98 protein-coding genes and 2 pseudogenes (1 of these 100 running past the window's edge) are annotated in these 115,343 nt (G+C 37.4%); 41 read left to right on the top strand and 59 right to left on the bottom strand.

All coding sequences use genetic code 11. The features are described 5' to 3' along the window. Positions 1-530, top strand: partial view of a CitMHS family transporter gene (locus ACZ5QH_RS04340; RefSeq protein ID WP_034611001.1) — the final stretch only. Its footprint begins 811 nt before the window's first position; only the last 530 of its 1,341 coding nucleotides appear in the window; its start codon lies beyond the left edge, outside the window; the stop codon is at positions 528-530. A 100-nt stretch (positions 531-630) separates the two neighbouring features. Here ACZ5QH_RS04340 and ACZ5QH_RS04335 read toward each other — a convergent pair whose 3' ends face one another. Continuing rightward, positions 631-1,131 carry a hypothetical protein gene (locus ACZ5QH_RS04335; protein WP_004819381.1) on the bottom strand — a complete coding sequence of 167 codons (501 nt, stop codon included), beginning with the start codon at positions 1,129-1,131 and terminating at the stop codon, positions 631-633. A 127-nt stretch (positions 1,132-1,258) separates the two neighbouring features. Between ACZ5QH_RS04335 and ACZ5QH_RS04330 the strand changes: the two genes are divergently transcribed. Both ACZ5QH_RS04330 and ACZ5QH_RS04325 read left to right on the top strand, forming a co-directional pair. After that, positions 1,259-1,534 (top strand): hypothetical protein, encoded by a 276-nt coding sequence (locus ACZ5QH_RS04330; RefSeq protein ID WP_303577092.1) that lies wholly within the window; start codon positions 1,259-1,261, stop codon positions 1,532-1,534. Between the two features lie 107 nt (positions 1,535-1,641). Next, positions 1,642-2,652 carry a zinc-binding alcohol dehydrogenase family protein gene (locus ACZ5QH_RS04325; RefSeq protein ID WP_303577091.1) on the top strand — a complete coding sequence of 337 codons (1,011 nt, stop codon included), beginning with the start codon at positions 1,642-1,644 and terminating at the stop codon, positions 2,650-2,652. A 106-nt stretch (positions 2,653-2,758) separates the two neighbouring features. On the opposite strand, the gene ACZ5QH_RS04320 is transcribed toward ACZ5QH_RS04325, so the two are convergent. Further along, complete coding sequence (locus tag ACZ5QH_RS04320) at positions 2,759-3,751, bottom strand: NAD(P)H-quinone oxidoreductase (protein WP_239046367.1); 993 nt, start codon at positions 3,749-3,751, stop codon at positions 2,759-2,761. 344 nt (positions 3,752-4,095) lie between these two features. On the opposite strand from ACZ5QH_RS04320, the gene ACZ5QH_RS04315 reads away from it, so the two are divergent. Both ACZ5QH_RS04315 and ACZ5QH_RS04310 read left to right on the top strand, forming a co-directional pair. Continuing rightward, a complete protein-coding gene (locus ACZ5QH_RS04315; RefSeq protein WP_303577147.1) occupies positions 4,096-5,583 on the top strand; it encodes a long-chain fatty acid transporter in 1,488 nt (495 codons plus the stop codon). 179 nt (positions 5,584-5,762) lie between these two features. Further along, positions 5,763-6,311 (top strand): DUF2239 family protein, encoded by a 549-nt coding sequence (locus tag ACZ5QH_RS04310; RefSeq protein ID WP_303577146.1) that lies wholly within the window; start codon positions 5,763-5,765, stop codon positions 6,309-6,311. Positions 6,312-6,404: 93 nt separating this feature from the next. Here ACZ5QH_RS04310 and ACZ5QH_RS04305 read toward each other — a convergent pair whose 3' ends face one another. The 3 genes from ACZ5QH_RS04305 to cysD all read right to left on the bottom strand — a co-directional run bounded on the left by ACZ5QH_RS04305 (position 6,405) and on the right by cysD (position 9,613). After that, positions 6,405-6,587, bottom strand: coding sequence for a hypothetical protein (locus ACZ5QH_RS04305; protein WP_464016775.1), 183 nt, complete (start codon positions 6,585-6,587; stop codon positions 6,405-6,407). Between the two features lie 373 nt (positions 6,588-6,960). Next, positions 6,961-8,574, bottom strand: coding sequence for a sulfate adenylyltransferase subunit CysN (cysN, locus tag ACZ5QH_RS04300; RefSeq protein WP_303577089.1), 1,614 nt, complete (start codon positions 8,572-8,574; stop codon positions 6,961-6,963). Positions 8,575-8,704: 130 nt separating this feature from the next. Further along, on the bottom strand, positions 8,705-9,613 hold the full coding sequence (gene cysD, locus ACZ5QH_RS04295; protein ID WP_171066897.1) for a sulfate adenylyltransferase subunit CysD: 909 nt from the start codon (positions 9,611-9,613) through the stop codon (positions 8,705-8,707). 147 nt (positions 9,614-9,760) lie between these two features. Between cysD and ACZ5QH_RS04290 the strand changes: the two genes are divergently transcribed. Beyond that, positions 9,761-10,207 carry a GNAT family N-acetyltransferase gene (locus ACZ5QH_RS04290; RefSeq protein WP_303577088.1) on the top strand — a complete coding sequence of 149 codons (447 nt, stop codon included), beginning with the start codon at positions 9,761-9,763 and terminating at the stop codon, positions 10,205-10,207. A 181-nt stretch (positions 10,208-10,388) separates the two neighbouring features. On the opposite strand, the gene ACZ5QH_RS04285 is transcribed toward ACZ5QH_RS04290, so the two are convergent. The 3 genes from ACZ5QH_RS04285 to ACZ5QH_RS04275 all read right to left on the bottom strand — a co-directional run bounded on the left by ACZ5QH_RS04285 (position 10,389) and on the right by ACZ5QH_RS04275 (position 19,432). Continuing rightward, positions 10,389-11,861: a capsule assembly Wzi family protein gene (locus tag ACZ5QH_RS04285; protein WP_303577087.1), complete on the bottom strand. Its 1,473-nt coding sequence runs from the start codon at positions 11,859-11,861 to the stop codon at positions 10,389-10,391. Positions 11,862-12,062: 201 nt separating this feature from the next. Next, positions 12,063-13,685, bottom strand: coding sequence for an inorganic phosphate transporter (locus ACZ5QH_RS04280; RefSeq protein WP_303577086.1), 1,623 nt, complete (start codon positions 13,683-13,685; stop codon positions 12,063-12,065). A gap of 653 nt (positions 13,686-14,338) precedes the next feature. Then, entirely contained in the window at positions 14,339-19,432 is a 5,094-nt protein-coding gene (locus tag ACZ5QH_RS04275; RefSeq protein WP_303577085.1) for a YadA-like family protein, read from the bottom strand. Positions 19,433-19,691: 259 nt separating this feature from the next. On the opposite strand from ACZ5QH_RS04275, the gene metH reads away from it, so the two are divergent. After that, positions 19,692-23,381, top strand: a complete 3,690-nt coding sequence (gene metH, locus ACZ5QH_RS04270) for a methionine synthase (protein ID WP_303577084.1) — start codon at positions 19,692-19,694, stop codon at positions 23,379-23,381. A gap of 190 nt (positions 23,382-23,571) precedes the next feature. Here the strand turns inward: metH and ACZ5QH_RS04265 are convergent, their stop codons facing one another. From ACZ5QH_RS04265 to ACZ5QH_RS04245, 5 genes are all read right to left on the bottom strand, one after another. Then, a complete protein-coding gene (locus ACZ5QH_RS04265) occupies positions 23,572-23,940 on the bottom strand; it encodes an endonuclease domain-containing protein (RefSeq protein WP_303577083.1) in 369 nt (122 codons plus the stop codon). Positions 23,941-24,212: 272 nt separating this feature from the next. Further along, entirely contained in the window at positions 24,213-24,506 is a 294-nt protein-coding gene (locus ACZ5QH_RS04260) for a cold-shock protein (RefSeq protein ID WP_004819352.1), read from the bottom strand. Between the two features lie 144 nt (positions 24,507-24,650). Next, on the bottom strand, positions 24,651-26,177 hold the full coding sequence (locus tag ACZ5QH_RS04255; RefSeq protein WP_004819350.1) for a DHA2 family efflux MFS transporter permease subunit: 1,527 nt from the start codon (positions 26,175-26,177) through the stop codon (positions 24,651-24,653). A gap of 6 nt (positions 26,178-26,183) precedes the next feature. Further along, positions 26,184-27,341, bottom strand: a complete 1,158-nt coding sequence (locus tag ACZ5QH_RS04250; RefSeq protein WP_303577082.1) for an HlyD family secretion protein — start codon at positions 27,339-27,341, stop codon at positions 26,184-26,186. 326 nt (positions 27,342-27,667) lie between these two features. After that, complete coding sequence (locus ACZ5QH_RS04245; RefSeq protein ID WP_004722808.1) at positions 27,668-28,201, bottom strand: thioesterase family protein; 534 nt, start codon at positions 28,199-28,201, stop codon at positions 27,668-27,670. A 99-nt stretch (positions 28,202-28,300) separates the two neighbouring features. Between ACZ5QH_RS04245 and hemB the strand changes: the two genes are divergently transcribed. After that, on the top strand, positions 28,301-29,314 hold the full coding sequence (gene hemB / locus ACZ5QH_RS04240) for a porphobilinogen synthase (protein WP_016539219.1): 1,014 nt from the start codon (positions 28,301-28,303) through the stop codon (positions 29,312-29,314). Between the two features lie 158 nt (positions 29,315-29,472). Further along, positions 29,473-30,609, top strand: a complete 1,137-nt coding sequence (gene thiO, locus ACZ5QH_RS04235) for a glycine oxidase ThiO (RefSeq protein ID WP_303577081.1) — start codon at positions 29,473-29,475, stop codon at positions 30,607-30,609. Positions 30,610-30,708: 99 nt separating this feature from the next. Here thiO and ACZ5QH_RS04230 read toward each other — a convergent pair whose 3' ends face one another. Beyond that, positions 30,709-31,470: a ferredoxin--NADP reductase gene (locus ACZ5QH_RS04230; RefSeq protein ID WP_303577080.1), complete on the bottom strand. Its 762-nt coding sequence runs from the start codon at positions 31,468-31,470 to the stop codon at positions 30,709-30,711. Between the two features lie 82 nt (positions 31,471-31,552). Between ACZ5QH_RS04230 and gigC the strand changes: the two genes are divergently transcribed. Continuing rightward, positions 31,553-32,434: a LysR family transcriptional regulator GigC gene (gene gigC, locus ACZ5QH_RS04225; protein WP_004722815.1), complete on the top strand. Its 882-nt coding sequence runs from the start codon at positions 31,553-31,555 to the stop codon at positions 32,432-32,434. A 48-nt stretch (positions 32,435-32,482) separates the two neighbouring features. Here gigC and ACZ5QH_RS04220 read toward each other — a convergent pair whose 3' ends face one another. From ACZ5QH_RS04220 to ACZ5QH_RS04140, 17 genes are all read right to left on the bottom strand, one after another. Beyond that, positions 32,483-33,223, bottom strand: a complete 741-nt coding sequence (locus ACZ5QH_RS04220; protein ID WP_303577079.1) for an excalibur calcium-binding domain-containing protein — start codon at positions 33,221-33,223, stop codon at positions 32,483-32,485. Positions 33,224-33,282: 59 nt separating this feature from the next. Beyond that, positions 33,283-34,350 carry a hypothetical protein gene (locus ACZ5QH_RS04215; RefSeq protein WP_303577078.1) on the bottom strand — a complete coding sequence of 356 codons (1,068 nt, stop codon included), beginning with the start codon at positions 34,348-34,350 and terminating at the stop codon, positions 33,283-33,285. A gap of 61 nt (positions 34,351-34,411) precedes the next feature. After that, on the bottom strand, positions 34,412-35,047 hold the full coding sequence (upp, locus tag ACZ5QH_RS04210) for a uracil phosphoribosyltransferase (RefSeq protein WP_004722821.1): 636 nt from the start codon (positions 35,045-35,047) through the stop codon (positions 34,412-34,414). 121 nt (positions 35,048-35,168) lie between these two features. Further along, entirely contained in the window at positions 35,169-36,725 is a 1,557-nt protein-coding gene (gene nuoN / locus ACZ5QH_RS04205; protein WP_004819337.1) for an NADH-quinone oxidoreductase subunit NuoN, read from the bottom strand. A gap of 2 nt (positions 36,726-36,727) precedes the next feature. Continuing rightward, positions 36,728-38,332 (bottom strand): NADH-quinone oxidoreductase subunit M, encoded by a 1,605-nt coding sequence (nuoM, locus tag ACZ5QH_RS04200; protein ID WP_171066895.1) that lies wholly within the window; start codon positions 38,330-38,332, stop codon positions 36,728-36,730. 7 nt (positions 38,333-38,339) lie between these two features. Then, on the bottom strand, positions 38,340-40,229 hold the full coding sequence (nuoL, locus tag ACZ5QH_RS04195) for an NADH-quinone oxidoreductase subunit L (RefSeq protein ID WP_004722828.1): 1,890 nt from the start codon (positions 40,227-40,229) through the stop codon (positions 38,340-38,342). Continuing rightward, positions 40,226-40,534: an NADH-quinone oxidoreductase subunit NuoK gene (gene nuoK / locus ACZ5QH_RS04190; RefSeq protein ID WP_004722831.1), complete on the bottom strand. Its 309-nt coding sequence runs from the start codon at positions 40,532-40,534 to the stop codon at positions 40,226-40,228. The genes nuoL and nuoK overlap by 4 nt, the downstream gene beginning before the upstream one ends. Continuing rightward, positions 40,534-41,052, bottom strand: coding sequence for an NADH-quinone oxidoreductase subunit J (nuoJ, locus tag ACZ5QH_RS04185; protein WP_171066894.1), 519 nt, complete (start codon positions 41,050-41,052; stop codon positions 40,534-40,536). The genes nuoK and nuoJ overlap by 1 nt, the downstream gene beginning before the upstream one ends. Continuing rightward, the gene (gene nuoI / locus ACZ5QH_RS04180; protein WP_004722835.1) at positions 41,052-41,594 is read right to left on the bottom strand and encodes an NADH-quinone oxidoreductase subunit NuoI; all 543 of its coding nucleotides are present in this window, start codon (positions 41,592-41,594) and stop codon (positions 41,052-41,054) included. Before nuoI ends, nuoJ begins: the two co-directional genes overlap by 1 nt. 18 nt (positions 41,595-41,612) lie before the next feature. Continuing rightward, positions 41,613-42,626 carry an NADH-quinone oxidoreductase subunit NuoH gene (gene nuoH / locus ACZ5QH_RS04175; protein WP_004819331.1) on the bottom strand — a complete coding sequence of 338 codons (1,014 nt, stop codon included), beginning with the start codon at positions 42,624-42,626 and terminating at the stop codon, positions 41,613-41,615. A 2-nt stretch (positions 42,627-42,628) separates the two neighbouring features. Further along, positions 42,629-45,313: an NADH-quinone oxidoreductase subunit NuoG gene (gene nuoG, locus ACZ5QH_RS04170; protein ID WP_004819329.1), complete on the bottom strand. Its 2,685-nt coding sequence runs from the start codon at positions 45,311-45,313 to the stop codon at positions 42,629-42,631. 11 nt (positions 45,314-45,324) lie between these two features. Beyond that, a complete protein-coding gene (gene nuoF / locus ACZ5QH_RS04165) occupies positions 45,325-46,656 on the bottom strand; it encodes an NADH-quinone oxidoreductase subunit NuoF (RefSeq protein WP_034611088.1) in 1,332 nt (443 codons plus the stop codon). Then, positions 46,653-47,162 (bottom strand): NADH-quinone oxidoreductase subunit NuoE, encoded by a 510-nt coding sequence (gene nuoE, locus ACZ5QH_RS04160; RefSeq protein WP_004722839.1) that lies wholly within the window; start codon positions 47,160-47,162, stop codon positions 46,653-46,655. Before nuoE ends, nuoF begins: the two co-directional genes overlap by 4 nt. A 14-nt stretch (positions 47,163-47,176) precedes the next feature. Then, positions 47,177-48,964, bottom strand: coding sequence for an NADH-quinone oxidoreductase subunit C/D (gene nuoC, locus ACZ5QH_RS04155; RefSeq protein WP_004722840.1), 1,788 nt, complete (start codon positions 48,962-48,964; stop codon positions 47,177-47,179). 86 nt (positions 48,965-49,050) lie between these two features. Beyond that, positions 49,051-49,728 carry a NuoB/complex I 20 kDa subunit family protein gene (locus ACZ5QH_RS04150; protein WP_004722842.1) on the bottom strand — a complete coding sequence of 226 codons (678 nt, stop codon included), beginning with the start codon at positions 49,726-49,728 and terminating at the stop codon, positions 49,051-49,053. Positions 49,729-49,735: 7 nt separating this feature from the next. Then, positions 49,736-50,284 carry an NADH-quinone oxidoreductase subunit A gene (locus ACZ5QH_RS04145; RefSeq protein WP_004722844.1) on the bottom strand — a complete coding sequence of 183 codons (549 nt, stop codon included), beginning with the start codon at positions 50,282-50,284 and terminating at the stop codon, positions 49,736-49,738. Positions 50,285-50,858: 574 nt separating this feature from the next. Beyond that, on the bottom strand, positions 50,859-51,047 hold the full coding sequence (locus ACZ5QH_RS04140) for a hypothetical protein (protein WP_303577077.1): 189 nt from the start codon (positions 51,045-51,047) through the stop codon (positions 50,859-50,861). Between the two features lie 135 nt (positions 51,048-51,182). Between ACZ5QH_RS04140 and ACZ5QH_RS04135 the strand changes: the two genes are divergently transcribed. After that, the gene (locus ACZ5QH_RS04135; protein ID WP_004722847.1) at positions 51,183-51,533 is read left to right on the top strand and encodes a hypothetical protein; all 351 of its coding nucleotides are present in this window, start codon (positions 51,183-51,185) and stop codon (positions 51,531-51,533) included. A 327-nt stretch (positions 51,534-51,860) separates the two neighbouring features. Here the strand turns inward: ACZ5QH_RS04135 and ACZ5QH_RS04130 are convergent, their stop codons facing one another. The 4 genes from ACZ5QH_RS04130 to bfmR form a co-directional block, all read right to left on the bottom strand. After that, positions 51,861-52,190, bottom strand: coding sequence for a hypothetical protein (locus tag ACZ5QH_RS04130; RefSeq protein WP_303577076.1), 330 nt, complete (start codon positions 52,188-52,190; stop codon positions 51,861-51,863). A gap of 121 nt (positions 52,191-52,311) precedes the next feature. After that, the gene (locus ACZ5QH_RS04125) at positions 52,312-52,686 is read right to left on the bottom strand and encodes a DUF7668 domain-containing protein (protein WP_303577075.1); all 375 of its coding nucleotides are present in this window, start codon (positions 52,684-52,686) and stop codon (positions 52,312-52,314) included. Between the two features lie 233 nt (positions 52,687-52,919). Next, on the bottom strand, positions 52,920-54,548 hold the full coding sequence (bfmS, locus tag ACZ5QH_RS04120) for a sensor histidine kinase BfmS (protein WP_004722852.1): 1,629 nt from the start codon (positions 54,546-54,548) through the stop codon (positions 52,920-52,922). A 64-nt stretch (positions 54,549-54,612) separates the two neighbouring features. After that, entirely contained in the window at positions 54,613-55,326 is a 714-nt protein-coding gene (gene bfmR / locus ACZ5QH_RS04115; RefSeq protein ID WP_004722855.1) for a response regulator transcription factor BfmR, read from the bottom strand. 555 nt (positions 55,327-55,881) lie between these two features. Here bfmR and ACZ5QH_RS04110 point away from each other — a divergent pair. The 5 genes from ACZ5QH_RS04110 (at position 55,882) to ACZ5QH_RS04090 (ending at position 62,609) form a co-directional block, all read left to right on the top strand. Further along, positions 55,882-58,752 carry a ribonucleoside-diphosphate reductase subunit alpha gene (locus ACZ5QH_RS04110; RefSeq protein WP_303577145.1) on the top strand — a complete coding sequence of 957 codons (2,871 nt, stop codon included), beginning with the start codon at positions 55,882-55,884 and terminating at the stop codon, positions 58,750-58,752. A 244-nt stretch (positions 58,753-58,996) separates the two neighbouring features. Then, the gene (locus ACZ5QH_RS04105; protein ID WP_303577073.1) at positions 58,997-59,119 is read left to right on the top strand and encodes a hypothetical protein; all 123 of its coding nucleotides are present in this window, start codon (positions 58,997-58,999) and stop codon (positions 59,117-59,119) included. Between the two features lie 59 nt (positions 59,120-59,178). Continuing rightward, positions 59,179-59,310, top strand: a complete 132-nt coding sequence (locus ACZ5QH_RS04100) for a preprotein translocase subunit YajC (RefSeq protein WP_004722859.1) — start codon at positions 59,179-59,181, stop codon at positions 59,308-59,310. Positions 59,311-59,451: 141 nt separating this feature from the next. Continuing rightward, positions 59,452-60,735: a ribonucleotide-diphosphate reductase subunit beta gene (locus ACZ5QH_RS04095; protein WP_004722861.1), complete on the top strand. Its 1,284-nt coding sequence runs from the start codon at positions 59,452-59,454 to the stop codon at positions 60,733-60,735. Between the two features lie 707 nt (positions 60,736-61,442). Then, positions 61,443-62,609: a PDDEXK family nuclease gene (locus ACZ5QH_RS04090; protein WP_303577072.1), complete on the top strand. Its 1,167-nt coding sequence runs from the start codon at positions 61,443-61,445 to the stop codon at positions 62,607-62,609. A gap of 170 nt (positions 62,610-62,779) precedes the next feature. Here the strand turns inward: ACZ5QH_RS04090 and ACZ5QH_RS04085 are convergent, their stop codons facing one another. After that, the gene (locus ACZ5QH_RS04085; protein WP_464016774.1) at positions 62,780-63,655 is read right to left on the bottom strand and encodes a hypothetical protein; all 876 of its coding nucleotides are present in this window, start codon (positions 63,653-63,655) and stop codon (positions 62,780-62,782) included. A 65-nt stretch (positions 63,656-63,720) separates the two neighbouring features. Between ACZ5QH_RS04085 and tnpA (ACZ5QH_RS04080) the strand changes: the two genes are divergently transcribed. The 3 genes from tnpA (ACZ5QH_RS04080) (at position 63,721) to tnpC (ACZ5QH_RS04070) (ending at position 66,136) form a co-directional block, all read left to right on the top strand. After that, positions 63,721-64,104: an IS66-like element accessory protein TnpA gene (gene tnpA / locus ACZ5QH_RS04080; RefSeq protein WP_034589178.1), complete on the top strand. Its 384-nt coding sequence runs from the start codon at positions 63,721-63,723 to the stop codon at positions 64,102-64,104. Further along, a complete protein-coding gene (gene tnpB / locus ACZ5QH_RS04075; protein WP_068523813.1) occupies positions 64,101-64,436 on the top strand; it encodes an IS66 family insertion sequence element accessory protein TnpB in 336 nt (111 codons plus the stop codon). Before tnpA (ACZ5QH_RS04080) ends, tnpB (ACZ5QH_RS04075) begins: the two co-directional genes overlap by 4 nt. A gap of 74 nt (positions 64,437-64,510) precedes the next feature. Next, positions 64,511-66,136: an IS66 family transposase gene (tnpC, locus tag ACZ5QH_RS04070; protein WP_068532879.1), complete on the top strand. Its 1,626-nt coding sequence runs from the start codon at positions 64,511-64,513 to the stop codon at positions 66,134-66,136. 27 nt (positions 66,137-66,163) lie between these two features. On the opposite strand, the gene ACZ5QH_RS04065 is transcribed toward tnpC (ACZ5QH_RS04070), so the two are convergent. After that, a complete protein-coding gene (locus ACZ5QH_RS04065) occupies positions 66,164-67,195 on the bottom strand; it encodes a hypothetical protein (RefSeq protein ID WP_464016773.1) in 1,032 nt (343 codons plus the stop codon). 239 nt (positions 67,196-67,434) lie between these two features. On the opposite strand from ACZ5QH_RS04065, the gene ACZ5QH_RS04060 reads away from it, so the two are divergent. Next, positions 67,435-68,600, top strand: a protein-coding gene (locus ACZ5QH_RS04060; protein WP_085947552.1) for an IS3-like element ISAba21 family transposase whose coding sequence is annotated in 2 segments (ribosomal slippage) — positions 67,435-67,693 and positions 67,693-68,600 — 1,167 coding nt in all. Because the reading frame shifts where the segments join, the coding sequence is not laid out codon by codon here. Here the strand turns inward: ACZ5QH_RS04060 and ACZ5QH_RS04055 are convergent. The 4 genes from ACZ5QH_RS04055 to ACZ5QH_RS04040 all read right to left on the bottom strand — a co-directional run bounded on the left by ACZ5QH_RS04055 (position 68,551) and on the right by ACZ5QH_RS04040 (position 73,763). After that, entirely contained in the window at positions 68,551-69,840 is a 1,290-nt protein-coding gene (locus ACZ5QH_RS04055; RefSeq protein WP_464016772.1) for a hypothetical protein, read from the bottom strand. The genes ACZ5QH_RS04060 and ACZ5QH_RS04055 overlap by 50 nt on opposite strands. 166 nt (positions 69,841-70,006) lie before the next feature. After that, positions 70,007-72,997 (bottom strand): DEAD/DEAH box helicase, encoded by a 2,991-nt coding sequence (locus ACZ5QH_RS04050; protein ID WP_065993695.1) that lies wholly within the window; start codon positions 72,995-72,997, stop codon positions 70,007-70,009. Positions 72,998-73,184: 187 nt separating this feature from the next. Next, positions 73,185-73,355, bottom strand: coding sequence for an acetyltransferase (locus tag ACZ5QH_RS04045; RefSeq protein ID WP_303578130.1), 171 nt, complete (start codon positions 73,353-73,355; stop codon positions 73,185-73,187). Positions 73,356-73,556: 201 nt separating this feature from the next. Continuing rightward, the gene (locus ACZ5QH_RS04040) at positions 73,557-73,763 is read right to left on the bottom strand and encodes a helix-turn-helix domain-containing protein (protein ID WP_111035174.1); all 207 of its coding nucleotides are present in this window, start codon (positions 73,761-73,763) and stop codon (positions 73,557-73,559) included. Between the two features lie 92 nt (positions 73,764-73,855). On the opposite strand from ACZ5QH_RS04040, the gene ACZ5QH_RS04035 reads away from it, so the two are divergent. The 6 genes from ACZ5QH_RS04035 to ACZ5QH_RS04010 all read left to right on the top strand — a co-directional run bounded on the left by ACZ5QH_RS04035 (position 73,856) and on the right by ACZ5QH_RS04010 (position 80,403). After that, complete coding sequence (locus tag ACZ5QH_RS04035; RefSeq protein WP_303578131.1) at positions 73,856-74,335, top strand: hypothetical protein; 480 nt, start codon at positions 73,856-73,858, stop codon at positions 74,333-74,335. A gap of 168 nt (positions 74,336-74,503) precedes the next feature. Next, complete coding sequence (locus ACZ5QH_RS04030; RefSeq protein WP_303578132.1) at positions 74,504-74,698, top strand: helix-turn-helix domain-containing protein; 195 nt, start codon at positions 74,504-74,506, stop codon at positions 74,696-74,698. A gap of 176 nt (positions 74,699-74,874) precedes the next feature. Next, on the top strand, positions 74,875-75,546 hold the full coding sequence (locus tag ACZ5QH_RS04025) for a TnsA endonuclease N-terminal domain-containing protein (RefSeq protein WP_303578133.1): 672 nt from the start codon (positions 74,875-74,877) through the stop codon (positions 75,544-75,546). Positions 75,547-75,548: 2 nt separating this feature from the next. After that, on the top strand, positions 75,549-77,438 hold the full coding sequence (locus ACZ5QH_RS04020) for a DDE-type integrase/transposase/recombinase (RefSeq protein WP_464016771.1): 1,890 nt from the start codon (positions 75,549-75,551) through the stop codon (positions 77,436-77,438). After that, positions 77,431-78,369: a TniB family NTP-binding protein gene (locus ACZ5QH_RS04015; protein ID WP_303578065.1), complete on the top strand. Its 939-nt coding sequence runs from the start codon at positions 77,431-77,433 to the stop codon at positions 78,367-78,369. The genes ACZ5QH_RS04020 and ACZ5QH_RS04015 overlap by 8 nt, the downstream gene beginning before the upstream one ends. A gap of 3 nt (positions 78,370-78,372) precedes the next feature. Next, entirely contained in the window at positions 78,373-80,403 is a 2,031-nt protein-coding gene (locus ACZ5QH_RS04010) for a TniQ family protein (RefSeq protein WP_303578066.1), read from the top strand. 453 nt (positions 80,404-80,856) lie between these two features. Here the strand turns inward: ACZ5QH_RS04010 and ACZ5QH_RS04005 are convergent, their stop codons facing one another. Genes ACZ5QH_RS04005 through ACZ5QH_RS03985 form a run of 5 tightly spaced genes read right to left on the bottom strand, consistent with a single transcriptional unit; the run spans position 80,857 to position 86,371 of the window. Beyond that, a complete protein-coding gene (locus ACZ5QH_RS04005) occupies positions 80,857-81,732 on the bottom strand; it encodes a hypothetical protein (RefSeq protein WP_303578067.1) in 876 nt (291 codons plus the stop codon). A gap of 26 nt (positions 81,733-81,758) precedes the next feature. Further along, positions 81,759-82,487 carry a Qat anti-phage system TatD family nuclease QatD gene (gene qatD, locus ACZ5QH_RS04000; protein WP_151810616.1) on the bottom strand — a complete coding sequence of 243 codons (729 nt, stop codon included), beginning with the start codon at positions 82,485-82,487 and terminating at the stop codon, positions 81,759-81,761. Continuing rightward, positions 82,484-83,770, bottom strand: a complete 1,287-nt coding sequence (qatC, locus tag ACZ5QH_RS03995; RefSeq protein ID WP_303578068.1) for a Qat anti-phage system QueC-like protein QatC — start codon at positions 83,768-83,770, stop codon at positions 82,484-82,486. Before qatC ends, qatD begins: the two co-directional genes overlap by 4 nt. Beyond that, positions 83,767-84,522, bottom strand: coding sequence for a Qat anti-phage system associated protein QatB (gene qatB, locus ACZ5QH_RS03990; protein ID WP_151810618.1), 756 nt, complete (start codon positions 84,520-84,522; stop codon positions 83,767-83,769). The genes qatC and qatB overlap by 4 nt, the downstream gene beginning before the upstream one ends. Position 84,523: 1 nt before the next feature. Then, positions 84,524-86,371: a KAP family P-loop NTPase fold protein gene (locus ACZ5QH_RS03985; protein WP_151810619.1), complete on the bottom strand. Its 1,848-nt coding sequence runs from the start codon at positions 86,369-86,371 to the stop codon at positions 84,524-84,526. A gap of 239 nt (positions 86,372-86,610) precedes the next feature. Between ACZ5QH_RS03985 and ACZ5QH_RS03980 the strand changes: the two genes are divergently transcribed. From ACZ5QH_RS03980 to ACZ5QH_RS03935, 10 genes and pseudogenes are all read left to right on the top strand, one after another. Further along, the gene (locus ACZ5QH_RS03980) at positions 86,611-86,838 is read left to right on the top strand and encodes a DNA-binding protein (protein ID WP_151810620.1); all 228 of its coding nucleotides are present in this window, start codon (positions 86,611-86,613) and stop codon (positions 86,836-86,838) included. 207 nt (positions 86,839-87,045) lie between these two features. Further along, the gene (locus tag ACZ5QH_RS03975; RefSeq protein ID WP_151810621.1) at positions 87,046-87,747 is read left to right on the top strand and encodes a TnsA endonuclease N-terminal domain-containing protein; all 702 of its coding nucleotides are present in this window, start codon (positions 87,046-87,048) and stop codon (positions 87,745-87,747) included. A 1-nt stretch (position 87,748) separates the two neighbouring features. Continuing rightward, on the top strand, positions 87,749-89,635 hold the full coding sequence (locus tag ACZ5QH_RS03970) for a Mu transposase C-terminal domain-containing protein (RefSeq protein WP_151810622.1): 1,887 nt from the start codon (positions 87,749-87,751) through the stop codon (positions 89,633-89,635). Further along, positions 89,628-90,578, top strand: coding sequence for a TniB family NTP-binding protein (locus ACZ5QH_RS03965; protein ID WP_151810623.1), 951 nt, complete (start codon positions 89,628-89,630; stop codon positions 90,576-90,578). The genes ACZ5QH_RS03970 and ACZ5QH_RS03965 overlap by 8 nt, the downstream gene beginning before the upstream one ends. Further along, a pseudogene (locus ACZ5QH_RS03960) lies at positions 90,578-92,107 on the top strand (TniQ family protein); the annotation flags it as partial. The gene ACZ5QH_RS03965 and the pseudogene ACZ5QH_RS03960, both read left to right, overlap by 1 nt. 69 nt (positions 92,108-92,176) lie before the next feature. After that, a protein-coding gene (locus ACZ5QH_RS03955; protein ID WP_085947552.1) for an IS3-like element ISAba21 family transposase occupies positions 92,177-93,342 on the top strand; the annotation gives its coding sequence in 2 pieces (ribosomal slippage) (positions 92,177-92,435 and positions 92,435-93,342; 1,167 coding nt in all). A gap of 395 nt (positions 93,343-93,737) precedes the next feature. Next, on the top strand, positions 93,738-94,121 hold the full coding sequence (gene tnpA, locus ACZ5QH_RS03950) for an IS66-like element accessory protein TnpA (protein WP_034589178.1): 384 nt from the start codon (positions 93,738-93,740) through the stop codon (positions 94,119-94,121). Continuing rightward, positions 94,118-94,453 carry an IS66 family insertion sequence element accessory protein TnpB gene (tnpB, locus tag ACZ5QH_RS03945; RefSeq protein ID WP_068523813.1) on the top strand — a complete coding sequence of 112 codons (336 nt, stop codon included), beginning with the start codon at positions 94,118-94,120 and terminating at the stop codon, positions 94,451-94,453. The genes tnpA (ACZ5QH_RS03950) and tnpB (ACZ5QH_RS03945) overlap by 4 nt, the downstream gene beginning before the upstream one ends. A gap of 74 nt (positions 94,454-94,527) precedes the next feature. Then, complete coding sequence (gene tnpC / locus ACZ5QH_RS03940) at positions 94,528-96,153, top strand: IS66 family transposase (protein ID WP_068532879.1); 1,626 nt, start codon at positions 94,528-94,530, stop codon at positions 96,151-96,153. 27 nt (positions 96,154-96,180) lie between these two features. Beyond that, a pseudogene (locus tag ACZ5QH_RS03935) lies at positions 96,181-96,402 on the top strand (excisionase); the annotation flags it as partial. A gap of 77 nt (positions 96,403-96,479) precedes the next feature. On the opposite strand, the gene relB (ACZ5QH_RS03930) reads toward ACZ5QH_RS03935, so the two are convergent. From relB (ACZ5QH_RS03930) to relB (ACZ5QH_RS03905), 6 genes are all read right to left on the bottom strand, one after another. Next, a complete protein-coding gene (gene relB / locus ACZ5QH_RS03930) occupies positions 96,480-96,659 on the bottom strand; it encodes a type II toxin-antitoxin system RelB family antitoxin (protein WP_151810625.1) in 180 nt (59 codons plus the stop codon). Between the two features lie 162 nt (positions 96,660-96,821). Next, positions 96,822-97,241 carry a hypothetical protein gene (locus ACZ5QH_RS03925; RefSeq protein WP_151810626.1) on the bottom strand — a complete coding sequence of 140 codons (420 nt, stop codon included), beginning with the start codon at positions 97,239-97,241 and terminating at the stop codon, positions 96,822-96,824. A 33-nt stretch (positions 97,242-97,274) separates the two neighbouring features. Continuing rightward, positions 97,275-97,781, bottom strand: a complete 507-nt coding sequence (locus ACZ5QH_RS03920; RefSeq protein WP_151810627.1) for a hypothetical protein — start codon at positions 97,779-97,781, stop codon at positions 97,275-97,277. Between the two features lie 1,273 nt (positions 97,782-99,054). Continuing rightward, entirely contained in the window at positions 99,055-99,876 is an 822-nt protein-coding gene (locus ACZ5QH_RS03915; protein ID WP_303576799.1) for a hypothetical protein, read from the bottom strand. 208 nt (positions 99,877-100,084) lie between these two features. Continuing rightward, positions 100,085-101,194 carry an AcrVA2 family anti-CRISPR protein gene (locus tag ACZ5QH_RS03910; RefSeq protein WP_151812457.1) on the bottom strand — a complete coding sequence of 370 codons (1,110 nt, stop codon included), beginning with the start codon at positions 101,192-101,194 and terminating at the stop codon, positions 100,085-100,087. 271 nt (positions 101,195-101,465) lie between these two features. Beyond that, positions 101,466-101,603, bottom strand: a complete 138-nt coding sequence (gene relB, locus ACZ5QH_RS03905) for a type II toxin-antitoxin system RelB family antitoxin (RefSeq protein ID WP_228270256.1) — start codon at positions 101,601-101,603, stop codon at positions 101,466-101,468. 399 nt (positions 101,604-102,002) lie between these two features. Between relB (ACZ5QH_RS03905) and ACZ5QH_RS03900 the strand changes: the two genes are divergently transcribed. The 4 genes from ACZ5QH_RS03900 to ACZ5QH_RS03885 are packed head-to-tail and all read left to right on the top strand — an operon-like array spanning position 102,003 to position 104,778. Then, positions 102,003-102,992, top strand: a complete 990-nt coding sequence (locus ACZ5QH_RS03900; protein ID WP_303576798.1) for a hypothetical protein — start codon at positions 102,003-102,005, stop codon at positions 102,990-102,992. Further along, positions 102,989-103,555 carry a hypothetical protein gene (locus tag ACZ5QH_RS03895; protein ID WP_303576797.1) on the top strand — a complete coding sequence of 189 codons (567 nt, stop codon included), beginning with the start codon at positions 102,989-102,991 and terminating at the stop codon, positions 103,553-103,555. Before ACZ5QH_RS03900 ends, ACZ5QH_RS03895 begins: the two co-directional genes overlap by 4 nt. A 53-nt stretch (positions 103,556-103,608) precedes the next feature. After that, entirely contained in the window at positions 103,609-104,091 is a 483-nt protein-coding gene (locus tag ACZ5QH_RS03890) for a hypothetical protein (protein ID WP_303576796.1), read from the top strand. Between the two features lie 54 nt (positions 104,092-104,145). Beyond that, the gene (locus ACZ5QH_RS03885; protein ID WP_303576795.1) at positions 104,146-104,778 is read left to right on the top strand and encodes a hypothetical protein; all 633 of its coding nucleotides are present in this window, start codon (positions 104,146-104,148) and stop codon (positions 104,776-104,778) included. Positions 104,779-105,076: 298 nt separating this feature from the next. On the opposite strand, the gene ACZ5QH_RS03880 is transcribed toward ACZ5QH_RS03885, so the two are convergent. The 4 genes from ACZ5QH_RS03880 to ACZ5QH_RS03865 form a co-directional block, all read right to left on the bottom strand. After that, on the bottom strand, positions 105,077-105,631 hold the full coding sequence (locus ACZ5QH_RS03880) for a TetR/AcrR family transcriptional regulator (RefSeq protein ID WP_262780609.1): 555 nt from the start codon (positions 105,629-105,631) through the stop codon (positions 105,077-105,079). A 652-nt stretch (positions 105,632-106,283) separates the two neighbouring features. After that, positions 106,284-106,775, bottom strand: a complete 492-nt coding sequence (locus ACZ5QH_RS03875) for a flavin reductase (protein WP_004722874.1) — start codon at positions 106,773-106,775, stop codon at positions 106,284-106,286. A gap of 195 nt (positions 106,776-106,970) precedes the next feature. Beyond that, on the bottom strand, positions 106,971-107,999 hold the full coding sequence (locus tag ACZ5QH_RS03870; protein ID WP_004819267.1) for a methionine synthase: 1,029 nt from the start codon (positions 107,997-107,999) through the stop codon (positions 106,971-106,973). A gap of 28 nt (positions 108,000-108,027) precedes the next feature. Further along, positions 108,028-109,005 (bottom strand): DUF1852 domain-containing protein, encoded by a 978-nt coding sequence (locus ACZ5QH_RS03865; protein ID WP_034610135.1) that lies wholly within the window; start codon positions 109,003-109,005, stop codon positions 108,028-108,030. Positions 109,006-109,266: 261 nt separating this feature from the next. Between ACZ5QH_RS03865 and ACZ5QH_RS03860 the strand changes: the two genes are divergently transcribed. Next, entirely contained in the window at positions 109,267-109,464 is a 198-nt protein-coding gene (locus tag ACZ5QH_RS03860) for a hypothetical protein (RefSeq protein WP_303576794.1), read from the top strand. Between the two features lie 210 nt (positions 109,465-109,674). Here ACZ5QH_RS03860 and ACZ5QH_RS03855 read toward each other — a convergent pair whose 3' ends face one another. Genes ACZ5QH_RS03855 through ACZ5QH_RS03845 form a run of 3 tightly spaced genes read right to left on the bottom strand, consistent with a single transcriptional unit; the run spans position 109,675 to position 114,879 of the window. After that, positions 109,675-110,388, bottom strand: coding sequence for a hypothetical protein (locus ACZ5QH_RS03855; protein ID WP_303576793.1), 714 nt, complete (start codon positions 110,386-110,388; stop codon positions 109,675-109,677). After that, a complete protein-coding gene (locus tag ACZ5QH_RS03850) occupies positions 110,375-111,988 on the bottom strand; it encodes a glycoside hydrolase family 19 protein (protein WP_303576792.1) in 1,614 nt (537 codons plus the stop codon). Before ACZ5QH_RS03850 ends, ACZ5QH_RS03855 begins: the two co-directional genes overlap by 14 nt. A 2-nt stretch (positions 111,989-111,990) precedes the next feature. After that, the gene (locus tag ACZ5QH_RS03845) at positions 111,991-114,879 is read right to left on the bottom strand and encodes a type VI secretion system Vgr family protein (RefSeq protein WP_303576791.1); all 2,889 of its coding nucleotides are present in this window, start codon (positions 114,877-114,879) and stop codon (positions 111,991-111,993) included. Positions 114,880-115,343 lie beyond the last annotated feature (464 nt).

Raw genomic sequence — 115,343 nt, 5'->3', positions numbered from 1 at the left:
TTTGTATTGCATTGGTGGTGAACTATAAAGATGTCGATATGCAAAAATCTTTGGTTGCCCATCATGCAGGCAGTGCCCTAAACGTTGTGGGTATTATTTTTGCCGCAGGGATTTTTACTGGGATTCTTTCAGGGACAGGCATGGTTGATGCGATGTCGAAAGAATTGGTGGCGATTATTCCACAAAGTATGGGGCCTTTCTTAGCACCAATTACTGCTGTGATTAGTATGCCTTTGACCTTCTTTATGTCGAATGATGCTTTCTATTATGGGGTGTTACCGATCCTTTCAGAAGCAGCAAGTCATTATGGTATTACACCTGTAGAAATGGCACGTGCTTCAATTGTCGGCCAACCTGTGCACTTACTGTCACCATTAGTTCCTTCTACCTATTTGTTATGTGGATTGGCTGGTATCGAATTTGGACAGCATCAGAAGTTCACCATTAAATGGGCGATTCTGACCTGTTTAGTAATGCTGGTTGCAGCCATGCTGCTCGGTGTATTCCCACTCTATTCAACACTTCACTAATAGACAAAAGCCGATATTTATATCGGCTTTTTTTCATTTTAAATAGATTATTTTCATCATCATCTATTTAAAATAATGATTTATTTACAATCAAATCCAATTAAGGATGAATCAAGACATCGAGCAACGCTTGATAATGAATTGAAATGTCATCTTCTAAAATTTTATAGGCACTATCGAACTGCACCATTGGCCAGCCTTCTTTCCAGAAAGGAAAAATATTATGCAGGTCACGCGTCACGGTGGCATCTTCACGAATAATCGCTTGAGCAACTTGCGATAGCACTTGAGCAGTTTCTGCACCATCAATGGCTAAATAATCGATACCTTTTGCTTTTAAAATACGGACACGATCTTTCTTATAACGAATTTTCTTGGCTTGCGCTTCATTTAAATTTAAAGCCAAAGTCACTGCTTCAACAAGTTTGTCTTCAAAGCTTTGATGTAAAGCAACCAATGCCTGTTTATGTGCTTCTTGACGCCCTGCTTTTCCACCATCACGAATGATTTTTTGTGCTTCAACATTCAGTTCATCCGATTTCATCGACTGAAGAATGTCTAAAATTTCAATATCACTTAATGAAGCAGAAGAATCTGTCATGGGAGTCCTAAAACAAAAATAAATAGAAACTCTATTTTCGCACAATTTTAAAATTAAGTCAGAGATAATGTTACTCTACTGCGATGTATCTCGACCTGATCAAATAATAATAAAGGATGATATTTCAATGTCTGTTTTAGCCCTACTCGCTTGTACCAGTTTTTATTCCGCCTTGTATCTCATCTATTTTTATTTTGCTCAACAACCACGACTTCTGTTCCTTGTGCTAGCAGTGGTTTTATTCGTATTTGCTTACCGAATTACACCGGCGGTTTATCAAAAGGAACGACAAACTTTTAACCGCACCTTGAATCATGGAAATTGGCTGACCTTGCCGCTTTACACATGCTGGCAATTGTTTATCTTGCCTATACGCTTGTTACTGTCCAAATTTCTTGATTAAGACCATTCGATAAAATCTTATCAATAAGCATAAACTGACAATTTTTTGCTTTCTTAATTGAGATTTTTTTGCTATTGATTTGATATGCCAATAAAAAGTGAAACCTTATGAAAGCTGTTGCTTATAAAAAACCATTCGCAATTTCAGAAGCCAATGTTTTTTCCGAAATCGAAATCGAACAGCCAGTTGCAACAGGTCATGACTTACTGATTGAGGTCAAAGCCATTTCAATCAATCCAGTCGATATCAAAATGCGACAGCGTACTTCGCCAGACAATGATACTTGGAAAATTTTGGGTCATGATGCGGTTGGGATCGTGAAAGCAGTCGGAGAAAAAGTTCAAAATTTTAAAGTGGGTGATGAAGTTTTTTATGCGGGTTCAAACCAAAGGCAAGGTTCTTATGCTGAATTCCAATTGGTCGATGAACGTATCGTTGGACTAAAACCTAAATCATTGAGTGATGCAGAAGCCGCAGCCTTACCATTAACGTCGCTCACCGCATATGAAATGTTATTTGACCGTTTAAAAATCCAAGACACCAAAGTTGAAAAACCTGTGATTTTAGTCATTGGCGCTGCAGGTGGTGTAGGATCTATTACGGTTCAATTGTTAAAAGTACTGACTGAATTTACTGTTATTGCCACAGCTTCCCGCCCTGAATCTAAAGCATGGCTGACTGATATTGGCGCAGATTATATTGTGGATCATAGCCAACCATTAGAACAGCAAATCCTAGACTTGAATATTGGGCTACCTCATTATATTTTTTCAATTAATGGTACAGGGCGATATACACAAGCCATTGCCAATTTGATTGCACCCCAAGGCCATTTTGGTTTAATTGATGATCCTGAAAACTTTATCATTAACCCGTTTAAAGTTAAGTCTGTTTCTGTTCATTGGGAATCAATGTTTACCCGCTCTACATTCCAAACCAAAGACCTTAGCCGACAAGGTGATATTTTAAATAAAGTTTCAAAATTAGTTGATGACCAAAGAATCAAAACCACTTTGGGACAAAACCTTGGTCAAATCAATGTTGAACATATAACCCAAGCTCATACATTGATTGAGTCAGGTAAAAGCATTGGTAAGATCGTATTAGCAGGCTTTTAATCGCTGATTTTTAATGGCGACTTCAATCTGTACGAGTTAGATTGAAATCGCCTTACACATTTATAAACAAAGGCAAAAGCTTAAAGTTTTGTATAACAACGTGAGCTTAAATCACTTCCACCACAACTTTACCAATATGCTCACCAGTATCCATACATGCATGCGCAGCTTGGATCTGATCAAACTTAAATGTTTTATAAATCATGGGCAAACATTCACCTTTTGCCCACAGTGGAACGACTTTTTCCATCAAACCTTTGGCAATTTCAGCTTTTTCAGCAGTTGTACGCGCACGCATTGTTGAACCAGTAATAGTAAGACGTTTCATCATAATCTGTCCTAATTTTACTTCTTTGGCCTTTGCACCACCCAAAAATGCGATATAAACCAAACGCCCGTCTCTACGAAGTAGGTTTAGATTTTGATCTAGATAAGGCGCCCCAACCATATCAAGAATAATATCGACACCCTCATTTTGGGTCTTTTCATAAATGACTTGTTCAAAGTCTTGAGTCTTATAATTAATCGCATCGGTCAAATGGCGAATGGCTTGAATCTTCTCATCAGAACCTACCGTTGCAAAGCTTTTCAAACCGAATGATTGCGCTAACATTAACGCGGTTGTACCAATACCACTTGAGCCACCATGTACCAATAGTGTTTCACCTGCTTTGGCATGCGCCATTTGGAAAACATTGGCCCATACAGTAAAGAAGGTTTCAGGTATTGCTGCAGCTTGAACAAAACTTACAGCTTCTGGAATATTAATAGTTTGAGATTCTGGCACGACACAATATTCTGCATAACCACCACCGTTGGTCAATCCACAAACCTTATCCCCCACTGTGAATAAAGTGACATTTTCACCTACTGCAATCACTTCTCCAGCAACTTCCAAACCGGGAACAGGTGTCACCCCTTTTGGCATAGGATATAAGCCTTGACGCTGTAAAATATCAGGCCGATTAATCCCAAATGCATGGACTTTAACCAAAACTTCATCTGCTTTGGGTTGAGGAATTTCTACCGTTTCATAAGCCAGTTTTTCTATACCACCGGGTTCTGTAATAATGACCTGTTGCATATTCTTTGTAGACATACTTTCTTTCCTATTCCATTCATTACTTTTCATGTTTTCTGTATTTGAACATAAACCAGTGCATGTGCAAATATTTCGCCACCAATGTCTACAAAATAGCGTGGGTATCCTTACAAAAATATAGTTTTCAATTGTTTATATAGCTAAAAGCTGGCTAAAACAGCTTTAAAATAAAGACTTGCATAAATGACATAAACATTTAGTCACAATGTCCAGTTTAGCACTTGATTCAAATTGTATTTTTGCTATGGTCATACCAATCATAGCGTATGTGATTAAGCTTCAACCTATAATTTGAAATAAAAATAATCTCAATAAAACATATTATCAAGGAGCTGATAATGATGAAAATCAACAAAGTACTGCTTGCGCTCTTCTCGATTTATATACCGAGTTCAGCACTCTATGCAGCAGCAATGGATAGATCAGGACAATCTATTTCTGCATTCCTTCAACCCAATCATTATTTTGAAGCAGGAATTTCAATACTAGATCCAACGGTGACGGGTAAAGAAGCAGATGTTTCAGCGACTCGTCGTAATATTCAAGATATGGGAGATGACTACTATTTTCCAAATGCAGCAATCAAATTGCAAATCGCAGACAAAGTTTCATTTGGTTTGTTATACGATCAACCCTTTGGGGCAAAAGTAAAATACGCTGGCAATAATATTTTTGTCACAGATGATAAGACAACGATACTAGATCAAAAATTACTTAATTCAATGATTGATCAAAAATTTTCTGCTTTAAGTTCGGAACAAAAAGTCGCGCTAACATTGCAAGCTCAAGGGGTTAACTTAAATTCGGCCGAAGGTCAAATCAAGTACAATCAAACGCTTAATGCATACAACACCAATGAAACGGTAAAAAACCAGATTAATACTGGCGTTAAAGCAGAGATTAGCAACCAAGTCGATGCCACTAAAGCTTATCTTGGTAAAGGTAATACATCAGCTAAAGTAGATTCAGAAAGTCTCAGTATGATTTTTGGTTATCAACCTATGAAAAATTTAAATTTATATGCAGGAGGTGTTTATCAAACCATTGAAGGAGAACTGCATTTAAGAGGTCAAGCCACCAGTGTATACAATGGTTATGATGCAACCATGAAAAAAGATAATGGTATCGGCTGGCTCGCAGGTATTGCTTATCAAATTCCCGAAATTGCCTTCAAAACTGCTATAACCTACCGTTCTGAAATTGACCATGAAACTGCGACGACTGAAAATATCTCAAGCTTACCCGCACTGGTTAAACTTGGTGTCATTTCTGATGCTGTGGCAAATAAAATTGCCAGTAGCAAGAGTGAATCTAAAATCACCACACCTCAATCGGTGAATTTAGATTTACAAAGTGGTGTTATGAAAGACACTGTTGCTTTTGCCAATGTACGCTGGGTAAATTGGAAAAATTTTAGGATTCAGCCCGTTCAATTTGGTGCAATTTCTAAAATCGTCGGACAGCTGCCTTCTGTCGCGCAACCCAATGGTTTTGATTTATTGTCGTATTCTAAAGATCAATGGTCTGCCAATGTTGGTGTAGGACGTAAACTTACCGAGCAATGGATGGCTAATGTTTCTGTAGGCTGGGACTCTGGTGCAGGAAATCCAGTTACAGCACTTGGACCAACTGAAGGTTATTGGAATGTGGGTATTGGTGCTCAATTTAGCCCTACAGCTCAGACCTTTATTGCTGGTGGTGTTAAATATTTTTGGTTAGGTGATGCTGAAGGGCAAATCGCTTCACAGGCAGGTAAAACAAGCTATGTTGCTGATTTTACAGATAACCATGCGCTCGCTTATGGTTTAAAAATAGGTTATCGCTTTTAATTGATTATATTTTTGACAAGTAAGCATGTAATTCTTAACGATTTACATGCTTTTTTATTGCCATTTTTAAACATCAAAAAACCATATTGATCATTTTTTGTTTGCTAATTTAATTTTACCCTGATAATATTCAAACACAAATTAGTTTTACCCAGATAAAAATATCTAAAGGTTTTAAAATCAATACTGAAAATACCTACACTGCCTTTATTGGCAATGACCGTTTAATCACTGATTCGCTGTTAAACGTGGCATTAACCATTAAGACTCAACAAAATACCTCCACACCTGTGTTGATTTTTAATGATCAAACAGGCCAAGCCATTGATGTTAATACCATAGGATCTACATCAGATATTCAACAACGTTATGCTGAACCTGAAGCAGTTAAAAAAGTTGGACGTCCTAAATTAGGGGTAATTTCTCGTGAAATCACTTTGCAGCAAAAGCATTGGGATTGGTTAGATCAACAAAGTTCAAGTGCATCTGCCGTGATTCGAAAATTGATTGACCAAGAGTTAAATAACCCCGATTCAGCAAGTAATAAAATGTTGGCAAAACAGGCAACTGATCGTTTTATGTTAGCAATGTCAGGCAATATGCCCAATTATGAGGAAGCCACTCGTGCTTTATATCAAGGTAATCAAGCGCTGTTTTTAGAATTGATTCACGACTATCCAAACGATTTACGGACGTATTTGATTTTAAAAACGCAACATGCTTTTTAACTACAATATTCGCAACTATATAAAAATAAAATGCGCTAAGCCTTTGGGATTAGGGCATTTTTTATAATCATCGGCACACGATTGATCATTAAATTATTTTTGTTGTTCGGACTCATCACAAGCTTGTTTTAAACGTTGCATTACCATCAGATCCATAGATGCCGTCATCATTGCATGATAGTTTCGGCATTCTTTGGTCGGTTCCTGTATTCTTGGTTGGTTTGAGGCACAAGCGGCCAATATGCTTGTAATTCCTATCAGGAAAAATGTTTTCATTACATGACCTACCATTAAATCTTAACTTGAATTAAAGCTAAATTTTATTGCTTGTACTGTTGCAAGTCTGTTTTGATCGTATTCCATCAATGTTAATTCTTCTTATTTTAAAGCTTTCACAACGGTACCGTTCATTGAAATTCTAAATAGATTCAGTCGAGCACTGCAAAAAAGTACTAGTTGACTCTTGCAGAGGATAAAAATTTTAAAACCCCTTTATTTATAATAAGATATATGCTCTAAGTATTAAACAATGCAAAATTAAAAATGCTTTAATCTATATGATGTTGATTAATATTATCTTGTATATATTAAATTTTTTGCATCAAAAAACCCACTTTTCAAGTGGGTTTTTTTAAATCAATCCAATCTGTTAAAGACGAACCAATTCCACAATTTTTTCAGCCAATTCTTCAACTGCTTCTTGAGCAAATGCTACATCAGCACCCTGTTCAACATCCGTCACCACCACAACACCAGTTTGACGAAGCAATGCAACTTGGTCGCTTGATAAACCTGCTTTTGCAATTGCAACAACACCTTGTTGAATCAACAAGCTTTCAAGAGATTGTGCATGTTTAAGTACTTGAGCTGATACAGCAACTACAGCAGGTTTTTGACCTAAACGTGCAGCACGAGCTTCAGCAGTGACAGGTTCATTGTGTGCAGTCCATTCAACCGCAGCTTCAACCATACCCGCACCAACAGTCACATTACTTAAACGGTCAATGAAGATAAAAGAACCCGTATAACGACTGTCATGATAACGGTCAAATACCACTGGTGCATCAAACTCAATCGTTACATCTGCAATTGCATTTAAATCAAGCTGTTCAACTTGCATTTTTTCCAATGTGTTGACATTGGTACGATAGTTGATCTTTGCAACCTTAGCAGGAATGGTTTGTGTACCAAACTTCACATTATAAAGTTTGCCCAACACTAAAGGCTGATCAGTCATCCATACGACTGTTGCACGAGCAGAACGGGAAATCAGTGGTTGCTCACCCGCTTTAACCAGCACGTTACCACGCGAAATATCGATTTCATCATTTAACGTTAGCGTTACAGCCTGACCTGCAATAGCATGCGCTAAGTTACCATCAAAAGTGACAATTTCTTTCACTGTTGACTTCTTACCAGACGGTAAAGCCACAATTTCATCACCAACTTTGATTTCACCTAAAGCAATCGTACCGCAGAAACCACGAAAATCGAGGTTAGGACGGTTCACATATTGCACAGGAAAGCGGAATTCATGCTTGCTTACATCATGTGTAATTTCAACAGTTTCCAATGTTTCCATCAAGGTTTTACCTTGATACCACGGCGTATTTTCGGATTTATTTACAACGTTATCGCCATTCAATGCAGAAATTGGCGAGAAGATGATATTGGCAGGTTTACGCTCACCCAATTGATTGACAAAATTATTGTACTCAACTTGAATTTCATTGAAACGCGCTTCAGAGAATTCAACCAAGTCCATTTTGTTAATCGCAACTACGATATTACGAATACCCAATAGACTCGCAATAAAGGTATGACGACGAGTTTGTGTTTGTACGCCATAACGAGCATCAATCAAGATGATTGCAAGATCTGCGGTAGATGCACCTGTGGCCATGTTACGAGTATATTGCTCATGCCCTGGTGTATCAGCAATGATAAACTTACGCTTTTCAGTAGAAAAATAACGATAAGCCACATCAATGGTAATACCTTGCTCACGTTCAGCTTGTAAACCATCGACAAGCAAGGCCAAATCAGGTGCATCACCTGTTGTACCCACTTTTTTCGAATCACGGGTTACTGCTTGTAATTGATCTTCATAAATCAATTTTGAATCGTAAAGTAAACGACCAATTAATGTTGATTTACCATCGTCCACATTACCGCAAGTCAAAAATCTTAACAGGTCTTTATTTTCGTGCTGTTTTAAATATGCCAAGATATCTTGGCTAATTAATTCTGATTGATGAGACATTGCTCAAAGCTCCACAATATTTTGAAATCGGTTGCTATATCTTTAAATCCTCCTAAGTCCTCCGTTTTCTTGCTGGAGTTCCCCCCTCTTTTATAAAGAGGGGTTAGGGGGAGATTCATATAAAAAATACTTAGAAATAGCCTTCTTGCTTTTTCTTTTCCATCGAACCTGCTTCATCATGGTCAATCATACGACCTTGACGTTCAGAGCTGGTGGCTAAAAGCATTTCTTGGATAATTTCAGGCAGTGTTGTTGCCGTTGATTCAACTGCACCTGTCAACGGGTAACAGCCCAAAGTACGGAAACGTACCGATTTCATTTGTGGAACTTCACCTTCTTTTAAACGCATACGTTCATCATCCACCATGATCAACGTACCACTACGTTCAACAACTGGACGTTCAGCTGCTAAATACAAAGGTACCAAAGGAATACTTTCTTGGTAGATATATTGCCAAATGTCTAACTCAGTCCAGTTTGACAATGGGAATACACGGATACTCTCGCCTTTATTGACTTTACCGTTATAAAGATTCCAAAGCTCTGGGCGTTGGTTTTTAGGATCCCAACGATGTTTAGCATCACGGAAAGAATAAACACGTTCTTTTGCACGTGACTTTTCTTCATCACGGCGTGCACCACCAAATGCAGCATCAAACTGATATTTATCCAATGCCTGTTTTAAGCCTTGGGTTTTCATAATATCAGTATATTTTGAGCTACCATAATCAAATGGGTTTACGCCTGCATCTTTACCTTCTTTGTTTTGATGCACGATCAGATCAAAACCGTGTTCTTTTGCCATGTTGTCACGGAATTTAATCATGTCCTTAAACTTCCAGCCTGTGTCGACATGCAACAGTGGGAAAGGAAGTTTAGCAGGATAAAATGCTTTTAAAGCAAGATGCAGCATGACAGCTGAGTCTTTCCCGATTGAGTAAAGCATCACTGGATTTTCAAACTCAGCAGCAACTTCACGGATGATATGAATACTCTCAGCTTCAAGCTGTTTTAGATGAGTAAGTCTTTCCTCAGATATAGGCATTGACAGCACCAGCTCACAAAAACGTGTACTTATTACACATATTAAAATTTATATTCATTATAGTGATTTACACCTCAACCCTTTTGCTTGTTTTTTTATATTCATATATAAAAACATCATAAGCAACAACAAGAGATCGGTATGACCACACAAATTATTGCACTAGAACAGATTGATTTTGAGCAATGGCTTCCACTTTGGCGCGGCTATTTAACATTTTATAAATCACAACTCAGTGACGAACAAATAAGATTATCTTGGAAGCGAATCACAAATCCTGAACAAGTTGATATGTTTGGTTTTGCCATCAAAGTAAATGGTCAGGTAGTTGGCTTTGTACATTTGATTGCACATATGAGCATGTGGACAGATTTACCCTATTGTTATCTACAAGATTTATTTGTGGATGAAGCTTTTAGGAATCAAGGTTTAGCACGACAATTAATCGAGCATTGTTATCAGGTCTGCGCAACAAAGTTTGACCGTGTTTATTGGCTCACTCAAGAATCCAATATTAACGCCCAACACCTTTATGATCGTATTGCGAGTAAAACAGGATTTATCCAATATAAAAAGGCATTAACATAACTTATTTTAGATGTAATTCATTTAAAAAAATTAAAGATCTGCATATCAAATAATTCAACCAACAATCTAAAACTAAAAATCGCTTCTTTTGTAAAAATTTTAAAGAAGCGATTTTAGCTTAGTCCCAACTTATCAAACTGTATATGCTTAAAATTAGTATATACAGCCGATAACTCAGGGCTTAATGGCCGAATAATGCTTTATCTAAAGGAATTTCAATTCCTACAGAAGCACCTGCATCATTGCCATGTACATCAGAATCACTCACCCAACCATTAATTTTTAATGGCATAGTCGGTTTAATATAATGTGTCCAAGTTAAATCTAATGCTTTAATTTTGTCTTTTTCTGGGAAGGCTAAGTTGATTTGCTTATCACCAAAGAGAGCAGCAGATTGGTTGACTTTGGCATAGATTGCACGACCAGATAAACGATTCATCACATCAAAGCGAATATCACCACCGACAGAAATCATTTCACCATCACCACCCATTGCATGCCCCAATGGGAAACCTTGTTGGTAATAACCATCTTTATAAACATGATGACTATAAGAAATACCTAATGGATCGCCATTTGTTTCTGTATTCGCCCATTCAACATAAAGCTGGTACGGCAAATTTTTAAAACTTGAGGAATAGTCAGCACCAGCTAAATACATTTTTTTAGAGGGTAGTAAACCCGCTTCATCTTCCCCAATATATTGCCCATAGAAACTCATAGGAACATTCAACAAAGATTGAAGATTTAAACGCGCATCAAATCCAGCAAGCTGGTTGGATGGATTGCCCACCCCCGTACAAGTGCTATCCGCACACTCATTGTCTTTTCCAATAAAAGCATTCCAATAAGCTTTTGCACTTCCTGGTTGACCTTCTCCATCAATTTGGAAAGCACGTGATGCACCAATTTCTAAATAAGGTAAAGGTTGTGCAGTTAAGCGCAATCCCATTAAACGTGCATCAGGTACAGCCGTATAATCATTTAACTGCCCAGCAAATGCTTGATATTGCCAAGGGCCAATCCAAGACAACCATTTAGATTCAAAAGCCTTTTGTTCAGCACGTTGTACAGTAAAACCATAAACTGGACGGCTGGCATCACCACGAATCAAACTACCATCATGTCCTGGTCCCCAATATGTTGGGATTTGACCCGCAATAACCCACTGATTCCATAGTTTTCCTGCAATGTATGAACCTTCCACATTGACATCTTGACCGTTATCAATGTGCGGATCTTTTTCACCATTCACACGAAGCTTTGCATCCCAGTTTTCACCGCCTGCATTAAATTCTAATGAACCCACATACTGTGCTTTTGCACTGTCCCCAAAAGCTTGAGGAATATTTTTTTGATCAGTTTCAGCAAACAAACCTAATTTTGCGGTTTGATTATCTGCTTTTAGTGCATTTTGAATTGAATCAATAACTTTTTGTTGGGTATTGTTTAAAACTTTTGCTTGAGATAAGGCACGTTGAATTTCATCCCCACTCATTGGCCAAGTCGATGTACTGATTTGAATCACACCTTGCTGATTTAACCAGTTCAAATCTGTGCGAATATCTTCATTATTTAATACAATTCCCTGTGCAAATACAGGTAAAGACATTCCAAGTAATACAGCAGCACAAAGTGATTTTCTTAAATACATGCTCATTTTTCTCAAGTTTGATTTACAACCACACCTTAATTTTTTTATAAGTTTTTTTCAATGGTGAAATTGTGTTATTCATATTTTAAAATTCCATTATCCAAAAGAAAATGAGTGCACCAAAGTGCACTCATTTTCTTTTAAATTCAGATAATAACGATCATTCAGCTTTTAAAATAATCGCCATCACTAACTTTTAAATTAAAATACTTTTAAAAATAACCAGAATAAACCGCCCGATAAACAAATCGTTGCAGGTAAGGTAAAAATCCATGCAGAAAGAATCGTTTTGACTGTTGCAAAATTCAATCCAGCTTTATTGGCAACCATGGTTCCTGCAACCGCACTATTGAGTACATGAGTCGTTGAAACGGGTAAACCAAAACCATCTGCAGCAGCGATTGTCGACATTGCCACAAGTTCAGCAGACATCCCTTGACCATAGGTCATATGATGTTTACCAATACGCTCGCCCACAGTAACCACAATACGTTTCCATCCCACCATTGTTCCTAAACCCAGTGCCAATGCCACAGCAACTTTTACCCAGTTTGGAATATATTGGAGGAAAGAATCTAAGTTTTTGCGATACTCTTTTACCACTTTGCCTTGAGCTTCATCCATTTTTGGAAGTTGATCCGCTTTATCCAAGCGTTTAAAAGCCGTGGTGCTTAAGTACATATCATTACGTAATGAAGATACTTCAGATTCTGGGATATCTTTGAGATCACCAAATTTACCAACACGCTCGCCCAAATGATCAGTCAAACTGGCCAATGCAGGAACAACTTCAGGATTCATTTCTTTGGTTTGGATAAATTTAGTGATGGTTACACGCGCTTGTTCATCTGGAATATCGGCATGCTGTGCATAAATTGCCGTCGCAGTTTGACCAGACAATTGTGAGAATGACTGTAAATGCTGTTGGTCTAAACCTCTATTCAACGAATAAGCCAAAGGCACAATACCAATCAAAATCAGCATGATTAAGCCCATACCTTTTTGCCCGTCATTTGAACCATGTGCAAAGCTTACACCGGTACAGGTGAAAATCAGAATTGCACGGATCAAAGGTGGTGGTGGCTTATTGCCTTCAGGGGGTTGGAACAACTCAAGTTGTTTTTTAAATATTTTTTTAACAATCAAAAATACAATTGCTGCAAATGCAAAACCAATCAAAGGAGAAAACAGTAATGCTTTACCCACTTTAAGCACTTGATCCATGTCTACACCACTTGCACCCGTTGAAGCGTGCAAAATGTAGTTCATGATGCCTACACCCAAAATTGAACCAATCAAGGTATGAGAGCTCGATGCCGGAATACCTAAGAACCAAGTGCCTAAATTCCACAGAATCGCCGCAATCAGCATGGCAAAAACCATAGCAAAACCAGCGCCACTGCCTACATTCATGATCAGTTCAACAGGAAGTAAGGCAATAATTCCATAGGCAACTGCACCACTGGCAACCATTACCCCAAGGAAGTTACAAAAGCCTGCCCACATCACTGCTACAGGTGCAGGCAATGCATTGGTATAGATCACGGTTGCTACAGCATTGGCTGTATCATGAAAACCATTTACAAACTCAAAACCCAAAGCGATAAATAACGCTGTCGCTAAAAGAATCACTGAATAAAGGCTTAACGGTGGAACATGTGCTAAATCTGCACTAACTTGCACCCCAATATAAATCAAGGTAGCAATGATAATCGTCAGAAACACCGGCATAAAAAATTTCGGTGTTGGTACATGTACATTCGTCGATTTAGCAGCTTGAGACGATTGTGCAGAATCTGAGACGGGAGGTAAATTCGAATTCATGCAGAAAGTTAGCGAATATTAGAATGCGCTTATTGTTCAATTAAATTGTGACAATTATATGACAAATAGAGGTCATATGAAGTGAAATTTATAATTATTTCACTTCAGTATTTCGCTACACAAGCGACAAAATTAATATTTTTTTTATTTATAATTAGTATCTTACACCAATAAAATCAATACAACTTAAGCAAAATATTATATTTCAGACTGAAATAATATTTGTAATATTTCAGACCAATTTGAACTATTTATCATTTGGCATTGCCATTTTTCATGAAATTTATGACAAATTGATGAAAAAACAAACATGCTGTTAAGTTTATTTTTATATATGTTCCAATAAATTCCGTTTACCGAATCTATGCAAGTTTAACGCCAACAATTTTCCTTTCACTAAAGTACTCTGCCTCATCAATAAATCATCTTGAATTGCATATGTTAGACAAATAATGTGCAAAGAATAAAGAGATCATCCAAGTAATGTTTTACACACTTTTTAAAGGTTTGCTCTAATAGATCAAGCAATCGTTTACTTTTCAATTTGTAATGTGCATAAAAAACTCAGCGTTCTGTAAACACTGAGTTTTTTGTTGAAGATCATCCTGAAAATTGATCTTGAATATAAAGTTAATACTTATGTTTAATTAAAATTATTTCCACTGATATCCCATAGACACTGCACCACCAATATTGCTACGGCTGTCAGCAGAAGCACCCATTTTCCAAACGATCTTATTGCTGTCAGTAATGGCGCTCACCCCGATTGCCACAGCAGTTTCACCTCGGTAACCCGAAACACCCGCACTAACCATACTCATACCCGCTTCAGTGGGTTGTGGTAAGTTACCTACCGCCATCGCACCTGCGATACCTGCATAAGTATCGTTACGCAAGTCATCCATGTTTTTATTGGTGTCATAGAAAGCTTGTTCCAGATTACTTACCCGAGTATCTATAGCGCCCAAGGCATCCCCTACATTATGGAAGGTTCCCCCTGCGACATTGTAGGTGGGTGCACCAATCGAACCATCTTTGTTCAGTGTTGAGCCGCCACCTAAATGTTGCGCCACACTGCTATTGGTTTGGTGTAATTGTGAACCGTTAATGGCATCCGTAGAGGTTGAGGTAATTTCACCATTTGCTAAACCGCTAACTTTATTTGTTGTCCCATCAATCGTGACTTTACCCACATTGACCTTATTCGCTGTAACTTGCTGTGCTGTGACTTGATTCGCAGTAACGGAATTTAACTGAATATCCTCTGCTAAAGCCACTTGATAGTTATTTGAACCATCTGCATTGGTGCTACTGTTTACAACAGTGTTCTTACCTGCAGACACGCTGGTTTTAGCACCAGCAACCTGTCCATGTATTGAAGCAATTGCATCATGCACATTGTCTTTACCTGTATTTCCAATATTACTGGTTTTGATCGTTCCATCTGGATTAACTTTTGCATTTCCGCCCAATGCATTTGCGACACTTTCAGCGGTGTCATGTAATTGACTACCATTAATGGCCTGATCAGAATCGGCACTCACCTTACCGTCAGCCAAACCACTGATGGTATTGTTTTGTGAATCAGCCTTAATATTACCCACCGTGACCGAATCAAAACTGACATCATCTTTGGTTGCAACTTGATAATCGGTTGAGCCATCTGCCTTAGTGGTTTTCGTTACTTCAGTATTTTTACCTGCACTTACAGTTTCTGTAGAACCTTTAGCTTCATTGGATTTAGATATTGCAGCCTTTAATTGTGCAACATTGACCGCGTCTGTATCTGCCGTACCTGCTGCTACACCAGTAATTTGACGAGTGATCCCCCTTGAGACATCTCCCACGGAAAATGCTGCTGCACTACTTCGCCATGTACTACCAGTATTGCTAGAACCAAACCCTGTCAATGGATCAAAGCCAGCGATACCCGCCGCAGTATTAGCAACTGAGCCTTTACCAAGAGCAATACTACCTTCCAGCTCGGCACGCGTATCCGTTCCAATCGCAACTGCATCTTTACTCTTGGCTGATGAATTAAGACCAAGCGCAGTAGCACCATCTCCTTTTGCACTCGCACCAACACCTAGCGCTACAGCAAGCGCTCCACTTGCACCATCATTATTATAATTACCTGCTTTGGTACCAGTATCATTGATACTCACATAATGAGTCGTATCCCCTGCACCAGCATAAAGTTTTTCAACCGCTTGGTTTGTGGCATGTAACTGTGAACCATTAATAGCATCTGTACTGCTTGCACTAATTTCACCTGCAGCTACATTGATGATTTGACGTTCACCACCGACTTTACCGACACTGACAACACCATTAGCTGCAGAACCCACACCAGCAAAGGCATAATCCTCGCCATTAATGCTGACTTTATCTACTACAGTTGCTACACGATCTGTGGATGCGTTACCTAAGACCACACTGTTGGCTTGGGTCGTTGTGACATTATTGCCAAGGACTTGAGTATTATCTTGAGCAACGTTATTACTCGCACCAATCGCTGTAGAGTTTTTACCAGTTACAGTATTCAAAAAGCCCACTGCGGTAGAAAAATCGGCTTTTGCAGATGCACCATCTCCAATAGCAACTGACGATTCACCACCCGCTAAAGCACGGCCTGCAGCTAAAGCATTTTTTCCAGTTGCACCATCATTATTGTAGTTATTACCTTGAGTACCGCCATCATTAACACTGAAATAATGAGTAGAAGCCGCAGCCTGAGCTGCTTTAAGTTGTGATAGGTTTACTGCATCAGTATCTTGGCTTGCCGCTGCAACATTGGTAATACGGCGTTCTTTTCCAACCGTTCCCACTGACACTTCACCACCTGCTGCATTGGCTGCGACAATCGTTCTACCTAACGGTACATAAGCAACTTCACTGTTTACATCACGAATCGCCTCGCTATTTGCACCCAAAGCAACACTGTTGCTAACCGTAGCCTTAGCTCCACTGCTTAGACTGGTTGTATCATCTACATTGCTTAGCCCCTGACCCGCTGCTCGACCCAAAGCGACATTACGGTTGCCTGTAACGTTTTCACCAGCCGAATCACCGAGGGCAATATTACTGTCACCCTTAACGTTTATACCAGCAGAATAACCTTCAGCGGTATTCTTATTACCTACAACTTCCTGACCTGCATAAGGACCCACTGCACTATTCATATCCCCCTTAGAATATAGACCTGTCATATAACCTAAATAATTGTTGTAACTACCTTTGCTACCGCCTGTTGCATACCCCACTGAAGTATTATAGCTTCCTGTAATATCCGTGCCTGATAATAACCCCATAGCTGTGTTTCCTTCACCAATGACATTAATACCTGACTTCACCCCAAAAGCTGAATTGTTACGCCCTTTGACATTACTACCTGCTTCTTGGCCAGTCGCAGTATTTGCGGTACCAATCACGTTGATACCCGACATTTTACCCAAAGCAGTGTTACCACTTCCTTCCACATTACCACCAGCCGAGTCACCCACAGCAAGGTTACTATCACCAACAACGTTTACACCCGCATTCATCCCTAATCCAGTGTTGTTATTTCCCGTGACATCACGACCTGCATCATCACCTAAAGCTGTATTTTTTTGACCTTTGGTATTTTTTCCACTGTTCGATCCAACACTGGTATTCCAGCCCCCATCATTGTTGATACCTGCATTTAGACCAATGGCAATCGCGTTCTCACCAGTTGCACTCGCACCTACACCAACTGCTACAGCATTTTTACCTGTTGCCCCATCATTTTTGTAATTATTGCCTTGGGTACCACCATCGTTGATACTGACATAATGGGTCGTATCGCCAGCACCTGCATTAAGTTTTTCAACTGCTTGGTTTGTCGCATACAATTGTGAACCGTTAATAGCATCTGTACTGCTTGCACTAATTTCACCTGCAGCAACATTGATAATTTGACGTTCACCACCCACTTTACCCACACTGACGACGCCATTTGCTGCAGAACCAGCACCTGCAAAGGCATAATCCTCGCCATTAATCGTCACTTTATCTATAGTAGTCGCAGCACGGTCAGTCGATTCATTCCCCAAGACAATGCTGTTGGCTTGAGTTGTTGTGACATTGTTACCGAGGACTTGAGTATTCTCTTGAGCAACCGTGTTTTTATTGCCTAATACAGTTGTATTCTTGGCATTATTCAGTGTATTTTCGTTCCCAAGAACACTATTTTTCTCACCACCAGTAACCGTATTACCAAAACCCGCAGTCAAAGACTTCATACTGTCTGTAATTTTATTAAATGCACCAACAGCTGAACTATATTCACTTGCACTTGAAATCTCGTTGGCGACACCCATACCTAAAGCACGACGACCTTGGATTGTATTATTGGCACCTAAAACTGTAGCTCGCTCTCCTTCTGCGATATTCCAAACACCAAATGCAGAAGACCATTGACCTTTAGTTTTATTTTCCGCACCGACTGCAATAGAACGATACCCCTCTGCATTGTTATAACTACCTACTGCAACACCAGAAAAATCTTTTACTGTGTTGTTAGCGCCTAAAGCTATAGCCTCATTGCCTGTAACATTGTTATTGTGCCCAATTGCAGTACTAGAACTTGCGCTATTACTTAGCGAATTATTGTTACCAATCGCAATACTATTTGCAGCATCGCTGGTGACATTACCAATGGCAATCGCATTCTCACCAACCGCCTTAGCGCCAATGCCCACAGCTAAAGCATTTTTACCCGTCGCACCATCATTGTTGTAATTGTTAGCTTGAGTACCCTCATCATTAACACTAAAATAATGAGTTTCTGTGGCTGACTGAACCGCTTTCAGTTGCGCTACATTTACAGCATCAGTATCTGTTGTCCCAGCAGCGACATTTGTGATTTGACGTGTATTACCCACACTACCTACGCTGACTGCACCCAATGTAGATTGAGTTGCATTTATTGCATCTTTTTGTGACTGATTTGCACTGGTCGGCACATAACCTGCTACACCAGCTCCAGTATTTGCTACTGAATTTGCTCCAAGAGCAATGCCATTATCAACTTCAGCCACACTTCCTGCGCCTACTGCTGTAGAACCTTGAGCACTGGCTTTGGCTCTGGATCCCATAGCCGTGGCATAAGCTTTACCAATCGTATCCGGGTCAGTACCTGCTGAAGGTTGACTAAAAGAATCTGTACCTGCGAGTGCACTATAACCATAGGCTGTACTTTCCTGACCGACTGCCAATGCACCATTACCCATTGCTGTGGCTAATTTATTGGCATAAGTACCTTGCCCCAAAGTTGTACCGTCAGTATAGGCAATTGCTCGATTACCGAGTGCCATACTATTAAAAGCTGTAGCTACAGTATCAAAACCTAATGCTATACTTTGGTAACCTGCTTGCGCATTATTACCAATCGCAACACCTTGTAAACCCGTCACATCGGCATTATTTCCAATTGCTACACCTGAAGCTCCAATACTGCTTGAATCAGGTCCAATGACGACTGATCCACTCGCAACAGCTCCATCATTATTATAATTACCGCTTTGCGTACCACCATCATTGACACTCACATAATTGTCAGCCGCTGCGGTCATACCTGACATAGTCAATGCTGAAACTACCACTAACGCACCGGCAACAGTTGTTTTAACAGAAGATCGTTTACCGCGTGTCTTGGATACCTCAGAAATCGCACACCAAGTGCCTAAAGATTCATTCCAAACAATTTTATAGACCTTATTCATAGATTTATCTCACATTTATAATAAATTATGTGATTAAGTTAACATTTAAATTTGAAGTTTCAACATTTTTTTGCGCTTGTGCAAAAAAATCATGTATTACCCTAAATGCATGATTTTTTAGAATGAATTATTTGAATTTTTTTAAATTGTCTAGATCAAAAATCTGTCATCAGGAAGTATGTCAAGATTGGTACCTTGAAAGTCTACATTCTGATAACATATCGGCTATTTTTAAAATCCGATTTTATTGAGAGTTTTAATGTCCACGCTTACCACGTTAAAAGAGCTTCTTGCCAAACGCATCCTAATTATTGATGGTGCAATGGGAACTATGATCCAACGCCATAAACTGGAAGAAGCTGATTACCGTGGTGAGCGCTTTGCTGACTGGGCATCTGATTTAAAAGGCAACAATGACCTTTTGGTGTTAACTCAGCCACAAATTATTCAAGGCATCCATGAAGCTTACCTAGATGCTGGTGCTGACATTATTGAAACCAATAGCTTTAACGGCACACGGGTTTCAATGTCTGACTATCACATGGAAGATTTAGTCCATGAGATTAACTTTGAAGCTGCCCGTCTTGCCAAAGCTGCTTGTGAAAAATACTCAACCCCTGACAAACCACGTTTTGTCGCTGGGGTATTGGGGCCAACATCACGTACCTGCTCTATCTCACCAAATGTGAATGATCCAGCATTTCGTAACATTACCTTTGATGAACTCAAAGAAAATTATATTGAAGCCACGCATGCTTTAATTGAAGGTGGCGCAGACATCCTTCTCATTGAAACGGTGTTTGATACCTTAAACTGTAAAGCAGCAATTTTTGCGGTAAAAGAAGTCTTTAAACAGCTTGGCCGTGAATTACCGCTGATGATTTCAGGCACAATTACTGATGCTTCTGGTCGTACCTTAACAGGACAAACTGCTGAAGCATTCTGGAACTCTGTGCGTCACGGCGATTTATTGTCGATTGGGTTTAACTGTGCCTTGGGTGCAGATGCCATGCGCCCACATGTCAAAACGGTATCAGATGTTGCCGATGTTTTTGTTTCAGCGCATCCAAACGCTGGCTTACCGAACGCATTTGGTGGCTATGATGAAACACCAGAAGAAACAGCAGCTTTCTTAAAAGAATTTGCTGAAAGTGGTTTGATCAATATCACTGGTGGCTGTTGTGGTACTACGCCTGACCATATTCGTGCTATTTATAATGCGGTTAAAGACATCCCACCACGCAAAATCCCTGACATCAAGCCTGCATGTCGCCTCAGTGGTTTAGAGCCATTTAATATTTATGACGACTCATTGTTCGTCAATGTCGGTGAACGTACCAATGTCACGGGTTCTAAAAAATTCCTCCGTTTAATCCGGGAAGAAAACTTTGCCGAAGCACTTGATGTTGCATTACAACAAGTGGTTTCAGGCGCACAAATCATTGACATCAATATGGATGAAGGAATGCTCGATTCGCAAAATGCGATGGTACATTTCTTAAATCTGGTTGCATCTGAGCCTGAAATTTCTAAAGTGCCAATCATGATTGACTCCTCTAAATGGGAAATCATAGAAGCAGGGCTAAAATGTGTACAAGGTAAACCTGTTGTTAACTCGATTTCCTTAAAAGAAGGTTATGACGAGTTTGTCCATAAAGCACGTTTATGCCGTCAATATGGTGCAGCTGTCATTGTGATGGCATTTGATGAAACTGGTCAGGCAGATACTGCCGCACGTAAACGTGAAATCTGTAAGCGTTCTTATGATGTGCTCGTGAATGAAATCGGTTTTCCTGCGGAAGATATTATTTTTGACCCGAACGTTTTTGCTGTCGCAACAGGGATTGAAGAACACAATAACTATGCTGTAGACTTTATTGAAGCAACAGGTTGGATTAAACAAAACTTACCACATGCCATGATTTCTGGTGGTGTGTCGAACGTATCGTTCTCTTTCCGTGGCAATGAACCTGTCCGTGAAGCCATTCACTCTGTATTCCTTTACTATGCCATCAAACAAGGCATGACCATGGGCATTGTCAATGCAGGTCAAATGGCCATCTATGATGATATTCCTAAAGAGCTGAAAGCCGCTGTTGAAGATGTCATTCTCAATCAGAATCAAGGTGACAGCGGTCAAGATGCAACTGAAAAATTGCTTGAAGTTGCTGAACAGTACCGTGGTCAAAGTGCTGCCCAAAAACAAGTTGAAAACCTTGAATGGCGTAATGAACCTGTTGAAAAGCGTCTTGAATATGCACTGGTCAAAGGGATTACCAGCTTTATCGATGAAGATACTGAAGAAGCCCGCTTAAAGTCCAAACGTCCACTTGATGTGATTGAAGGTCCATTGATGGATGGTATGAATGTGGTTGGTGACTTATTTGGTTCAGGCAAAATGTTCTTACCTCAAGTGGTCAAATCTGCACGCGTGATGAAACAAGCCGTAGCATGGTTAAACCCGTACATTGAAGCTGAAAAAACAGGCAGCCAATCCAAGGGTAAAGTGTTGATGGCGACTGTAAAAGGCGATGTACACGATATTGGTAAAAACATTGTCGGTGTTGTACTGGGGTGTAATGGTTATGACATTGTTGACCTTGGTGTCATGGTGTCTTGCGAGAAAATTTTACAAACTGCGATTGATGAAAAAGTCGATATTATCGGCTTATCAGGTTTGATTACCCCATCGCTTGATGAAATGGTGTTTGTTGCAAAAGAAATGCAACGCAAGGGCTTTAAAATCCCACTGTTGATTGGTGGCGCAACCACATCGAAAGCACATACTGCAGTAAAAATTGATCCGCAATACTCAAATGATGCAGTGATCTATGTTGCCGATGCTTCTCGTGCGGTGGGTGTTGCAACCACCCTACTGTCTCCTGAAATGAAACCTAAATTTGTCGATGAACATCGTGCTGAATACGAAAAAGTACGTGAACGTATTGCCAATAAGCAACCGAAAGCAGCTAAATTGTCGTATACAGAATCCATTGAAAATGGTCTAAAAATTGACTTTGCCGCCAATCCACCAGTAAAACCTAACTTTATTGGTTTGCAAACCTTGACCCATTATCCTCTTGATACGTTAGTAGAATATTTTGACTGGACACCATTCTTTATTTCTTGGAGTTTGGCGGGTAAATTCCCGAAAATTTTACAAGATGAGATTGTCGGTGAAGCTGCAACTGATTTATATAATCAGGCTCAGGCGATGTTAAAAGACATTATTGACAATAAACGTTTCGATGCGCGTGCCGTTTTTGGGATTTATCCTGCAAACCGTTCAGCTCCTGACTCTGTTGAAGTCTTTAATGAAGATGGTCAATCTGTAACCCATACCTTCCATCATATTCGTCAGCAATCAGATAAAGTCACAGGTAAACCGAATTTGTCTTTGGCTGATTTTGTTGCAACCAAAGCACAAGCCGAAGACTACTTGGGCGGTTTTACCGTTTCAATTTTTGGTGCGGAAGAAATGGCGCATGAGTATAAAGCCAAAGGGGATGATTACTCGGCCATTCTTGCTCAGTCATTGGGTGATCGTTTTGCTGAAGCGTTTGCAGAACACTTGCATGAACGTATTCGTAAAGAGTTCTGGGGGTATCAGGCAGATGAACAACTCTCTAATGAAGAATTAATTAAGGAGAAGTATGTCGGTATTCGTCCTGCACCAGGCTATCCAGCTTGTCCTGAGCATTCTGAAAAGGCCTCTTTGTTTGATTGGTTAGGCACCACGGATAAGATTGGTACGCAATTGACCAGCAGTTTTGCAATGTGGCCACCATCAAGTGTTAGTGGTTTCTACTATGCCAACCCACAGTCTGAATATTTTAACGTGGGTAAAATTGCGTTGGATCAGCTAGAAGATTATGCAAAGCGTAAGAATTGGACTTTGGATGAAGCCAAACGTTGGTTAGCACCAAATTTGGATGATTCGATTGCTTAGATTTATTTAAATCTCCCCTAACCCCTCTTTTCAAAGAGGGGAACTGCGCGTCTCGATTGAATTACGTGAAAGCTCGTCCCTGAACAAGTTTTAAAGTATTGCTTTAAAACGAAGTGCAAGAAGGGAGGGATAGCTCGAATCGACGACCATCTTCCAATTCACGGCAGGTCCCCCTTTATCAAAGGGGGATTTAGGGGGATTCTAAATGCTGACTCGCCACATCAAAAACCTTCGAAATCACACTATCAATTTCCAGCAAAATTTGCCCATTATCAAATCTTAAGATAACTAAACCTTGCTGAGCCAAAGCATCATCCCTTACCCTATCAGCCTCTAAACCCTCATCTGTATAATGCTGCCCACCATCGCATTCAATCACCAAATTTATAGCAGGACAGTAAAAATCGACGATGTAATTTAAAACCGGTTTCTGACGATAAAACTGTAAACCTAAAATTTGCTTACGCCGTAACTTTGACCAAAGCAACAATTCTGCATCCGTCATATTATTCCTAAGATCACGAGACAGTTGTTTTAAGTTTTTGTTATAGGGTTGCATTGCTGTTCTTCTTTTTAAATTTATTTAATCTTTTCCAATTGCCCGTTCTTGCACTTCGTTTTCAGCAAGCAATTTTGCGAATCCAATACTATCTAAAATTTGCAACATTCACCTCTTAAAAAAGAGGGAAACTGCGATTGTAGCAGCGCAAAGGAATATTTTTATATTAAAAAACCAATTCCCCTCATACAAAATCCCTTCAATTAAAGGGATTTATCTAAAAACTACGATCCAATAATCCAAAAATAAAATGACCTAAATCTATACGCCTATTACTTTCTAAAATTAGATAACAAATTATTGGTAATCGACTTATTGTTTTCAACAATTCTGGTCTTTTTGGCTTTTGCTGATTGATCTTCAACACGCTCAATTTTGGTTGCTTTTAACTTGCCGTTATTTTCAACAACGATAAATTTAACTCTTTCATTTCGCTTTGGCTCACCCTCTGCAAGCGGAAAATCCGAAATATGAAAGAAAATATCTTGCTCAAGTCCACCAATAAAGCCAAAGCCTCTATCGGCATCGTATTGTTTAATTTTTCCTTGCTGGAATTCAGGCTTCATACATATTACTCATCGCGGTACACAATCGCTGTATTATACCCTGATCTTGATCAATAGATAAAATAGCAAAAAATAGCCTTGCCTCATCCTAATTACAGCGATAAAAAAGCCCACTTTTCAGCAGGCTTCTATACAACTTAAATTCTAATGTGCATGCCCTGCGCCGACATTCCCTTTCGGTTTTGGACATAACCAAATAATCAATCCTGCAAAAATAAAGATCATCGCAAAGATCAAAAACACATGATTAACCGAAAGCGTTAAAGCCTCTTTATCCACCAAGTTGGAAATGGTACCCAACGCCATTTCAGGACTAAAACCACTGTTGACCAAATTACGCTGAGTTTCCTCAACATGCATGGTCGACACGATTTCACTGCGTGCCAGCTTGGTATGATCATCCCAAATGGTCACCGCAATAGATGCACCAATTGCCCCTGCCATGGTTCGCATAAAGTTCATCAAACCCGCAGCAGAAGCCACTTCATCTGGACGTACCACACCTAAAGCAATATTAGACAGTGGGATAAAGAAGAACGGTACCGCAAAACCTTGAATAATCTGTGGTAACGCCAGCGCCATAAAGTCAGCATCACTGGTCCAAAATGAACGCATTAATGTGACGCCACCCAAAATCATCAGCCCAAAACTGGACAAGGCTCTTGGGTCATATTTAGTCGCAAGTTTGGCAACCACAGGCGACATCATCAAGCTACCAAAGCCCATTGTCGCAGTCAGATAACCTGCCCAAGATGCGGTATAACCCAAGTTAATCTGTAACCATTGTGGAATAAGTACAATACTGCCAAAGAATGCTGCAAAGGCAAAAGCCAATGAGATTGTTGCGATGGTAAAACCACGGTATCGGAAAATTTGTATATTGACGATGGGATGTTTTTCATAATATTCCCAGATGAAAAAGGCAATAAATCCAACCACCAAAATCACAGCCAAAATACAAATAAAGCTGTTATTAAACCAATCCCGCTCATGCCCCAAATCGAGCATTAACTGTAGTGCGCCAATCCAAACGATCAGCAGCGTTAAACCAATGGTATCAATCGGGAGTTTAGCAATTGGTGTTTCAGCAACTTTTAATAGACGCATCACCCCAACAGCACAAATCACACCCACTGGAATATTAATAAAGAAAATCCAATGCCATGACCAATTATCACTGATCGTACCGCCTAAAATAGGGCCTAGAATCGGACCAACAACCGTCGTCATTGCCCACATCCCCATTGCTTGAGAATGCTTTTCGGGTGGGAAAATACGCATCAACAAAGTTTGACTAAGTGGCATGATTGGACCACCAAATAAACCCTGTCCGATACGGCAGATCACTAACATCGCCAAGCTATTGGATAAGCCACAAAGAATTGAAAATGTGGTAAAGCCAATCAGACTGATGGTAAATACCCGAACAGCGCCAAAGCGTCCTGCAAGCCAACCGGTTAAAGGTACACAGATGGCTTCAGCAACGGCATAGGAGGTGATCACCCAAGTCCCTTGAGAACTTGATACTGCTAAACTTCCGGTAATATGGGGCACAGAAACATTGGCAATGGTCATATCTAGTACGACCATAAAATTGGCAAGTGCTAAAAAGAAGGCGGCAAGAAGTAAGCGCCCACCTTTAAGCTCACTTTGAAACGTTGCTGTATTCATAAGTGATTACTTCGCTGAAGAGGTATCAACCTCAGCATTCATGGATAAACCCACACGTAATGGATGCTCAGCCAACTCTTTAGGATCGAGTTTGATACGTACAGGAAGACGTTGAACCACTTTAATCCAGTTACCTGTCGCATTTTGTGCAGGAATCAACGCAAATGCTGAACCTGTACCACCTGAAAAGCCGATCACCGTACCGTGATACTCTACTTTCTTGCCATAGAGGTCTGAAGTGAGGGTTGCCTTCTGACCAACTTTCACATTTTGCAACTGACTTTCTTTAAAGTTTGCATCCACATAAAGTTCAGCCAAAGGCACCACTTTCATCAAACTTGTCCCTGGTGCAATACGCTGCCCCACTTGAATACTACGACGGGCAATCACACCATCTAACGGTGCTTTAATTTCTGTACGTTGTAAATCTAAAAGTGCTTGATCAAGTTTAGCTTGAGCCACCAATACATCAGGGGTTGAACTTTGTGAGGTCCCCCGAATTAAAGCTTCATTGGCATCTAAATTACTTTGTGCAGCTTTACGTTTAGATTCTGTTTGCGCCAATGCTGCTTTTGCCACATCGACATTTGCTTTGGTATTGTTTAAAGCACTTTGTGCTTTGCTAAATTCTTCTTTAGAGATTGCACCTGTCGCGCTTAACTGCTGACGGCGAGCAAATTCTTGCTGTGCTTGTTGATATGCCACATCGGCTTGCGCCACTTGTGCTTTGGCACTGTTAATATCATCTGCACTGACTAAAATCTGTGAAGACAATGAACTGCTATTTGCCGAGCTTTGTGTATATTGACGCTTGGCTTTGGTCAATGCCGCTTCAGCTTCTGCAACAGCGATTTTTGCATCACGATTATCAATAATCGCAAGTACATCGCCTTTTTTCACTTGTTGAGTATCACTGACCAAAACCTCAGCAACTTGTCCGCTGACCATCGAAGTGATTTCAGCAGTTTCAGCACCGACATAGGCATTGTCCGTTTCAACAATATTGCCAAAAATAAAAGCCCAAATTGCATATAGAATTGCAGCTACAACAACAATAATGGCAAAAATCTTCAGCATTTTTTTACGTTTTTGTTTGGCTTCCAAATCCGCTTGCGCTTGATTTTCATCATTTGGAGAGGCATTCGTCGTTTGCGCGTCAGTCATCGCATGTTCCTAGCTTACTTGGACTTGTCAAAACATCTTTGCATTTTGGAGATATAAACTGAAAAACTGCTTAATCATATCTATATGACGTTGCTTGATGGTTGAATAAGTCAACTTCTTAAAATTGTGGTGCCCAATTTTACAGGTAAAAATCATATTATGAGAATAAAAATATTACTCTATAGTTTATCTTTATAAAAGAGGTCAATCTTATTGATATTCATATTTTTTTGAAAAAAAATAAGCCAGCAAAATATATATTTTACTGGCTTATATTGACACAATGAATACAAAAGTGTACTGATTAGTACACTTAGTCAGCTTGATCAATAGGCATAAGAAGCAATGGCTGTCGCAATCGCCTTACCTTCATTGTTGAACATGGTCATACGCATGGTGCAACCTTTACGCCCCATTCTCAAGGTTTCAGCTTTGGCAATAAAGTATTCACCGCGCCCAGGTGCAAGATAATCCACACGCATATCAACTGTTGCTAAACGAGAAACTTTTTTTAACGTGTCTGGCAATTGGTCTGGTTCTGCACGTTTATACAGCTCCCCCATTGCCACTATTCCACCAATACTATCCAGCAATGTCGCGGCCACACCACCATGTAAAATTTGAAATGCGACATTGCCAATCAAATACGGTTTCATTTCGATATAGCCTTCAATCTCATCATTAACAACACGCATTTGCATATTGTTATGTGAAAAATAAGGCGAACCATTAAACGCTTTAGTGAGTTGGTTAAGCACCACATTTAGATCTGCTTTCGCACCTAAATGTAAATTACCAGTCCACTTTTTTTGCGATTCGCTAGGCGCAGAATCAGTTTTAGAAGAATCACTCATCATCATTTCGAAACCAATATTGAGAAAAATTTTCAGCTTTTTCCCAAAAAATATATGAAAGGGCTACAATATATGCCTAGTTTAATACTGAACATCGAGATTGTTATGACTTATACGTTCAATCGTCCTGCTTTTCCAGCTACTCGTATGCGCCGTATCCGTAAAAACGATAAGCTTCGAGCAATGGTAAGAGAGACTCAACTCACAGCAGATCATCTCATTTATCCAGTATTTGTACTTCCGGGACAAAACCAAAGCCAAGATGTACCAAGTATGCCAAATGTTCAACGATTGTCAGCAGACTTATTGTTGAAAAAAGCAGAAACCCTATTAGAACTTGGTGTATCAAAACTTGCCTTATTCCCTGTTACACCACAACAAGACAAAAGTTTAACAGCTGAAGCTGCGTGGCATGAAGACGGTTTAGTTCAAAATACTTTACGTTTGTTAAAAAAAGAACTACCTGAGATGGTACTCATCACGGATGGTGCATTAGATCCTTATACCACACATGGTCAGGACGGCATTATCGATGATACAGGCTATGTATTAAATGATGAAACAGTTCAATGCCTGATCAAACAAGCCTTAAGCCATGCTGAAGCAGGTGCAGATGTGATCGCGCCAAGTGACATGATGGACGGCCGTATTGGTGCAATCCGCCAAGCTTTAGAAAGTAACGATTTTATTTATACCAGCATCATGGCGTACTCTGCAAAATACGCATCTAGTTTCTACGGCCCTTTCCGCGATGCAGTTGGCTCATCATCCAACCTAAAAGGTGGTAATAAGTATAACTACCAAATGGATGTCGGTAATCGTGCTGAAGCACTGCATGAAATCGCCCTCGATATTCAAGAAGGTGCGGACATGGTGATTGTCAAACCCGGTATGCCGTATTTGGATGTAGTACGTGAAGTTAAAGATACCTTTGGTGTCCCGACCTTTGTTTATCAAGTCAGTGGTGAATATGCGATGCTTGCAGCAGCCATCCAAAATGGCTGGTTATCTGAAAGCGTGATTATGGAATCCTTAATGTGCTTCCGTCGTGCAGGTGCAGATGGTATTTGGACCTATTATGCAGAAGATGCAGCACGTCAATTAAAAGAGATGAAGTAAATCATTCCTCCCTTACTGAACTCATGGTTCCTCACCTTTTAAAAAGGGCGTTGACCATTACTGATTCAGTCGTGAATGGAAAGTCCCCTCTTTCAAAAGATAAACATTGTTGCTTTTGCAAGTGGGGATTAAGAATCTAAATTGGTACAGAATACACAATGCATATCGCCATTATTGGTGCTGGAGTAAGTGGCTTACTCAGCGCGCTTGAGCTTGTTGAACAAGGCTGCACCATCACCCTGTTCGATCAACAACATGCTGGACATGCTGCTTCATGGGCGGGTGGCGGTATTCTGTCACCCATGTATCCGTGGAGATATCCCAATGAAGTCAATCATCTGGCACAACACGGCAAACAACTTTACCAACAATGGAATGAGAAACTACAACCTAAAACAAGAATAGACTTTCAAATCCATGACACAGGAATGTTAATTTTTGACGAAGCAGATTTTGAGCTTGGACTGAATTATAAAGACCAACATCAAGAACCGATGCAGCATTGTGAATACCTGCAAAGAGAGCAGCTTGAAAGCGTCAATCCCCATATTTCAGCACAGTTTCAACATGCAATTTATTTTCCACATCTAGCCAATGTTAGAAATCCACGACTTCTTAAATCACTGATCAGCTATCTCAAACAACACCCTCAAGTTGAAGTGTATGAAAATACATGGATCGAAAAATTTAATATTCAAAATCAAAAAATTCAGTCTGTTGAAAGTGCCAATGGACAACGTTTTGTCGCAGACCAATTTGTGATTGCAACAGGTGCATGGTCAAATTGCTGGGCAGAACAATTACAACTTTCGATCCCAGTAGAACCCGTTCAGGGACAAATGATGTTATTTAAAGCCCCTGAAAACTGGCTACCCACCATGTGTATGAACAATGTCATGTATTTGATCCCACGCCGAGATGGTCATATCGTATGCGGTTCAAGCATGGACCATATCGGATTTGATAAGCGTCCAAATGTACAAACACAGCAAAATATTTATAAAGCCTGTATCGAAATGGTGCCTGAATTGGCAAACTTCCCCATCGTTAAGCAATGGGCAGGATTACGTCCAAGCTCACCAACAGGCATTCCATATATTGGAAAAATGCCTGAACTGAATAATTTATGGGCAAATTTTGGACATTACCGTAATGGCTTATGTATGGGACCTGCTTCAGCACAGTTATTAAGACAATTGATGCTCAATCAAGATACACGTGTTGATGCAAAAGCTTATTCAACCGAGCGATTAACCGCATATACACCACTCACTCAGCAATCATCTTTTAGCTAAAAAGTGTTTGGTTCTGACATGAAAGAATTTAAGAGAAGACGCTTAGTCGCTTCTCTCATCTAAAATGATTGATAAAATTGCTGCTGGCGATCAAGCGATTTACCAATAATTCTCTACAGCAATATTGCCTTCACCGCGACGATTCATCGTCAAACCACGGGCTTTTAATGCGGCTTTGGTATCATCTACCATTTGTGGATTCCCACATAGCATGACATGGGTGGTATCTGCATTGAATTTTAAATCAGCGGCTTTTTCCAATGCACCATTTTCAATCAAAATCGGTAAACGATCATGTAAGGCTGCATTGGGATCACGCGTAACAATCGGGATAAATTTAAAACCTGTATGCCCCTCACCAAAAAGCTGGGCAATCTCTTGGATCCGATCAACATAAGCCAATTCAGATTCAGTTCTTACGCTATACACCAAGTTGATTTTTTCGTACTTTGACCAAGTTTCAAAATCTTGTAGCATCGAAATAAAAGGTGCAAGGCCTGTGCCCGTTGCCAATAACCACAAATCTTTAGGCAATGGCAATTGATAACGTGCTAAGGTTAAGAATCCATAGGGGATTTTTTCCAAATAAAGCGCATCACCAACTTGTAAATGCTGTAAATTGGAGGTAAATGCACCATCAGGAACAACGATTGAAAAAAATTCGAGTGTCTCATCAAATGGGGATGAAACCACGGAATATGCCCTTACCACCAAATCATCACCCACTTTTAAACCAATGCGAGCAAATTGCCCTGCGGTAAACTTAAAATGGGCAGGTCGAGTCATGGTGAAACTGAAAAGTGTATTGGTCCAACGCTGAACAGACAAAACCTTTTCTATGCTAAATTTTTCAATTGACATGATTTCTTCGTGGCATGAAACATAGTCCTCATGGTAGCATGACTATATAATCTATGAATATTAAAATGTTAAGGCTCTACTTATGCGAATGACTTTACGCCAGTTGGCGGTTTTTGTTGCTGTCGCTCAAGAAGGTACCGTGACCAAAGCAAGTGATGCGGTTCGGTTGACTCAAAGTGCGGCAAGTATGGCTTTGGCAGATTTAGAAGATGGACTGGGTGCTCCGCTTTTCGATCGTCTTGGTAAGCGCTTACAGCTTAATGATCTTGGTCGTTTCTTACTTCCACAAGCTTTAGAAATTTTAGGTCGCTGTGAAGCCTTTGAACAAGCAGCCAAAGGTGAACTACAAAGTATTGATTTACGGATTGGTGCAACACTGACCATCAGTGATTATTTAATGCCCGACTTAATGGCAAACTTTTTACAAGTTCAACCTCAAGCGCATTTACAGCTCCAAGTTGGTAATACCCGCCAAATGATTGAAGCGGTCAACCAATTCCAACTCGATTTGGCATTGATTGAAGGTTCATGCTTCCTACCACAACTTCAATGTATTCACTGGCGCGATGACGAACTCGCGGTATGTTGTTCGCCTAATCACCCACTGGCAAATTTACATCGTGAATTAAAGCAGTCTGACTTCCAGCATGTTGAATGGATTTTACGTGAAGAAGGTTCTGGAACACGTGAAGTCTTTGACAATGCCATTCTAAAAGATCTTGAAGATGCCAATATCCGCTTGACCCTAGGGCATAATGAAGCGATTTTAAAAATCGTTGCTGGAGGTCTAGGAATGTCATGTATTTCTAAATTGGCAATTCAGCCTTTGCTCGACAAAGGACAATTGGTGATTTTAAATACCCCATTCTGGCAACTTGCTCGCCCGCTATATATGCTGGTACATCGTCAAAAGTACCAAGGGCCGGGCTTAAGAGCCTTCCTAAAATTTTGTGAAAATGGTTAAAACCAAAGCTCCTCTTGGAGCTTTTTTATAATTATTCGATTAGCACAACTACTTACCAAATTGCCGTTCACATGGTCGACCATCATGGTTACCATCCATTTGTGTATTGGGGCAATTTTTAATAAAAAATACCGCCTCATCATAAGATGTCATTTGGCTGCAATGGGTACGACCATCGCATTGATAAGGTGATTTTTCCGTTGATGCTGTTGTCGATACAGCGGTGTTGTTTTGTACGGATTCTGCTTCATTCTGTTTTCGCACTGAATGATGATGACTATTTAAAGCATTTTGGGATTTTTCACTAAACTTTACTGGTTTGACATAACCAATCTCTTTGCGCTGTTGCTCAACGATTTGCTTCTGTTGTTGTTCTAACAATGCAAATTTAGCATGTTGTTCTTCCTGATAGGTTTGGTATTGATTCCATGTGGCAAAACTAAAATAAACGAAGCCAAAAACAATCACCAAAATCACCACAGACATAAAACCGAATTTCTGCCCTTCATTTTTACTTCGTCTTAAAATATTTTTTTGCTTATCAATATTGATCTTTTTATTTTTTAAGTCATTACTCATCGCAACATCTAAACGAATCATTTGATGTGCTTTCAATGTTCCATGTGCATTGATGATTACATATTTTATGGTTTCCCCTTTTTTCGGCTGACCACCTTCTTTTGGAAAATCAGCGATGTAAAATATTACAGATTGCGCTGAATTATGATCCAATAAAAGTCCGTAACCTTTATCATGATGATATTCAATGATTTGCCCCAAATAAAACATATAACTTCTCTTTTAAAATAAGTATGAATCGCAAAATATATTCAACTCGTTTCAGATGTTTAGTGTGAATATGCCTTTCGTTTCTGCTGTTTAATCTTGTCCTTTTGTTCTTGTTGATATTGTTGAAGTCTCATTTCAGCCTCAACTTTGTACTGCTTATAACGATCCATTGCATACATCACAGAACTTACCGCAATGAATATCACCACCGCGACGATCACCACCCAAGGGTTCAACGTCTTGCGCTTTTCAGATCGAATTTTCTTGACAGCTTGTTTGCGTTTGGAATATAAAAATTTAACTTTCAACTTTTGAATTAAACGTTGAAATGCAGTTAAATCCATATGCTTTTCAAGCAACTGCCGATCAATTTGGCTGTTAAAATATAAATCATCCCCTTTAAAATTTTGACTATCTTCTATCACCTCTAAGGACCCAAGCAAGACTGCGCTCTGATTGCCCTCAGCGATTTCAATATTTCGACCCACTCCCCCCACATCAACAACAGTATTAGCATCACTTTCTTCAATGGGTTTAATGTTATCAACTGTATGAGTTTGGTCTTGCAATTCAGTATTCTGGATAACTTTAGTGGAAAGGTCAACTTGTGTTTGCGCTACAGGTTCAATCTCTTTGGCTTGATTTAAATCTCCGTCCGATTCTTCAAGCACTGGGTCATTGATTGTTGTTTGAATGGGCTCGACAAAGATGTCTTGTTGTTGTGCAACCAAGTCAATATCTGGAATAGCGTCAGGTAAAATGCCTAGTTCAGTGTGAATTTTCGTTTGAGGGTTCTGTAAGCCTTCATCAGCCAATCCCCTTCTCTTTTTCAGCGCTTTGCGAACATTTCTAATATGCTCATAGGCATTTTCTGAATAAAGATGTGGAACGGAGGGCTTGTTTTGATCATTCACATAATTTTTATGATCTAAACGTACGATAAATTTGGCGAATAAACCACCATCTTGCTCTAAAACGACACATTTAATCCGCTCACCAATTTGAGGAAGAAGCAACTGATTTGAAAAATCTTCTAATTTAAAAACAACTTGTTGATGATCATTTAATTCAATTAGACCTTGTCCTAAATCATTATCGAAAAAGGTAACAGTCCCTTTTCTGAACATTTTTTATTCTCTTATCATTAAAAAGGAGGCCCCCTATAGCCTCCTTCGATGATACTAAATTTTAATCTTTTTGCACACTACCAAAAATTTTATCTCCAGCATCACCTAAACCTGGCACGATATAACCTTGTTCATTTAAACCTTGATCAATTGAAGCGGTAAAAATCGTCACATCAGGGTGTGCGGCTTCAACACGTTTGATCCCTTCAGGTGCTGCAACCAAAACCATAACACGGATATCTTTACAGCCACTTGCTTTTAACACGTCAATCGCAGCAACCAAAGATGAACCTGTCGCCAACATTGGGTCAATAATCATGGCTAAACGATTTTGTACATCTGGAACCAATTTTTTATAATAAGTACGTGCTTCCAAAGTTTCTTCATCACGTTCTAAACCGAGGACTGAAACTTTAGCACTTGGGATAAGATTTAAAAAACCTTCTAACATGCCAATACCAGCACGTAAAATCGGCACTACAGTGATTTTTTTACCCGCAATTCTGTCTACTGTGACTTTACCATTCCAGCCATCAATCTCATGATCACACACAGGTAAATCTTTGGTTGCTTCATAAGTTAAAAGCATGGTTACTTCTTGAGCGAGTTCACGGAAATTCTTAGTACTAATGTCAGCACGGCGTAATAAACCTAATTTATGACGAATAAGTGGATGACGAATTTCTTGAATAGACACGGGAGGACACCTAAAAGGATAAAAGTAAATTTCCATTATTATAAATGTTTTTTATATCAGAGATAAGAAAAGCCCTCAATGAATGAGGGCTTTTTTTGTTAATAGCAGGATTTTATTGCGATTAGTGTTGTTGGCTCATCAAGAAATGTAAAGGAGATAAAATTTCTGATTTCAACGCCAAGTTGATGATTGGATCTGGATAAACACCAATGATCAATACCAAAGCAGCAGCGCCGAGCACCATCAAACCACCCACTTTTTGTCCCCAATGATCAACCGCATCAATACGAGGATTATCTGGTGGAGTCATATACATCACGATCATCACACGTAAGTAGTAATACAAACCAATACCACTACCCACCACAACCATAGCAGCCAAGAACCAATGTTCTGTGGTTACAGCAGCAATCACCACCATAAACTTACCGATGAAACCAGCGGTTAATGGAATCCCTGCAAGAGAAAGCATCATCACTGTTAAGGTCGCAGTCAGAACTGGACGACGCCAGAATAAACCACGGTAATCCGCAAGCGACTCAGCTTCATCAACATTGTTATATGGGCTCGACATTAACGCGACAGCACCAAAAGCACCAATCGTAGTTAAGGTATAAGTCACCACATAGACACTTACACTGCCTAAACTTGCATAACCTAAACTAATCAAAGCAATCAATAAATAACCGAAATGGGCGATTGATGAATAACCCAAAATTCGTTTTAAGTTGACTTGACGTAATGCAAGGAAGTTACCGACTAAAATCGAAAGTACAGCGATCACAGTTAATACAGTCACGATAGACGGTACAAGAATGAAACCTGAACTTAAAATAAAGCGGACTAATAAACCAATGGTTGCAACTTTAGCAACAGTTGCAAGATAGGTCGCGATTGGCGCAGGCGCACCTTGATAAACATCTGGTGTCCATTTATGAAATGGCGCCAACGATAATTTAAACGCAATCGCAATCACGATTAATCCTGAACCCAACAAAATCATTGGTTGAGCAAGGAAACCTTTTAACTGTTCAATAAAGTCAGCCAAAGACGCAATTTGTTGCACTTGTGCTAACTGATTTCCATACAAACCTGGGAAGTCAGTAAATGACAATGTACCGGTATAAGCATAAACGTATGCCATACCCATCAACAAGATTGCTGAAGCGGTTGCAGAAAGTACCAAATACTTTACGCCTGCTTCTAGCGATTTTCCACGCTGATGCGTATATGCCAATAAGCCATACACAGGAATTGACAAAAGCTCTAAGCTAATAAAGAACGACGCATAATGAGAACTTGCCACCATTAACATTGCCCCTGTTACAGAGATCAACATCAAGATATAAAGCTCTTCACGATTATCTTTATAGGTTTCAATATAAGCGTGAGATAACGTACAGCATGCGAGTGCAGCAACTACTGCAATAAATTGATAAAACAATGTAAATGGATCAACCACAAACATGTTCATCACATTTGATGGTGCAAATGAACCACCAAACATCATGAATAAAATATCAATTGCAGCAAGGTTTAAACCCACCACCGATGCAGTCGCAATCAAATTATGATTACGCTTGATCGAGGTTAGGATCATCACCACTACAGCGGTTAAAGCAACAATAAAAACTGGTGCTAAAGGCATGAGACCCGAAAATGACATAGTGAAGTTCATGACTATTGGATCTCCACATTTTGTTGAGATACGACTTGTTGTGCCGCATCAACAACTTCTTGAACTGGAATATAGCTATTTGATAACCACGCCATACTTGAGTGAGAAATATCAAGGAAGCTTTGTGGATACACACCTAACCATAATAAGCCAAATGCACAGATCAATAGAATTACTGTTTCACGTACATTCAAGTCTTTTAATGGACTTTCATAATGCTTTTTCTGTTCTTCATTTGGCGTACCAAATAAAGCTTTGTGGATCAGGATCAGACCATAAAGACCAGCAAAGACCAAGCTAATCGCCGCAATGATGGTAAATGTTGGGAACTTAGCGAATGAACCCATCAAGATCAGGAATTCACCAATAAAGTTACCTAGACCTGGAATACCCACAAGCGCAGAGACAAAGAACATCAAGAAGAATGGTAAATACTGGAATTGACCACGAATACCGCCCATCAAACGTAAGTCACGGGTATGTAAGCGTTCATACACTTGACCACACATAATGAACAATGCAGCAGATGACAAGCCATGTGCCAACATCATGATCATTAAGCCTTGGAATGTCAGAATATTACCGGCATAAAGTGCAAGTAATACGAAACCCATATGCGAAATAGAAGTATAAGCAAGCAGGCGTTTCATATCTGTTTGCTGGAAAGCACACCAAGCGCCGTAGAAAATACCAATCAAACCTAAAATAATCGCAATATCGGCAAATTGTGCAGATGCTGCTGGGAAGAATGGCAATACAAAGCGCAGTAAACCGTACGCAGCAGTTTTAATCAAGATACCCGCTAAGTCTACAGAACCTGCTGTAGGTGCTTGCGCATGCGCATCTGGTAACCAACCGTGTAATGGGAATACTGGAAGCTTGACCGCAAAACCAATAAAGAAACAGATCATCAATGCATAGGCAATATGTGGTGCCTGAGCATCTAAAGTGTTTGCAACAGCAAGTAAATAGTTATAGTCGAAGCTAATCGTACCTGACATCTGAGAACCGTAGACCACTAAGCCTAAGATCCCGATGAGCATGATCAAGCCAGCGACTTGGGTATAGATAAAGAACTTGGTTGCAGCATAAACACGTGATTTACCGTCTGCGCCTTTATGACCCCAAAGAGCGATCAGGAAGTAGATAGGTACTAGCATCATCTCCCAGAAGAAGAAGAACAAGAACATATCAATTGCAAGGAAAACCCCGATTACCCCACCCAAAGACCATAATAGGTTTAAGTGGAAGAAGCCGACATTCTTTTGAATTTCACCCCATGAACAGCCAACTGCAAGTACACCCAGTAATGCAGTCAAGCCCACCATCAGCAATGAAAGACCATCTACAGCCAAATGAATGTTAATACCAAGTGTTTTAATCCAAGGTAAATAAAATTCTGCCGCCCAAGTTGGAGTCTTTGCCCCCAACTCATAGCTAAAGCCACCTTGTTTCCACAAAATCAGTGTTAAGCCCAATGTAACGAGCATACCGACTAATGCGATATAACGTGGCAAATGTTTATCAAGTTTATCGACCAACCAACACGCGAAACCTGCAATAAAAGGTACAAGAATCAGTGCGGGTAAAATCCAATTGTTTGTGATTTCCATCTTATTTCCCCACTACCTGAATCACGATCAAGATCATCAGCAATACCACTACACCGAGTGACATACTTGATGCATATTCACGTAATGAACCTGTTTGACGGGTACTTGTAAATTTATTCCCACTATTTACGATTGCAGGTAATACCAGCCATAAACCATCAATTGGGTCACGACCTAAAATTTTCGCAATGAGTAAATAAGGTTGAACAAATACAAGGTTGTATAAAGAATCGAAACCAAATGCATTACGGCAGATATTTGCAAGTCCAGCACCAAATGAAGTGGCTGCAAAACCTTGCACCGCTTTATAAGCGAAAGCAAATAACACCACGCCTACAGCTAAACCGACCAAAGCGATACCGACTGCAAGGTGTTCTGCACCATGCATTCCTTCTTCAATCGCTTGAGAAACTTCAAATGCAGGGATATGTGCTGCATTTAAAATGTTCATCACTGGCGCTTTTAAGAAGTAAGCCAAACCTGTTGAAAGAACTGCCAAGATACCTAAAGGCGCCCAATACGTTGCACCTTTGATTTCGTGATAATGTGTTTTTTCTTCACCGAAGAATACAACCCAAATTAAACGGAATGTATAAATCGAAGTTAAGAATGCACCCGCAACACCAACCCAATACAATGAGTTATACAATGCGACAGATTGACCTTGCGCCCAAACAGCACCCAAGATTGCATCTTTTGAGAAGAAGCCGATCGTGATAAATGGGATTGCAGCAAGTGCACCACCACCAATCGCGAAGCAAGCAAATAAGAATTTGTTTTTGTAGAACAAGCCACCCATTTTAAAGATGTTTTGTTCATGATGGTAAGCCAAGATCACCGCACCAGAAGACAAGAATAATAATGCCTTAAAGAATGCATGTGCAAGCATATGGAACAGACCTGCTTGATACGCTTCTGCACCCACAGCCATAAACATATAACCGAGCTGACTCATGGTAGAGTAAGCCAGAATACGTTTGATATCTGTTTGAACCAAAGCCGCAAAGCCAGCAACCAACAATGTTACAGCACCCGTAATCGAAATGAACTGCATCACTTCTGGTGTCATTTCAAACACAGAGAACATACGGCAACATAAGTAGATACCCGCGGTAACCATTGTTGCAGCATGGATCAATGCAGATACTGGTGTCGGACCAGCCATTGCATCTGCCAACCATGTTTGTAATGGGATTTGCGCAGATTTACCTGCTGCACCCAAGAACAACATCAATGACGTGATCAATGCCAAGTTATGATCAAGTGCGAGAACTTGTGAAGCATTGGCAACAATCGTGCCGATGTGCAAAGTACCAAATTGTTGGTAAAGCAAGAACAATGCGATCAGTAAGAATACATCACCAACACGCGTTACTGTAAATGCTTTAATTGCCGCAAAACCATTTGCAGGGTTTTGGTAGTAATAACCAATCAACAGGTAAGAACACAGACCTACGCCTTCCCAACCTAAGAATAACAACGCTAAGTTGTCACCCAATACAAGCACCAACATGCTTGCAACGAATAAGTTGAAGTATGAGAAGAAACGTGCGAAGTCTTCTTCACCACGCATGTACCAAGTTGCAAAGATGTGAATCAGGAAACCTACACCTGTCACCATGCCCATCATTAACAATGACAAGCCGTCAAGATGCAAACTTACACCCGGTGCAAAACCGCCTACATTGAACCAAGTCCATAAATGCTGTGCTTGCGCAACTGAACCCTGCTTAACAAAGTCCATGCCTGCAATCAATGCAAATAAAGCAGAAAGGCCAACAGAACCCGCACCAATAATTGCTGCTACATTTTCAGGAAGTTTATTACGTCCTGCCGCTAAAAGTACAAAGCCAATCAGCGGAAATAAAATCGTTAAATATAAATAACTCATCCGCGCATCTCACTAGCAGCATCTACATCCAGATGATGGAAGCGATGATAGAACTGGAGGACGATCGCTAGACCGATACAAGCCTCTGCCGCAGCAAGTGTGAGGATCAAAATAAACATAATTTGACCATCAGGTTGTGCCCATGCACTTCCTGCCACAACGAATGCCAATGCTGCTGCATTCATCATGATCTCAAGGCTCATTAACATAAATAATAGGTTGCGTCGCACCATTACACCGTAAAAACCCAGTGCAAAAAGGATAGTTGCGACGATCAAACCATGTTCTAAAGGAATGTTGCCCATTACTGTTTATCCTCTGCTGCACTCGGTTCACGTTTGCCTAAGTGGAATGCTGCAACCAATGCTGCAAGCAATAACATTGCGGCAACTTCAACCAATAATAAATAGTGGGTAAAGAGTGCTTGACCAATTGCTTTAGGTCCAATCACTTGAGTTCCAAGTACTGCACCATGTTGGGTATAGTCTGAACCTAATACCCAAACCAAACATAAGCCCACTAAGAAACTCATGAGTGCTGGATAAGCCCAAGCATCTGAAGTCAACCATTTACGTTCTTGGTCAACTGTATGTTGACCAAGGTTGAGCATCATGACCACGAATACGAACAACACCATGATCGCACCCGCATAAACAATCACTTCAAGCGCAGCTGCAAATGGCGCACCAATGATCAAGAAGATCCCAGCAACAGCAAGTAGAGAAACGATCAAACTTAATAAAGCATGTACTGGATTGGTGTTGGTCACAACACGAATCGTCGAAACAATGGCCACGAGAGCCATTAAATAAAATGGCCACATCATGGTAATAAGCTCCGTACATCTACAGGCGCACTTTCACGTTGCGCTTGACCTTTTTCTTTACCATCAATTGCCATACCACTTACACGGTAGAAATTGTAGTCTGGGTATTTACCTGGTCCTGAAATGAGTAAGTTTTCTTTCTCATAAACAAGATCCTGACGGACATATTCGCCTAACTCAAAATCTGGTGTTAACTGAATGGCAGTTGTTGGACATGCTTCTTCACACATACCGCAGAAAATGCAGCGTGAGAAGTTAATGCGGAAAAATTCTGGATACCAACGTCCATCATCTTTTTCAGCTTTCTGCAATGAAATACAACCAACAGGACATGCAACCGCACATAAGTTACACGCAACACAACGCTCTTCACCGTCTGGGTCACGTGTTAATACGATACGACCACGGTAGCGTGGAGGTACGATTTGTTCGGCTGGCACTTCTGGATATAAAATCGTATCGCGTTTGCGTGTGACATGGCTAAACACCATCCACAACGAACGAACAATTGATCCTACGCCAGCTAGAATTTTATACATTTTGTACTCCCTGCTGTCCTAGGCCTGATTCATCAGAATCACAGCACCAGTCACCAAAAGGTTGACCAATGCAAGTGGTAAACACACTTTCCAACCAAAATTCATCACTTGGTCATAACGTGGACGCATTAAAGAACCACGTGCCAAGACAAACATCATTACAAAGAATGCTGTTTTCGCAATGAACCAGAATGCATCTGGAATGAATGGAATATTTAAATTAAATGGTGCTAACCAACCGCCAAAGAATAAAGTCACGATCAGTGCAGAAATTAGAATGATGTTGACGTATTCAGCAACGAAGAACATCCCCCATTTCATACCACCATATTCGACATGGTAACCTTCTGCCAATTCTTGTTCAGCTTCTGGTTGGTCAAATGGATGACGATGCGTTACTGCAACCCCCGCAACCACGAAGATCATGAAACCAATGAATTGCGGAATCACAAACCATACATCACGTTGTGCTTCTACGATGTCACGCAAGTTAAATGAACCTGCAATTGCCACCACACCCATCAATGAAATCCCTAAAAAGACTTCATAAGAAATGGTTTGTGCTGCTGAACGTAGACCACCCAATAACGCATATTTGTTGTTAGATGCCCAACCACCAAATAACACCGCATATACTGCAATACCTGCCATTGCCATAAAGAACAATAGACCGATACTCATGTCTGAAACACCTAAGTAAGGTGAAACAGGAATAACCATGAATGACAGTACTGCAGTCGCCATTGCCACTGCTGGTGCTAAACGGAAGGTTAACTTATCTACAAACTTTGGTGTCCAGTCTTCTTTGAACATGATTTTCAGCATGTCGGCAACGATCTGGAACATCCCGCCAGGACCAACACGGTTTGGTCCATAACGGTCTTGCCATAAGCCCAGCAAACGACGTTCAATAAATGACATCAAAGCGGCCAGTAAAACCACAACCAACAAAATTACGATGGCTTGAATCACTGAATAAGCGATTGGCCAGTCTTGTGCCCATGTCGGTAGTGCGCGTAAAGATTCATTCATGATTACACTCCTACCGTTACAGATACAGGTTCAGCAAGTGAAACTGTTGGTGCTTGGCCGACTGGATAACCGATATAACCTGTTGGTAAATATTCAATCACATGCACAGGAAGACTAATCGTCGTTTCGCCTGCTTTCACTGTCAGTTGTTGACCATCTTGAACATTTAAACGTGCTGCATCTTGCTCGCCCACGGCAAAAGTCGCTTCTGGAATACGCGATTCCATCACCGGCGTTTTAATCGTAAATTCACCTGAAGCGAAAATATGATGCATTGGAACCAGACGGAAACTCTCTGGATTTGCCACAACCGCAGTTGGCGCCACATAGCTACGTGCAGGACGTTTTACTAAGCGATCAAATAAACGAACGCCTGAATCACCACCTTTAAGGTGACCACCTACTTCATCTTGGTATTTGTTCCAAGCTTGTGGTGAGTTCCAACCCGGTGCCCATGCAAATGGAACCAATGACGATGCATTTTGCGGTCCAACATAACCTTCCATAGAGAATGTTAATGCGGAATCGACATCGACAGGTTGTTTCGGCTCATGTACGTTTAATGGTGCACGCATTGCAGTACGACCTGAGTAACGACGTGGTTCACGGGCAATTTTCAAGCCATGAACACGGTAACCCGCATCAGGTGCAACATCTTGAATTGCTTCAAGAACTGGAACATTTTTGACCACAGACTCAATTACGTCATCCAGCAATGTCCACGAGATCGCTTTACCTTTCACACCCGTTTCAATGGCATGTAACCAGCGCCAAGATTCTTTGATGGCATATTCTGGTTTGTAATAGCTTGGGTCATAAACTTGATAGAAGCGTTGCGCACGACCTTCTTGGCTGACCACTGTTCCATCGCCTTCTGCAAAGCTTGCAGCAGACAAGACAACATCAGCTGCTTTTACGGTTTCAGTTTCAGAATGATCAAGCACTATCACGCTTTGCGCTTTGTCTAGAGCAGCCTGAACTTGTACAGCAGGTAAACGGCGGAACAAATCATTTTCAACAATAATGATTGACTCATAATCTTGAGCAAATGCTTGTTCTAAGCTTAAACCACCAAACAAAGCCATACCCATTGAGTTCACTTCTGGAACTGTCAATGTTAAGCCTGCATTTCCACCTAGGTTTTGTGCAACTTGTGCAGCAGCTTCCATGATGGCAGCATCTTGTAAGCTAGTACCCGAGATGATTAATGGTTTTTTCGCAGCTTTTAACGTATCCGCAATGGTTTGTGCAAATGCTTTAGCATCATCATCTAAACCAAGAATCGCATCCCCGTTTACACCCGCAGCAATCGCAAAACCTAAACGTGCAATATCGTTTGGAGAAGCAACAACTTCACCCTCAGCAATATCAGCCAAACGTGTTTGTGTTGCAGCCAAGATATAGATTGGAGAATTTGCATCCTGACCAATACGTTTTACAGGTTCAGCTAACCAATCTTGGGTACGGCGGTCTGCAGCCATTTGTTTGGCTTTGTTTTTCGCAGCTTGGCGAACAGACAATGCCATACGTGGTGCAGTTTGCGTTAAATCTTCACCCAAGATCAAGACTGCATCATAGCTTTCGATTTCGCGCATACTTGGGTTATAAACACCCTCAGCTTGCATAATCGATGCAGCAAGTTCAACCAAGTTCTGTTCTTTTTGAGAAAGACCAGTTGAATAATTTTCTTGGCCAACCAACTCACGCAACGCATAGTTTGATTCTAATGATGCACGTGGAGAACCAATACCCAAGACTTTTTTGCCTTGAACATTTTCAATCACTGAATCCAGTGCCACATCAACAGAAACAGTTTTAACTTCTGTTGCAGCACGGAATTGCGGCTGACGTGGACGATCTTCACGGTTCACATAACCCGTACCAAAACGACCTTTATCGCAAAGGAAATATTGGTTAACGTCACCATTGAAACGGTTTTCTACACGACGTAATTCGCCATAACGCTCACCCGGAGAGATGTTACAACCAGAAGAACAGCCTTGGCATACGCTAGGCGCATACTGCATGTCCCACTTACGGTTATAACGTGCCGAATGGGTTTTATCGGTAAATACACCTGTTGGGCACACTTCAGTCAAGTTACCAGAGAACTCTGACTCTAAAGTGCCTGATTCTGGACGACCGAAGTAGACACGTGATGCATTGGCATAAACACCAAAGTCTGTACCACCCGCATAATCGTTGTAGTAACGAACACAACGGTAGCATGCGATACAACGGTTCATCTCATGTGCAATGAAAGAACCCAACTCTTGGTTGTGATGCGTGCGTTTGGTAAAACGATAACGACGACGATCATGTTGCGTCATTACTGTCATATCTTGTAAATGACAGTGACCACCCTCTTCACAGACTGGACAGTCGTGTGGGTGGTTGGTCATTAAGAATTCCACAATCGATTCACGGAAATCTTTTGCTTCTTTGTCTTCAATCGAAATAAAGGTATTGTCAGATGCAGGAGTCATACATGACATTACTAAGCGACCACGAGTATCTTCTGGATTCGCATATTGAGTAACAGCACATTGACGGCAAGAACCGACAGAACCTAAAGCTGGATGCCAACAAAAATATGGGATGTCGATGCCAAGACTCAAACATGCTTGTAGCAAGTTTTCCGAGCCATTGACTTCATACGATTTTCCATCGACATGAATTGTAGCCATAGTCGAATTCCTTAAACTTGTTCTACGTGGCTGGCTTGGGCTACAGGACGATCTGTCACTTTAGCTTCAAACTCGCTACGGAAATATTTGAGTGCACCCATCAATGGTTCCATCGCACCTGGTGCGTGAGCACAGAATGTTTTACCAATCCACAATTTGCGAGTCAGTTCTTGAAGATGTTGAATGTCTTCCATCTTCCCTTCACCTTTCTCAATTGCGACAAGTGCTTTGACCGCCCAAGGTAAACCATCACGGCATGGCGTACAGAATCCACATGATTCACGTGCAAAGAATTCTTCTAAGTTACGCGTTGCAGAAACCATACACTGGGTTTCATCAACGACCATTAACAAACATGTACCTAGACGAGAACCTGCTTTCATAATGCTTTCTGAATCCATTGGAAGATCAATGTGTTCAGCAGCCAAGAAGTCAGTCGATGCCCCACCCGGTAACCATGCTTTCAGTTTAAGACCATCGCGCATACCGCCAGCATAGTCTTCAATCACTTCACGTGCAGTCGTACCAAACGGTAATTCCCAAAGGCCAGGGAAAGTCACTTTACCTGATGCACCATAAATTTTAGTGCCTGGATCTTTAGATTTACCCGCAGACAAACCGATATACCACTCAGGCCCACGCAACATAATTGCTGGTAAGTTGTTATAGGTTTCTACGTTGTTTACGATGGTCGGACGGCCCCATGCACCTGCAACTTGCGGGAATGGCGGCTTAGTACGTGGGTTTGCACGACGACCTTCGAGTGAGTTAATCAATGCAGTTTCTTCACCACAGATATAACGCCCCGCGCCGGTATGCACATGCAGGTCAAAATTCCAACCTGTATCTAAGATGTTGTCACCCAAATAACCTTTAGCACGCACTTGTTCTAAAGCTTCATTTAAGTATTGTGCAGCTTCAATGTATTCACCGCGAATGAAGATATAACCCTGAGTCGCTTCGAGGGTATAACCTGCAATCAACATCCCTTCGATCAATTGATGTGGAAGTTTTTCCATCAACAAACGGTCTTTGAATGTTCCCGGTTCCATTTCATCGGCATTACAGATTAGGTAACGAGGACCACCATCATTGGGTGCCATCAATGACCATTTAATCCCTGCTGGGAAACCTGCACCACCACGACCTTTTACAGTCGCTGCTTTGATGACTTCAAGAACATCTTTAGGTGGCATAGAAAGCGCTTTTTTAAAGCCTGCATAGCCTTCTAAAGCTTCATAGTCATCAGCACTACGAACAAATTCCTGTTTACTCAAACGCCATGTTAATGGGTGAGTTTCAGGGTTTCCTTCGCCATAAATTGGTCTTGGTTCGGTATTCATACATACTTCTCCAATAACTGTTTCACAGAAGTCACTTCAACCAAACCGTGTGTATCTTCATCAATCATTAGGGTTGGACCTTTGTCACAGTTCCCTAAACAGCAGATCGGCAATAAAGTAAAACGACCATCAGCTGTCGTTTGACCAAATTGGATACCCAGTTCACGTTGGAAAGCTTCTGCTAAAGTTTCCGCACCCATCAAGAAACATGCAATCGAATCACATAATAAAATTACGTGACGACCTACAGGCTGACGGTATATACGGTTATAGAATGTTGCAACACCTTCTAAATCCGCAGTTGTAATTGTCAATAATTGAGCAATTGCATGTAACTGCGCGTCATCCACCCAACCATTACGGCGTTGTACACACTTTAAAGCATCCAAAGACGCTGCGCGTGGGTATGGGTAGTGCCCCATGTGATGTTCAATTTCATGGATTTCTTCGCTAGTCAGAATCCCTTCAACATTCACACGTGGCTTTTTATCAGTCAAAATCATCATAATGCGTTTACCCCTTAGCGATCCACGTCAGCCATAACGACGTCAATTGTCGCTAAATAAATGATCAAGTCAGATACAAGACTGCCGTTAATCACGGAAGGAATTTGCTGCAAGTGGGTGAAAGTAGGTGTACGAATACGGGTACGGTAACTCATGGTTGACTTATCTGAAGTCAAGTAATAGTTAGACGCACCTTTCACCACTTCTGCCATTACAGAGGCTTCACCAGCTGGCATTACAGGACCCCATGACACGCTCAAGAAGTGCGTAATCAAAGTTTCAATATCTTGTAAAGTCTTATCTTTTGGTGGTGGAACTGCCAATGGATGATCCGCTTTATAAGGACCAGAAGGCATATTATCCAAACACTGTTTGACGATTTTTAACGACTCTTCGATTTCGCGATAGTGAACCATCACACGCGCGTAAGCATCGCCTTCATACTCTAACGGCACTTCAAAGTCGTAATTTTCATAACCACTGTATGGACGATATTTACGAACATCAAAATCGATACCTGTCGCGCGTAAACCAGTACCTGTTACACCCCAAGCCAATGCCGATTTAGCATCGTATTGCGCAACATTACGGGTACGACCCACAAATACTGAGTTTTTCAGTGCAGCAGTATGATATTCCTTCAAACGTTTTGGCATCCATTCGAGAATTTCACGAATCAGTTTTTGCCAGTTGTTTGGAAGGTCATGTGCTGTCCCGCCGATACGGAACCATGCTGGGTGCATACGGAAACCAGTGATCGCTTCAATTGCGTCATAGATTTTTTGACGATCCGCAAACATATAGAATACTGGTGTCATACCACCGGCATCCTGAATCGCAGTACCGATATACAACAAGTGGTTATTGATACGGAATAATTCAGACATCATGACACGGATACATTGTGCACGATCAGGAACGGTAATCCCTGCAAGTTGCTCCACACCCATGACATAAGGCATGTTTTGCGCACAACCACCTAAGTAGTCAACACGGTCTGTATATGGAATAAATGAATGCCAAGTTTGACGTTCAGCCATCTTTTCCACACCACGGTGGTGATAGCCAATATCAGGCACACAATCTTTCACTTCTTCGCCATCAAGCTGCAAAATTACACGGAATGCACCATGCGCAGATGGATGGTTAGGTCCTAAGTTCAAGAACATAAAGTCTTCATCGGCGTTACCGCGTGTTAGACCCCAATCTTCTGGAACAAAACGAAGATGTTCTTGTTCGAAATCTTGTTTAGCCTTGTCTTGCATGTACGGTGTATATTCAGTCGCACGTGCAGAATATTCTTTACGTAGTGGATGACCTTCCCAATAAGTTGGCAACAAGATACGACGAAGCATTGGATGCCCTTCGAAATTGATCCCAAACATATCGTAAGCTTCACGTTCGTACCAATTGGCATTTGGCCAAATATTGGTCGCTGTTGGAACGTTAATATCGTTCTCGCTCAACGCCACTTTGATACGAATATCACTATTACGTTCTAATGAAAGTAAGTGATAGAACACTGTGAAATCAGATGCAGGTAAACCATCACGGTTGTTACGCAAACGTTCATCGACCGCAGATAAGTCAAACAGCATCACATAAGGACGTGGTACTGTACGCAAGTACATTAGAACTTCTTGTACACGTGCGCGCTCAACCCAGACCGTCGGAAAATCTTCAAACGTTGGTTGCACGTAAAAGTTCTCGCCAAATTTGGCTTTGAGATCTTCTACAATTGCAAATGCTGGGCGGGAATCAACTGGAGTCGATTCTGGCATAGCAATTTCAGTTTCAGCCATTGGCTTGGCTTCCTATTTAATACAAATTCTGTCAAATTCCCTGATGACCATATCCATCAGATATGTCAAATACTCATCAGAAAAAATTACTCAATTTCATCCATAGAGCGTAAGTTTTTCACTGCAATACGTTCAGCGTTCTTACGGTCGCGTTCTGGCATCATCTTTGGCTTATACACTGGCTGAAGATCATCACCGATTACCGCAGAGAGCGGACGACGTTCTAATTGAATTTGGTCTTGCAATAACATCAAGGCTTGAATCAATGCTTCCGGACGTGGTGGGCAACCTGGAACGTACACGTCAACAGGAATGATTTTATCCACACCTTGTACAACAGAATAGATGTCGTACATACCACCAGAGTTTGCACAAGCACCCATTGAAATCACCCATTTAGGCTCAAGCATTTGTTCATACAAACGTTGAATTACAGGTGCCATTTTAACAAAGCAAGTCCCTGCAACGATCATCAAATCTGCCTGACGTGGCGAAGCACGAATAACCTCGGCACCAAAGCGCGACAAGTCATGCACACCGGTTAACGTGGTTGCATATTCAACGTAGCAGCAAGATGTACCAAAGTTAAAAGGCCATATTGAGTTTTTACGGCCCCAGTTTACAGCTGTGTGTACCACATCCTCTAAGCGAGTCATGAACACATTTTTATTCACTTCTTCTTCAAGTGGATCTGTCACAATTTGACGATCTTGAAGCGGATATTGTTCAGCTTCTGGATTCGCACGGGTTAAAGTATATTTCATTCCCGAGTTACTCCTTGTTCAGAGACATGGTCGGTGTTTTATCTTTCACACGACCAGAAGATTGAGCTGGAATAGTTCCAGTAGGATCCATCACCAACTCTTCAATTGAATTGAAGCGAGTAATTTCTGCAAGGTCCATATTTGGTGAACCAATTTTAGGTTTAATCCCTGCGATTTTACGTTTATCTGAAGGTGACCAGTTCAATGCACCTGTAGATAATTCATAAATCAAACCAACGAGTAAAACTAAAATAAATACAGCTGCAGCTGAAAACCCAACCCAACCTACTTCACGTACAGATGTCGCCCATGCATATAAATAGAGGGCTTCCAAATCGAATACAACAAAGAAGATTGCAACAAGGTAGAACTTCGCAGACAAGCGGATACGTGCACCACCAGCACTAACCACACCTGATTCAAATTGCTCTTGCTTCGCACGTCCCCATGATTTACCCCCAAGGAGCAAAGGAACGGTGAGCATAAAGACACATAAAAATGTCACGCCGATCACGAAGGCAATGATTGCCCAATCGTATGGAGTAATGGCACTCATGCGGGGATAACTCCTGGCAGGCCTATTATTTAACAAAGAATGTATGTATTGGCCTTGCAAATACACCAAACACAAAATAAATCTGGTCAATTGTACCCGATTGATGTCATCTGTTGCTAGTTAATAGCTCTAAGTCTTTCGGATGATTTTTTAGACAAAAGCCATAATTTTTCCTGATTCACAGCGATACAGCGCTGACTTATCGCTTTATCAAATTTTTATCCCTATTCTTATTAGTTTTTCCGAAGTTTATTTTTTAATCATGAATTAAAAATGACAAATCAGTAGCTTAATCCGATTCAGTCCAAGTAAAAGCTTAGATTTATCCATGCTTTTCTGCGATTTAATTGGCTAATTTCTACAAATATAAGGATTTACCATCTAAAATATTTTGTTACATTCTATGTGGTAAAATAGTCACATTAAATCAATAAAGTGATAAAAATTATCTTATTGTGATAATTTTTAAATATTACAAAGTTATTTATAATTTTTTATACTTTACTATTATCAAAACCAACTTATTTCAATGAAATAACCCGCTTTAAACCATCCAGTGCCAAATGCTCAATGCCTACTTTTGACCTACCTTGTGCCCTCTTATGATTTTCTGGGTTAAATTTTCAAAATAGTCAGCACTGTCAATCATGTCATTTTTCGCACATACCACAAACTTAAGCTCACCCAAACTGGCCCAAACTAAAGCCATTTGAAAGGTGAGTAACTTATCGCCACTTAAATCAGCAAATTGTATATTTAACACCCAATTGCAGTAAAAGGTGTTCGTTGTCGCAAACTTAGACGAATTGTCTACAGAGCCTATACACATTGAACGACTTTTATGTATATGCTATTCAATATGAACAACTTTAAATCAATAATTTAGGGGTAAAACAAGATGGAATTCAGCAGCAAGCCAAACTATTTTTTATTTGCACAATTACTGATTCGTCATATTGAAAATTACGTCAAAAAACACGCTGATGCACAAAATGCAATTTTTGATCTAAGAGATGTTTATGAGCTTTTCCGCCAAGATCTTGCCGCAACCACGACAAATCTAGAAGGGATTTTAAATATCGCGGATGAATATCGTATTGATACCATTCAAGGTGACCAAAAAATCATTAGCAGTTATAAAATTGACGCTGAACAAAATAGCTTATTGATTGACTTTAATCATGATGCATTACAAGCATTGCGAGACAGCAAGCCAATCATTGCGCCTGATGCGACGCTTCAACAATAAGATCTAGACTGGACAACATCCAGACATAAAAAAACCACCGAAATTTTCGGTGGTTTTTTTATTTGAAACTAAGCCTCCAGTCCACAATAGCATTCTTCTTATTCATCTAGTATTCCACACTACACAAAATCCAAGGATCGCTGTCCTATGGCGTCGTGCTCGAAGCTGATGACTTTGTCGAACCCAGTATCGCATGCTAGGTTGATGGCATGGATCAGTTTACTGACTACAGTATCGACCAACACCACCAATGGCCTTTGAAACCGAAGATGCAAAAATAAACCTTGATCATTCGTAGTGACTTCAAAATCTTCTGAAAAACTCGATTTATACAAGATCATTAATACCTGTGATAATTTCTGCAATTAAATCAATGCTGATGGTTAATACGATATCCCAGGATTCACAATCCTCCCCGATCAAAATATAAATCTCGCCATCATCAGCTTTTTTCCAATAAACTGGGCTGTTGGCAGATTCTCCTGCCTTTATATAAGCAACAGAATCTGTTGTTATTTTTTTCAATTCTTCCACTTGGTCAATTGAAATATAAATATTAATCTCAATAAATTGGTTGGCAATTTTTATTATAAATGCTGGATGCCCATTTCCATTAAATGCATGGTCAATAGTAATATCAAAATTAGCGTCCACCATTCAAATTTCCTTAATGAATATTATCAACATCAATGCTCAAGCTATTCAGTTTGGTCTGCGTAATTATGCTTAGAAGGTCAATAAAGAGTACGTTTTGATGTTCCGATAGATATCGTTATTTTTACATAACGCGAATATCATACAAATGTAATATTTTATCTGCATTTATCGGTGCACAAAAAACAGCATATAAATCTGATTCAGAATCATCAAACCATAATTGGACCTCAATTATATGTTTATTAACACGATCTCCTTTGAGAGAGAAAACCTCTGTATCCTCCAGTACATCGTCAGGGATTTGTGTCATTTTCACAAATCCACTTAAATGCGCAAATTCATTTACAGCAACTCTATATTCATTTGCCGTTGATGGATAGGCCAGTTTATTTTTCACCAATTCCTCATAGTCATCAGAAATCATAAGCGTCAATATTTTTATCATTGATTCTTTATATATTGGAAATTCTCTTAGAAAAATATTTTTATTTGTCATTTTCTGATCCCAACTTCTCGCATTGTCGTGGATGGAGTAATTCCAATCTTCTGAAAATATAGATCAAAAGGCATCCAACATTTTTGAGTGAATTTTTGTATTGAACGTCCCTTCTCCCGTTGGGAGAAGGTTAGGATGAGGGTGGTTTTATCTTAAATAATGACCTTAAAGATGATTGATAAACCAAGTCAAATAGCGCTTAATTGATAATATTTAACAGCATGATTTAACAGTTAAGCTTTTTTCTTTTTAAAACGCTCTACAGGCCAAGACATAGTAAATCTTGCACCACCCAAATCTGAGCTTTGATCGACTTCAATCGTCCCACCAAACCAATACGCAATACGACTCACAATTGAAAGTCCTAAACCATATCCACCTGAAGCACGGGTACGGCTATCATCTAAACGTGCAAATGCTTCAAACACACGTTTACGGTCTTCCTCTGGAATCCCCGGACCATCATCTTCTACACAAACATAGGCCATATTGGTCTGGTGATTGACACCACCACTGATATTGACTTGATGATCACAGTAACGTATCGCATTTCCCACCAAGTTTTGCACAACACGATGTAAATAACGACGTTCTGCATCCACAATAACATCAGATGAAAGTGGGTTGAGATGAATAATCTTTTGCGTTTTTAATGCTTCGGTTTCTACCGCAACTTGCTTTAATACATCAATCAATACAATTTTTTCAAAATCTAATGATGGTGTACCTTGCTCTAATTTCGCATAGGTCATGATTTCATCAATCAGCGTATTTAACGCTTCGATGTCTTTATCAATCATCTCGACTTGTTGCAAACGATATTCATGGTCATCTTCATCTGCCAGCATTTCCATACCAAAACGGATTCGCGCCACAGGTGTACGTAACTCATGTGATACCGCACGCATTAACTCACGCTGTGCTTCAATCAAACGCTGTATATGGTCAGACATGCTGTTATAACTGGTGGCCAGACTGGCCATTTCGTCATAACCCTCAACAGGTACACGTTGCGACATATCCCCTGTTCTCATCACATCTAAAGCTTCATTCACCTGTTTCAACTTGCGTTGCATCGGCACAATCAAGCCATACACCCCCAAACAGAGTAAGAACATACTCAGCAATGTAATTCCGGCTGCCAATTTGACCGGCATCCAGTTAAACATTGGAACGGGGCCAAGCACCAACACATCTGTAGGTGAGTTTGGTAAGGGTGAAACAATCGAAATGGTGGTACCACGTACAGTTGCACTGTCACGCCATAAAATCACACTTTGATCTGATCTTAAACGACCAATTTGCTCGGAATCGAGATTGAGCTGAGAAATCTTTTCCACACCAACATGATAAGAGAAATGTTGTTGAATTTTCTTAAGATATTCTTGTTCTTGACCGGGATAATAGACCAAGTAATCCAGAATAAATACTGGAAGCGCCTTCATTTGACGTTCGCCAATTTGATCGACTTTGATATATAAATAGTGTTTAGGGTCATTTCTGATCCCTATCACCAGATAGGCAATCCCTTGTTCTGCATCATAACGCACCACTGCTTTTTGACTTTCTATACGTTTTTCTTCAGTACGAGATAAGTCAACTTTTCGTGCTTCGAGATAATAAATGGGAAGTTCTAATAGATCAGACGCATCTGAAATCCAATCTAGGCGCTGCTGTTCAGTTTGCTGACGTGCCACACCTTCACTGATCACAAATGAAATTCCATCTGTGAGAGACTCACGATATTCCTGCGCACGTTGATAATTAATTATTTGGACAAGTAAATATCCAAACAAGGCAACCAACACAACAAGAATGACTAATCCTGCATAGATGCGCAAAAATATACTGTGTTTAGACACGCAAACTAACCTTCTTTATGCCTGTCCTGTAATGGACAAGCATCTTAGATGACTGACCCATCGTTTATAGACCAGTCTCTTTAACAAACAAATAACCTTTACTACGTACAGTTTTAATACGTTTCGGATTTTCAGGATCATCACCAATTTTTGGACGAATACGTGAAATACGTACGTCAATCGAACGGTCTTGACCGTCATATTCAATACCACGGAGACGTTCAAAGATGTCTTCACGCGACAAGATACGGCCTGCATTCGATGCCAATAACCAGAGTAGATCATATTCAGCACTAGTGAAGTCAACCAACTCACCATTGAGTGTCACTGAGCGACCGCCATTGTCGATCACAAGATCGTCAAATTCAATACGCTGTGCAACTTCATCTTCAGGCGCTTTGTCTGTACGACGTAATAATGCACGAATACGCGCAAGCAAGACACGTGGTTGAACAGGTTTAGCAACATAGTCGTCTGCACCCATTTCTAAACCAAGAACTTGGTCCATATCTTCAGTACGTGCAGTCAACATCAAAATCGGTTGATGATAATGTGGACGAACTTCACGACAAACGGTTAAACCATCTGCACCCGGCAACATCACATCCAACACAACCAAGTCTGGTTGTTCAGCAATGATGCGGCGAATCGCACGGTTACCATCTGGCTCTACCCCAACTTCCAATCCATTGCGAATTAAGTATTCCTGAGTTAAGCGAGCTAGGCGCTCGTCATCTTCAACAATCAGAATCTTTGGTAACTTTTCTTCTTGGCTCATCTATTTGCCCCTATATTTGATTTTGGAGTCTGCTACAAATCTCGCAGATTCAACACACTATGTTTTGCAATATACACACGTTTACAATGTAAACAAGACCTCATTCACCAAACTGATACATGAGCGTATCAATTTGTTATATTTTTATTAACTATTGAATTGTAGGCAGTTTTATAAAATCAATACACATCATTTTTAAATTTCTTTAAGACAATCAATAGCTGGACTAATTTTTATACAAAATATTTCATTGTTCATATTCTGTCTCATCAGTTTATCGTTTTTTGAGTTATCCACACACTTATCTATAAGCACTCTGCGGAGTCTTTGCTATGCTATGTGCTTGTCTCATAAGGCATATAACAAAAATGACGCTTTGAGGTAAAAAGATGCAAATAAAAATTTACTTTTCAGGGATAAAATATTCTTGAAATGTCAATATTGATCTACCCTTAAAATTACCGTATCTTGTGTTCTAAATTAAATTAAACCACTAAGTATTGTGTTTAGTCCTCAAACATCGTGACAACAAATTTTGCAGTTTGTCCGATTCAAATGGTCCATAAACATAACAATGATGACAATGGAGCTACGCTGACAATGAACGCCATTACAACCCCTGGTCAACTACAAGTGATTAAACGCACTGGTGATGTTGCCGCTTTTGATGCAGATAAAATCTCTGTAGCAATTGGTAAAGCTTTTTTGGCTGTAGAAGGTCAACAAAGTGCAGATTCAAGCCGTATTCATGATCGCATCACTCAGCTCACAGAGATGGTGATGAATACTTTTAATCGTCGTTTACCTTCTGGCGGAACAATTCACATTGAAGAAATTCAAGACCAAGTTGAATTGGCGCTTATGCGTACAGGCGAACAAAAAGTTGCACGTGCATATGTGATCTATCGTGAACAACGTTCTGATGCACGTAAACAAACTGGTGCTCATCATCACCCAACCTTACAAATCACAGATGCGAACGGTCAGCTTCAGCCTCTAGATTTGGGCAAACTTCAAGCCACGATTGAAAAAGCAAGTGAAGGCTTAGAAGGCATCAATGTTCAAGCCATTGTCGATGAAACAGTTAAAAACTTATATAACGGTGTAAAACAGTCAGACATCTCAACCACGATGATGATGGCGACACGTACCCGTATCGAACAAGAACCAAACTATACTTATGTAACTGCACGCCTATTACGTGATGACTTGGTTGCGACAGGTTTAAAATTCTTAGGTTTAGCCACAGATACCATCGAAGGCGATGCGCTCGAAACTTATTTAAACAAAGGTATCGAGCTTGAGCTTCTCTCTCCTGAGCTTTTAAACTTTGACCTTGCAAAATTGGCAGCTGCGATCAAACCAGAACGTTCAAACCAATTTACCTATTTAGGTTTACAGACGTTATTTGACCGTTACTTCATTCATTCAAATGATGTACGTTTCGAACTTCCGCAATTGTTCTTTATGCGTGTTTCAATGGGACTTGCATTAAATGAAGAACAGCGTGAAGACCGTGCAATCGAATTCTATGACTTATTGTCTAGCTTCGATTATATGGCGTCTACACCGACCTTGTTTAACTCAGGTACGTTACGTCCACAACTGTCGAGCTGTTACTTAACCACCATTCAAGATGATCTTTATGACATCTATGGTGCGATGCGTGACAATGCCCTTCTTTCTAAATGGGCTGGTGGTTTAGGCAATGACTGGACCCCAGTGCGTGCCTTGAACTCATATATCAAAGGTACCAATGGTAAGTCACAAGGTGTTGTACCTTTCCTTAAAGTTGCCAACGATACTGCTGTTGCAGTAAACCAAGGTGGTAAACGTAAAGGTGCAGTATGTGCATACCTTGAAACTTGGCACTTGGACATTGAAGAATTCCTAGAGCTTCGTAAAAACACTGGTGATGACCGTCGTCGTACCCACGACATGAACACGGCAAACTGGGTTCCAGATTTGTTTATGCAACGTGTGATTGAAGATGCTGAATGGACACTGTTCACACCATCTGAAACGCCTGATTTGCATGATTTAACTGGCGGTGAATTTGCTGAGCGCTATGCTTACTACGAAGGCATTGCAAAAGAAAACAACATGCTACATAAGAAAATCCGTGCGAAAGACTTATGGCGCAAAATGTTATCGATGTTGTTTGAAACAGGTCATCCTTGGATCACATTCAAAGACGTATGTAACTTACGTTCACCACAACAACACGTAGGTGTAGTGCATTCATCTAACTTATGTACTGAAATCACTTTAAATACCAATAAAGATGAAATCGCAGTATGTAACTTAGGTTCAATCAACCTTGTACAACACGTTCAAGGTGGCGCATTAGACCGTGAAAAATTAGCGCGTACAGTTAAAACTGCTGTTCGTATGCTCGACAACGTAATTGACATCAACTACTACGCAGTTGAACAAGCACGTAATTCAAATATGAAACACCGCCCTGTCGGTATGGGTATCATGGGCTTCCAAGATGCTTTATATGAATTGGGTATGGGTTATGGTTCTGATGCAGCGGTAGATTTTGCTGATGAATCAATGGAAGTGATCAGCTACTACGCGATTCAAACATCAAGCGACCTTGCTGTTGAACGTGGTGTGTATTCAACATTTAAAGGTTCATTGTGGGATCAAGGTATCTTGCCAATCGACTCTTTAGATATCGTTGCAAAATCACGTCCAGAGCGTATGTTTGAAGTTGACCGTACTCAACGTTTGGACTGGGATACATTACGTACTAAAGTTCAAAAAGACGGTATGCGTAACTCAAATGTGATGGCGATTGCACCTACAGCAACCATTTCAAATATTTGTGGCGTTTCACAGTCTATCGAACCGACGTTCCAAAACCTTTATGTAAAATCTAACCTTTCTGGTGAATTTACAGTGATTAACCCGTACTTGGTACGTGCGTTAAAAGATCGTGGTCTTTGGGACTCTGTGATGGTTAACGACTTGAAACACTTTGAGGGTTCAGTACAAAAAATTGCACGTATCCCTGAAGAGTTAAAAGCAATTTTTGCAACTGCATTTGAAGTCGATACACGTTGGATCGTAGATGCTGCATCACGTCGTCAAAAATGGATCGACCAAGCACAGTCATTGAACCTTTATATCGCTGGTGCAAATGGTAAGAAACTAGACATCACTTATAAGATGGCTTGGTTACGTGGTCTTAAAACCACTTATTACCTCCGTGCATTAGGTGCAACCTCTGCGGAAAAATCAACCATTAACACGGGTGCTTTAAACGCAGTAAAAGCAACAACTGTTGCTGCACCAGTGGCTGCGGTTGCTCAAGAAATTAAACCTGAAGCACCTGCTGAAGAAGATGGTTTCGCTCAAGCAGCACCAGTACCACAAGCATGTTCAATCGACAATCCAGATTGTGAAGCTTGTCAGTAAGTAATTCTCCCCAATCCTCAAGGGGAATAAAGTCCCCCTTTTAAAAGGGGGATTTAAAAAAATAAGGCAATAAAAAAGCCCTCTAGCGTCCGCAAAAACTAACTAGAAGGCTTTCAATCTCGAAGTGATACCAAGATGGTCACAACGAGGCTGGCATATGATAATGCGAGGTTGATTCTATCATTGAATTAGCTATCGAGCCAGTAAGAGTCATCTTGATTTTGTATTAATGAGGTACTAAGCCATGACGACTAAAGCTGCTCGAAGTGCGATTACTGGTCAATACGTAACTTTGGAATATGCAAAAAAGCATCCAAGAACTACCGTTATTGAAAAAGTAAAGCTAACTAAATCATCTAAAAAATGATTTAAAAAAAGAGCCTTAATTTTTTAAGGCTCTTCTTAAAAACTATTTAGGATTAAGAAATGTTCCATTTAAGTCATAACTATGAGTTAGGCGTAATCGTGCTGATCTTAGCCTTTTTAGTTTTTTACGTGCCTGCGGTCTATGCATTCTTTGCGATCCGTAAGCAGCAAAAGCGTAAGCAAAATAAGTAGTGTGGGTATCTGTTCTTTCGAACAAGAACAAAACAACTATCGGCAAAACTTAATTTTGCTTGCACAGAATAAGCGTATAGTAGTGACATCTTCCATTGTGAGATGTCGAACATAGATATTAACAACGAAGAGAGAACAACGATGTCTATCCTAAGTTGGGACGATTTTGAAGATGATGAACAGAAACAAGCTGCACAAGCTCACCAGCCTGCGCCCGTCGAACAGAAAAAAACGACTGATTCGCAAGTGGTATCTGATACAAAGCAGTCATCGCAGAATGTGGCAACTACACAATCCGCTGGAACCTATACAGCAAGATCAACAAATCCAACCGATTCGTTGGCAAGAGCATCTCACGCCTTAGAAAAGTTAGACGTTGCACCTGGCTTAGAAGAGCTTGAAATGGGTGCACAACGTGTACAAGTTGATGATAAAGCCATGATCAACTGTCGCGCTGACTTAAACCAACTTGTACCGTTCAAATACGAGTGGGCTTGGCAAAAGTATCTAGACGGGTGTGCAAACCACTGGATGCCACAAGAAGTTAACATGAACCACGATATCGCACTTTGGAAGTCTGAAAATGGCTTAACCGAAGATGAGCGTACCATCGTGATGCGTTCATTAGGTTTCTTCTCTACTGCGGATTCTTTGGTTGCAAACAACTTGGTATTGGCAATTTACCGTCACATCACCAACCCTGAATGCCGTCAATACATCTTACGTCAAGCATTTGAAGAAGCGATTCACACGCATGCTTACCAATACTGTATCGAATCTTTAGGTATGGATGAAGGCGAAGTCTTCAACATGTACCGTGAAGTTCCATCAGTTGCTCGTAAAGCGGCTTGGGGCTTGAAATATACTCAGTCTTTATGTGATCCAACCTTCCAAACAGGTACACCTGAAAACGATCAAATCTTACTGCGTAACTTGATTGCATTCTATTGCGTACTTGAAGGGATCTTCTTCTACTGTGGTTTCAGCCAGATCTTGTCTATGGGTCGTCGTAACAAGATGAATGGTGTTGCTGAGCAATTCCAATACATCTTACGTGATGAGTCTATGCACTTGAACTTTGGTATCGACATGATTAACCAAATCAAGATCGAAAATCCAAACTTGTGGACTGCTGAATTCCAAGAAGAAATCATTCAGATGATTCTTGAAGGTACTATGCTTGAAATCGAATATGCGCGTGACACAATGCCACGTGGTGTATTGGGTATGAACGCAGCGATGATGGAAGAGTATTTGAAATTCATCTGTAATCGTCGTTTGGCACAGTTAGGTTTACCTGAACAGTTTGCTGGTGTAAATAACCCATTCCAGTGGATGTCTGAAATGATGGACTTGCGTAAAGAGAAGAACTTCTTTGAAACGCGTGTAACTGATTATCAAACTGGTGGTGCGTTGAGCTGGTAAGCTTAAGCGTTGACGCTGAATGACAGATAATGCGAGATTTTTGACACATATTTCGAGATTGTTACAAATTTAATCAGCTATGCTAAAGCATAAAAAATAGAGCCTAATGGCTCTATTTTTTATTGAAAATTAAGCTTGGAATATAATTACAAATCCTTATGTGTATAGAATTCATTTAGAAAATCTTATTTCCAAAAATCTCCCCAAATTTTCTCTGAAATCTTTAAATACAATCTTTGTCTTTGATCAAGATAGCTTTTAACGAATAGCTCTTTATTACCAGCATTTTTTAATACATCAACCTTACAAGATTGAAAACTCAATTTGAATATATTTTTAGAATTAGTGAAATTTGGATTAATAAATGTACCCTCATTTAAAGAATATGTTAAAAAAAATTCTTTCAAATAATGAGAAATTTTTTCATAAAAGACATATCTCTAAATGATTGATTAGTTCCATTTGGAAGTAGTATTAATTAACCTATTCGTGATATAAAACTTTAAGAAGCTCAGGATAGAGTTAGAAAATGAGTTATCAGAGGTCAAAGATAAGTATAAAAAGCAATGGTAATCCTCCCATAAATAACCGAAGTTAAAAGTAGCAAGAATATTGAAAGTAATTTACTTGATTTTTATTAAATAATTTTAATAAAAATCAATCTAAATATTCTTTTAGTTATATTTGAAATTGGCAAGGAAGATAATATGGAATTGAGATACAAATTTTCAGAAGATCACTTTTTAGAGTTATGTTTGAAAAATCTTGCACGAAAAAAAACAACAGTTTTTGAAGATTTATATGAAACTATTAGACACTTTCTGAGCACTCCTGATTCAATCGTGATCACGGATGTAAGGCATAGATTTTACCCTGAATATTATGATGCCCATTTATCTCTACAAGAGTATATAGACACGGGGAAATTGATATTACCTTATGTTGAATTCGATATGAGTAGTGATATAAACACTGATCTTGAGGTTACGGACATCAAGGTTCCTTCGTTTGTGACCTTGAATGATTTCCAATATGGCGGTGGCATTACTCAAAAATTTAAAATCAAGAATACTAAGCTGAAGACCAAAAACAAAACATCAATACGGCTTCTTTCTATCGAAATTCCACTAGATTTACTAAAAAAACTCTATTCACAAATAACACCACCGATTGAGTTATTACCGTCTAAATTGGGTGTTTGGGAATGGCGACAAACTTTTTATAACAAAATAACAGGGGAAAGTTTCTTTTGCTCATGTTTTAAGGATACTCTTGCTAAAGCTCAAGTTCGTCAGGTGGTACTACACACTCACCTTAAACATTCGTTAGAATATAAATCTTTTAAAGATTCGATTTGCCACATCTGTACCAATACCAATTCAGATTTAATCTATTGCCACAAAATGTATGGCTCAGCTTTTAAGGCCAGATATGGTGCGTATATTGCTAAACATGCTTTACAGGAAGGTATCAGTGAAAGAGATGCGGAAAACTACATCAGAGGTTTAAAAGGTGTAGCAAGAATAGGTGAAAAGTGGGTCAATGAAACCTTATTGTTCAACTATATCAATCTGCTATTTCCGCAATACTCAGTTCAAAGAGAAACATCACCAAGTTGGTTGAATCGACAAAGGTTTGATGTCTATATCCCTGAGCTAAATTTAGCGATTGAGTACCAAGGGCAACAACATTATATAGCTATCGATCTGTTCGGTGGAGAAGAAGGGTTAAAACGGACAAAGCAAAGGGATAAGGAAAAGCTTCAACTCAGTAAAGCGAATGGTGTGGAGATTATCTACTTTAGCTACAAGGAGAATATAACTGAAAAATTAGTGCAAAATCGGCTAAAGAGTTACCTTAAAGAAGATTATTAAAGACTGAGTTCAAAGTTAAGATAAATATAAAAACATGGGAAATCAATTAAATGGGCAATTGTGTTAAGTGAGACTTGATCTGACAGACACAATAAAAATGGGTAACTATCAGATCAAGTTCTAGTTAGTACACTTCATGCATATTTAAATGCAGTCCAATAACTTTATATTCACTTTTCAAAAAGTTCAAAAAAAGGAATATATTCAATCTCTCTTGGAATTAAAGGCTCGTCATCAGGTCTTAGTACTATTCTTTCGATATCATTAACCCCAACTTCCCAAGCATTTTTAATAATAAGCTCTTTCTTTTCAATAGAAAACTTTTCAAACTCTGGATATGGATAAAATTGACCATTAAAAAATGCGCCAAAACTTAACTTGTATGAGCCATATTTCTCATATTCTTTTTCAAAGTTACTCCAATTTTGATTGGTAGTGGGCGTCATCTCATGAATACGGCTAAGCATAGTCATAAGTTTATATTTATCATTAGTCATAATATTTTCTGACATCAAAACTCTATAATGATATGGATTATCTTTAGATATCCCCCTTATTATAGAAAACCTAAGTCTTTCCAAATTATCAACCTGACCTAATTGCTCGTATAAATCCATAAAGACACTTTCCCCTCCTGCTTTCTTAAAAATCAAACAGATAATAGGAGGGCTATCCACGAAACACATAAAAGCTAAACCGTACCATCCTGCTTCATCCCATAATTCAGGTTTTATAAGAGTAGTAATAGCAATTTGATCATGGCGTATAGAATCTAAGTTTTCAAAATTTGGAGCATTTTTTTGATCCCCCATCTGGATTTTTTTAGCTTCATTTTGTATATTTTTAGGATTTTTCTCATCCCATGGTAATTTTCTAATTAGTTCGAATCTAGTTCCTTTATTACCATTAAGACAATCTACGAAATTTTTATGAGCATCTCTTCCCATAACATTATAAATCGCACCAAAACATGTACTAAAAGCAATTGATCTCGTAATTGATAAGTCATTTTTAAAAGATGATTCGTAAGCGTCCGCTGAACACACCTTATGAATTCATCCTATAAGCCTTAATTTAGTCCCCACTTAAAAACAAGTGGGGACTAAAATTTATGACTACAAATCACCAGACATCCATCGCATCTCTTGCGAAAAAACGAAGAACATACAGTGCTGAATTTAAACAGCAGATCGTTCAGGCTTGTAAAGCACCGGACGTTTCAATTGCTTCGGTCGCTTTGCAACATGGATTGAATACAAATCTTGTATCCAAATGGATTCGCTTAATTGATGGTAAGCCAGGGAATGATCGCTCACCACTACCGAATAAACCTGCATTTATTGCCTTATCTTGCTCTGCACCATTAGATCCTACTCCTACTGACATGTTAACGGTTCAAATTACTTTACCCCACTCAAAAGCAGAAATTGGCTTGAAATGGCAGACATCAGAAATACCTGCCTTGGCAGAATTACTCAAGGCACTTGCAACATGATCCGCATTGATGAAATCTGGTTGTCTACTCAGCCCATGGACATGCGTGCAGGTATGGATACGGCCATGGCTCAGGTGGTGAGAGCCTTTGGCTACATCAAACCGCATTGTGCTTACCTGTTCTGTAATAAACGTGGCCATCGCATGAAAGTGCTGGTACATGATGGACTGGGCATCTGGCTGTGTGCCCGGCGTTTGGAACAGGGTAAATTTCACTGGGCTCAAGTTCACCAAGGTGAAACCGTGGCCCTCAGCCCGGAACAGTTACAGGCATTAATCCAAGGTTTGCCCTGGCAGAGAATTGGATTGCAGCAAGTGGTGAATATGCTCTAAACCAAGCTCGACCATTCTGCCATCCTCCAAACGTTCTATTTCATTATCTTCATGACCTCAGGCATACTGCGGTCATGAATACGCTGCCTGACTTAAGCCAACTGACCCATGAACAACTGCTGGAATTCACCAGACAGTTGGCGCTGCAGCATCAGTCTCTAGCACAATCAAACCAGCAATTAGATGCCAGAGTTCAACATCTTGAAGTCACCAATCAGCAATTAGATTCTAAAGTTCAACATCTTTCTATTCTCAATCAAAAATACGAGCATGAGCTCGCACTATTTAAACAGCACAAATTTGGCAGTAAAAACGAACATCTCACCGCAAAACAAATCCATCTGTGGGACGAAGCGGTTGAAGAGGATATCGCAGCAGTTGATTTGGAACTGGAGCGGCTGAATGCAGATAAAACCGATGCAGCGACACAGAAAGCCAAAACCAATAAACCTAAACGTCGACTGCTACCCGATCATCTACACACCATCCGTATTGAGCATGAACCTGCATCAACCCAATGCAGTTGTGGCTGCCAGTTACGTCGTATCGGCGAAGATATCAGTGAAAAACTGCATTTCAGACCGGCACAGTTCTATAAGGAACAGCATGTGCGTGGCAAATGGGTCTGTGATCAGTGTGACACCCTGACTCAGCAAGCGATGCCCGCCTATGTGATTGATAAAGGCATTGCTTCACCTGAACTGCTCAGCCATGTGCTGGTATCGAAGTATGCCGATCATTTGCCGCTGTACCGTCAGCGCCTGATCTATCAGCGGGCGGGCATTGATCTGTCCAGATCTACTTTATCTGACTGGATTGGTCGCTGCGGTGTGGAACTGGAACCTCTGGCGAATGCCTTAAAACAGGTGGTGCTGCAACAGCGGGTGATCCATGCCGATGAAACACCAGTCACCATCATGCGGATGGGTGATGATGAGAAAAAACCGAAGAAAGGTTATGTCTGGGCCTATGCCACTACACAGTACAATCCAGTTCAAGCGGTGATCTATGACTTTCAGGATAGCCGTTCAGGTCAGCATGCAGAAGAGTTCCTGAATGGCTGGCAGGGCCATCTGGTCTGTGATGATTACAGTGGTTATAAAGCACGCTTTAAATCAGGCGATGTCATTGAGGTGGGCTGCATGGCGCATGCACGTCGTAAATTCCATGAGCTACATGTGACTGGGAAAAGTCAGATCGCTGAACAGGCATTACTGATGATTCAGAAACTGTATGCGATAGAAGCAGAACTCAGGAAAAAGACCGATGGTACAGCGGAAGACCGCCGCGAATACCGACAACTGCATAGTCAACCAGTGATGCAACAACTATATGAATGGCTCAACCAACATCATCTGACAGTGCCATCGAGTTCTCCCACCGCCAAGGCCATCAATTACACTCTGAAGCGTTGGCCAGCTTTAAGCCGCTATCTGGATGATGGCAATCTACCTATAGATAATAATTGGGTGGAAAACCAGATGCGACCTTGGGCGTTGGGACGTAAGAATTGGCTATTTGCAGGTTCGCTGCGCAGTGGACAGCGAGCGGCAAATATCATGACTTTAATCCAGTCAGCAAAGCTGAATGGGTTGGATCCGTATGCCTATCTCAGTGATGTGCTGAAAAGGCTGCCGACGCATAAAGCGACCCAAATAGAAGAATTACTACCACATCGCTGGAAATCCAACTCAAATTAAAAAATAGGCATGGGGTTCAGCGGATGCTTACGATGATTCTAAAAAATTATCAATATCAGGAATATGATAGACCTTAACCAAACATTCTATTATGAATTGGACAGACCATTCAAAAAATATCTTTTGCCTATTTTGATCTAAATACTCCCATTGAAAAGAAGAACAGAAAATATCTACCCCCCATCCTTTCGGAGATTTATTAAACTGATGTGTTATGGTGCAATTTTCATCATCGTCCCCGATAATATTCATGCTTAACGAACTAATTTTGGTAAGAATATTCTCAATTGGATTTGTCGAAAAAAAGTTTTCGATTGTAGTCAAAATAGATTCTGATAATTCAATATAAGGAGAGCGATTTGGGAAATGAACTTTAAACTCACATCCTGCTACTTTTGTTGTGTAAACATTAGACTTTCCTAATGTCGGTAAAATTTTGGATGTAGGATGCTCAATATCTGCATCTCTTATCAATATAAGAGTACTTTCATGATCATCAATATCTGAAACTTCAAACTCTTCTTTGAATTTATCTTCATAACCTAAAAGGTAGATTAAGACTCCATATGAAGAGAAAAACCCAAGCTTATCTAGAAAATCAGGTAAATATTCGAATTCTTTAATTTGTTCCAATGAACAATTTAATAATAAATGTGCAATACAACCATCAAAAATAGTTATTTTATCCTGACTAATATAATTATCATCAATAGCATTTGAACTTAAGAAGGCTAATTCTGCCCAATGTAGGGATTGGGGAATCCTTCCCAACTCCAACTCTTTCCATGCAAGTTGCCAATACACTTTTATAGCTGAGGGTAAAATCAATTGTTCTTTATGAAAATAATTCGCTAGAAGGGATGCTGAAAATAATAAACTTCCTCTACTTGCCCATTTAAGACCAACTTCTGAATATGCTTCAGATAATAATAAATTTGCATAAGCCATTTCATCATATGTTTCTTTTTTATTTAAACCTGCAAAAGCTTTACCTAAAAATTTAATCGCTAGGTAAGGCTTATTATCTTTTAACCGCTTTAAACCACGGTTAAGTTGCAATTCCGCTGTTTTGACCTCACTAAGTCGTAAACCTGCTTGCTCAGTGAAATAATCTAAAAGATCTTCGTACTCTTCATACTTATCAAAAATTATATCTAACTGTTTAAATAGATTAAAAAATTTCTCAAAAGGAAAACCTATTAAGTTACTTCCTAATTGACAATTTTTCAGAGTGATGTGTGCTGAGAAAACAGGAGGTTTTAACTTGGTAAACTATAGACACTCATCAGGAGTTTACCATGAGCAAGAAACAGAAGACTTACACCGCAGAATTTAAAGTTGAAGCAATAAAATTGATTGAAGCCAATCAAGGCAATGTATCGGAAACAGCCAGACAACTTGGCATTTCAATGCAAACTCTTTCAAATTGGAATAATAAAGCAAAGACTGGCACCTTAGCAGGCACTAAACAATATTCACCTGATCTAAATGCCTTACTCGAAGAAAATAAAAAGCTCAAACAACAGCTCAAAACAGCTGAAATGGAACGTGAATTTCTAAAAAAGGCAGCAGCGTACTTTGCGAAAGAAAGTCAGTAAGGTACGCCTATATGAAACAGCAAAGATATTTATTCCCGATTAGCTTTATGGCTAGATTACTTCACGTTTCAGTGTCACGATTTTATGATTGGCTAAAACGAGGCATGAATAAAAGATTGGTTCAGCGAAATCAACAGACAATTTTGGTCAAAATAGCTCATGAGGAAACTAAACAAAGCTATGGCTATATTCGATTAACTAAGCATTTACAAGCGCAAGGTATCAAAATCAGTACGTATGCTGTACGTCAAATAAAAAAGCTCAACCAGCTGTATTGTAAGCGTCATAAGCGTTTCAAAAGAACTACGAAGAGTGATCATAATCGAGCGATCTACGCAAATTTACTAGAGCAACAGTTTTCAATGACTAAGCCCAATCTTGCATGGTCAAGCGATATTACATACATTTGGACTGCTGAAGGTTGGTTATACTTGGCAGCAGTAAAAGACCTGTACACGAAACAAGTGGTTGGCTATAGCTTAAATGAGCGTATGACCGCACAACTTGTTTGCAATGCACTGACTATGGCGATTCGTAATCAAAAACCAACGAAAGGCTTAATTATTCATTCGGACAGAGGCAGCCAATATTGCAGCCATGAATATCGAAAGATACTGGAAAAATGTGATTTTCAAGGTTCAATGAGCAAACGTGGGGACTGTTACGATAATGCACCGATTGAAAGTTTCTGGGGCATACTCAAGAATGAATTAGTGCATCATTGCAACTATAAAACCAGAGATGAAGCTAAAGCAGATATTACAAAATACATTGTGTTATTTTATAATCAGCGAAGAATTCAAAAGAGTTTGGATTTTAAAACGCCAAATCAAATAGCAGAGAACTTTTATCGGTTAGCTGCCTAGCATATCCCAAGTGAAAGTCTCCTGCTAATTCAGCACATATCAGAGTTCTTATTAATAATTCTTTGCAATATTCATCATCTTGGAATTTAAAAATTAATTGTAATAAATCTAAGTGAATAGATGCCATCAATGAATTACTTGGACGACTTTCATCTTTTGATATCTCATCCAATACGCTGATGGTATGTTGACAAATATTGTCTATATCTACATTGCGCTGTATATCGTCTGAGTAACTATATCTTCCATAGTAAATTGTTAATAAATTTACTAGCTTTTCCCAACTTTCTGAGTTTGTATTACCATTGAGACTTTCAAAGGTTAGCTCTAAGTTATCCTCAAATATTGAATAATCTTCAAACCACCAATGAGCAGCCCAAGCATACTGATAATAAGCTTCTAATTGTTGATTCGATGTGCCGAACTTCTTGGCAACTCGTATAGCCCTATCAAATAGACCCTGAGTATTAATTATAGCTAATTCTAATTCCTTACTCAAAATAGCTACCTCTAGGAAATAATCTACTTGCTCCAATGAAATCTTAGATGGATCCACTGTTTCTTTAATGAGCTTATTAAGTCTATCTAATTCTTTTTGTTTCTGATAATCATCAGCACTTAACTCAATTTCCCGTTTATAAGATGTAGGAATACTTAGTGTAGCAATTGCTAGAAACTCTAACTGATTCTTATAAATTTGATCTAATATCCAACTTAAATCCAAAATACGTATATCTATTGAATATTGCTTATTTAATTCATCTTCTAGTTTGCTTCTTTGATCAGCTTTAATTGATTGATTGGTTATACAAAATATTTTTAAATAGCCTCTATCTGTTTCGATAATTTTTTTAACATCTTTTTTACACTTGGATTTCCAATCTTTTTGGGTGCTTACAGCAAACGCCCAACGCTCCTTGTGAGCTCCCTCATTCACCCCCTCATACCACAATAATTGGTTCTGTGATGATACAGGAAATGTTTGAGTATCTGTTTTTCCATCACCACCAGCAACAGGTCCTGTTTGCTCCAAAAGATTTGGACAAATAATCTTTTCACATATTTTTTTTGCAAATGTTTCAAATTCTAGTTCTTGGCTACGTATATTAAGTGTAGCTAGATAATGCTCTAACTGAACCCGATCCAGTGTTCCAGATTCAACTACAATAGAGCTAGAAAACTCTTCTGGTCTTCTATCTTTTAAAAACTCTTTGGCAGAAAACTCTTTTGAATATTGCATCACACACCAAATATTAAAATTTTATTTAATTTATAATAACTTACATAGATTTTAAATCAATTATTGAATAGCCACTAATTTTATAGACACCTTTGAGTTAGATTGGTGACAATTTTTTTGGTCACCAATCAATCCGTTAATAATAAAATAATTGAGCTAAAAAATATTATTGGTTAATTATTACTCGTAGCTTTACACCACTAATTTCATCTATATATGCTGCCGTAGCACCAATCACAGTCAATTGATCATCAGAAATTTTCTTTTTGGAAATTGCAGGTTGAACAATAGCAATACCTAGCTGAAAGTCAGCATACCTTGCAATTTTTGCTAAGTTGATTAAGTCCTCGAACTTTCCTTTATCGATTCTAGAAGCTTTACCTTGGCTCAAACGATCTCGTTCTCTTTCCATTAAACGCAAAATTAATCTTTCTTTATCTGCAAACCACTTAACACTTTTTTCTGCTTGCCCTACAACTTGGTATACATCATCAATTCTCGCACCTGGTTTAGCTACTCCATCTTTTTTAGAACAATATTTACAATGGAATAAGTCTATGATTAGTTTATTATCATCAATATTCTTTATTGCGACGATATCAGCAATTTCACCTGCGCCATCATCATCAAAAATAAAATCATAGTCATTCATAACTTTGTTAATCGTAGAATATTGAATTGAATGCTTTAGCTTACTTTCTGTTTGTGATTCAACGGATATATCAACACCCTGCCAGTCCCAGTCTTCCGTATTATTAATGTCATATTTGTAAGCATAATTATCATTAGGGTAATATCTAAAACCACCATCGATTATTGAAGTATCTCTCAAAAAGAGCGTCGGAGGATTTTCCTCAAAGAACTCAGCAATTGAATATAATTGTTCGCCTATTTTGATCTCCAGACTATCTTCTGAATGGAAGACTACTTCTCCACGACTTTTAATCCTCATGGAAATTTTACTAAGTCCATATTGTGTTCTTAAACAGAACTTAAGCTCTTTCAGATCTAAATTCTGCTCATCACTAAAAATTAGGTCACAATTTATTAATGATTCTTGCCATTTAGTCGTTTTAACAATTATTTTCGATTCATTTTTTCTAAGAATTTCTATTGGCCATTCAACAGCAAGTACCTGAACATTTGGAAACTCTTCCAACTCCTCAGTTTGCATGGCTGTTTTCATAACATCATTTGTATTAATAGTATCGTCTAGTATTTTAGTACCCACTCCTTTGCACCATGCTACCCACTGGTCTAAAGAATCACTATCCATTGCCCAAATTTTACCTTTATATGAACAGCCAATACTTACAAGCTGACCATTTTCATACCCTTTACCAAAAATATTCGATTTAGTTGCTCTATTTGCCTCTATGTCGGGAATTTGATCATTAATTTCTGTTCCCGTATGCATGGAATAACGTAGCCCCTTCTTATTTTTATTAAGACCAACATTTTGAAGCTTTAATCTTTTTAAATGAGCCAATGCTCTAAATATATATTCTCCTTTGATCTGAATAGCATCTTCCGCGATTAGTTGCATTAATCTCTTGACTAATCCATCTTTCGAAGAGGAATGGATAAAAAGTAAATCTGTATCCTTGTCATAGAAAGCAATATATAAATCCCATGATTCATCAAAAAGCTCCTTAGAACTTGTCCAGCCTACGGGTAGATAAGACTTAACAGAAAAAATCAATGTATCCTGTTCGTCATTAATTACTGAATCTACGATCTGAAACTGTTTATTCCCAAACTCACTAAACCGCTCTGGCTTCCATTTAGCAAACTTCATCTTATAAATAGTAGTACTTATACTCGGAGTTAATCCTAAATCTAATAATTTACTAGGTTCAGAAAATTCCTCTCGAAATGCTTGATACTCTTTTTCATTTTTAATTTTTCTAGAGCTAATACTGCTAATTACTGTATTCCAGTCTGAATCTTCTTTATAAAGTTCTTCCAAACTTTCATTGACATTAGGATTGGCAATATTTGCAATAAACTTGGCATCACCAACATTCTTAGTCGTTCTTGTAAATCTACCCGTAAATTGGAGCATTACATTGATACTTTTATGGGGGTCATGAATGGCTGAAATTTTCAACTGAGGAAGATCGAATCCCTCTCCAAGCATATTTACACATACGATGATCTTATGTTCTCTATTTCTAATTGCTTTAAGAACTTCTGCTTTCTTCTTAGTTTTACTATCTATTAATACAGGTTTAAGATCTGTTTCTTTCGAATATATACTGAAGATATCTTTAGCTCGCTTCATAGATGAAGCTCTAGCCATAACTATGTGATCTAACCCATTTTCTAAATCTTCTCTTAATAACAATATAGCTTGCTTAGCTATCGCCTCATCCGATTTTTCTTCAACAAATTCTCGTACAGGATGAAAAATGATAGGTTTGAAATATCCTTCCTCTTGTGCCCGTTTTAAAGGGTAATTGAATATTATTTTTCCTTCTACCCTTGAACCATCACTTCGGAATGGAGTGGCTGTAAATTGAAAGACTGATTTATCTCTAAATTGTGATTTAATCCTTGCCCAAGTAGAAGCCGTTACATGATGAGCCTCGTCAACTATTAAATGTGTACATTCACTAGTAAGCTTATCAAAAAATTCTTTTGAAAATTTTGATAATGAAGCCGCAGATGCTATTAAAACATTAGCATTTAATATTTTGGATAATTCTTCCGTATTAGTAATCCCATGTTTGATAGTTGAAACTACTGGATTAAGAATATCATTCGTAACTAGACCTAATTCTCTTAATAAACCAAGTTCAACAAACTTAGTTTTTGTCTGCTCTCGTAGGGCATCTGATGGAACAATAACAAGAGTTTTTTTAAACTTACCGGCTACTACAATTGATAGAATCGTTTCAGTTTTACCTGTGCCCGTTGGCATAACAATTGTCGCTGCATTTTTCTCATCAGATTTTTCATAGCCCAGAGCTGCAAATATTCCACCTAATTGTGGTGGTCTAAGTCCAATAACTCCTAAAGCTTGATTTTCTTCAATAAAAATCAAATTAGACTTCAACCATGATTTAAAAACTGAATCGGGTGAGTGCTCATGATCATTGAATGACAGCTTAGTTATCGTACTTTTCCCTACTTTAAACTCTTCTAATTGCCCCATATAAACTCACTTTATAAAAAATTATATTTCGTATTTCTTTAACACATTTAATGTTTTTAGACAAGAAATCGGGGGGGAAACCATCATATAAATATTATATTTAATTGGGATGAATTTTTTTATAAGTCTATATTTTTCATAAATAATTAAGAATTAACTACAACATATAGGTATTTGAAGAAATACACTATAAATCAGCCAAACGTTCGAATGCTTTTTTATGGCGAATTAGAAGCAATTTCGTTTCATATTCAACAATTTTCTCTCCCTCTTTACCATTTAAATCAAGCTTTTTAGAAGCCTTTATTTTCGGACGAGAAACTATTTTAACGCCATATTTTTTAACTGAATTTTCCATATAAATCTCATAGATACTAACTATATAGTCGCTTATTCTAAAAACTCATAATAAATTAAACTTTCCTCTAAAAAAATCATAAATAAAAATATGAGCCTGTATACAACCAATATAGTTCAAAAGATTAACAATAAGTATTCTCATCCGACTATTATCAGAAAAATTATTCTAATTTCTAACTATAAAATCGTATATCTTGAATTAGACAAGCAAAATTCGAATATCAACCTCTAAAACTTTCGATATTTCATATAGTTTTAAAACCGTTATATTTACTTCTCCTCTTTCTATGCGCCCCAGATAGCTTCTATCAAGTTCGCACATCAATGCTAATTTTTCTTGTGAAAGGTCTTTCTCTTTCCTAGCTTTGCGTATGTTTTGACCTATCGCTATTGCCAACTCTGTCATTTGAATCAATTGCTCAAAAAACAGAACTATCACTATTTGAGGATTAAACATCCACGGATTATAATCCTCTTTTAAAATTATGCTCTGCCTCCATGAATGAATTCAATCATCCACTCAAAGAGAGTTTTCTAAAAATTATAGAAAATGATTCACTTTTGTTTGCATTTAGACCAAAGCGAATTTGGCAAGAAATCAATCCAAATTCCGATTCAATTCAGCAACAAACGTACTCTTTAATCAAAGAGTTAGTTTATTATGAATATCTAATTATTCATTATGAAGATAATGAAAAACTCTACTCAGAAACACAAAAATTGGCTAAATTTAGGCAATATCACTGCGAGAAAAAAGCAAAAGAAACATTAGAAAAACGATTAGAAGAACTACAATTAGAAATTATAATAAAAAATAGTAAAATCAAAGATATAGAGATAATCAAGAAAAATATCAATACTATTGATTTTTGTTTCAATAATTATATTTCTTTAATTAAAAAAAATATTAATAAACTTAATAATGAGAAAGAAATAATCATAGATATTATTAAAAACCTACAACACTGCACTTATTAAAAAATAAAAAACAATCAAAAAACATTAAATAATAATAAATATAAAAAACTAATAAATAAAAAATAACATTAATTAATCTTTTAAATTTTTATAATAAATCAAAAAAAACACTTGATAAAAACTAAAAAAAATCTTAAGTTTAAACAAATTATTCTTATTATTATCACTATGGAAAAGACTAGATTTCAGATAAAGAAAGAGTTTGAACAGTTAGAAATGAGTATTTCTGATTGGAGCTTAAAACATAATTTTTCAAGAGATTTAGTATATAGAATTCTAAATACAAATCGTTTACCAACACGCGGTGAAAGCAAACGAATTGCGATCGCGCTGGGATTAATTCCGGAGGAGAAAGAAGAATGACTTAAGAAAAAAATAAAGCGGACTCATAGAATCCGCTTTACCATGTTTGCAATCCAGAGATCACTAACAATGTGGTGTTTTTAGTATCTCTTGATTGCAATGTTACGTCAAGCCTTGAGCAATAAAATCAAAATTGCTCAGCGTTTTATCTCATCCAAAAAAATGTGAGAACAGTAATGCAATCAAGCTATTTAGAACAAAAATTAGAGCATCTTAATCAAAATTTACAGGAAAAATTTGAAGATGCTTTTCGAAAACAAACACATGTATCATCAAAATTCATCGGTTCGCGTAGAATAAAATCACGCATTGGTAGTCGTGTTTCACTTTTTCCAAGTGCAAAAAATGGAGGACTCATCTGTCTTGAAAGCAATTTAGAACTTGCTCATGCAATAAGTCTAGAGCGTGATGAAAATATACTTCAGTATCGAACACAAGCAGTTCAAATTTTTATTAGTGATCAACATTTTATTATTCCTGATTTTATTGTCAAAACAGCAAATGGATTTGAAGTTCATGAAATAAAACCTAATTTAAAAACAATCTCAGAAAGAAATAGCTCAAGGTTTAAATTAGCCAAAGAAATTTTAAATAAGTACAATATAAATTTTAGAGTTTTTGATCGTACTACTCTCTTATCAAAACAAGATTATATTTTTCTGAACATAAGTTATCAACGAGCAAATCATAAAATATTAAATAAATCTGATTTAAAAAAATCTGAAATCATTATTAAAGATTCAAATTTTAAATGTAAAAATGATTTATATATTTTAATGAATTTAAATAATTTAGACCCAATGATTGCTGATTATTTTATTTTTTATAAAAAAATTTTAGGAATTTAATTATGAGAAATAAACTTAGTATAAATATTGGTGACCGTATCACATATAAAGATGAATTTTATGAGATATGTTATATAGAACAAGATATCATTCGATACTCAAATTTTATCAATGGAAATATGTACTTCATAACAAAAGATGATTTAATTCAAAAGATTTCAAATAGAGACGTAAAGTTCACTAATTTAAGCATTCCGCAATTTCACAAAAACAAAGCTCTGACAATTGAAGAAATTTTTAAGTATCTTAACTACATTTTTTCAAAACAAATCCCATGTTCAAATAGGAAGTTGAAACTTGCAATTAAAAATATAATTAAAGAAAATCCTGATCTTAGGGAAATATCTGCAAGTACGCTTGCAAAATATATAAAAATATACCGAGACAAATCAGATTCATTTCACGATTTTTATCAAGAAACTGGTGGAAATAAAAGTCTTAGATTTTCAATTGAAGTTGAGAAAATTATTAATGAAGTCATTTTGAATTTTATTAAAGAGAGAGAAAGTTTCAGTCCAAGTGATGCGTACTTAATTATTAAAGATCGAATCTTATCACTTGATACAAATACAAAGATTCCATCCAAACGAACTATATATAGGCGTTTTAAGCAGTTAGATCCTTATCTCGTAGTTAAAAACAAAAAAGGCACAAAAGAAGCAAATAGAATTTTTAAGGCTTCAGGTCAAAGCTTAATATCCTCTAGTTTACTTGCAATAGTCCAGATGGATACCCACGAAATCGATTGTATTATATTAGATAAAAATGGACACGTGCTTGGTAGACCGCAGCTTTGCATTGCAATAGATGTTTATACACGCGCAATCGTCGGGTGGCACTTATGTATGCTTCCACCTTCCGCAACAAAAACATTATTAGTTCTTAAAAGCATGTTAATGAGACCTCATCATGGTTTAACAGGAGGTCTTCCAACGGTAATAATTCCAGATAATGGCTGCGAGTTCAATAATAATGCGCTTGCCAATTTTTGTAATAGCTTCAATATTACAAAGTCAGAATCACAACCATACACCCCAAATAATAAAGCGCATATTGAAAGTTTTTTTAAATCACTTAATGAAAGTGTTATCCATAAACTAAGAGGTACTACGTATTCATCACCTCTGCATCGGGGAGATTATGACTCTGTTGGAAATGCGTGTTATACACTTGATACATTGAGAGATTTAGTTAATGAGTGGATTGAGAATATTTACCATAAAAGAGTTCATTCCAGTACACAGCAAAGACCTGAAAAAATGTGGAGAGAAGCATCTAAAAGATTTCCTGTTCTAACTATTCCTGAACTAGAAATAGAAAGAAAATGTCGGACAGTTTTTCGATATAAAATCAACAAAGGCCAAATTAACTTAAAAGGTCTAAGATATAAATCGCAAGCACTCGCCACATTAGGCTTTAATTTTAAAGAGAAAGTTACCATTTATGTTAATCAATTAGACCTGAGCTCTATTTATGTGCAAGATCCTTTCAATAAAAATAACCTAATACAAGCAGACTCAATTTATCCAGAAGCTACTAAAGATTTAACTCTAGCAGAATGGTTAGAAGCAAAGCAAATCTTACGTGAAAAATATAAATTTGATCCTGATGAAATCAAAAATGAAGAGACTTTATATCTAGCACGCTTAAACTTCTTATTAAAAATACAAACACTTAATAAGAAGAATAAACGTTTTAGACAAGTTAAAAATGATTTACCTCTGATGATTAAACAGCAGGAAGATCGTTTAAAGCTAACAAGTCTAAATGATGAAAAAGTTGATGTAGGCTCATCCAATATTCATATAGACGATGTCCCTCACCTTACATATGACAATTTACATTCAGATTTAACTGATTTTTTTTACGAAGAGATTAATTTCGATGACTAATAATACAAATATTGAAGTTCTCTCTAAGTTAAGAAACTTCATTTGTCACCATTCTGATTTTTCAAATGCTTTGACCTGTATTGATGAATGTATGCAGATGAGTTACCTGAATAATCGTCCTATCGGCTCATTATTGCTTGGTGAAGGAGGTGTTGGTAAATCAACGATATGTAAACTTATTAGAAGTAGATATAAAACATATAAATCTATTGAAGATAATATGGAGAAGTTAATTGTTCCCGCTTTTTATTTTCCAGTCCCATCTCCAATCACGATCAAGAGTCTAGCAATCAGAATGCTAGAAGAGCTTGGATGTACTGACCACAAAGGTACTAGTGAGCAATTAAATTATCGATTACGCATTCTTTTAAAAGAATGCAAAACACAACTGATTATGCTTGATGAGTTTCATCACATTTACAGCTCAAGCGCTCAAAAAAATAAGACTTCGGAGAATGTTGCGAACTGGATCAAGACATTAGCCGATGAAACGAAAATATCTATATGTTTAGTCGGATTACCGAATATTCAACACAATCTGTTCATTGATAGCCAACTAGCACGAAGGTTCTCATGTGTTGTAAAACTCAACCCTCTAACTTTAGATGTACATGCAGAAAATTCGACACTAATACCTTTTTTAAAGCAAATTTCTATATATATGTTAAAGAATTTTAACATTAGATTTGATCCAGAAATTAGCTCAAAAGATCTATCCACGAGAATATTTTTAGCGACTAGTGGTTACCAAGCTTATGTTATGCAACTTATACATCAGAGTTGCTTAAATACGATGAATAATAATCGTCTAGTTGTCTCAATAAGCGACTTTCATGCAGCATATGCTTCGAAAAACATCTTATATAAACCAATGACTCAAAAAAATATTTTTCAACTCAATCCTTCTCAAATTACTGAAATTCTAATTTAAATCATGAAAAAACTGACTCTTTCTCATACACCAATTCCGTTTAGTGATGAATTTTTAGCAAGCTTTCTACTTAGAGCATCATACTCAAACGGTTATCAATCGCCAAAACAAATGCTAAATAGTGTAGGCATTCCAGTTTATAAATTATCATATGATTCTATATTTACTGACGAAAATAAATTCAAACAAATCATAGAACGGCTAGATCTTTCATATGATTTATTAGAATTAGTCATAAAAAAAGTTCCTCCAACTTCTCAATATTTTTTTTGGAATGATAATCAAATAATTCAACCTAAACTGCTTACCATTGGATTGAATAAGTTCTGTCCAATTTGCTTAGATAAAAATGGATATTGGAAAAAAAAGTGGTTATTAACCCCTCTCTTAATTTGTCCAGATCATCAAGTTAATTTAATAAGCAACTGTCCAGAATGCCTCAATCCATTACAAACAAATCGAAGATCATTATTTGAATGTTCAAATTGCGATTTTGATATTCGAAAAAGCCAGATAGAACCATCTGCCCCTGAAAATATGAATACTAACAGCTGGTTCATAGAAAAACTAAATTCAGCTGAAGAAAATTTTGTTGGAATATTTTTTGATATATGGATAGCATTAATTGAATATTTTTCCAATTTAGAAATTACAGCAAACTATTCTTATATTTTAAAATTATGTTATGAATATTTCTATAATGAAGAAAGATTTACATCTATATTTATCAAAGAAATCGAGAATAATTTAGATTATGCTCATCCTCAAATTCAAATACTACCATTTTCAAGAAATAAATCTAGATTTAGAAATATTGTAAATAAATTTAAATCACATTTTAGTAATTATAATAATAAATCATCTCAACCAAGTAAAATTAATTTTAATAAAAATGATGTTATTCATATACTTGGGATAACTTTCGTGTCATTTAATAAAAGATTAAAGGCCGGAATTCTATATCATGAGCAATTTATCAATAGCGATAAAACTAATTTCACTATAGAAATCCTTGAGGACTGGCTTATTTATGAAAAAGAAAATATCAATGGCACATATAAGTATAACCGTCCACCAACCTTAGAAGATGAATCCAATCACTATTATACTATTAACGAAATCATGAAAATACTTGATATTAATATTGGTAATACACGTTTATTTCTTAAAATTCCAACCATTCCTGCAACCAAAAAATATATCAATCGCTCTATGCAACTTTGTCTTGAGAGGGAATTTGTTGATAAATTCAATAAAAATTATATTTTTTTAAGTTCTCTTGCTAGGACTTTAGATGTTTCAGTATTTACTTTAAGAGATAAACTTTCAAGTTTAAATATCAACCCAATTGATAGTGATAAAACTTATCCTGCTTACTATAATAGAAGTTCAGTTAGCTATTTAACTAAAGATATAATTGAAAAAATAACGACATATAAAAACAATCGCAGGCGTAATAAAAAAAATACTACATTTAAGTATAAAAATAATAATTTTATAAGTTTAAATGAAGCAGCTGAGCTTTTGAGCATTTCATCATTGCAAGTAGCCCAATTAATTCATCATAAGTGGATTCAAGTCGAAGATCTAGAATCACGCCCTTACCGTATTCCAATAAGCAGTGTTAATAAACTACTACAACAAAAGAACGATCCTTCTTTTATTGAGTTAGATGAAGTGCTCAGAACTCTAAATTGTACTTTCAGTCAGCTACAGAAAAGTTGGATTATGACCGGTTTCTTAACAATAAGAACTATTGGTTATTGGCGATCATTCTCTAAAAAACAATTCAATCAGGTGGTAGAAATAAAAAAAGAATTTTTCACAGCCTCTGAAGCTACTAGTTATCTAGACATGCATCGAACGCATATTACGAATTTAGTGACGCGCGGATTAATCAAACCATATTTTTATGGCAATCATCATTACTCAATAAGGTTATTTAAAATAAAGGATGTAGAAAATTTGCTTAACACAGGTTATGGAAATCAACGTAGTGAGAAAAATCTTAACTTATGTGTCAAAGATTCTTAGAAAATCTTAACTTATGTGTCAAAAGTAGCTCAGATCATATGTCACAAGAAATTAAAAGCTATTGATATAATTAAAAAAATCAATCTCACATTATCTGTCATTTACTGGTTGACGTCACGCGACACATAAGTTGACATTTACGACACATGTAACGACATTACGCGACACATGTAATGACACTGAAATAAAAAATCCGACTTAATGTCGGATTTTTTATTATTAACTCAATAATTAATGTGAAATAGAATTAAACAATTAAAATCTGATTATTACCATCACGCGACACATGAGTTGACATTATGCATTACATGTAATGCCATTTAAATATAAAGGAGATCTAAATAGATCTACTTTATCAAATACAACTTCTTACAGTAAATATGGAACAATAAAAAATTAATAAAAATTACATCAGATATCTTTGGTTCTATATAAATCCTTGGACATACAAATCTATTTTCTTTCTCTATAAAAGTAAGCCATATCGGAAAATGAAAGATTTACACCATCACTATAACCATAACAATTTTCAAACAACTCAAACTTACGCACAACACTTTTACTGTTAAGATAAATATGATTATTTTCTTTATTGCCTTTTATATATCCTTGAACATATTTAAATAAAGTATAATTCAAAATATCTGCCATAAAAGCAGTATCATCATCAACAATAATTTCAAGACTTAAAGAATCCATTTTAATTTTACTAAAATTCTCATCATCTATTATCCCTTCGAACACAAAATGTTCTACCTCTTCTTTCTTTCGATTATAAAAACTTTTAATAGTCTCTTTTTTCCCATTTAAAAAAAATGGCTTTATATTTTCAAACTCTTGTATAATTTTTTTCTTTGTACCGATATCTATGGTATCAGTAACTATTTTTACCTCTAAATTCATACAATCATTTTTATGATGATCTTTAACAAAAGCAATTAACTTAATAATATTTTCCAAAAATAACGCTGAATGCATTGAAAAAACTGGAGGATTTTTATCAAAATCTACATTTGCATTATGATGATCATAAAATCCTTGAGTATAAATTGCAGTATAAATCCAAGGACATTTAGATTCTGAGAAAAATTTAAAAAAACCATCAATTGTTGTTTTTTTATCTTCAAATTTAAAATCAGTCAAATGAACCTTTTCATACTTTTCTTGAAGAGGCTTAACTATTTTTTTAGAAAAGTCTTTAAGAAAATCATACCCATCTTCATACATAATAAAACCAGCCATAATACCAAATTCTTTTATTGTATTTTCTTGTTTGTTCGAATTTGCTTTTGAACCAGATTCATCTACTAGCAAAACTAATTTAACCATGATTTCCCCAACACCCTTAAATTTTTCTAACTTAATAATAAGTTTCTAAAATTATTATGAATCAACCTTTCTATATCGCTGTATGGCATTTTTAAAATTTCACTTAATTGTTTGAGTGCGATTGCAACATCCCACGGCATTGCAGATACTTTATTAACTTGAGCAAATGGTCCATCCGTTTCTGTTATTAACCTATCAATAGGTATTTCCTTAATGAGCTCTATAGCACGTTTACTTTTTAACATCGCAGGCCCCACACTAAACCAACAACCTAGACTTATTGCTCGTCTCAACTCAGTCTTATTGCCTGTAAACCAATGTAAAATTGGCACTCCAGCTTTTGGATACTTTTCAATAAAGTTTAGAACTTCGCTAGTTGCATGACGGCTATGAATACTAAGTATTTTTCCACCAGCGTTTGTACATGCTCTTAAAATATGTTCAAAAACCATCGTTTGTATATTCCAATGATCTTTAAATTCCTTTCCACCATCCAAACCAATTTCACCAATATATCTAGTTTTAGAAATCAATCTATCAAATAATGGGAGTTCTGAATACCGCTCATGTGCAATTTGAGGATGTAGTCCTAATGCAGTCTTTATACGAGAAAAATTGATACTAAGTGCATTCGTCCCCTCCCATGCACTTGGTGTTGTAGTTACAGATAGAACATACATATTCATATTTGCAATATTCTGTATAACATGAACCACATCAGGATAGAGGTCTAAATGTGCATGAAAATCAATCATACTAGACCTAAATCTCCAATAAATTTTTGCATTTCTAACAAACCTCTCTCTACAGTATCTTGATGTTTTTGCTTATCTTGATCTGGTATTAAATTAGAGCTCAAAGATGCACCAATCCACTTTGAAGTCCCCAACTCTTGCCTATTTAAAATTGCTATACGCATTGAAAACACATCATCAAATCTTGCATAATTTTCATTATCTTGACTTAAATCATCAAACTTGTATTCAGTCTGATCATAATCTTTGCCTTTCCAGTGAAAAAATGATGCTCTCCGTACCAAGCAAGGTACGCAACGACCACAATGAGTATTTTTATAGACTCCGTAACGGCCACAGCTAGTTGTAGTATGAGCTAAATTTTCAAGAATAGATTGATCCAAACATTGTTCTAACATTTCTCCTTTCGTAACGAATTTATAAGGATTACATATCAATATATTTAATCCGCAATTATCTAAGATTTGTTGAAATAAATTTAGTACTACAGGATGGGTCGTTCTAGTACTTAAACTTCCCACACGAGCAAGTGTAATAGGAGGATTAATTGATATATAACCATTCTCACAAACATAGAGTGTTACTTTTTCATTTTGTCTATGCATATCTAATGATGATGCAATCAATACGCCATACGCTAAAAAGATCATAGATCTTGATCTCTGGGAGGCGGGTGTTTCTGGAGATGGTACTTTAACATTATGATTTGTCATAAATTGGGCCAAATTACCTAATTTCTTAGCAAAATCTTGTTGGTTTTTACCATCACCTCTTACAGTCTGGGTTACTACATATGGTTTATAATTTTGTTCAACTAAGTCTATAACACCAATGAAGCTATCAAGCCCACCAGATAATAAGGAAACGCAATCTTCTAATTGGTAAAAGGCATCTTTATGTAATTTTGGATATTCTCCACCATCAACAAAATTTAACTCCCATCTATCCGTTGTAAGAAAACTTAAAAGGGTTTCTAATAATTTTTTTTGTTCATTCCAAAAAATACTATCTATTACTGAAATTGTTAACTCAAAATTTCTTGTCCAACCATCAGGGCTTTTTTTTCGATGTCCAGCTTGATCTGCAGCAATCACAGATAGTGCAATAGATACAAGATCCCATGCTTTTTCATGCGGAATAAGCTTACTATCATAAACTTCTCGTAAAATTTTTGCCCCAATACACCCCTTAGACTTATCTTGTGTATATTCAAATAGTATTACATCTAAGTCACTATTAATTTTAGAAAAATTAAAATCTTCTAATGCACATGTAATTTTCATTCGGCATACCCCACAAAAACTTCAAATGTTTCACGTATTGAACTATCCACGATATTTTTTATCTGATCTGAAGCTAGTGGAGTGCTTTCATTAATATTTTTTCTAAACGATTCAGCCACAGTTTGCCTTACGTAGTCTCTTATTTCTTTTAATCGGCTTAGTCCCAAAGTTGCATTCGGAGCTTTACTTAGGATAGTTTTACCTAAGTCTAAATTTATCCTTCTAAATACATCATCACTAACAAATCTTTCTAATGCGAATAAACGCTGTGAGTCATCTAAATTCTTAAGATCAGCTTCAGGAAATTTTTCTAATAATTCACATAATGCATTTTTAACAGATTCTCTACTAGCCTCTGTATCTTGAGTACCATCAACAGGTGCAACAACCTCAACTATAGCATCCATAACCTCTTCAGCGGACTTTCCTGTTAGAAGAATTGGATCAAGAGCTCCCCCACTTTGTGTAAAAGGATTTTGTTCCGAACCTAAGGCATTAAATAATGTTGTCGCTTTCTGTGTTGTTCCTGACATACGGCTTGTAGCCGTTCTACTACCTCCATATCCTTTTTTTATGTATTGGCCAATACCCTTACGCATACTGGAAGCTTGGCCACCTCCCATGAAGTTACCTAGATTTCTTCTAGCAGGTCCAAATCTTCCAGGTTCTGCTATTGGTGAATTAGGTGCAGCCCATGACGGTACCATTGGAACATTAGATGGAGATCCGTTACTTGATTGTGATGTTCCCATTTTACGATCTCCTATTATTTCTTGAGCTAATTGCATTTTTCACAGGTCGAGAAATATCTTCATCATCTTTCCATTGCTCAAAGACCGACTTAGACCAAGTTTGATCAGAAATTTTTGGAACTATGCTTGCTTTAACTTGTATTGGTGGTCGATCTTTGAAGAAATTAGCTAATCTTTGCCCTAAAAGCTCATCTACCTTAGCAAGGACTAAAGCCGACTCCAAAATATCGGGGGCTCCCCATTCCGTCTCTTGCTGTGCTTTGATTAATACTTTATCCATTAAGATATTAAGTTCATGCCTACCTATTAATCTCAAACTGTCGAATAAAGAACCAGCCATGGATGCTTGATTTAATAATGCTTCTAACAATCCAATAGCTTCAGTTGATAATCGATCTTCTTTAGTAATAAATGGCGCATGTTCACGGCTTACATATAACACACCTCGCAAATCTTCATCCGCAAGCATAGGTTGTAATTTTAACCAATCTTTTACAAATGAATCATCCCAATGATCACTAAGATTAATATCTCTCCCAGCTAAAGCGTCACTTTCCCATTGCTTTAAGATAGTAGGTTTCCCACTATCATGATTCATTACAGAGGCTATAAGTTCTGTATAAGCTTTTGGTTGTGCACAACGCTCAAACAATAAGATTTTGACTAACGCCCCCTCGTTCAAAGTTATCCCCTGACTTCTGGCCATTGCTAATCTAATTGATAACGCATTCATAAATCTTTTTATTAAACGGGGATTTCCAGCAATACCAGTAGCCTGAGTCATAAGTACAGCTAATCTGTCTGCTAGTTCTAATTTTAACTCTAATTCTGAATTAATCGTTGCATTTTGATTTTTTACAAAATTAATATCGACCCGATTACCTTGCCAAGCCTTTCCTAATTGTTCACAAATCTTTTCTTGGAGATGATCTTTATGTGAGTCAGGCAAAGTACTATTATCAATAAACATCATCATCATATAAGCACGAACTTCATGAGTTCCAAGAGGCGGCACTCTTATAGGCACTTGTATAAGCTTGTCAAAATAATTAATAACCAGTTCGTCTTCTATTCCTGAAAAATGCTTCTTGACTGCATGTTTGATCATTTGATCATCAGCAGCAATAACAAAAGCAGTATGTGGTAAAAATAATAATAGACGTATAGCTTCTAAAGTAGAAATTGTTGTTTCTGGTAGACAACGATCTAAATCATCTATTAAAACAACAAGAGTTACTCCCATTTCACCCAAAATATTTGCAAAAGTATCTCTTAAGGCCTGAATTTGTTTCGGAGGAGTTTTATCTTTTGCTTCTTTAATATATTTTTTACCCTCTGTTTCCATCTGATCAACATCAATAGAGGCTTTATTAGACTCACTTTCCGAGTCACTAAATAACTCTAAAGTTTTCCCCACTACTCCATTTAGTGGAATTCCAGTAATTACTGATGCTGCGGTTACCGCACTCATGGCCATTAGCCGAAACCATCTAACCCTCTCAAAAAGTTCAGTAATTTTGTCTGTCAAGTCTTGTCTTTTTTCTGCTTCTTCAGCAATTTTAGCAGTAACTACATCAATTAGAGCTGCTCTCGCATCATCATACCCTTGATATAGCCATGCATTAAACTCAACAAATATATATTGAGTATTACCATTATCAGTATTTCCCTGTTTTACAATTAATTCTTTCTGAATTAATTTAATCATAGAGGATTTTCCAATTCCCCATGCCCCAGAAACACCAATTGATATAGGCTTCGATTGAGATTGCTCGATAATTTCTGCAACAGTTTTCGCAACTACTCCAAAATTCAAATAATCTCTTGTTGTTTCGTTATCACTCCACATTTTTGATCTCTAAGTTATAAATAGTATTATTAAATATTTAAGAAGCTTATTTTTTCATCATATAGGTTTTCTTTTTGATATCAATAGTTTCGAACTCTGATTGCACTAAAGTCCAATATCAACAATTCAATATAATACATAATATATTGAAAAATAATAATTTTTTATAAATTAATACTTGAGTTTTATCTTTTCTCCTTATATTTTTAAATTATTAATGGTTATTAAGTAATCTTTCCATGATGAGAACATCTCAAGAAGTAAGAAGTGAACTTCAGAAACGGGGTCTATCTGTTGCAGACTGGGCTCGTCAGAATGGATTTACTCCTGAATTAGTCCACCAAGTTTTAAATTCAAATAAAATCCCTGTCCGTGGTAAAAGCCATCAGATCGCAGTCAAACTTGGTCTAAAGGATGGAGTTATAGAACCTGATTTTACTTTCGAAAAAATTAAGGAGACGCTGTGACAAGAATTTCATAAAGCACAAATAGAAACGGATCCTTTCGGATCCGTTGGCTCTACATCTAGATATAGAGACCTGCAATCCAAGTATCTTCCGTGTAGAGCCATTCGTCAAGAGTTTCACTGGCATTTTGTTTTTACAGAACAAATTTTCTCGTCCCTGAAAAACAAAAAAATGCACATCGAATGAAGCCTATATGGAAGATATATCATGAATATTTTTACAAATAATGCATGGGAAAATTTCCCAGACTCATTACATCAGCAGATTGTTGATGCATTCAATAAAAAACCAGATCTTGATGGCGTCTTGCATGGTCAACGACATATTAGTCAAGGCAGTGTAGGAAAAAGAACAGGACTATTTTCAAGTTATAAGAATAACGGAATGATTTCTTATGAAAGCCAACTAGAATTAGCCCATGCAATACAACTTGAGCGAAATCCATCTGTTAAATACTATCGTACCCAAGCCTTAAAAATTTCAATAAGCCACGATCAATTTCTTTATCCAGACTTTCTCATCAAATATACAAATGAAGAGATTGCTTTCCATGAAGTTAAGCCTTCAAAAAGGTTTCTAGATCAGGAAGACATCGAACGTTATCAACGTTTAAAAACTTTCTTAGCTCCAAACGGAATTAGTTTTGACATTGTCGATCGTCATGAATTGTATTCTGACGCGGAAGTAAAAGTCTTACTACATTACAATCGGCGAAGTCATGCAAGAAGCTGGTCTAGTTTTGAAATTCAATTTGCTCTATCCCTGCTGACACCTGGTACATTGCTGATTAAAAACCAATTGATGAGCATATTAAAAAACAATGGCTTGCCCTTGGAGTTAGGTGAGTTTCTCATCTTTCATAAATATATAAAGCTTAATACGCCAAATGATAAACAAGGAGGAATCTAAGATGACTCTTCCTGATTTTATTCCTCAAGTAGGTCTACGTTTTTCTTTTAAAGATACAAATTTTGAAGTGACCTATGTACACAACAATGTAGTTCGTTTTTCCGCAGTGAATGGTGGAAAAATAAGTAACATCCCCATTAATAGCTTTTCTGAAAGATATAAAACTGGAGAGATTCAATGCACCTCTGCTCCCCATAAGCTATTACTCAATGATCAATTACTTGATAAGACTAGACGAGCTGAAAATTATATAAAAGTTGTTATTACAACGTTAGATGACTACTTTTCTCATAAAAAAATTGGAGCCGTAATTCCTGAAATTGCTGAAAAGATAAGTGACCCTTTCCCTCCTAGTACATCAACTGTGATACGTTGGGTTCGCAGATATCTAGAAAATGACCATAATTTACTTAATGTTTATAAAGAAAAACCTGGCAATAAATACTTCAGATTTACAGCACAAATGGAGCAAATTATCTTCAGTGCTATAGATGAAATCATCAACGATAAAACTCTTGCACTAACAGTACAAAATATTGAGGTAAGTATTAGTCAAAAAATTTTAGAGCAAGACTTAAAAGAGGAACCACCATGCACTCGAACAATCCAACGTAAGCTCAAGCTATATGATCCATATATACTTGTTAAAGGAAACGAGGGAGCACATACAGCTAGACATCTTCTTAAAGCAGCAGGACGAAAGACAAAAAGCCCATTCATTCTATCGCTTGTTGAAATTGATACTCATATTCTAGACATTATCATTATTGATTCGACAACTAAACTTCCCCTTGGACGCCCTTATCTAAGTTGTGCGATTGATGTACATACCCGAGCTATTGTTGGCTATTACATTTGTATGCTTCCTCCAAGTGCGACAACAACTTTAGCTCTATTAAAAAATATGCTTTTACGACCATCTCAGAATTTACCTGGGGGCATTCCTTCCCTAATTATCCCAGATAATGGGGTCGAGTTTAAAAATTCTGCACTAAGCCATATCTGTAATCATTTGAAAATTACAATTCAACCAGCTCAAAACAGGAACCCAGATAATAAAGCCCATATTGAGCGTTTTTTTGGTACGCTTACTTTTGGCATAATTCAACAACTACCAGGTACAACATATTCAAATCCTAAAGCTCGGGGAGACTATGACTCAAAAAAACATGCAAGTGTTACCCTAGAAAATTTGAAATCATATGTTGATGAATGGATTCATAATATATATCACTGCTCAATCCACTCAATGACGGGACGAGCACCAATGCTATTTTGGGAAGATGCTTCTCAGAGTTGTCCACCATTAACCATATCAACTGATGAAGTAGATATTATTGCCCGTCGCCCAATCAGCAGAAAAATTCATAAAGGACAAGTCAAATTTGAATATTTGACCTACTTTTCGCATGCGTTAGCTACCCTAGAAGCAAATGGCTTACCTGATGTTATTGTTATGATTGATGAGCTCAATTTAGAGCACGTATATGTCAAACACCCATCAATTAAAGAACCAATAAAAGCAGAATCAACAGATAGTGATTACACCAAGAACCTCTCTCTGCAAGAACATCTTGAAATTCGTAAAGAACTTAAACTGGTATCCCAAGCAGATAAGCAAAGATTAGCAAAACATCGCGTATGGTACGCTCGATGGAAGTTATATGAACGCATTCAAAAAGATGCTTGTTCTAAAAACAAGAAGTTAAAGCAGTTGAAACTAGAGCTTCCTGAAACACTTAAGAATCTCTTAGAACAAGACAAGCTTATCCAACCTCAACCAATAAATTCATCAAACTCAATATTTATCTCATCTTCCGAAATGGAACTTCTAAATCAATCAAACGTCGATGATGGTTTTGGGACATTGGAGTTTGATGATGAATAAGTTAGATGCACTTGAGTTGAGTAAGAAGCTTAATAACATGGTCATTACCTCATCTGAGTTTACCAAAGCTTATGACGGTATCACCTCTTGTTCAGCACATACGAAAGCTTATCAAAAACCTATGGGTAGCTTACTTATTGCAGAGGGTGGACTTGGAAAAACCACACTTTCACAATCAATCCTGAAAAAGAATCCTGGTTATGAAAAACAAGAAGATGGCTACACCAAAAGAGTAGTCCCTGTGTTCTATATACAAATCCCATCGCCAGCAACAGTTAAATCTGTTGCTGGCATGATGCTAAAAGCCTTGAATGATCCAGCGCCTCTTTCTGGAACAACAGCACAGATGACAGAACGTTTGTGCTACCTATTAAAGCTCTGTGAAACGGAGCTGATCCTTATGGATGAATTCCATCATTTATTTGATATGCAAAAAGTATCGAGGAAGATGAATATTGATGTCTGTAATTGGATCAAAACAGTGACTGACTCAACCAACATAAGTTCCTGCTTAATTGGCTTGCCTGAATTTGCACCTTTATTACAAATAGATAGCCAGCTTGCACGACGCTTTCCACTGACATTCAAATTATCACGGTTAAATATCGGTTCAACTCAATCACCGGGAACACTTTATGGGTTCCTATCACAAGTAGAAAAGAATGTTGAAAAAAGACTCGCATTAAAATTTTTACCGCAATTAATTAATCCTTTATTCGTTCTACAGATTTACGCTTCAACCAAGGGATATCACCACTACATTATTTCACTTATCAGAGAAGCACTGCTATTCTCCCTTATTGCAGATAGTGACGTTATCACTCAACAATATTTTTCTTTGGCGTGGGATAAAGGCATTACTTCATATACCAATATGACCACACAAAATCCCTTTCATATGGACACTTCAGAACTCGTACAACGAATGAAGGGTAATCACTGATGCAAGAGAGGCATTTAATACCAGCAATCCCAACACCATTTCCTGATGAAACCGCTGGAAGTTTTCTCATTCGTCTCATCAAGCTGAATGGACATATTCATAGCTCAACCTTTTATCGCTCTAGAATAGATCTCAAATACAAAGAGACACTGAGCTCAATAATCACACATGATTATCTCTTTCTTAACATACTCAAGAAATTTCAGCTCCCTCATTATTTAAAAGAGTTATCGCTCAAAAGGCATAGTTCTACTTTACGTGGGTGTGTAATCTGGAAAAATAAACTATCAATACCAGATTATTTTTTCTCAAATGATGTCGAACGATTCTGCCCACTTTGCTTAAAGGAAATACCCTATTGGAGAAAAATTTGGCTAGTTAAACCATACTATGCATGTTTGAAGCATCAAATTCGCTTACACACGACTTGCCCTAGATGCCAATCAACGCTCAGTAGTTTGCGTACCGAAGTCTGTATTTGCTCAAAGTGCCTAGGCGATATTAGGAATTGCGAAATTGAGGCAGTATCAGATGAACAAACTAAACATATCAGGTGGTTTTTAGAATTCATAGAAATTGAAGAACAAGAAAAATTCAATTTATTAAAAATCTTCTGGTCCACACTTAAAAAATTTTCAGCCCATGATCCAGTCCCACCCTCAATAGAACTATTACTTGAATTAACCTATTTATTCTTTATGGATCGTGATTCATCTAGAGAAAGGATGGTTGACTGGATATCTCAAAGGTCTCATCAAGTCCATCCAAGAATTCAGCTAGCTCCATTCCTCATCGTGGATACCATGTATTTTGGACAATATACTAAAAAGATTCTTGAACAATTACCCGTACCCACTGAATTAGCCCCAGAACACACATTCCACTTATTAACCATTCAGGAAAGCTACCAAATCTTAGATATATGCTACTCAACAATTCAAAGATGGATAAGAGACAACAAACTGCAGTATGTAGCTTCAAAGGATATTCCTAAAAATCGTAAATTCCTTTCTAGCCTTGATGTAGAGTATATTCTTGTTCAGAAAGCGCTTCATCCACCTCAAAAAAAAATGAAACTACCACCTAGAAAAGATGGGAGGCGACTCAATATTTCTGATGTTGCTACTAAACTGAATGTTCATTATGAAAACATTCGTTGTTTGATCAGGACGCGCTACTTAAAAGCAGAAAAATTATTAGTCAGATTTAGCTGGGCTTACTATATAAACTCCAAAGATCTAGAAGAATTCAATGACACATACATATTAGTGAGTACATTAGCAAAAAAACTAAAAGTTACTCCTCAAAACCTTACTGAAAAGCTCGCCAGTATCAATATTCATCCAATTAGTGGGCCACATATTGATGGAGAGTTTAATAATATATTTTTTCAAGAATCCGTAAGACATTTAAGCCGAGAAGTTGTTGAGAAAATAGTTAACTATCCGACTCTTACAGGTCGCTATCCTAGTTTTGAGGAACAACTTCCCAAACCACCACCAACTTATGTTTCTTTGAGTGAGGCTGCAAATTGATGTGTGCTGAGAAAACAGGAGGTTTTAACTTGGTAAACTATAGACACTCATCAGGAGTTTACCATGAGCAAGAAACAGAAGACTTACACCGCAGAATTTAAAGTTGAAGCAATAAAATTGATTGAAGCCAATCAAGGCAATGTATCGGAAACAGCCAGACAACTTGGCATTTCAATGCAAACTCTTTCAAATTGGAATAATAAAGCAAAGACTGGCACCTTAGCAGGCACTAAACAATATTCACCTGATCTAAATGCCTTACTCGAAGAAAATAAAAAGCTCAAACAACAGCTCAAAACAGCTGAAATGGAACGTGAATTTCTAAAAAAGGCAGCAGCGTACTTTGCGAAAGAAAGTCAGTAAGGTACGCCTATATGAAACAGCAAAGATATTTATTCCCGATTAGCTTTATGGCTAGATTACTTCACGTTTCAGTGTCACGATTTTATGATTGGCTAAAACGAGGCATGAATAAAAGATTGGTTCAGCGAAATCAACAGACAATTTTGGTCAAAATAGCTCATGAGGAAACTAAACAAAGCTATGGCTATATTCGATTAACTAAGCATTTACAAGCGCAAGGTATCAAAATCAGTACGTATGCTGTACGTCAAATAAAAAAGCTCAACCAGCTGTATTGTAAGCGTCATAAGCGTTTCAAAAGAACTACGAAGAGTGATCATAATCGAGCGATCTACGCAAATTTACTAGAGCAACAGTTTTCAATGACTAAGCCCAATCTTGCATGGTCAAGCGATATTACATACATTTGGACTGCTGAAGGTTGGTTATACTTGGCAGCAGTAAAAGACCTGTACACGAAACAAGTGGTTGGCTATAGCTTAAATGAGCGTATGACCGCACAACTTGTTTGCAATGCACTGACTATGGCGATTCGTAATCAAAAACCAACGAAAGGCTTAATTATTCATTCGGACAGAGGCAGCCAATATTGCAGCCATGAATATCGAAAGATACTGGAAAAATGTGATTTTCAAGGTTCAATGAGCAAACGTGGGGACTGTTACGATAATGCACCGATTGAAAGTTTCTGGGGCATACTCAAGAATGAATTAGTGCATCATTGCAACTATAAAACCAGAGATGAAGCTAAAGCAGATATTACAAAATACATTGTGTTATTTTATAATCAGCGAAGAATTCAAAAGAGTTTGGATTTTAAAACGCCAAATCAAATAGCAGAGAACTTTTATCGGTTAGCTGCCTAGCATATCCCAAGTGAAAGTCTCCTGCTAATTCAGCACATATCAAATAAACTTAATATTAGTCCGAATAAGACAGCCCGATTAGTCAAAAAAGGATTTCTTGAAAGAGATATATCCCACAATTTAAGTATTTCAATTAATGTTAAATCTTTGAATGCTTTAATCGCAAACTTACATAATCCAAAATTTATATCTTTGAAACAATCACTTATCCAACTAAATTGTCCAAAAAATTGGTTTAATCAATATTGGGTTGATACAGGTTTTATTCATGTTCATGATTTTTTATACTGGCATTTTATTGAAAAAAATGTAAGCGTCCGCTGAACACACCTTATGAATTCATCCTATAAGCCTTAATTTAGTCCCCACTTAAAAACAAGTGGGGACTAAAATTTATGACTACAAATCACCAGACATCCATCGCATCTCTTGCGAAAAAACGAAGAACATACAGTGCTGAATTTAAACAGCAGATCGTTCAGGCTTGTAAAGCACCGGACGTTTCAATTGCTTCGGTCGCTTTGCAACATGGATTGAATACAAATCTTGTATCCAAATGGATTCGCTTAATTGATGGTAAGCCAGGGAATGATCGCTCACCACTACCGAATAAACCTGCATTTATTGCCTTATCTTGCTCTGCACCATTAGATCCTACTCCTACTGACATGTTAACGGTTCAAATTACTTTACCCCACTCAAAAGCAGAAATTGGCTTGAAATGGCAGACATCAGAAATACCTGCCTTGGCAGAATTACTCAAGGCACTTGCAACATGATCCGCATTGATGAAATCTGGTTGTCTACTCAGCCCATGGACATGCGTGCAGGTATGGATACGGCCATGGCTCAGGTGGTGAGAGCCTTTGGCTACATCAAACCGCATTGTGCTTACCTGTTCTGTAATAAACGTGGCCATCGCATGAAAGTGCTGGTACATGATGGACTGGGCATCTGGCTGTGTGCCCGGCGTTTGGAACAGGGTAAATTTCACTGGGCTCAAGTTCACCAAGGTGAAACCGTGGCCCTCAGCCCGGAACAGTTACAGGCATTAATCCAAGGTTTGCCCTGGCAGAGAATTGGATTGCAGCAAGTGGTGAATATGCTCTAAACCAAGCTCGACCATTCTGCCATCCTCCAAACGTTCTATTTCATTATCTTCATGACCTCAGGCATACTGCGGTCATGAATACGCTGCCTGACTTAAGCCAACTGACCCATGAACAACTGCTGGAATTCACCAGACAGTTGGCGCTGCAGCATCAGTCTCTAGCACAATCAAACCAGCAATTAGATGCCAGAGTTCAACATCTTGAAGTCACCAATCAGCAATTAGATTCTAAAGTTCAACATCTTTCTATTCTCAATCAAAAATACGAGCATGAGCTCGCACTATTTAAACAGCACAAATTTGGCAGTAAAAACGAACATCTCACCGCAAAACAAATCCATCTGTGGGACGAAGCGGTTGAAGAGGATATCGCAGCAGTTGATTTGGAACTGGAGCGGCTGAATGCAGATAAAACCGATGCAGCGACACAGAAAGCCAAAACCAATAAACCTAAACGTCGACTGCTACCCGATCATCTACACACCATCCGTATTGAGCATGAACCTGCATCAACCCAATGCAGTTGTGGCTGCCAGTTACGTCGTATCGGCGAAGATATCAGTGAAAAACTGCATTTCAGACCGGCACAGTTCTATAAGGAACAGCATGTGCGTGGCAAATGGGTCTGTGATCAGTGTGACACCCTGACTCAGCAAGCGATGCCCGCCTATGTGATTGATAAAGGCATTGCTTCACCTGAACTGCTCAGCCATGTGCTGGTATCGAAGTATGCCGATCATTTGCCGCTGTACCGTCAGCGCCTGATCTATCAGCGGGCGGGCATTGATCTGTCCAGATCTACTTTATCTGACTGGATTGGTCGCTGCGGTGTGGAACTGGAACCTCTGGCGAATGCCTTAAAACAGGTGGTGCTGCAACAGCGGGTGATCCATGCCGATGAAACACCAGTCACCATCATGCGGATGGGTGATGATGAGAAAAAACCGAAGAAAGGTTATGTCTGGGCCTATGCCACTACACAGTACAATCCAGTTCAAGCGGTGATCTATGACTTTCAGGATAGCCGTTCAGGTCAGCATGCAGAAGAGTTCCTGAATGGCTGGCAGGGCCATCTGGTCTGTGATGATTACAGTGGTTATAAAGCACGCTTTAAATCAGGCGATGTCATTGAGGTGGGCTGCATGGCGCATGCACGTCGTAAATTCCATGAGCTACATGTGACTGGGAAAAGTCAGATCGCTGAACAGGCATTACTGATGATTCAGAAACTGTATGCGATAGAAGCAGAACTCAGGAAAAAGACCGATGGTACAGCGGAAGACCGCCGCGAATACCGACAACTGCATAGTCAACCAGTGATGCAACAACTATATGAATGGCTCAACCAACATCATCTGACAGTGCCATCGAGTTCTCCCACCGCCAAGGCCATCAATTACACTCTGAAGCGTTGGCCAGCTTTAAGCCGCTATCTGGATGATGGCAATCTACCTATAGATAATAATTGGGTGGAAAACCAGATGCGACCTTGGGCGTTGGGACGTAAGAATTGGCTATTTGCAGGTTCGCTGCGCAGTGGACAGCGAGCGGCAAATATCATGACTTTAATCCAGTCAGCAAAGCTGAATGGGTTGGATCCGTATGCCTATCTCAGTGATGTGCTGAAAAGGCTGCCGACGCATAAAGCGACCCAAATAGAAGAATTACTACCACATCGCTGGAAATCCAACTCAAATTAAAAAATAGGCATGGGGTTCAGCGGATGCTTACAAAAAAATGAGCTAAATGAGGTATTAAAATTAAAGAAAAAATATCTTACAGGCACAGAAGCTAGTACTCTTCTTGGCATGCACAAATCTCACGTGACAAACTTAGAATCCCAAGGCTTAATTGAACCTGTTTATTTAGGAACGCCAAAAATAATTAAGTTATTTAAACGAAAAGATATAATAAATCTAAAGGAATTAGGATATGGAGCAATTAACTAGAGTCCAAAAATCCACTTAATATCTTTTACATCGGTATAAAATTTGATAATCAACAATATTAGCACTTCACCTGACTTTTAGCCTTGGGCATATTTATCACGACGTTTTTTTAGTCTAGCAACCACCTGATCATGTGGAATTCCAGGTCGTTGATCTGCTAGTGATTCCTTAACTTTGGCTTTGAACCATGCGTTATATTTAGCTTCATGGTCTGAGCTATCAAACTCAGAAACAAGAGGATCAAAATCAATGTTCATGTATGATTCCCGATCAATGTATGATTAAAATTTTAGCAGAATTTGTCCATTTTAATAAGAGGACGCATAATTTATTTAAATTGTACAAATATAAAAGAATTATTATACAAGCTTACTCTCAAACCTTTGATTTTTGGAGTATCAACAAAACAAAGATTAAAATTAACTTTTAACTCTCACACGTTTACCATAGGTACGTCTGTCTGTACCAGAACAAACTGGACACCATGAGTTATTATGAAACAAATTTTGAAAAGTTGGATTCCATTTATGCCCCTTTTCACATTGCACCTCAAGCTTTTGACGTACATTAAGATACTCTGTAGAAAATAATAATCCGCCTTTATTTTCTATAAACTCCTTAATGAATTCAAGAGTATGTGCAACATCCCTATTACTACATTCATTGCACCAAGATTTTTTATATATGTGAACGGCAGGCGTGGCATAAAACTCATGACCTTTTTCACATCTATATAGATGTTTAACTCGCCTACCTAGATATTCTTTTGAAAGACATTCACCTTCATGCTGCTTTGCATAATTTTGACACCATTCAAGATTGTACTTAGCTAAAACCATAGAGCCCTCCTTTAAGCAATCTAATATGAAACTTTAAATGGTTTTTTTATAGATTGAATATGGATATAAGATAGTGATTAATTTATCTATACATTTATTTAGCCGTAAAGTATTCTGTTTTGTTCCTTCTAATTGGATAAATTCCACTATTTGCATCTCATCTGAACAACCAACTACATTTTTGATAGGATGATATACACTTTCTTTGTTTATGAAATATTCAGGTAATAACTGACCTAATTTTACTACATTCTGATCAGTATTAAGAAACAACATAGCCCTATGAGCTTTTTCTGATACTTCTTTAAACCGTGATAACTTTGACTCTAATTCTGTCTTACTTTTTGAACCCTCATATACTATATTCAAATTTATTACAGAAAGCTCGAGTAAGTCTTTAATTGCTTCTTTAGACTCATTAGCAATAACTTCACTTCCTTTCTGTTTCTTCCACTTTTTAAATATGCATATAGCAACAATAGGTGTAACCAGAGGTATAAACTTAGAAGCTAAGTTAAAATCAAAACTACAAATGTCCATTTATTACACCTTTAAAATTATATAAATCATAGCTATAACACAATTAACAAATTTTGTATTTTTTTCTTAAGGTAAGTCCTTGGTATTTAAATCATTTGTCTTATTATGTTTAAGTTGTATTTGCTTTTCCACCAGCGGCTAGACGAGTTCTTGATTATAAACGGAAAACCAATTTTCAATCCGTAAACAAGTATCTATCATCACACACACAAAAACCGCCTGCACTAGCAAGCGGTTCAATTATCTTAGCTTATAAATACATTGACTATCTGCAACATATCAGCAACAAAACTGACAAGTTGCACAAACAAGTGAAAATAGTTCACCGTCATTAACCTCTTAATTAGAGGGCATCACTGAAGTAACGTCTAAATCAATCATACATTCTTGCGTCACAGTTTGCCGTTCAGCAATTTGTATAAATGTACATTTTATTGCTATCGCATTAACGATAGAGTAACCTTTAAGGTGAATCAAAAAGCAATAATGTCAGTAATGCCATTGTTGATATTCAGCTACTCCACTCGAATTTTTGGTCGAGGACGAGTGGAGTAGCAACCTTCGAAAAGATATCGTTCATCGCACTTTTTTAGTCATATCAAATGTTGAATCTATCTGTTATGTAAAGTAGGTGGTCAACGTTGTATAGGAAAATTATTCCTATTCGATTCTATGTTTTACTTTATAAGAGTTATGTCTAAATGGCTACCTCTTTCCCTAACAACTGCGTTAAATGTTGTCGCGCAGCATCATCAATCTGCTGTTTATTAGCTTTTATTTAAGCTATATATAACTATGACTGCTGCAGTACTACTAGTTTCTAAAAACTACTATTCAATCATTAGGGTAATCTATTCATAATCAAAATTAGCAAAATTACAGTTTTAGATTAATTCATTTCACTTGATACATCTTTATTGATCCCATGTATTTATCCAAATAAGAGTAACAGCTAAATTGTCCAGAAGATTGGTTTAACCAATATTGGGTTGGTACAGGTTTTATTCATTTTCATGATTTTCTATGCTGGCATTTTATTGTAAAACATGAGCACAATGAGGTATTAAAATTAAAGAAAAGTATCTTACTGGCGCCGAAGCCAGCACTCTTCTTGGCATGCACAAATCTCACGTGAGAAATTAGAGTACCAAGGCTTAATTGAGCTTATATATTTAGGAACGCCAAAAATAATTAAGTTATTTAAACGAGAAGATATATTAAATCTGAAGGGTTTTGGATATAGAGCAATTAATTAGAGCCCAAATAATTCGCTTCATTGATACTCTTTTAAAAATCTCTCAAAAGCTTTCTTTATTTGTTTGGCCCAAATTATGTTTCTACTCCAGAAGCATATATTTAAAATAAATCGTATATCTACCAACCAAGCTAGAGCCTTCCAAAAATAAACTTTTTTTGATTTTTTAAATCTTGCGTTAAAAGCATGAGCATGGAAATATCTTGATATCTCATCTTTTTCCGATTCTAAGAAATCTAAATTCCACCACTGCCCCCATTTATAGACATCACTTTCTTTTTTTGTAAAAAATTTATCTAAATTATCAATAGGATAAACCGTATTCTTCAAATCCCAATTAAAATCAATAGCATTCCCCTCCTTATCAAATATTTCCTTTATTTCAATTTTAACACGACTGAAGGGTTCATAGATTCTGTCATTTTTAACTTCTATATTTCTAAGAGGAATACTTGGTAAAGCTACTATACAAGGCATGTTAGATACGTCATAAATATCTACAACAGATTGATACTTTAAATTATCCAAAGAGGCAGTAATACAAAAAGTTATTTTATGAAAATACTGATTATTTCTTGCTTTTACACGAAGTGTACAGTTAGGTTGCTTCTTATTAAGATAAATTTCACTCCAATTTATATCATAATCTACAATTTCACCCAGACTAAGACGAAATATTCTATTTATTTCTAAATACAAATTATATGTTGTTGAAACATTATATGCTTCTAAGTACAAAAATTTACCAATCAACTCAAATGGTTTTTTAAACAAAATACCAAAAATAAAAGATATTATTTTTATAAAAAAACTTGTTGCATAGGTTAAAGGCTCTGCCATATTACTTAAGCTCGAATGAAAATTAGGAAAAATGATAAAAAAAATCAATTAAATATTACCAAAACTAGGTGAGAATGCTAAGAATTAAAAAGTCGATTGTGAGAGCCTAAATTATATGTAATCACAAAGCCATGATCTATATTTAGTAATTTTTGATAGTTAAAATACATTAGCGGATTTAACTATTTGAAATTTATTAATTTTAATACTAATTTTTATCTTGAGCCAAATCACCATTTACAATTACAGGCGCAACCCACTTGTAGAAAAACTCTTGTGCATTGTTCTTTCTTGAGCCTTTCCAAAAGCCATGCCAATGAGCACGTCTTATGTGAGGGGCTTGGGTTTTTCCTGAATTATGATAGACATTAAGTGCTTCTTTAATCGAACGTCCATCTTTTTCTCCAACATCAAAGTAGCGAATCTTTTTGGCTTCAAAAAGTTTATTTTTACCCTTAATACGTTGTGGTTTTGGATTAAAATTCAGGTCAAGAATTTCATTACCATTTTCACTAATATCTGGTTCATCCTGACAGATATATAAAATAATCTGTAGGGCTTTATTTTTAAACATGACAAGTTCTGCAAGTGCTTCATCACTAATACCTTGTTTAAACCATTGACTAATTTTTATTGTATCTTCTTCAATAGACTTATTATCAGCATCAAGACTTATACAGGTTTTAAAATCTGTTCCGAACGTATCCTCATAAAGTATTGTAAAATGTAATATTTCTTGTCCTTTATATAGTGAAGAAGGGAAATAATTAATACTAGCCCAAAAACCTACAATTTTTCTTCCGAATGTAGATAACTTTAGATTGCGACAATCAACATAAATTGACCATTCAGGTAGCCTACTAATTCTATCAAGTGGGATATTTCCTTTAAAATCCTCATTCAACAAGAAAGGCGCAATGTCATCATTAATCTTATATATGCCTTTTGTATATCGCCAAGTACCTATATCGGCAATTGCCATTATTTCGGGTATAAGAGTGAATGGCAAGTCAATTGGCACGATTGGCTTTTGTTCAATCTGAATCTTTTTGTGTGCGAGAAACATTTTATCAGCCAAACGAGGATGTTTGATTCTCAATATGATGAACCACCACGCAATATACGCCAATAATACTTGTCCATCGCTATTACCTTTGTGACCAAACTCACCATTATCTAACACCCCTGTATTTACATATTTCCAAAGTTCGGGGTAGTTTGCAGACAACGCATCTAAAACCTTAATTGGTGATATTTCTTGTGATTTAACAACCTTCATAAGCTGCTTTGGTGTACCTCTTAGTTCTTTTTGCCCCATAGCGAATGCCTTGTAAATGATATAAAAAAAACATATCAATTTCACATATCAAAAACAATGGTGATGTTATGCAAAAAACTATGTATAAAAAAGACTCTAGTGATCCAACTGAACTAGATATTTTGATTGCTCATCTGAACAGCTAAAAGAAATTTTAGAAAGTATAGGCAAGCCCCAAAGTGTATAAAATTTAAGTAATTTAGTACGGAACTTATTACTCTCATACATTAACGACTGGCTTTGCTACTCTTTCCTCATGACGTTTTTATAATCATGCTACAACTTGATAGTGTGGAATGGCAGGATGGGGATCGGCCAAAGCCTTTTCAACTTTCGCTTTAAACCATGCTTTATATCTTTCTTGGTGGTAGGAGCTATCAAATTCGGATACTGTTGAGTCAAAAACTATATTCTTGTGAGATGCTCTCTCAATATCTAATCATTTTTTTCATTTTAGTATAACTATACAGAATTTCAATATCCAACCTAAAACTAAGCGTCAAAATATGTCGCTCATCAAAATGTCATCTTATGTGTCGTTTTTCTCAAAAAATGTTATATTATCTGTCGTATTTTCATGAAAGTGGCTGTCTTTAAGCTTTCTAACTATCTGTTTTATATAAGACACGAATGTCAACATATGTGTCGCGTGACGGTTGAATGACACATCAGTTGTCATAAACGACACAACACCTGTCATGAAGCAACATGACAGGTGTCATTAATTAACTGGCTCACTATTCCTTAGACCAGTTTTCATAACTTTAAAACAATAATGTCGCATAATTTTTTGTTAGCAGAGCAAACAATGGCAGAAACTGAAAAAATAGCACAAATGGCAGAAATACTTTCTGATGAATTATTTACTGAATTTTTCTGGCAAAAAACAGGTACAACAAATCATAATTGGTCTTGTGAAGATAAAGAAAAGCATGGAAATAAAACGCATCCTTCTGACGTTGTATTTTATTACGATGAGCCATATTCGCAATCACGAACTTATATCAATTGTGATCTAAAAAGTTATGCAAAAGGAACAATCAAAGCCAATACAATAAAAGAGGCTATTGAAAGTTTAGCCAAACAAGTTTCATGTGCAGAAAAAAGTTCTGAATGGAGAGAACTTTATGTTCATGATCATGTGACTCCTGAAATTTGTGGACTGCTTTTCGTCTATAATCACGATGGTGAATATGACAAAGATTTTTCAAATTTATTATCATCAGTTAAGACGGACCAACTAGATATTCCTAAAGGCTCTAAAATCGTAGTTTTAGGTCCTAAAGATATTTTTTGGCTAGATAATATTAGGTATGACTTGTGCTTAATGAGAGGAAAATCTGGAACAGACAAACTACCAAACCAAGAGCAGTGTAGGTTCTTCTACCCACAGTTAATTAGAAAAACAAATGTCCAAATAGAAAAAGCCAAGGCAAGCACTTTAGAAATGCTTGTAGGACCATGGATTATTCTAGAATATAAAAAAGAACATAATCGAAAAGGTTTTATTATTTTTTATAAACGAAAAGGAGAAACCACTGAAGAATTTATATACTTAATTGATTATTTAAGACATTATCAAGTTTTATCTGACGATACTGACATCCAGATTAGAACTTTAGATTCAGCACCTACTGCACCATCTATTTTCAAAAAGGCTGTAGATCGGTATATAGAAGAGATGACTGAGAGTAATGAAGAAAGTGATTTTTCTATTTTAGTTAGAAATATCAAATTTTCAAAAATGCCACAAGTCAAAAGCACATTCTCAGAAATCGAGATCGGGATGGATCTATGAATAAATTATCTTTTCAACAATTATGTGCTACTGATCATGATATTTTTTCTTTGCTAGCATCTGGAAAACAACGCATTACAGATGTAACTTTAAATGAACTAGCAAAAGACAGAGGTATTTTCTTTTCCCCAAAATCAACAAGAAGTGATCTTATAGAAGATATTTCCATTTGGACACATGATTATAATGATGTAATAGGATTAATAGAGAAAAGAGATTATAAAAAGCGAAATGAAAAAATGACATCTGTTGTTTTACCAGCGGAATTAACAGTAGATGAAATAAAAGAGATTGTAAAAGACTATCAAAAGGATATGCAAAAGAAAGAAAAAGTAACTTTCCATCAAAAAGGTAATGATGGTGTTGTAATGAACACTGAGTATGATGAGTATGATTATTCAAAAACCAGACTTATTCAAAGACAGCGCAAAGATGCAAGTATACAAATTGAAAGTAAAGATGGTCAAACCACTATTAGAATGCCAGCTACGGAAAAGGCAACTAATATAGTCGAAAATTTTAAGAGTAAAGTAGAAATATACAAAAAACTGAAATTCCTATAAAAAGAATTGAGGTTAGCCATCTATTAACTCCAGAAGAAAGAAATAAATTCTTTATGCAATTAATTTCAAGCATTTCTGATTTTGATTTAGAAACAGTCACTAACCTAAAAGTAGACTGTTTCGGTGATAGTAATGAGGATTCAGCAGATGATACTGAATTTGATGAAGATATGTCTTTAAAACAAGAAATGATTGGGGTAGTTCATAGCGCCGTTTTTAATGGTGAAAACTTGGTTGCATCAGAACAATATACTCAATTACGAGATGGTGGTTTTTTTATTACTTCCATTACTTGGAAAGCAAAGCAGAAAAAAGACCCATACTTTCTAGTACAATTTGAAGCATCTTTCGAAAATGGGAAAGAAGGAACAATATTTAAATATGGAGCTAAGTACGCAACGAGAATTGCTAACACTTCAGAATATACTAAAAATTTCAAGCCTGTTGAAGGTGAAAATAAGACGAAGTTACTTGGCTTAATAGAAACAGCTGCAAGAAGCGTTCTAGATAAGTTATCCTTAGATGAATCATTATAAGAATAGTAAGATATGAACAGATATCAATGGTTTAAAGTAAAGTGGTCTATCACTATGCCTCAGTTAGCAAAAAAATTAACTGAACTCTTCTCTTTTAATGAAAATGAAGTCAATGGTTTTATCATTGATCGAGTAAGAGAAAACTTTATTGAAGCCAGATACATAGAAAAGGTTGAATATCAAGATATTGTTAAAGATCCTTTTGGTAAAGAGACATATTATAATAGAATATCTTATAAAGAATTTGATATAAGGATTTCTGATGACACCCCTATTGGATTAGAATTTATTAATGCACCCAGAGGTATTCAAGGGTTAACTAGTAAATTATTACAGGCTTCTAATTTTGAACTTAAAATTAGCCCACTTAAAATTGATGTTCTTGAGTGGATTAATCATCTTAATATTATACTTGAAAAACAGGCTGTTATTAAATCTATTCAGATTGGTGGTTTAGAGCTGAAGCCTGGCGTATCAGCAAAAACATTAATTAAAGGTCAAAAAAATGTATTAGAAGCTAGTCATTTAATCACTGATGGAAAAATATTTACTATCGAAAAATTACAAGCTAACTTTAATGAATTAGGAACTATTCTAATAACTAATAGCGGATGTGCAAAGATTGATAAGGATATTTATCATGGATATATTGAGGGAATAAGAAAATCATTAGCTAACATAACATAGTAAAGTGTCAGATTTATTATAAATTATTTCTTAAATTTCAGGTTCTCTACTTATATTTTAAAAACATTCAAGCTTATAAGGCAACGCTCAATAATGAGAACATTTCAAGAAGTAAGAAATGAACTTCAGAAACAAGATCTATTTATAATAGATTGAACTCATCATAACATTATCCCATTTACAGTTTTGAACATTACAACACTTAATAAAGGTTCTTTTAAAAGAGAAAATAATCTTTTATAGAAGCCAAAGATATCCCCTATCAACCATAAATAACGATATATCCCCCCAAACAACACTACCCCAACCCATCTAAAAAACACCCCACCAACCTCTCCCGATCATCCACACTATTTTCACCCTGAAGCTGAACCATTGCTCCATCAATCACAAACAAGAACATATGTGCATCTTGTTTTGAGGCATTCACATTGCTGGTTAAAAGTAGTTTATAAATTTCATCAATCAGCCAGTGTCGATACTCAACCACGATTTGATAAGCATTGGGATAGCGCTTTTCAATTTCAAAAATAGCCTTAAACGGTAGATGATAAAAACCTTCCAGATTGGCATGTAAAAAGAAAATATGCTTAAGCTTTTCATAAACAGTAAAATCTTTCTTTTTATAAATCAGCGCAAATACTTCTTCTTTCAGTGCATCTTTTTGAAAGGTTAAACTCATTTCAATCAAACGCTCTTTAGAATAGAAGTATTTATAAAACGTGGCTTTGGGAATTCTGGCAGACTCAATAATACGGTTTACCCCAACATGATGAAAACCGTATAGGTTAAAGAGTCTTCGAGAGGTATCGAGTACCCTTAAAGCTCGAAATGAAATATCTAAATTTGACATATATTTTCCCTATAAATATTTTTTGTTTTAATGAGATAAAAACCACTCTCGATCTTGTTATAAGCAAAGAAGCATCAAAGGCTTCAAAAGGTAACCAGAGTGGATCTCAAGTTTTATTGTTGATATTTTTTAGGTATAACCAGCCAATGCCTAAAAGCCCAAAGGCTGTTAAACCGTGCTAAACACTAATCTGAAGGTGTACGAATAAAATACATGGCCAACTCCTGAACAATTCAAAATTCTGCCAATGTATAAAAAATTATGGTGGCAGAACGAAAGAGGGTTAGCAGACTGAACCTAAGAATCAGCACGCCCTGAGGCGTCCCCCTCCCGTCCTACCGCAACAAAAGGGGGACGAACGAGTCTACATCAAAAAAACAAGTTTTTTCAATGCACTTAGGCAACGGTCTGCTAAAACCGACTGGCAATGTAGGCCAGCCAGCAAAGAATAATCGGAGAATTTTCGGGTGTCAATGTTGGATTTTGTGTAAAACATTAAAATTATTATTATTTTTCAATCAATTAAATAATTGATTATGATTATATTAAACCAGCGTATTTGATCAATTCAACCGATCAACACGCCTTATTATTTTTAGCTCTAGGCATAAGGCGTAAACCCAAAAGCAAACTGGCTTTAAGCAAACTGGCTTTAAGCAACTTCAGTCTGCCCAACATGATGATAAGAGCGGTTAAAATAAACCAAGCTTTGATCATGTTCACTTTGTTGAATTGCCACAATACGACAAATAAAAATCGTATGTGTTCCAACTTCTTGAATTTGCTCAATCTCGCAATCAAAATTCACCAAAGCATCATCTAAAACCGGTGCGCCAGTTTCTAATTCTGTCCAAACGCCATGTTTAAATCGTTCTTCTGGGCTTAATTTAGACGAAAACGCTTTAGAAATATGCTGATGATGTGCGCTTAAAACATTTACAGTTAAAATTTTATTTTCAACAAAATGCACATGCGAACTCGCCGCTTTATTCATACAGACCAATAAAGTCGGAGGCGAATCCGTCACACTACATACGGCAGACGCAGTAAATCCGTAACGACCAGACAAACCTGTCGTGGTAATGACACTGACTGCACTAGTCAACAAAGACATTGCATTTCTAAAGTCTGTTGCTTCAATCATTTCATTGTTCCTAAATTGAACCGTACTTTTTTAGATTTAGCATTACCCTGCTATTCCGTCATGTAGGCACTGCATCTGGATGAGTTTCTCAGTAGAACTGATGTTCTCTAAATTGTGATCAGGGTTTCCCGTTGGGTCGTGGATATCCATTCACCCAAACAGGTCACCCTTTTTACACCACAATATCGTTGAATACTAGCGGCTAAGTTCTTTACGAACGATTTCTGCGCCAGCACTTAAAGCATTAAGTTTGCCTCTTGCAACTTCACGAGATAAAGGAGCCATACCACAGTTGGTCGATGGATAAAGCTTATCCGCATCTACAAACTGAAGTGCTTTTCGTAATGTGTTGGCAACTTCTTCTGCTGTCTCAATGGTATTGGTTGCCACATCAATAGCACCAACCATTACTTTCTTACCACGGATCAATTCGATCAAATCCATTGGCACACGAGAGTTTTGGCATTCTAAAGACACGATATCAATTTTAGATTGTTGAAGTTTAGGGAAAGCTTCTTCATATTGACGCCATTCTGAACCTAAAGTCTTTTTCCAATCTGTATTGGCTTTGATGCCGTAGCCATAACAAATATGCACCGCAGTTTCACATTTAAGCCCTTCAAGCGCTCTTTCTAAAGTCGCAACACCCCAGTCGTTGACTTCATCAAAAAACACATTAAATGCAGGTTCATCAAATTGAATAATATCCACACCCGCAGCTTCTAACTCTTTGGCTTCTTCATTGAGGATTTTGGCAAATTCCCAAGCAAGTTTTTCACGACTTTTATAATGCGCATCATACAGCGTATCAATCATGGTCATTGGACCAGGCAACGCCCATTTAATCGGCTGATTGGTTTGTTGACGTAAAAACTTGGCATCATCAACAAAAACAGGCTTTTGACGAGACACAGCACCGACAACAGTTGGTACGCTTGCATCATAGCGATTACGAATGCGTACAGTCTCACGTTTCTCAAAATCAACACCATTCAGATGTTCAATAAACGTGGTGACAAAGTGTTGGCGGGTTTGTTCGCCATCACTGACAATATCGATCCCTGCGTGTTGTTGCTCTTGCAATGACAAGCGTAAAGCATCTTGTTTGCCTTCAATTAATTGCTCATCTTGTAATTTCCAAGGTGACCAAAGTTTTTCAGGCTCGGCAAGCCAAGAAGGTTTTGGCAGGCTGCCAGCAGTTGAAGTCGGTAATAATATTTTCATAATCAATAATCTTGTCTATCTAGGTAAATTAAGCAACGTAATTTGCAGACCACTGCTCAAGGATATGTTTGTATGGCTTGATGAACTGCTCTTCAGTAAATTTGCCTTGCTTAATCGCCAACTGGCCACGCTCTTCTCGGTCATACACAATACGAGTAAGTGAATAATCCTGATGCTTTAAACTTGGTTGGTAAGATTTACCTGCCACAGAATTCGCGTTGTAAATCTCAGGTCGGTAAATCTTTTGGAAGGTTTCCATGGTGCTGATAGTACCGATCAACTCAAGGTTAGTGTAATCACTCAGCAAATCACCACGGAAGTAAAATGCCAAAGGCGCAACACTATTTGGCGGCATAAAATAGCGAACCTGCAAACCCATTTTTCCAAAGTATTCATCTGTTAATGAATATTCATCTTGCAGATATTCAACACCCAATACTGGATGCACATTTGCAGTACGGTGATACACCTTGCTACTTGAAACACTAAGACAAATCACTGGTGATTTTTTAAAGTTTTCTTTATACGCATTTGAATTTACAAATGCATTGAAAATTTTCCCATGAAGCTCACCATAGTTTTCTGGCAAGCTAAATTGATCTTTATTTTTATTATGTTCTAACAGCAATACGCTAAAATCATAATCACGCACATAAGAAGAAAAATTGTTTCCCACAATACCTTCGATACGTTGATTATTTTTGTGATCAACAATATTGGTTTTCAATATTTCAATCGTAGGGAAAGTCTCACCGTTGCCTTCGATATCAATATCAACTGAAATGATTTCGAGCTCAACAGAATAACGATCTGCTTCTGGATTATCCCAATGCGCTAAGGCATTAAAACGATTGTCAATCATCGTTAGGGTATTGCGCAAATTGTCATGGCGACTCTCACCTCTTGCTAAATTGGCAAAGTTGGTTGTGATACGCGTATTATTAGAGGGATGATAGTTTTCGTCGAAACTAATGCTCTTAATCGTAAATGTAAAATCTTTACTCATGATGATCTGATACCCTAATTTCTGAAATAAACCTGAATTTTTTTCATGCTCTTTCTGAACCATCCAATTTCTCTTTGGATCTATCCAGCCAATAGTATTTCCCGTATTTTCTGACTTGTACTTGGTCGCTCAATTCAGAATCAACGATAATCTTGTCTATCGTGAAGCGCTTGGTGTAATTTATACCGCAATCCGTACATGAATAAAAATGATATAATTTCACAAAAAAGTGAACCAAATTCATGTTTAGGGATGAGTAACATGAATAAATGGATTGTGAGGCTGGGATGTTTGATCAAAACTCAATTGATGAGTAATCAAAATGCTGTTAAAAGCGTATATAAACAAACTGATCTGATTGCCAATGTGTTGTATCTTATTGTGTTGGTTGCTATTGGGCTTTTTACTTGGCTTAGGAAATTGAGAAGAAATGGAGATCAAAAATATTATTTAGATTGATCATTTAACTTTTTCCATTGTGGGACTGTTGGGTAACTGCTGTCAGCAAAAAATCTTCATCTACTAATGACTTATACTCATCATTTAATAACCTCTTTATAAATATTAAATTTGCTAAAAGCAGCCAGCTCGATAAATATCAATTAAAATTATATGGTTATGGTAAATATTTTTTGATGATGAATCTCAAACGTAATTATGACTAAACTCCTAAAAAATATCAGATAATTTAATATATCCTTCTGTTGTCTTAGTTTTTCCATAATATTCAACATGAAGGTATAATGAGTCACTATTTTTAATAATATTCTTTATTGTTACTTTATCATTTTTTACAATGTAAGCATTTGTTTTTATATAATTTTTATCAAGAATAAATACTTTAGGTAAATTTATTTTTATATTTTTTACTGTTTGATTTGAATTGTCTTTTAGAGAGTAAATAGTTGATTTATTATAATAAATAACACTTATATTAAGATTATCACTTAATGTTTTTAATTCTTCTTGCAAAGAATATCTATCATTTTTCAACTTGTATATACGTGTGTAACTTATAGGGCCATCTTTAAACCTTTCAATAATTTGTTTTTTATCATTTATAACTTCTGGATCGTATAATGGACTCAAATAAAACTTATGAGCTTTATTATTTGATATATCGAATATTTGATACTTTCCACTAGGATTGCAATCATCTGTATAGTTTACAAACAAATATTTCCTTTTGTCATTCGTTAAACTCTCCACTGAAAAAGCATCTTTATCAAAACAATAATTAACATCATCAAATAGGAAAATTTTCAGGGAACCCTGTTTAAAATAAACTTTATGATTATCCTTTACTAGGCTATCACTATCAGCAAAAGTTAGTGGTGAGCATAAAAGAGCTACTGTTAAAAAGATTTTTTTACTTAAACCCATTTCTTTTCTCAACCTCTCTTAATATTTTTAAAAATAAACTTTTCCGCTCAGCTAAACCTACTGTACCACCATTAATCCTTCTGCTTACTTTATCTACAACTTGTAAATGATGAGAATCGGTATAAGTCCCATTTAAATCACTATATCCTTTCCGAACCAAATTATCCGCATTTTTAAATTCATTAAAAGCCCATACAGCACTTTCTACAGCATGAAAAAGATCGTTACAAAGTAAGTCCGGATTTGTTACCACATCAAGCCCTGAATAGTTTTTATATAAAATATATGCACTTTTCCACGTTAATTGAATTAAACCTCGCCCTCTATATTTTGGTCCATCACCCGGCGTAGTATTACCTTCTTTTATTATTTGTTTACGCCTTCTACACGCTCTACTTTTTGGAATGTCACATACAGAGGGAGGAAAAGTTAAAATGTCGTAATCTCTCCCACTCGCATACTCGATTAATGTATAAAAATGATCACATTCATGGTAGATCTGAGCAAGAAAATGACAAAGCATAAGCTTGTCTGTCATTTTATATTTTAGTAATCCCTTATTTAAGGCGAGTACAAATTGTTCAGGAGTAGTATTCTGTGTCGGTTTCCCGTTCATTCCTTCTTTCCAAAATAACTTTCGAGAACCATATACCTCCTTAAAAAAGCTTAAAGAAATTATTTCTCCTGAAATACTATCCTCTATACGTCTAGGAATATTAGGATCATTTGTTGCTGTTCTTCCACTCAAAATATCTACACTTAATTGTAAATCAATAAATTCCTCTTTAACTCTTCTGACCATAAAGCTCACAGAATCTAAAGGAGTTCCATCTGGTTTTAAAATAGTTAATTTAATTTTTTGACCAACCCAGTTAATTAACTTTAATTGTCCATTTTTAACTTTAAGATTCTTTTTTTGATTATTGTTAAAAATCATCTCAACATCAACATCATTAACTGCATAACGCTGTCCTGATTTATCTAATACTTTTATTAATGTAACACCTTTAAAGCTATCATATGGTTCATTTAGTTTAAGTAATATTGGTTGCTTTATCCCATTTCCTGAGTTCCCAGAAAACTTAAGCTGAAATTGATCAGTTGATGTAAGTACTAAAACTTCAATATCTCGATTCGCAGATGATAGAACTTCTACTATTCCTTGGTTATTCGTATATTTATCTGGAGAGTTTCCTTTTCCTTTTGGTCTAGATTGAATCGGAAAATTAACCATAACTTTTCCATTACTATCAACAACTTTAAATAAAGTACTAACTACTCCTTTGTTCGTAGGAGACCTATTGCTTTGTTTATATTCGTCAATCGTCTTTGGCAATTGAATTCTAATAGGATTATCTTCAGATGATATTACAGAAGAATTGATTGTTTTAAATACAGTATAACCTTGCTGATTAGGTGGTTGAACAAGGATTTCAATCGTTCTATTTGGTGAAGCTTGAAATACAAACAACCCATGCGAATTCGTTTTCTGAGGATTATCTTTAGATGACCCCTTATATTTAGATTTGACACTTAAATTGACTACATATTTCCCAGAACTATCAAAGAATTTTACTGTAATTGTTTTTAATTCAGACATTACTAAAAATCCTCTTCAGAATAAACATCATCACCGTTCGATAATGCTTCATCTAATAATTCATCTATATTTTCTCCATCTAATCGTTTTTGCACTAAAGAAACATATGATGAATCAAACCCTAATGCAATAAAATCAGTCTCTTCAGGTGTATAAAAGCGTAAAGAACTCATATTATTTTTATCATTCAATTTATCAATTTTAGATTTTATTAAATAATTATTATGTTTATTTAGAACAAAAATTTCCTTGTCATTACCAATATTGTCACTCCAGTTATAATCAATTTTATTACTGTAAAGTGTTTTAGGTGTTGGTAAACTTACTTTAAAATTAGGTACATGTACTCCTCCTTCAAACTTCTGCTGCCCCGACTTCACCTCAAACAATCCTGGTGTCGTCGCAAATACACCTGAACCATTGATCCTTACCTCAGAAGTATCCCCAACCAATCGAATCTCTTTAGGGCTAATGATATAAACTGTATCCTCTGTAGAAATGATTTGAATGCCTTTACGTGCAATGACATCAGCACCATCTCCCTGCGCTTGAATTTCAATTTTACCTTTACCTGCAAATAACCTTGCCCCTTCTTGTGCTGCAAACAAACTAATCTTGTTTTGTGCATGTGCTAAAAAGCTCTTTTGGGTGCTTAGGTTAATACTATTGTCTGCTGTATGACTGATTTGCCCATCTGCTGAAAGATGAATATCTTCATTACTGGTAAGCGCAATTGAGTTTGGTGAAGCCAATATCATTAACGCCTGTTTAAACGCATCGGCTTGGTTCTTGGCTTCATCTGAGTCATCTTTTTCCAAAGCAGAAATAAACGATTTCAAATGATCTAAGTTTTCTAAAGGATCAGCCTGTTGATTCTTGGCAACTTCACTCAATGCTTTGGAATTATTTAGACTACTTTCTAATTGATTTTTGCCTGCTGACACATCAAGGTGATTACCCGAAGCAGAATCCTGAGCATAAGTACTCAGTAGTAAACCTTGTCCTGCTCTTACTGCACCCCACTGGTCACTTCTCAGCTCGAAACCCTCACCTCGTCCTTCGCTGGTGTCTGTCTCTTTGGGATGACTTAAATTACCGAGGTTGAGTTGACTCTCCCCATGACTGCTCTGTAACTGACTACTGATTTGCTCAGTAGTATCATCAAATCTAAGTTGGTTATAGCCACTGCCTTTATACTCTCGACTTTTCATTCCTGCCAGTTTTTTGGTATCAGGCAGTTTACCTTTGTCATCAAACTTGCTTGGATAACGATGCGCTTCATGAATACGCCCCACCACAAACGGCCTGTCAATGTTGCCATCAAAAAAATCTATAACGACGACCTCTCCGATTCTCGGTAAGAATCGTGCACCATAGCCTTCACCAGCCCACGGCGTCAGTACATCCACCCAAGCTGAATCGGTGTCGTTGTCATTAGAACCGGCACCACCATCGTGGCTATGATCTTGATTGCGGGTAAACAAAAAACGAACCTTGATCCGTCCCCACTCATCCACATGGATTTCTTCTCCACTTGGTCCAACCACTCTGGCACGTTGTGGTGATACAATTGGACGATGTTTTAATGGATTGTATTCTGGAACGATCGCAATATTACGGCGTTGTAGCACCAACTGATTGGCTTGGAGTTCATCACTATTGTTTGTCGTGATATTGGTTATTTGCCAATTGCTTTGCTTAAGCAAATTTTCAACCTGATTGGTTAGGTCTTTTGGTAGGTTGTTTTGATTATAAAAGTGTTTCGATGTAATCAGAAATTGCTTATCGGAAAAATCGTGTTGATCAATTTCGGGATGCCCGTTTAATTCAAAGACATAACCCACATGTGCATCACGTACTGTAGATATTGCGGTAAATTGTTTGGCTTGTGAGTCATAGTAGTTACTCATATTTTGGTTAAAGCGTTCAACCTGACTGCTGCCTGATGGAGTTGCACCATCTTCGCCCTTGAGATCTTGGATCCATGCTGGGCTAAAGTGCCAAACTTGCTCAAGAGCTAAACTTGCATTGTCGTAGTTTTCACTATGTTGATGCTTACTTTGTACATTGCCTGCACCTTCATCTATATCTAATACATCGGCTTGCCAACGTTGAATATGTACTGATGTAGGCTGAATAGAACGCTGTCCAATAAATGAGATAATGCTGTCTTGCCTTTCGGTGGGACTGCTACGATGAAAGCGGATGCTTTTGCGTTCTAAGCTGGTGTATTGAGTATTGTTGTCAATTAAACGAAGCTTTTGTGCTTGAATTTGTTCACTGAAACTCGATACTTTAAGTTGGGCTTCATCGATCAACCAGTTAATGCCTTCACTTCTCATCAAACGGGTCAGGAAGTCAAAGTCACTTTCAGAAGCCTGCATAATGAATGGACGCACATCATAGTCTTTACTTAGGCCGCTCTTATCTAAACTTAGACTTGAAGCAAACAACGGGCTGCGTTGTACCCATTCTTGGAATACGGTCTGGATCACATCCACAACCGACTTATTCATAAATACTCGAGAGTTCCTACGATGCTTCCAAAGTGCTGTTGGGTCTTCGACAATCAGACGATAGATGGTAAGAGAACCATCAGATGCGCCAATATCAGCTTGAGTCACAATTCCTGAAATACGGGTTAATTCAGATTTATCTGTGACGAGATCGATTGCAGCTTGAGTTCCAATAAAGCTTTTTAAAGGGATTATTGCTGACGTCGCAAGACAGATGAGTTGAAGCCGAACACCCTCATTGATTGCATGTGCCCCATCAATACGTTGTAGAAACACCTGATCATTTAAGACAGAATTTGAGAAATGCGCATGAATAACACGTTTTTGTACAGGCAACCCAAGTTTTTCAAGGGCAAAATGAATATTATTAAACATATTTTTATGTAGTATTTCTTAACAATAAATAAATAATATCAAAATAATTGCTATTTAATCTACTTTACTTTATTTTTTAATTAATTTTTACTAAATAATATTTTTAAATTCCTTTTGGCTTTTTTTTAATTACTTGCTCCATTCTGTATTGATATCCTGATTTAAACAGCTATGAAAGCTACTGTATTAATAAAGAATATTTTCTTTATTAATACAGCTTAAATTTTAAATACAGTTTTATTTATTGAAAAATTATATTTCTATATCAGCCTTTATAGACAGTTCTATGTAACAAAGCTCCTTAGTATTCAAACCCACCCAGTATATAAAGTTGATCCACTTCACATTATACGATTAAAATATGGATAAATTTTTTCTTAAAAATATATAAAATTTTACAATAAAAATGAGTAGCTTAGTCGAGTTTAATCATCACAAAACGAAATATTCCCTATTTATTTTCA

It is taken from the genome of Acinetobacter sp. Ac8, assembly GCF_055392545.1.
This window is presented reverse-complemented; position numbering and strand designations above follow the sequence as displayed.

Excerpts from the sequence above, each read along its gene's own strand:
- qatD (WP_151810616.1), bottom strand. The coding sequence starts at position 82,487 with ATGATTGATTTTCATGCACATTTAGACCTCTATCCTGATGTGGTTCAT.
- ACZ5QH_RS03860 (WP_303576794.1), top strand. The coding sequence starts at position 109,267 with ATGAATAAATGGATTGTGAGGCTGGGATGTTTGATCAAAACTCAATTG.
- gigC (WP_004722815.1), top strand. The coding sequence starts at position 31,553 with ATGCGAATGACTTTACGCCAGTTGGCGGTTTTTGTTGCTGTCGCTCAA.
- ACZ5QH_RS04220 (WP_303577079.1), bottom strand. The coding sequence starts at position 33,223 with ATGTTTTATTTGGGGCAAATCATTGAATATCATCATGATAAAGGTTAC.
- ACZ5QH_RS04135 (WP_004722847.1), top strand. The coding sequence starts at position 51,183 with ATGGAATTCAGCAGCAAGCCAAACTATTTTTTATTTGCACAATTACTG.
- ACZ5QH_RS03900 (WP_303576798.1), top strand. The coding sequence starts at position 102,003 with ATGGCAGAAACTGAAAAAATAGCACAAATGGCAGAAATACTTTCTGAT.
- hemB (WP_016539219.1), top strand. The coding sequence starts at position 28,301 with ATGACTTATACGTTCAATCGTCCTGCTTTTCCAGCTACTCGTATGCGC.
- ACZ5QH_RS04255 (WP_004819350.1), bottom strand. The coding sequence starts at position 26,177 with ATGAATACAGCAACGTTTCAAAGTGAGCTTAAAGGTGGGCGCTTACTT.
- ACZ5QH_RS03855 (WP_303576793.1), bottom strand. The coding sequence starts at position 110,388 with ATGGGTTTAAGTAAAAAAATCTTTTTAACAGTAGCTCTTTTATGCTCA.
- ACZ5QH_RS04335 (WP_004819381.1), bottom strand. The coding sequence starts at position 1,131 with ATGACAGATTCTTCTGCTTCATTAAGTGATATTGAAATTTTAGACATT.
- ACZ5QH_RS03970 (WP_151810622.1), top strand. The coding sequence starts at position 87,749 with ATGACTCTTCCTGATTTTATTCCTCAAGTAGGTCTACGTTTTTCTTTT.
- ACZ5QH_RS03885 (WP_303576795.1), top strand. The coding sequence starts at position 104,146 with ATGCCTCAGTTAGCAAAAAAATTAACTGAACTCTTCTCTTTTAATGAA.
- ACZ5QH_RS03965 (WP_151810623.1), top strand. The coding sequence starts at position 89,628 with ATGAATAAGTTAGATGCACTTGAGTTGAGTAAGAAGCTTAATAACATG.
- ACZ5QH_RS03975 (WP_151810621.1), top strand. The coding sequence starts at position 87,046 with ATGAATATTTTTACAAATAATGCATGGGAAAATTTCCCAGACTCATTA.
- ACZ5QH_RS03925 (WP_151810626.1), bottom strand. The coding sequence starts at position 97,241 with ATGGTTTTAGCTAAGTACAATCTTGAATGGTGTCAAAATTATGCAAAG.
- ACZ5QH_RS03865 (WP_034610135.1), bottom strand. The coding sequence starts at position 109,005 with ATGAGTAAAGATTTTACATTTACGATTAAGAGCATTAGTTTCGACGAA.
- ACZ5QH_RS04025 (WP_303578133.1), top strand. The coding sequence starts at position 74,875 with ATGCAATCAAGCTATTTAGAACAAAAATTAGAGCATCTTAATCAAAAT.
- ACZ5QH_RS04110 (WP_303577145.1), top strand. The coding sequence starts at position 55,882 with ATGGTCCATAAACATAACAATGATGACAATGGAGCTACGCTGACAATG.
- ACZ5QH_RS04285 (WP_303577087.1), bottom strand. The coding sequence starts at position 11,861 with ATGTATTTAAGAAAATCACTTTGTGCTGCTGTATTACTTGGAATGTCT.
- qatB (WP_151810618.1), bottom strand. The coding sequence starts at position 84,522 with ATGGGAACATCACAATCAAGTAACGGATCTCCATCTAATGTTCCAATG.
- nuoF (WP_034611088.1), bottom strand. The coding sequence starts at position 46,656 with ATGAATACCGAACCAAGACCAATTTATGGCGAAGGAAACCCTGAAACT.
- relB (WP_151810625.1), bottom strand. The coding sequence starts at position 96,659 with ATGAACATTGATTTTGATCCTCTTGTTTCTGAGTTTGATAGCTCAGAC.
- ACZ5QH_RS04125 (WP_303577075.1), bottom strand. The coding sequence starts at position 52,686 with ATGACAAATAAAAATATTTTTCTAAGAGAATTTCCAATATATAAAGAA.
- ACZ5QH_RS03875 (WP_004722874.1), bottom strand. The coding sequence starts at position 106,775 with ATGATTGAAGCAACAGACTTTAGAAATGCAATGTCTTTGTTGACTAGT.
- ACZ5QH_RS04230 (WP_303577080.1), bottom strand. The coding sequence starts at position 31,470 with ATGTCAATTGAAAAATTTAGCATAGAAAAGGTTTTGTCTGTTCAGCGT.
- ACZ5QH_RS03985 (WP_151810619.1), bottom strand. The coding sequence starts at position 86,371 with ATGTGGAGTGATAACGAAACAACAAGAGATTATTTGAATTTTGGAGTA.
- tnpA (WP_034589178.1), top strand. The coding sequence starts at position 93,738 with ATGACTACAAATCACCAGACATCCATCGCATCTCTTGCGAAAAAACGA.
- ACZ5QH_RS04040 (WP_111035174.1), bottom strand. The coding sequence starts at position 73,763 with ATGACAGAGTTGGCAATAGCGATAGGTCAAAACATACGCAAAGCTAGG.
- ACZ5QH_RS04055 (WP_464016772.1), bottom strand. The coding sequence starts at position 69,840 with ATGCAATATTCAAAAGAGTTTTCTGCCAAAGAGTTTTTAAAAGATAGA.
- ACZ5QH_RS03845 (WP_303576791.1), bottom strand. The coding sequence starts at position 114,879 with ATGTTTAATAATATTCATTTTGCCCTTGAAAAACTTGGGTTGCCTGTA.
- tnpA (WP_034589178.1), top strand. The coding sequence starts at position 63,721 with ATGACTACAAATCACCAGACATCCATCGCATCTCTTGCGAAAAAACGA.
- ACZ5QH_RS04150 (WP_004722842.1), bottom strand. The coding sequence starts at position 49,728 with ATGAAATATACTTTAACCCGTGCGAATCCAGAAGCTGAACAATATCCG.
- ACZ5QH_RS04250 (WP_303577082.1), bottom strand. The coding sequence starts at position 27,341 with ATGACTGACGCGCAAACGACGAATGCCTCTCCAAATGATGAAAATCAA.
- ACZ5QH_RS04130 (WP_303577076.1), bottom strand. The coding sequence starts at position 52,190 with ATGGTGGACGCTAATTTTGATATTACTATTGACCATGCATTTAATGGA.
- nuoN (WP_004819337.1), bottom strand. The coding sequence starts at position 36,725 with ATGAACTTCACTATGTCATTTTCGGGTCTCATGCCTTTAGCACCAGTT.
- nuoG (WP_004819329.1), bottom strand. The coding sequence starts at position 45,313 with ATGGCTACAATTCATGTCGATGGAAAATCGTATGAAGTCAATGGCTCG.
- ACZ5QH_RS04320 (WP_239046367.1), bottom strand. The coding sequence starts at position 3,751 with ATGTCTACAAAGAATATGCAACAGGTCATTATTACAGAACCCGGTGGT.
- ACZ5QH_RS03920 (WP_151810627.1), bottom strand. The coding sequence starts at position 97,781 with ATGGACATTTGTAGTTTTGATTTTAACTTAGCTTCTAAGTTTATACCT.
- ACZ5QH_RS04010 (WP_303578066.1), top strand. The coding sequence starts at position 78,373 with ATGAAAAAACTGACTCTTTCTCATACACCAATTCCGTTTAGTGATGAA.
- ACZ5QH_RS04245 (WP_004722808.1), bottom strand. The coding sequence starts at position 28,201 with ATGATGATGAGTGATTCTTCTAAAACTGATTCTGCGCCTAGCGAATCG.
- cysN (WP_303577089.1), bottom strand. The coding sequence starts at position 8,574 with ATGTCTCATCAATCAGAATTAATTAGCCAAGATATCTTGGCATATTTA.
- ACZ5QH_RS03850 (WP_303576792.1), bottom strand. The coding sequence starts at position 111,988 with ATGTCTGAATTAAAAACAATTACAGTAAAATTCTTTGATAGTTCTGGG.
- ACZ5QH_RS04030 (WP_303578132.1), top strand. The coding sequence starts at position 74,504 with ATGGAAAAGACTAGATTTCAGATAAAGAAAGAGTTTGAACAGTTAGAA.
- ACZ5QH_RS03890 (WP_303576796.1), top strand. The coding sequence starts at position 103,609 with ATGCAATTAATTTCAAGCATTTCTGATTTTGATTTAGAAACAGTCACT.
- ACZ5QH_RS03895 (WP_303576797.1), top strand. The coding sequence starts at position 102,989 with ATGAATAAATTATCTTTTCAACAATTATGTGCTACTGATCATGATATT.
- thiO (WP_303577081.1), top strand. The coding sequence starts at position 29,473 with ATGCATATCGCCATTATTGGTGCTGGAGTAAGTGGCTTACTCAGCGCG.
- tnpC (WP_068532879.1), top strand. The coding sequence starts at position 94,528 with ATGAATACGCTGCCTGACTTAAGCCAACTGACCCATGAACAACTGCTG.
- ACZ5QH_RS03915 (WP_303576799.1), bottom strand. The coding sequence starts at position 99,876 with ATGGCAGAGCCTTTAACCTATGCAACAAGTTTTTTTATAAAAATAATA.
- ACZ5QH_RS03870 (WP_004819267.1), bottom strand. The coding sequence starts at position 107,999 with ATGAAAATATTATTACCGACTTCAACTGCTGGCAGCCTGCCAAAACCT.
- ACZ5QH_RS04095 (WP_004722861.1), top strand. The coding sequence starts at position 59,452 with ATGTCTATCCTAAGTTGGGACGATTTTGAAGATGATGAACAGAAACAA.
- ACZ5QH_RS04280 (WP_303577086.1), bottom strand. The coding sequence starts at position 13,685 with ATGAATTCGAATTTACCTCCCGTCTCAGATTCTGCACAATCGTCTCAA.
- ACZ5QH_RS04105 (WP_303577073.1), top strand. The coding sequence starts at position 58,997 with ATGACGACTAAAGCTGCTCGAAGTGCGATTACTGGTCAATACGTAACT.
- bfmR (WP_004722855.1), bottom strand. The coding sequence starts at position 55,326 with ATGAGCCAAGAAGAAAAGTTACCAAAGATTCTGATTGTTGAAGATGAC.
- ACZ5QH_RS04275 (WP_303577085.1), bottom strand. The coding sequence starts at position 19,432 with ATGAATAAGGTCTATAAAATTGTTTGGAATGAATCTTTAGGCACTTGG.
- nuoL (WP_004722828.1), bottom strand. The coding sequence starts at position 40,229 with ATGAGTTATTTATATTTAACGATTTTATTTCCGCTGATTGGCTTTGTA.
- ACZ5QH_RS04015 (WP_303578065.1), top strand. The coding sequence starts at position 77,431 with ATGACTAATAATACAAATATTGAAGTTCTCTCTAAGTTAAGAAACTTC.
- ACZ5QH_RS04215 (WP_303577078.1), bottom strand. The coding sequence starts at position 34,350 with ATGTTCAGAAAAGGGACTGTTACCTTTTTCGATAATGATTTAGGACAA.
- ACZ5QH_RS04020 (WP_464016771.1), top strand. The coding sequence starts at position 75,549 with ATGAGAAATAAACTTAGTATAAATATTGGTGACCGTATCACATATAAA.
- ACZ5QH_RS04305 (WP_464016775.1), bottom strand. The coding sequence starts at position 6,587 with ATGAAAACATTTTTCCTGATAGGAATTACAAGCATATTGGCCGCTTGT.
- ACZ5QH_RS03880 (WP_262780609.1), bottom strand. The coding sequence starts at position 105,631 with ATGTCAAATTTAGATATTTCATTTCGAGCTTTAAGGGTACTCGATACC.
- ACZ5QH_RS04050 (WP_065993695.1), bottom strand. The coding sequence starts at position 72,997 with ATGGGGCAATTAGAAGAGTTTAAAGTAGGGAAAAGTACGATAACTAAG.
- ACZ5QH_RS04035 (WP_303578131.1), top strand. The coding sequence starts at position 73,856 with ATGAATGAATTCAATCATCCACTCAAAGAGAGTTTTCTAAAAATTATA.
- ACZ5QH_RS03910 (WP_151812457.1), bottom strand. The coding sequence starts at position 101,194 with ATGGGGCAAAAAGAACTAAGAGGTACACCAAAGCAGCTTATGAAGGTT.
- nuoJ (WP_171066894.1), bottom strand. The coding sequence starts at position 41,052 with ATGTGGCCATTTTATTTAATGGCTCTCGTGGCCATTGTTTCGACGATT.
- tnpB (WP_068523813.1), top strand. The coding sequence starts at position 94,118 with ATGATCCGCATTGATGAAATCTGGTTGTCTACTCAGCCCATGGACATG.
- nuoK (WP_004722831.1), bottom strand. The coding sequence starts at position 40,534 with ATGGGCAACATTCCTTTAGAACATGGTTTGATCGTCGCAACTATCCTT.
- ACZ5QH_RS04330 (WP_303577092.1), top strand. The coding sequence starts at position 1,259 with ATGTCTGTTTTAGCCCTACTCGCTTGTACCAGTTTTTATTCCGCCTTG.
- ACZ5QH_RS04325 (WP_303577091.1), top strand. The coding sequence starts at position 1,642 with ATGAAAGCTGTTGCTTATAAAAAACCATTCGCAATTTCAGAAGCCAAT.
- ACZ5QH_RS03980 (WP_151810620.1), top strand. The coding sequence starts at position 86,611 with ATGATGAGAACATCTCAAGAAGTAAGAAGTGAACTTCAGAAACGGGGT.
- ACZ5QH_RS04265 (WP_303577083.1), bottom strand. The coding sequence starts at position 23,940 with ATGCAACCCTATAACAAAAACTTAAAACAACTGTCTCGTGATCTTAGG.
- qatC (WP_303578068.1), bottom strand. The coding sequence starts at position 83,770 with ATGAAAATTACATGTGCATTAGAAGATTTTAATTTTTCTAAAATTAAT.
- ACZ5QH_RS04090 (WP_303577072.1), top strand. The coding sequence starts at position 61,443 with ATGGAATTGAGATACAAATTTTCAGAAGATCACTTTTTAGAGTTATGT.
- metH (WP_303577084.1), top strand. The coding sequence starts at position 19,692 with ATGTCCACGCTTACCACGTTAAAAGAGCTTCTTGCCAAACGCATCCTA.
- ACZ5QH_RS04145 (WP_004722844.1), bottom strand. The coding sequence starts at position 50,284 with ATGAGTGCCATTACTCCATACGATTGGGCAATCATTGCCTTCGTGATC.
- nuoC (WP_004722840.1), bottom strand. The coding sequence starts at position 48,964 with ATGGCTGAAACTGAAATTGCTATGCCAGAATCGACTCCAGTTGATTCC.
- ACZ5QH_RS04005 (WP_303578067.1), bottom strand. The coding sequence starts at position 81,732 with ATGGTTAAATTAGTTTTGCTAGTAGATGAATCTGGTTCAAAAGCAAAT.
- ACZ5QH_RS04045 (WP_303578130.1), bottom strand. The coding sequence starts at position 73,355 with ATGGAAAATTCAGTTAAAAAATATGGCGTTAAAATAGTTTCTCGTCCG.
- tnpB (WP_068523813.1), top strand. The coding sequence starts at position 64,101 with ATGATCCGCATTGATGAAATCTGGTTGTCTACTCAGCCCATGGACATG.
- tnpC (WP_068532879.1), top strand. The coding sequence starts at position 64,511 with ATGAATACGCTGCCTGACTTAAGCCAACTGACCCATGAACAACTGCTG.
- ACZ5QH_RS04100 (WP_004722859.1), top strand. The coding sequence starts at position 59,179 with ATGTTCCATTTAAGTCATAACTATGAGTTAGGCGTAATCGTGCTGATC.
- ACZ5QH_RS04315 (WP_303577147.1), top strand. The coding sequence starts at position 4,096 with ATGAAAATCAACAAAGTACTGCTTGCGCTCTTCTCGATTTATATACCG.
- nuoE (WP_004722839.1), bottom strand. The coding sequence starts at position 47,162 with ATGATGATTTTGACTGATAAAAAGCCACGTGTGAATGTTGAAGGGATT.
- ACZ5QH_RS04290 (WP_303577088.1), top strand. The coding sequence starts at position 9,761 with ATGACCACACAAATTATTGCACTAGAACAGATTGATTTTGAGCAATGG.
- nuoH (WP_004819331.1), bottom strand. The coding sequence starts at position 42,626 with ATGAATGAATCTTTACGCGCACTACCGACATGGGCACAAGACTGGCCA.
- nuoI (WP_004722835.1), bottom strand. The coding sequence starts at position 41,594 with ATGTATAAAATTCTAGCTGGCGTAGGATCAATTGTTCGTTCGTTGTGG.
- ACZ5QH_RS04260 (WP_004819352.1), bottom strand. The coding sequence starts at position 24,506 with ATGAAGCCTGAATTCCAGCAAGGAAAAATTAAACAATACGATGCCGAT.